Annotated in this window: 104 protein-coding genes and 3 pseudogenes (1 of these 107 running past the window's edge); 58 read left to right on the top strand and 49 right to left on the bottom strand. The window is 67.4% G+C overall.

Going from position 1 to position 110,270, the window contains the following annotated elements; translation table 11 throughout:
* The 6 genes and pseudogenes from EKG36_RS04235 to EKG36_RS20700 all read right to left on the bottom strand — a co-directional run.
* Nucleotides 1-651, bottom strand: the 5' portion of a protein-coding gene (locus EKG36_RS04235) for a DUF3307 domain-containing protein (protein WP_126481362.1). 93 nt of this gene lie to the left of the window's left edge; the window shows 651 of its 744 coding nt (coding positions 1-651); the start codon lies at nucleotides 649-651; the stop codon falls past the left edge of the window.
* A complete protein-coding gene (locus EKG36_RS04230; protein WP_126481360.1) occupies nucleotides 648-1,292 on the bottom strand; it encodes a hypothetical protein in 645 nt (214 codons plus the stop codon). The genes EKG36_RS04235 and EKG36_RS04230 overlap by 4 nt, the downstream gene beginning before the upstream one ends.
* 114 nt (nucleotides 1,293-1,406) lie before the next feature.
* The gene (locus tag EKG36_RS04225) at nucleotides 1,407-2,585 is read right to left on the bottom strand and encodes a vWA domain-containing protein (protein WP_126481358.1); all 1,179 of its coding nucleotides are present in this window, start codon (nucleotides 2,583-2,585) and stop codon (nucleotides 1,407-1,409) included.
* Between the two features lie 3 nt (nucleotides 2,586-2,588).
* Complete coding sequence (locus tag EKG36_RS04220; RefSeq protein WP_126481356.1) at nucleotides 2,589-3,434, bottom strand: AAA family ATPase; 846 nt, start codon at nucleotides 3,432-3,434, stop codon at nucleotides 2,589-2,591.
* Between the two features lie 90 nt (nucleotides 3,435-3,524).
* Entirely contained in the window at nucleotides 3,525-4,565 is a 1,041-nt protein-coding gene (locus tag EKG36_RS04215) for a DUF72 domain-containing protein (RefSeq protein ID WP_221766049.1), read from the bottom strand.
* Nucleotides 4,566-4,861: 296 nt separating this feature from the next.
* Nucleotides 4,862-5,739, bottom strand: a pseudogene (locus EKG36_RS20700) (LysR substrate-binding domain-containing protein).
* 262 nt (nucleotides 5,740-6,001) lie between these two features.
* Between EKG36_RS20700 and EKG36_RS21075 the strand changes: the two are divergent.
* The 3 genes and pseudogenes from EKG36_RS21075 to EKG36_RS04200 all read left to right on the top strand — a co-directional run.
* Nucleotides 6,002-6,390: pseudogene (locus tag EKG36_RS21075) on the top strand (agmatine deiminase family protein); the annotation flags it as partial.
* Nucleotides 6,373-6,696: an agmatine deiminase family protein gene (locus EKG36_RS21070; RefSeq protein WP_425459576.1), complete on the top strand. Its 324-nt coding sequence runs from the start codon at nucleotides 6,373-6,375 to the stop codon at nucleotides 6,694-6,696. The pseudogene EKG36_RS21075 and the gene EKG36_RS21070, both read left to right, overlap by 18 nt.
* A 13-nt stretch (nucleotides 6,697-6,709) precedes the next feature.
* A complete protein-coding gene (locus tag EKG36_RS04200; protein WP_185827478.1) occupies nucleotides 6,710-8,374 on the top strand; it encodes an amidohydrolase in 1,665 nt (554 codons plus the stop codon).
* Between the two features lie 222 nt (nucleotides 8,375-8,596).
* Here EKG36_RS04200 and EKG36_RS04195 read toward each other — a convergent pair whose 3' ends face one another.
* On the bottom strand, nucleotides 8,597-9,469 hold the full coding sequence (locus EKG36_RS04195; RefSeq protein WP_126481352.1) for an NAD(P)-dependent oxidoreductase: 873 nt from the start codon (nucleotides 9,467-9,469) through the stop codon (nucleotides 8,597-8,599).
* 496 nt (nucleotides 9,470-9,965) lie between these two features.
* Between EKG36_RS04195 and EKG36_RS04190 the strand changes: the two genes are divergently transcribed.
* Nucleotides 9,966-10,604 (top strand): LysE family translocator, encoded by a 639-nt coding sequence (locus EKG36_RS04190; protein ID WP_126481350.1) that lies wholly within the window; start codon nucleotides 9,966-9,968, stop codon nucleotides 10,602-10,604.
* An 8-nt stretch (nucleotides 10,605-10,612) separates the two neighbouring features.
* Nucleotides 10,613-13,042 carry a DNA polymerase II gene (locus tag EKG36_RS04185; protein ID WP_221766045.1) on the top strand — a complete coding sequence of 810 codons (2,430 nt, stop codon included), beginning with the start codon at nucleotides 10,613-10,615 and terminating at the stop codon, nucleotides 13,040-13,042.
* A gap of 16 nt (nucleotides 13,043-13,058) precedes the next feature.
* On the opposite strand, the gene EKG36_RS04180 is transcribed toward EKG36_RS04185, so the two are convergent.
* The gene (locus EKG36_RS04180; protein WP_126481348.1) at nucleotides 13,059-14,846 is read right to left on the bottom strand and encodes an ABC transporter transmembrane domain-containing protein; all 1,788 of its coding nucleotides are present in this window, start codon (nucleotides 14,844-14,846) and stop codon (nucleotides 13,059-13,061) included.
* Nucleotides 14,847-14,982: 136 nt separating this feature from the next.
* Between EKG36_RS04180 and trxC the strand changes: the two genes are divergently transcribed.
* The 3 genes from trxC (at nucleotide 14,983) to EKG36_RS04165 (ending at nucleotide 17,566) form a co-directional block, all read left to right on the top strand.
* Entirely contained in the window at nucleotides 14,983-15,432 is a 450-nt protein-coding gene (trxC, locus tag EKG36_RS04175) for a thioredoxin TrxC (protein ID WP_126481346.1), read from the top strand.
* A 105-nt stretch (nucleotides 15,433-15,537) separates the two neighbouring features.
* Nucleotides 15,538-16,869 carry an erythromycin esterase family protein gene (locus tag EKG36_RS04170; RefSeq protein WP_126481344.1) on the top strand — a complete coding sequence of 444 codons (1,332 nt, stop codon included), beginning with the start codon at nucleotides 15,538-15,540 and terminating at the stop codon, nucleotides 16,867-16,869.
* Nucleotides 16,870-17,047: 178 nt separating this feature from the next.
* Nucleotides 17,048-17,566, top strand: coding sequence for an Hsp20/alpha crystallin family protein (locus EKG36_RS04165; RefSeq protein ID WP_126481342.1), 519 nt, complete (start codon nucleotides 17,048-17,050; stop codon nucleotides 17,564-17,566).
* A gap of 98 nt (nucleotides 17,567-17,664) precedes the next feature.
* Here EKG36_RS04165 and EKG36_RS04160 read toward each other — a convergent pair whose 3' ends face one another.
* From EKG36_RS04160 to EKG36_RS04135, 6 genes are all read right to left on the bottom strand, one after another.
* On the bottom strand, nucleotides 17,665-18,252 hold the full coding sequence (locus EKG36_RS04160) for an NAD(P)H-dependent oxidoreductase (RefSeq protein WP_126481340.1): 588 nt from the start codon (nucleotides 18,250-18,252) through the stop codon (nucleotides 17,665-17,667).
* A 77-nt stretch (nucleotides 18,253-18,329) separates the two neighbouring features.
* A complete protein-coding gene (yejK, locus tag EKG36_RS04155) occupies nucleotides 18,330-19,334 on the bottom strand; it encodes a nucleoid-associated protein YejK (RefSeq protein WP_126481338.1) in 1,005 nt (334 codons plus the stop codon).
* A 68-nt stretch (nucleotides 19,335-19,402) separates the two neighbouring features.
* Nucleotides 19,403-20,164 carry an ABC transporter permease gene (locus EKG36_RS04150; protein ID WP_126481336.1) on the bottom strand — a complete coding sequence of 254 codons (762 nt, stop codon included), beginning with the start codon at nucleotides 20,162-20,164 and terminating at the stop codon, nucleotides 19,403-19,405.
* Entirely contained in the window at nucleotides 20,161-21,105 is a 945-nt protein-coding gene (locus tag EKG36_RS04145; protein WP_126481334.1) for an ABC transporter ATP-binding protein, read from the bottom strand. The genes EKG36_RS04150 and EKG36_RS04145 overlap by 4 nt, the downstream gene beginning before the upstream one ends.
* Nucleotides 21,098-21,304: a DUF6494 family protein gene (locus EKG36_RS04140; protein WP_126481332.1), complete on the bottom strand. Its 207-nt coding sequence runs from the start codon at nucleotides 21,302-21,304 to the stop codon at nucleotides 21,098-21,100. Before EKG36_RS04140 ends, EKG36_RS04145 begins: the two co-directional genes overlap by 8 nt.
* 161 nt (nucleotides 21,305-21,465) lie before the next feature.
* Nucleotides 21,466-21,744 (bottom strand): peptidylprolyl isomerase, encoded by a 279-nt coding sequence (locus tag EKG36_RS04135; RefSeq protein ID WP_126481330.1) that lies wholly within the window; start codon nucleotides 21,742-21,744, stop codon nucleotides 21,466-21,468.
* Between the two features lie 124 nt (nucleotides 21,745-21,868).
* On the opposite strand from EKG36_RS04135, the gene EKG36_RS04130 reads away from it, so the two are divergent.
* From EKG36_RS04130 to EKG36_RS04120, 3 genes are all read left to right on the top strand, one after another.
* Nucleotides 21,869-22,327 carry an HIT family protein gene (locus tag EKG36_RS04130; protein WP_126481328.1) on the top strand — a complete coding sequence of 153 codons (459 nt, stop codon included), beginning with the start codon at nucleotides 21,869-21,871 and terminating at the stop codon, nucleotides 22,325-22,327.
* Nucleotides 22,328-22,528: 201 nt separating this feature from the next.
* Entirely contained in the window at nucleotides 22,529-23,146 is a 618-nt protein-coding gene (locus EKG36_RS04125; protein ID WP_126481326.1) for a cell wall hydrolase, read from the top strand.
* Nucleotides 23,147-23,163: 17 nt separating this feature from the next.
* Nucleotides 23,164-24,105 (top strand): pirin family protein, encoded by a 942-nt coding sequence (locus tag EKG36_RS04120; RefSeq protein WP_126481324.1) that lies wholly within the window; start codon nucleotides 23,164-23,166, stop codon nucleotides 24,103-24,105.
* A 26-nt stretch (nucleotides 24,106-24,131) separates the two neighbouring features.
* Here EKG36_RS04120 and EKG36_RS04115 read toward each other — a convergent pair whose 3' ends face one another.
* Nucleotides 24,132-24,794 carry a DUF1826 domain-containing protein gene (locus EKG36_RS04115; RefSeq protein WP_126481322.1) on the bottom strand — a complete coding sequence of 221 codons (663 nt, stop codon included), beginning with the start codon at nucleotides 24,792-24,794 and terminating at the stop codon, nucleotides 24,132-24,134.
* A 135-nt stretch (nucleotides 24,795-24,929) separates the two neighbouring features.
* Between EKG36_RS04115 and folE2 the strand changes: the two genes are divergently transcribed.
* Nucleotides 24,930-25,838, top strand: coding sequence for a GTP cyclohydrolase FolE2 (gene folE2, locus EKG36_RS04110; protein WP_126481320.1), 909 nt, complete (start codon nucleotides 24,930-24,932; stop codon nucleotides 25,836-25,838).
* 64 nt (nucleotides 25,839-25,902) lie between these two features.
* Here the strand turns inward: folE2 and EKG36_RS04105 are convergent, their stop codons facing one another.
* Both EKG36_RS04105 and EKG36_RS04100 read right to left on the bottom strand, forming a co-directional pair.
* The gene (locus tag EKG36_RS04105) at nucleotides 25,903-26,727 is read right to left on the bottom strand and encodes a metal ABC transporter permease (protein WP_221766044.1); all 825 of its coding nucleotides are present in this window, start codon (nucleotides 26,725-26,727) and stop codon (nucleotides 25,903-25,905) included.
* Nucleotides 26,724-27,440 (bottom strand): metal ABC transporter ATP-binding protein, encoded by a 717-nt coding sequence (locus tag EKG36_RS04100; protein ID WP_126481318.1) that lies wholly within the window; start codon nucleotides 27,438-27,440, stop codon nucleotides 26,724-26,726. Before EKG36_RS04100 ends, EKG36_RS04105 begins: the two co-directional genes overlap by 4 nt.
* A gap of 93 nt (nucleotides 27,441-27,533) precedes the next feature.
* Here EKG36_RS04100 and EKG36_RS04095 point away from each other — a divergent pair, with 93 nt between their 5' ends.
* On the top strand, nucleotides 27,534-28,472 hold the full coding sequence (locus tag EKG36_RS04095; RefSeq protein ID WP_126481316.1) for a zinc ABC transporter substrate-binding protein: 939 nt from the start codon (nucleotides 27,534-27,536) through the stop codon (nucleotides 28,470-28,472).
* 18 nt (nucleotides 28,473-28,490) lie between these two features.
* Here EKG36_RS04095 and EKG36_RS04090 read toward each other — a convergent pair whose 3' ends face one another.
* Entirely contained in the window at nucleotides 28,491-28,838 is a 348-nt protein-coding gene (locus EKG36_RS04090; RefSeq protein WP_126481314.1) for a putative quinol monooxygenase, read from the bottom strand.
* Nucleotides 28,839-29,027: 189 nt separating this feature from the next.
* On the opposite strand from EKG36_RS04090, the gene EKG36_RS04085 reads away from it, so the two are divergent.
* The 3 genes from EKG36_RS04085 to EKG36_RS04075 all read left to right on the top strand — a co-directional run bounded on the left by EKG36_RS04085 (nucleotide 29,028) and on the right by EKG36_RS04075 (nucleotide 31,019).
* Complete coding sequence (locus EKG36_RS04085) at nucleotides 29,028-29,762, top strand: aspartate racemase/maleate isomerase family protein (protein ID WP_126481312.1); 735 nt, start codon at nucleotides 29,028-29,030, stop codon at nucleotides 29,760-29,762.
* 403 nt (nucleotides 29,763-30,165) lie between these two features.
* A complete protein-coding gene (locus tag EKG36_RS04080) occupies nucleotides 30,166-30,441 on the top strand; it encodes a hypothetical protein (protein WP_126481310.1) in 276 nt (91 codons plus the stop codon).
* Between the two features lie 107 nt (nucleotides 30,442-30,548).
* Nucleotides 30,549-31,019 carry a GFA family protein gene (locus EKG36_RS04075; RefSeq protein ID WP_126481308.1) on the top strand — a complete coding sequence of 157 codons (471 nt, stop codon included), beginning with the start codon at nucleotides 30,549-30,551 and terminating at the stop codon, nucleotides 31,017-31,019.
* A gap of 17 nt (nucleotides 31,020-31,036) precedes the next feature.
* On the opposite strand, the gene EKG36_RS04070 is transcribed toward EKG36_RS04075, so the two are convergent.
* The 4 genes from EKG36_RS04070 to EKG36_RS04055 form a co-directional block, all read right to left on the bottom strand.
* Nucleotides 31,037-31,567, bottom strand: a complete 531-nt coding sequence (locus tag EKG36_RS04070) for an SRPBCC family protein (protein ID WP_246007431.1) — start codon at nucleotides 31,565-31,567, stop codon at nucleotides 31,037-31,039.
* 97 nt (nucleotides 31,568-31,664) lie between these two features.
* Nucleotides 31,665-33,149 carry a sodium:proton antiporter NhaD gene (gene nhaD / locus EKG36_RS04065; RefSeq protein WP_126481306.1) on the bottom strand — a complete coding sequence of 495 codons (1,485 nt, stop codon included), beginning with the start codon at nucleotides 33,147-33,149 and terminating at the stop codon, nucleotides 31,665-31,667.
* Between the two features lie 208 nt (nucleotides 33,150-33,357).
* Nucleotides 33,358-35,349 carry a M1 family metallopeptidase gene (locus EKG36_RS04060; protein WP_126481304.1) on the bottom strand — a complete coding sequence of 664 codons (1,992 nt, stop codon included), beginning with the start codon at nucleotides 35,347-35,349 and terminating at the stop codon, nucleotides 33,358-33,360.
* Nucleotides 35,346-36,500, bottom strand: coding sequence for a ChaN family lipoprotein (locus tag EKG36_RS04055; protein WP_126481302.1), 1,155 nt, complete (start codon nucleotides 36,498-36,500; stop codon nucleotides 35,346-35,348). The genes EKG36_RS04060 and EKG36_RS04055 overlap by 4 nt, the downstream gene beginning before the upstream one ends.
* A 129-nt stretch (nucleotides 36,501-36,629) precedes the next feature.
* Here EKG36_RS04055 and EKG36_RS04050 point away from each other — a divergent pair, with 129 nt between their 5' ends.
* Both EKG36_RS04050 and EKG36_RS04045 read left to right on the top strand, forming a co-directional pair.
* Nucleotides 36,630-37,820 carry a methyltransferase gene (locus EKG36_RS04050; RefSeq protein WP_126481300.1) on the top strand — a complete coding sequence of 397 codons (1,191 nt, stop codon included), beginning with the start codon at nucleotides 36,630-36,632 and terminating at the stop codon, nucleotides 37,818-37,820.
* 283 nt (nucleotides 37,821-38,103) lie between these two features.
* Nucleotides 38,104-38,595 (top strand): GNAT family N-acetyltransferase, encoded by a 492-nt coding sequence (locus EKG36_RS04045; protein ID WP_126481298.1) that lies wholly within the window; start codon nucleotides 38,104-38,106, stop codon nucleotides 38,593-38,595.
* A 62-nt stretch (nucleotides 38,596-38,657) separates the two neighbouring features.
* On the opposite strand, the gene EKG36_RS04040 is transcribed toward EKG36_RS04045, so the two are convergent.
* From EKG36_RS04040 to EKG36_RS04030, 3 genes are all read right to left on the bottom strand, one after another.
* Nucleotides 38,658-39,128 (bottom strand): aminoacyl-tRNA deacylase, encoded by a 471-nt coding sequence (locus tag EKG36_RS04040; RefSeq protein ID WP_126481296.1) that lies wholly within the window; start codon nucleotides 39,126-39,128, stop codon nucleotides 38,658-38,660.
* Nucleotides 39,129-39,238: 110 nt separating this feature from the next.
* Complete coding sequence (locus tag EKG36_RS04035; protein WP_126481294.1) at nucleotides 39,239-39,673, bottom strand: DUF411 domain-containing protein; 435 nt, start codon at nucleotides 39,671-39,673, stop codon at nucleotides 39,239-39,241.
* A 52-nt stretch (nucleotides 39,674-39,725) separates the two neighbouring features.
* The gene (locus EKG36_RS04030; RefSeq protein ID WP_126481292.1) at nucleotides 39,726-40,463 is read right to left on the bottom strand and encodes a hypothetical protein; all 738 of its coding nucleotides are present in this window, start codon (nucleotides 40,461-40,463) and stop codon (nucleotides 39,726-39,728) included.
* A gap of 283 nt (nucleotides 40,464-40,746) precedes the next feature.
* Between EKG36_RS04030 and EKG36_RS04025 the strand changes: the two genes are divergently transcribed.
* Together EKG36_RS04025 and EKG36_RS04020 are read left to right on the top strand one after the other, a co-directional pair.
* Nucleotides 40,747-41,334, top strand: a complete 588-nt coding sequence (locus EKG36_RS04025) for a TetR/AcrR family transcriptional regulator (protein ID WP_126481290.1) — start codon at nucleotides 40,747-40,749, stop codon at nucleotides 41,332-41,334.
* Between the two features lie 67 nt (nucleotides 41,335-41,401).
* Nucleotides 41,402-41,971 (top strand): carboxymuconolactone decarboxylase family protein, encoded by a 570-nt coding sequence (locus EKG36_RS04020; RefSeq protein WP_126481288.1) that lies wholly within the window; start codon nucleotides 41,402-41,404, stop codon nucleotides 41,969-41,971.
* A 206-nt stretch (nucleotides 41,972-42,177) separates the two neighbouring features.
* On the opposite strand, the gene EKG36_RS04015 is transcribed toward EKG36_RS04020, so the two are convergent.
* On the bottom strand, nucleotides 42,178-42,597 hold the full coding sequence (locus EKG36_RS04015; protein ID WP_126481286.1) for a secondary thiamine-phosphate synthase enzyme YjbQ: 420 nt from the start codon (nucleotides 42,595-42,597) through the stop codon (nucleotides 42,178-42,180).
* 526 nt (nucleotides 42,598-43,123) lie between these two features.
* Here EKG36_RS04015 and EKG36_RS04010 point away from each other — a divergent pair.
* The 4 genes from EKG36_RS04010 to EKG36_RS03995 are packed head-to-tail and all read left to right on the top strand — an operon-like array spanning nucleotide 43,124 to nucleotide 48,174.
* Nucleotides 43,124-44,176, top strand: a complete 1,053-nt coding sequence (locus tag EKG36_RS04010) for an HlyD family secretion protein (RefSeq protein ID WP_221766043.1) — start codon at nucleotides 43,124-43,126, stop codon at nucleotides 44,174-44,176.
* 1 nt (nucleotide 44,177) lies between these two features.
* Nucleotides 44,178-45,938, top strand: a complete 1,761-nt coding sequence (locus EKG36_RS04005) for an ATP-binding cassette domain-containing protein (RefSeq protein ID WP_126481284.1) — start codon at nucleotides 44,178-44,180, stop codon at nucleotides 45,936-45,938.
* On the top strand, nucleotides 45,935-47,059 hold the full coding sequence (locus EKG36_RS04000; protein ID WP_221766042.1) for an ABC transporter permease: 1,125 nt from the start codon (nucleotides 45,935-45,937) through the stop codon (nucleotides 47,057-47,059). The genes EKG36_RS04005 and EKG36_RS04000 overlap by 4 nt, the downstream gene beginning before the upstream one ends.
* Entirely contained in the window at nucleotides 47,059-48,174 is a 1,116-nt protein-coding gene (locus tag EKG36_RS03995) for an ABC transporter permease (protein WP_126481282.1), read from the top strand. Before EKG36_RS04000 ends, EKG36_RS03995 begins: the two co-directional genes overlap by 1 nt.
* Before the next feature lie 161 nt (nucleotides 48,175-48,335).
* Here the strand turns inward: EKG36_RS03995 and EKG36_RS03990 are convergent, their stop codons facing one another.
* Entirely contained in the window at nucleotides 48,336-49,280 is a 945-nt protein-coding gene (locus tag EKG36_RS03990; RefSeq protein ID WP_126481280.1) for a LysR family transcriptional regulator, read from the bottom strand.
* A 163-nt stretch (nucleotides 49,281-49,443) separates the two neighbouring features.
* On the opposite strand from EKG36_RS03990, the gene EKG36_RS03985 reads away from it, so the two are divergent.
* The 3 genes from EKG36_RS03985 (at nucleotide 49,444) to EKG36_RS03975 (ending at nucleotide 51,787) form a co-directional block, all read left to right on the top strand.
* On the top strand, nucleotides 49,444-49,926 hold the full coding sequence (locus EKG36_RS03985; RefSeq protein ID WP_126481278.1) for a DoxX family protein: 483 nt from the start codon (nucleotides 49,444-49,446) through the stop codon (nucleotides 49,924-49,926).
* An 82-nt stretch (nucleotides 49,927-50,008) separates the two neighbouring features.
* Nucleotides 50,009-50,956 (top strand): glutathione S-transferase family protein, encoded by a 948-nt coding sequence (locus EKG36_RS03980; RefSeq protein ID WP_126481276.1) that lies wholly within the window; start codon nucleotides 50,009-50,011, stop codon nucleotides 50,954-50,956.
* A 21-nt stretch (nucleotides 50,957-50,977) separates the two neighbouring features.
* Nucleotides 50,978-51,787, top strand: a complete 810-nt coding sequence (locus EKG36_RS03975) for a DODA-type extradiol aromatic ring-opening family dioxygenase (RefSeq protein WP_126481274.1) — start codon at nucleotides 50,978-50,980, stop codon at nucleotides 51,785-51,787.
* Nucleotides 51,788-51,913: 126 nt separating this feature from the next.
* On the opposite strand, the gene maiA is transcribed toward EKG36_RS03975, so the two are convergent.
* The 3 genes from maiA to hmgA are packed head-to-tail and all read right to left on the bottom strand — an operon-like array spanning nucleotide 51,914 to nucleotide 54,968.
* Nucleotides 51,914-52,558: a maleylacetoacetate isomerase gene (gene maiA, locus EKG36_RS03970; protein ID WP_126481272.1), complete on the bottom strand. Its 645-nt coding sequence runs from the start codon at nucleotides 52,556-52,558 to the stop codon at nucleotides 51,914-51,916.
* 19 nt (nucleotides 52,559-52,577) lie between these two features.
* Nucleotides 52,578-53,597: a fumarylacetoacetate hydrolase family protein gene (locus EKG36_RS03965; protein ID WP_126481270.1), complete on the bottom strand. Its 1,020-nt coding sequence runs from the start codon at nucleotides 53,595-53,597 to the stop codon at nucleotides 52,578-52,580.
* A gap of 60 nt (nucleotides 53,598-53,657) precedes the next feature.
* Nucleotides 53,658-54,968 (bottom strand): homogentisate 1,2-dioxygenase, encoded by a 1,311-nt coding sequence (gene hmgA / locus EKG36_RS03960; protein WP_185827477.1) that lies wholly within the window; start codon nucleotides 54,966-54,968, stop codon nucleotides 53,658-53,660.
* A gap of 413 nt (nucleotides 54,969-55,381) precedes the next feature.
* Here hmgA and EKG36_RS03955 point away from each other — a divergent pair, with 413 nt between their 5' ends.
* Nucleotides 55,382-55,903, top strand: coding sequence for a MarR family winged helix-turn-helix transcriptional regulator (locus EKG36_RS03955; protein ID WP_126481268.1), 522 nt, complete (start codon nucleotides 55,382-55,384; stop codon nucleotides 55,901-55,903).
* 119 nt (nucleotides 55,904-56,022) lie between these two features.
* Here the strand turns inward: EKG36_RS03955 and EKG36_RS03950 are convergent, their stop codons facing one another.
* From EKG36_RS03950 to EKG36_RS03930, 5 genes are all read right to left on the bottom strand, one after another.
* Nucleotides 56,023-56,973 carry a threonine ammonia-lyase gene (locus tag EKG36_RS03950; RefSeq protein WP_126481266.1) on the bottom strand — a complete coding sequence of 317 codons (951 nt, stop codon included), beginning with the start codon at nucleotides 56,971-56,973 and terminating at the stop codon, nucleotides 56,023-56,025.
* 17 nt (nucleotides 56,974-56,990) lie between these two features.
* Nucleotides 56,991-58,106: an extracellular solute-binding protein gene (locus tag EKG36_RS03945; RefSeq protein ID WP_246007429.1), complete on the bottom strand. Its 1,116-nt coding sequence runs from the start codon at nucleotides 58,104-58,106 to the stop codon at nucleotides 56,991-56,993.
* Nucleotides 58,096-59,844, bottom strand: coding sequence for a chloride channel protein (locus EKG36_RS03940; RefSeq protein WP_126481262.1), 1,749 nt, complete (start codon nucleotides 59,842-59,844; stop codon nucleotides 58,096-58,098). The genes EKG36_RS03945 and EKG36_RS03940 overlap by 11 nt, the downstream gene beginning before the upstream one ends.
* 213 nt (nucleotides 59,845-60,057) lie before the next feature.
* Entirely contained in the window at nucleotides 60,058-61,266 is a 1,209-nt protein-coding gene (locus tag EKG36_RS03935) for an ammonium transporter (RefSeq protein WP_126481260.1), read from the bottom strand.
* Nucleotides 61,267-61,480: 214 nt separating this feature from the next.
* Nucleotides 61,481-62,875 (bottom strand): aminotransferase-like domain-containing protein, encoded by a 1,395-nt coding sequence (locus tag EKG36_RS03930; RefSeq protein ID WP_126481258.1) that lies wholly within the window; start codon nucleotides 62,873-62,875, stop codon nucleotides 61,481-61,483.
* Nucleotides 62,876-62,973: 98 nt separating this feature from the next.
* Here EKG36_RS03930 and EKG36_RS03925 point away from each other — a divergent pair, with 98 nt between their 5' ends.
* The 3 genes from EKG36_RS03925 to EKG36_RS03915 all read left to right on the top strand — a co-directional run bounded on the left by EKG36_RS03925 (nucleotide 62,974) and on the right by EKG36_RS03915 (nucleotide 65,817).
* Complete coding sequence (locus EKG36_RS03925) at nucleotides 62,974-63,573, top strand: LysE family translocator (RefSeq protein WP_126481256.1); 600 nt, start codon at nucleotides 62,974-62,976, stop codon at nucleotides 63,571-63,573.
* A 58-nt stretch (nucleotides 63,574-63,631) separates the two neighbouring features.
* Complete coding sequence (locus EKG36_RS03920; protein WP_126481254.1) at nucleotides 63,632-64,477, top strand: PhzF family phenazine biosynthesis protein; 846 nt, start codon at nucleotides 63,632-63,634, stop codon at nucleotides 64,475-64,477.
* Nucleotides 64,478-64,593: 116 nt separating this feature from the next.
* Nucleotides 64,594-65,817, top strand: a complete 1,224-nt coding sequence (locus EKG36_RS03915) for an RNA polymerase sigma factor (RefSeq protein WP_126481252.1) — start codon at nucleotides 64,594-64,596, stop codon at nucleotides 65,815-65,817.
* A gap of 44 nt (nucleotides 65,818-65,861) precedes the next feature.
* Here EKG36_RS03915 and EKG36_RS03910 read toward each other — a convergent pair whose 3' ends face one another.
* On the bottom strand, nucleotides 65,862-66,497 hold the full coding sequence (locus EKG36_RS03910) for a hypothetical protein (RefSeq protein WP_126481250.1): 636 nt from the start codon (nucleotides 66,495-66,497) through the stop codon (nucleotides 65,862-65,864).
* A 267-nt stretch (nucleotides 66,498-66,764) separates the two neighbouring features.
* Between EKG36_RS03910 and EKG36_RS03905 the strand changes: the two genes are divergently transcribed.
* From EKG36_RS03905 to EKG36_RS03890, 4 genes are all read left to right on the top strand, one after another.
* Nucleotides 66,765-67,586: a YciI family protein gene (locus tag EKG36_RS03905; RefSeq protein WP_126481248.1), complete on the top strand. Its 822-nt coding sequence runs from the start codon at nucleotides 66,765-66,767 to the stop codon at nucleotides 67,584-67,586.
* Nucleotides 67,587-67,603: 17 nt separating this feature from the next.
* Nucleotides 67,604-67,981 (top strand): YciI family protein, encoded by a 378-nt coding sequence (locus EKG36_RS03900; protein WP_126481246.1) that lies wholly within the window; start codon nucleotides 67,604-67,606, stop codon nucleotides 67,979-67,981.
* Nucleotides 67,978-68,331: a DUF1428 domain-containing protein gene (locus EKG36_RS03895; RefSeq protein ID WP_126481244.1), complete on the top strand. Its 354-nt coding sequence runs from the start codon at nucleotides 67,978-67,980 to the stop codon at nucleotides 68,329-68,331. The genes EKG36_RS03900 and EKG36_RS03895 overlap by 4 nt, the downstream gene beginning before the upstream one ends.
* Nucleotides 68,332-68,432: 101 nt before the next feature.
* A complete protein-coding gene (locus tag EKG36_RS03890; RefSeq protein WP_126481242.1) occupies nucleotides 68,433-68,909 on the top strand; it encodes a VOC family protein in 477 nt (158 codons plus the stop codon).
* Nucleotides 68,910-68,995: 86 nt separating this feature from the next.
* On the opposite strand, the gene EKG36_RS03885 is transcribed toward EKG36_RS03890, so the two are convergent.
* Nucleotides 68,996-70,081, bottom strand: a complete 1,086-nt coding sequence (locus EKG36_RS03885) for a class I SAM-dependent methyltransferase (RefSeq protein ID WP_126481240.1) — start codon at nucleotides 70,079-70,081, stop codon at nucleotides 68,996-68,998.
* 110 nt (nucleotides 70,082-70,191) lie between these two features.
* Between EKG36_RS03885 and EKG36_RS03880 the strand changes: the two genes are divergently transcribed.
* Nucleotides 70,192-71,220, top strand: coding sequence for a GlxA family transcriptional regulator (locus tag EKG36_RS03880; RefSeq protein ID WP_126481238.1), 1,029 nt, complete (start codon nucleotides 70,192-70,194; stop codon nucleotides 71,218-71,220).
* A gap of 14 nt (nucleotides 71,221-71,234) precedes the next feature.
* Here EKG36_RS03880 and EKG36_RS03875 read toward each other — a convergent pair whose 3' ends face one another.
* Both EKG36_RS03875 and EKG36_RS03870 read right to left on the bottom strand, forming a co-directional pair.
* Nucleotides 71,235-71,636 carry a RidA family protein gene (locus tag EKG36_RS03875; protein WP_126481237.1) on the bottom strand — a complete coding sequence of 134 codons (402 nt, stop codon included), beginning with the start codon at nucleotides 71,634-71,636 and terminating at the stop codon, nucleotides 71,235-71,237.
* Nucleotides 71,637-71,719: 83 nt separating this feature from the next.
* On the bottom strand, nucleotides 71,720-72,625 hold the full coding sequence (locus EKG36_RS03870; RefSeq protein ID WP_126481235.1) for a cation diffusion facilitator family transporter: 906 nt from the start codon (nucleotides 72,623-72,625) through the stop codon (nucleotides 71,720-71,722).
* A 193-nt stretch (nucleotides 72,626-72,818) separates the two neighbouring features.
* On the opposite strand from EKG36_RS03870, the gene EKG36_RS03865 reads away from it, so the two are divergent.
* The 5 genes from EKG36_RS03865 to EKG36_RS03845 all read left to right on the top strand — a co-directional run bounded on the left by EKG36_RS03865 (nucleotide 72,819) and on the right by EKG36_RS03845 (nucleotide 79,909).
* Nucleotides 72,819-73,301, top strand: coding sequence for a GNAT family N-acetyltransferase (locus EKG36_RS03865; RefSeq protein ID WP_126481233.1), 483 nt, complete (start codon nucleotides 72,819-72,821; stop codon nucleotides 73,299-73,301).
* Nucleotides 73,302-73,420: 119 nt separating this feature from the next.
* Entirely contained in the window at nucleotides 73,421-74,218 is a 798-nt protein-coding gene (locus tag EKG36_RS03860; RefSeq protein WP_126481231.1) for an alpha/beta fold hydrolase, read from the top strand.
* 195 nt (nucleotides 74,219-74,413) lie between these two features.
* Entirely contained in the window at nucleotides 74,414-76,078 is a 1,665-nt protein-coding gene (locus EKG36_RS03855; RefSeq protein ID WP_126481652.1) for a cation:proton antiporter, read from the top strand.
* Nucleotides 76,075-77,040 (top strand): universal stress protein, encoded by a 966-nt coding sequence (locus tag EKG36_RS03850; RefSeq protein ID WP_126481229.1) that lies wholly within the window; start codon nucleotides 76,075-76,077, stop codon nucleotides 77,038-77,040. Before EKG36_RS03855 ends, EKG36_RS03850 begins: the two co-directional genes overlap by 4 nt.
* A gap of 133 nt (nucleotides 77,041-77,173) precedes the next feature.
* The gene (locus tag EKG36_RS03845) at nucleotides 77,174-79,909 is read left to right on the top strand and encodes a cation-transporting P-type ATPase (RefSeq protein ID WP_126481227.1); all 2,736 of its coding nucleotides are present in this window, start codon (nucleotides 77,174-77,176) and stop codon (nucleotides 79,907-79,909) included.
* Nucleotides 79,910-80,466: 557 nt separating this feature from the next.
* Here EKG36_RS03845 and EKG36_RS03840 read toward each other — a convergent pair.
* Nucleotides 80,467-81,432: an integron integrase gene (locus EKG36_RS03840; protein WP_126481225.1), complete on the bottom strand. Its 966-nt coding sequence runs from the start codon at nucleotides 81,430-81,432 to the stop codon at nucleotides 80,467-80,469.
* Between the two features lie 755 nt (nucleotides 81,433-82,187).
* Here EKG36_RS03840 and EKG36_RS03835 point away from each other — a divergent pair.
* The 4 genes from EKG36_RS03835 (at nucleotide 82,188) to EKG36_RS03820 (ending at nucleotide 84,306) form a co-directional block, all read left to right on the top strand.
* On the top strand, nucleotides 82,188-82,523 hold the full coding sequence (locus EKG36_RS03835) for a hypothetical protein (RefSeq protein WP_126481223.1): 336 nt from the start codon (nucleotides 82,188-82,190) through the stop codon (nucleotides 82,521-82,523).
* A gap of 117 nt (nucleotides 82,524-82,640) precedes the next feature.
* Complete coding sequence (locus EKG36_RS03830) at nucleotides 82,641-83,060, top strand: GFA family protein (RefSeq protein WP_126481221.1); 420 nt, start codon at nucleotides 82,641-82,643, stop codon at nucleotides 83,058-83,060.
* Between the two features lie 81 nt (nucleotides 83,061-83,141).
* The gene (locus tag EKG36_RS03825) at nucleotides 83,142-83,636 is read left to right on the top strand and encodes a P-loop nucleotide/nucleoside kinase family protein (RefSeq protein WP_126481219.1); all 495 of its coding nucleotides are present in this window, start codon (nucleotides 83,142-83,144) and stop codon (nucleotides 83,634-83,636) included.
* A 97-nt stretch (nucleotides 83,637-83,733) separates the two neighbouring features.
* Nucleotides 83,734-84,306 carry a DUF6037 family protein gene (locus tag EKG36_RS03820; protein ID WP_126481217.1) on the top strand — a complete coding sequence of 191 codons (573 nt, stop codon included), beginning with the start codon at nucleotides 83,734-83,736 and terminating at the stop codon, nucleotides 84,304-84,306.
* Nucleotides 84,307-84,704: 398 nt separating this feature from the next.
* Here EKG36_RS03820 and EKG36_RS03815 read toward each other — a convergent pair whose 3' ends face one another.
* The 6 genes from EKG36_RS03815 to EKG36_RS20690 form a co-directional block, all read right to left on the bottom strand.
* On the bottom strand, nucleotides 84,705-85,715 hold the full coding sequence (locus EKG36_RS03815; protein WP_126481215.1) for an ABC transporter ATP-binding protein: 1,011 nt from the start codon (nucleotides 85,713-85,715) through the stop codon (nucleotides 84,705-84,707).
* Nucleotides 85,712-86,698: an ABC transporter ATP-binding protein gene (locus EKG36_RS03810; protein WP_126481213.1), complete on the bottom strand. Its 987-nt coding sequence runs from the start codon at nucleotides 86,696-86,698 to the stop codon at nucleotides 85,712-85,714. The genes EKG36_RS03815 and EKG36_RS03810 overlap by 4 nt, the downstream gene beginning before the upstream one ends.
* A complete protein-coding gene (locus EKG36_RS03805) occupies nucleotides 86,698-88,050 on the bottom strand; it encodes an ABC transporter permease (protein WP_126481211.1) in 1,353 nt (450 codons plus the stop codon). Before EKG36_RS03805 ends, EKG36_RS03810 begins: the two co-directional genes overlap by 1 nt.
* The gene (locus EKG36_RS03800) at nucleotides 88,047-89,174 is read right to left on the bottom strand and encodes an ABC transporter permease (RefSeq protein ID WP_126481209.1); all 1,128 of its coding nucleotides are present in this window, start codon (nucleotides 89,172-89,174) and stop codon (nucleotides 88,047-88,049) included. The genes EKG36_RS03805 and EKG36_RS03800 overlap by 4 nt, the downstream gene beginning before the upstream one ends.
* Nucleotides 89,171-91,702 (bottom strand): ABC transporter substrate-binding protein, encoded by a 2,532-nt coding sequence (locus EKG36_RS03795; protein ID WP_126481207.1) that lies wholly within the window; start codon nucleotides 91,700-91,702, stop codon nucleotides 89,171-89,173. Before EKG36_RS03795 ends, EKG36_RS03800 begins: the two co-directional genes overlap by 4 nt.
* 227 nt (nucleotides 91,703-91,929) lie before the next feature.
* The gene (locus EKG36_RS20690; protein ID WP_246007428.1) at nucleotides 91,930-92,895 is read right to left on the bottom strand and encodes a CIA30 family protein; all 966 of its coding nucleotides are present in this window, start codon (nucleotides 92,893-92,895) and stop codon (nucleotides 91,930-91,932) included.
* 414 nt (nucleotides 92,896-93,309) lie between these two features.
* Between EKG36_RS20690 and EKG36_RS03780 the strand changes: the two genes are divergently transcribed.
* From EKG36_RS03780 to EKG36_RS03770, 3 genes are all read left to right on the top strand, one after another.
* Nucleotides 93,310-93,990 carry a hypothetical protein gene (locus EKG36_RS03780; RefSeq protein ID WP_126481205.1) on the top strand — a complete coding sequence of 227 codons (681 nt, stop codon included), beginning with the start codon at nucleotides 93,310-93,312 and terminating at the stop codon, nucleotides 93,988-93,990.
* A gap of 284 nt (nucleotides 93,991-94,274) precedes the next feature.
* Nucleotides 94,275-94,691, top strand: coding sequence for a cupin domain-containing protein (locus tag EKG36_RS21065; protein WP_425459575.1), 417 nt, complete (start codon nucleotides 94,275-94,277; stop codon nucleotides 94,689-94,691).
* A gap of 85 nt (nucleotides 94,692-94,776) precedes the next feature.
* The gene (locus tag EKG36_RS03770; protein WP_126481203.1) at nucleotides 94,777-95,361 is read left to right on the top strand and encodes an acyloxyacyl hydrolase; all 585 of its coding nucleotides are present in this window, start codon (nucleotides 94,777-94,779) and stop codon (nucleotides 95,359-95,361) included.
* Nucleotides 95,362-95,529: 168 nt separating this feature from the next.
* Here the strand turns inward: EKG36_RS03770 and EKG36_RS03765 are convergent, their stop codons facing one another.
* Nucleotides 95,530-96,498: a M28 family peptidase gene (locus tag EKG36_RS03765; protein WP_246007427.1), complete on the bottom strand. Its 969-nt coding sequence runs from the start codon at nucleotides 96,496-96,498 to the stop codon at nucleotides 95,530-95,532.
* Between the two features lie 189 nt (nucleotides 96,499-96,687).
* Here EKG36_RS03765 and EKG36_RS03760 point away from each other — a divergent pair, with 189 nt between their 5' ends.
* From EKG36_RS03760 to EKG36_RS03730, 8 genes are all read left to right on the top strand, one after another.
* A complete protein-coding gene (locus tag EKG36_RS03760; protein WP_126481199.1) occupies nucleotides 96,688-97,452 on the top strand; it encodes a VCBS repeat-containing protein in 765 nt (254 codons plus the stop codon).
* Between the two features lie 181 nt (nucleotides 97,453-97,633).
* Nucleotides 97,634-97,834, top strand: a complete 201-nt coding sequence (locus EKG36_RS21060; protein ID WP_126481197.1) for an acyloxyacyl hydrolase — start codon at nucleotides 97,634-97,636, stop codon at nucleotides 97,832-97,834.
* Nucleotides 97,835-98,402: 568 nt separating this feature from the next.
* Nucleotides 98,403-98,783 (top strand): cupin domain-containing protein, encoded by a 381-nt coding sequence (locus tag EKG36_RS03750; protein ID WP_126481195.1) that lies wholly within the window; start codon nucleotides 98,403-98,405, stop codon nucleotides 98,781-98,783.
* Nucleotides 98,784-98,874: 91 nt separating this feature from the next.
* Nucleotides 98,875-99,021, top strand: a complete 147-nt coding sequence (locus tag EKG36_RS20440; protein ID WP_185827475.1) for a hypothetical protein — start codon at nucleotides 98,875-98,877, stop codon at nucleotides 99,019-99,021.
* Between the two features lie 486 nt (nucleotides 99,022-99,507).
* Nucleotides 99,508-100,065, top strand: a complete 558-nt coding sequence (locus EKG36_RS03745) for a hypothetical protein (protein ID WP_126481193.1) — start codon at nucleotides 99,508-99,510, stop codon at nucleotides 100,063-100,065.
* A 317-nt stretch (nucleotides 100,066-100,382) separates the two neighbouring features.
* Nucleotides 100,383-100,781: a GFA family protein gene (locus tag EKG36_RS03740; RefSeq protein ID WP_484103582.1), complete on the top strand. Its 399-nt coding sequence runs from the start codon at nucleotides 100,383-100,385 to the stop codon at nucleotides 100,779-100,781.
* A 190-nt stretch (nucleotides 100,782-100,971) separates the two neighbouring features.
* Nucleotides 100,972-102,024 (top strand): alpha/beta hydrolase family protein, encoded by a 1,053-nt coding sequence (locus EKG36_RS03735; RefSeq protein ID WP_126481191.1) that lies wholly within the window; start codon nucleotides 100,972-100,974, stop codon nucleotides 102,022-102,024.
* Between the two features lie 478 nt (nucleotides 102,025-102,502).
* The gene (locus EKG36_RS03730; RefSeq protein ID WP_126481189.1) at nucleotides 102,503-104,683 is read left to right on the top strand and encodes an OsmC domain/YcaO domain-containing protein; all 2,181 of its coding nucleotides are present in this window, start codon (nucleotides 102,503-102,505) and stop codon (nucleotides 104,681-104,683) included.
* Between the two features lie 112 nt (nucleotides 104,684-104,795).
* On the opposite strand, the gene EKG36_RS03725 is transcribed toward EKG36_RS03730, so the two are convergent.
* Nucleotides 104,796-105,695, bottom strand: coding sequence for a LysR family transcriptional regulator (locus EKG36_RS03725; protein WP_126481187.1), 900 nt, complete (start codon nucleotides 105,693-105,695; stop codon nucleotides 104,796-104,798).
* A 100-nt stretch (nucleotides 105,696-105,795) separates the two neighbouring features.
* Between EKG36_RS03725 and EKG36_RS03720 the strand changes: the two genes are divergently transcribed.
* Nucleotides 105,796-107,376, top strand: a complete 1,581-nt coding sequence (locus EKG36_RS03720; RefSeq protein WP_126481185.1) for an NADH-quinone oxidoreductase subunit L — start codon at nucleotides 105,796-105,798, stop codon at nucleotides 107,374-107,376.
* The gene (locus tag EKG36_RS03715; protein ID WP_126481183.1) at nucleotides 107,373-109,850 is read left to right on the top strand and encodes a YbcC family protein; all 2,478 of its coding nucleotides are present in this window, start codon (nucleotides 107,373-107,375) and stop codon (nucleotides 109,848-109,850) included. Before EKG36_RS03720 ends, EKG36_RS03715 begins: the two co-directional genes overlap by 4 nt.
* A gap of 146 nt (nucleotides 109,851-109,996) precedes the next feature.
* On the opposite strand, the pseudogene EKG36_RS03710 reads toward EKG36_RS03715, so the two are convergent.
* Nucleotides 109,997-110,167 (bottom strand): annotated as a pseudogene (locus EKG36_RS03710) (hydroxymethylglutaryl-CoA lyase); the annotation flags it as partial.
* Nucleotides 110,168-110,270: the final 103 nt, after the last annotated feature.

Raw genomic sequence — 110,270 nt, 5'->3', positions numbered from 1 at the left:
CTTGCGGTCGCGACGCTCGCGCAGATCGCCGAAGCGCAGCACCGACTTGGCGGTGAGCAGGAAGCCCACGGCGGTCAGCTCGTCCAGCAGCACCAGGGTCAGCACCAGGAAACGCTCGAGCATGCCGATTCGTGCCCCGGCCGCGACCAGGGTGCCCGGGTCGGTGACCTCGTCGCTCCAGGGTCGCATGGCCAGGGCGATGGCGATGGCCATCGGCCGGGTCACCAGCAGGTAGGCCCCGGCCAGGGTCAGCGTCTGCGGGCTGGCCAGCCATCCCGCGGCCTCGGCCAGCGGGCGCAGGCTGCCCAGCCAGGCGAGCCACAGTCCGAGCAGCACCGCCAGGTGCAGCAACTGGTCGAGCAGGAACCAGCGCAGGCGGCGCGGGTCCAGGTGGGCCTTGCCCAGGTCGATCAGCGCATGGCTGGTAGCCACCAGCAGGGCCCCGGCCAGGGCGAAGCCCGGCGCACTCCCGGCGAGGCCGAGCACCAGCAGCACCAGCAGGCCATGCAACCCGGCATGCAGGTAGAGGGCCCGCGAGCGGCGCTTGTGGCGCTGTCGGGAGTCGACCCAGCGTCGCGGCTGGAGCAGGAAGTCGCCGCTCAGGTGGGCCAGCAGCAGGCCCAGCAGGGTCGCCAGTTCCGGGGCGGTCATGGGGTCGGGCCCTCCGTGGCCAGGCGGTGTCGGAAGAAGTCCAGGGTCTCGGCCAGCAGCGCCCAGCGCGCGGTGCGCAGGCGCTTGTGCACGCTGGGCTGGCGGATGCCCAGGCGCTCGGCCAGGGCCTGCTGGGATTCATCATGCCACAGGCGCAGCCAGGCGATCTCGGCGGAGCAGCGTGTCCAGCCATCGACCAGCTCGTCGACATAGCGGACCAGCAGGTCAAGGGCCGCGTCCCGGGGGGAGCCGGGGTGGACCAGAGCGAGGTGTGCCGCCCCCTCGGCCAAAGCATCCAGCGCCCGGCCGGAGGCCACGAACACCGGCCCGTCGGCCGAGGCCAGGGGCCGGTCGGCCTGCCAGTCGTCGTCGCCCACGGCCACCGCCACCCGCGCATCCCAGCGCCGCTTGTCGGAGTGCATGATCAGAGCAGCGCGCAGCGCCACGGCGGCATCCAGGGCCGCCGAGGCCGCAGGCAGGGCCAGCTGGAAGCCATCCCCCCGGTAGCGCTCGAAGCGGCCGCCGTAATGGTCGGCCAGGCGCTCCAGGGTGGCATCGAGCACCCCGTAGAGGGCCGGGGTGTCGGCGATCCGTCGGGATGCGACGACGTCGCCGGTCAGCACGGCAATGGGCTGCCTCATGGGCCTCTCCCGGTCGGTGATGTCGCCTGAATCATAGCTTTTTATGGGTATATATCAATAAAATAGCCCAAAAAGGCTATAAAAAACCCATATAGCAAAATAAGGCTATTAAAGTCAGCGCGCGAGCTCGCCCATGGCCGCTTCCAGCCCGGCCGGCGTGAGGGGATACATGCGGTTGTCGATCAACTCGCGGATCAACCGAGTGGACGGGGTGATCTCCCACGCCCTTCGTGGCATGGGGTTGAGCCAGGCCAGGCGGGGGAAGGCCCTCACCAGGCGCGACAGCCAGACCGCCCCGGCCTCCTCGTTGAAGTGCTCGACGCTGCCGCCGGGGTGGGTCACCTCGAAGGGGGACATGGCAGCGTCGCCGACCACCACCACCTGGTAGTCGGCGCCGTAGGTGTTGAGCACGTCCAGGGTGGGAATGCGCTCCCGGCTGCGCCGGGCATTGTCCCGCCATAGCCCCTCGTACGGGCAGTTGTGGAAGTAGTAGGGCTCGAGGTGCTTGAACTCCGCGCGGGCCGCGGAGAACAGCTCCTCGCAGGCGCGCACGTGATCGTCCATGGACCCGCCAACGTCGAGCAGCAGCAGCACCTTGACCGCGTTGTGCCGCTCGGGGCGCATCTGCACGTTGAGCAGGCCACCATCCCGGGCGGTCTCGCGGATGGTGGCGTCGACGTCGAACTCCTCGGCGGCGCCCTGTCGGGCGAAGCGCCTGAGCCGGCGCAGGGCCATCTTGAGGTTGCGGGTGCCGAGCTGGCGGTCGTCGTCGTAGTCGCGGAAGCGTCGCTCGTCCCAGACCTTTGCCGCGCGGCGGTGGCGCGAGCCGTCCTGGCCGATGCGGATGCCCTCGGGGTGGTAGCCGTAGGCGCCGAAGGGGCTGGTACCGCCGGTACCGATCCACTTGTTGCCGCCGGCGTGGCGCTCGGTCTGCTCCTCCAGGCGCCGCTTGAAGGTCTCGATCAGCTGCTCGAGGCCGCCCAGGGAGTCGATCCGCGCCTTCTCCTCCTCGGAGAGGTGCTTCTCGAACTCCCGACGTAGCCAGTCGTCGGGGATCAGCGCCTCGATGGCGGCGTCGAGGCTTTCGATGCCCTCGAACCAGGCGGCGAAGGCCTGGTCGAAGCGGTCGAAATGGCGCTCGTCCTTGACCAGCACGGTGCGGGCGACCCGGTAGAACGCCTCTGGGTCGGCGACTACCACGCCCTGGTCGACCACGGCGTGGAGGTCGAGGAGCTCGCGCAGCGACACCGGTACCTCATGGCGGCGCAGGGTCTCGAACAGGCCGATGAACATCGCTCAGCGCCCCCGCCGGCGCATCATGAAGGCCAGCCGCTCGAGCAGGGCGGTGTCCTGCTCGTTCTTGACCAGGGCCCCGGCCAGCGGCGGAATGGCCCGGGCCGGATCGCGCTGGTGGAGCGTCTCCTGGGCCAGGTCGTCGGCCATCAGCAGCTTCAGCCAGTCCACCAGCTCCGAGGTGGAGGGCTTTTTCTTGAGGCCCGGAGCCTCGCGCAGTTCGAAGAACACCTCGAGGGCCTCGGCGACCAGCCGCGGGGCAATCCCGGGGAAATGCACGTCGACGATGGCCTGCATGGTCTCGCGATCGGGGAACTCGATATAGTGGAAGAAGCAGCGGCGCAGGAAGGCGTCGGGCAGCTCCTTCTCGTTGTTGGAGGTGATCACCACCACCGGGCGCTGGCGAGCGCGGATCGTCTCGTCGGTCTCGTAGACATGGAACTCCATGCGGTCGAGTTCCTGAAGCAGGTCATTGGGGAACTCGATGTCGGCCTTGTCGACCTCGTCGATCAGCAGCACCACCCGCTCGTCGGCGGTGAAGGCCTCCCAGAGCTTGCCCGGTCGGATGTAGTTGGCCACGTCCTCCACGCCCTCGATGCCCAGCTGGGAGTCGCGCAGGCGGCTCACCGCATCGTACTCGTAGAGTCCCTGGGCGGCCTTGGTGGTGGACTTGACGTGCCAGGTGATCAGCCGGGTCTCCAGGGAAGCCGCCAGCTCCTCGGCCAGCCGGGTCTTGCCGGTGCCGGGCTCGCCCTTGACCAGCAGCGGCCGCTGCAGGGTCACGGCGGCATTCACCGCCTGCTTGAGGCCCTCGGTGGCCACATAGGTGGAAGTGCTGTCGAATGCCATGGATCGCCTCGTGAATGTCGTCGAGAAAATTCAAACGAGTGTACGTAAGGGGCGCCGGCGGGACAATCGTCCTCACACCGGGCAGCTGGCTCAAGGCGTGAGCCCGGGGCTCCGTTGGTCGAGGTAGCGTTGCAGCCGCCGGGCGTTCTCGACCGCATGGCCGGCCTCGTCGTTGTTGAAGTAGGCGTAAGCCTCGTGGCCGTCCTCGGCCAGGTCGCGAACCCGTTGCGCCAGGGCGCTGAGGTACTGGGGCGAGTAGCTGCCCCGGTAGTGATCGCCGTGCAAGCGCAGATAGGTCCAGCCGGCGGTGAGCCGCCTGGGATGGTCGGGGAGCATGTCGTGCCAGCAGAGGGCGACGCCATGGGCCTGCAGCACGCGGTAGACAGCGTCGCACAGCCAGGAGGGGTCACGGAATTCTAGGGCCCAGCGATGCTCGGCCGGGGCGGCCTCGAGGAAGGCGTCCAGACGCTCGGCGTTGACCCGCCAGCGGCCCGGCAGCTGCACCAGGATCGGGCCCAGCCTGTCGCCGAGTAGCCCGGCCGCGTCCAGGAAGTGGCCGATGGTGGCCTGGGGATCCTTGAGTTTCTTGATGTGGCTGCCGAAACGGCTGAACTTGACGGCGAAGCGGAAACCGTCGGGGACCGCGTCGCGCCAGGCGCGAAAGGTGGTGGCCTCGGGCAGCCGGTAGAAGGTGTTGTTGATCTCGACGGTCGCGAAGTGTTCAGCGTAGTGGCCGAGCCAGCGCTCACGGGGCAAGGCGTCCGGGTAGAAGACGCCTCGCCAGTGAGCGTACTGGTAGCCCGAGGTGCCGATATGTGCCTGGCCCGTGGGGTTCATCTGGCCTCCTGGCGCCCCGCCCGGGATCTCTCGGGACGCGGGGTGCCGCCTCAGGATGGTCCTCAGGCGCCGGCGTCGCCAGCCGGCGCTGGAGCCGTTCTCGGCAATGCGGGGCGTGAGGATCTGGAACGGCTTGGAATCGGCGAAGCCGCGGCTGAGAACCTCGGTGAGGCGGGTGGCGTCGACGCCGCTGGCCTCGGCCAGGGCCACGGTGTTTTTGGCGCCCGCGCCGCGCCGGTGATAGTCGGCACGGATCGGCTGGCAGCCACCCGCTCGAAGAGAAGAGACGTGCATCCTCGACCATCGCGTCAATTGTCGCAGCGGGGGCATCGCAGGCCAGCGGGTGCCGGATCCAGGGGTGAGAAGCGTGAGACGTAGTGGTCAGGGTGCTGCCGCGGGGTCCGCCACCGGCGATGGCGAAGGGGTACCCACGCGAGCGTGGTCGAGATGCCTTCCACAGGCGCCCGGGCTGGGTGTCGAGGGTCGTATCCAGAGTGCTTGACGAGTGTGTACCGGTGCTCGGGGCTGACAAGCGCCGTCCGTCGGTGGAGGCGTGGGGCAAGAAGCGACCCGCGGGCAGGGCGGCGAGGTCAGCGGGCGTCGGCGTTCTCGTCCTCGGCCAGGCACGCCAGCAGCCAGGCGTAGAAGGCGCGCGCCATGGGGTCATGCTCGCTGTCACGGTGAAGCAGACAGGCCCAGTTGGGGCCGCGCACGGAGCGCTCGGCCAGCGGCGCCAGGCGTCCCTCGGCCCGCGCCCGTCCGGCCAGCAGCCGGCTGACCAGGGCGATGCCGAGGCCGTCGCAGGCGGCGTCCAGCAATAACCCGGGGTCGGAGAAGTTGAGCCCATGGGGACGTTGGCCGACGTCGATAGCGGCCCCCACCTCCCAATGACTCCAGTCCATCTCCCGCTCGCTGTGCAGGGTGGTGCGGCGTTCGGGGAGCTGGGCCAGCAGCGCGGGGTGGCAGGCCGGGTAGAGGCGGTCGGCATGCAGCACCTCGAAGTGGCTTCGGCCTGGGAGCCGGTGTCGTCGCGGATCGCCAGGTCGATGGTCTGGCTGGCCATGTCCGGCGGCTCGTCGGTGGTGAACAGCCACAGGTCGACGGCGGGATGACGCGCGTGAAAGTCACCGAGCCGCGGCAGCAGCCAGTGACGGGCGAACGCCGACGTGGTGTTGACCACCAGCTGGTTGGGCTTGCTGTACTGCTCCAGGCGGTGAATGCCCATCGCCAGTTGCTGCAGCAGCGACTGGGTGGTGCTGAGAAGGTCCCAGCCGGCATCGGTGAGGCTGACGCGGCGCCCGTGGCGCAAGAACAGCGGCTGTTCGAGGTAGGCCTCGAGACTGCGGATCTGCTGGCTGATCGCCGACTGGGTGACGTGCAGCTCCTCGGCGGCACGGTGGAAGCTGCCCAGGCGAGCGGCGGCCTCGAAGCCGCGCAGGGTGTTCAGGGGCGGCCAGCGCTTGAGCATAATTGATAAGTTTCACTAATCATTTGGCGGCAGAATCTATCGTTTGTTGCCCTTTTTCATCAAGCCTAGCATGGAGGTATCGCCGGCTCGGCGTTCTTTCAATGATAAACAGAGCTTAATTAAGGGGGCATCATGCAGCGGTGTGATGGACGCTGAGATGGCTGGTTGATGCCGGCGGAATGGGCCGGCATGCCGCCACCTGGACGGTCTGGCCACACAGCCGGGTGCTCTGGGAGGGCGACTGGGGGGCGCCTCGCACCAGGTGCAGGAGGAGTTCGCCGGTGTTGTCCGCGCCATCACCCGCTTCGAGCCGGTCAAGCTGGTGGTCGATCCCTCGGCCCTGAGCTCCGCGCGGAAGCACTGCGGCGCGGGCATCGAGTTGGTGCCGCAAGCGGTGGACGACAGTTGGACCGGGACAGCGGGCCGAGCTTCATCTGTCACCCGCGTCATGGTTTGGCCGGGGTGAGCTGGCGCTTCAATGCCTGGGGCGGCAAGGTGGCCCATGACCTGGACGAAGGCTTGGCCCGGCGCATCCTCAATGACTTGGGCCTGGCATGCTTCGGCACGCCGCTGGCCAACGAGGGCGGCGGCATCGCCGTGGACGGTGAGTGCTCGCTGATCACCACCGAATCGGTGCTGCTCAACGCCAACCGCAATGCGGGGGTGAGCAAGGCCGAGATCGAGGCGGTCTTCGCCCGCCTGCTGGAGAGCACAAGGTCGTCCGGCTGCCTCGCCAATGGTGCCATCATCATGCCTGCCTACGGCGTCGCCGCGGACCGGGCAGCGACCGAGGTGCTGGAGAGGGCATTCCCGGGACGCGAGATCGTGCCGGTAAGAGTCAACCAGCTGGCCCATGGCGGCGGCGAGGTGCATTGCATCACCCAACAGCAGCCGGCCTGGCCCAGAGGCCGTCGCCAAGTGTCAGCACCGTATTGTCCCCGTCGTCTCACGCCGTGAAGAGGAATCGCTTATGCGCATCGCCCTACCGCTCGTCGGCTGCCTGGCGCTCGTCAGCCCCCTGGCCTTCGCCGCCGGTCCCGCCTCGCTGTTGCTGCACGGCGGCCAGATCTACACCGTCGATGCCGAGCGCGCCTGGGCCAGCGCCCTGGCCATCGGCAAGGATGGCCGCCTCCTGGCGGTGGGAAACGCCGAGGACATGAGCGATGTCGTCGATGCCGCCACCGAGCGGGTCGACCTCAAGGGGCGCCTGGTGCTGCCCGGCTTCCAGGACACCCACGCCCACGTGCTGGACGCCTCCTCCGCGGCCCAGGGCGACTGTCTGCTCGACTCCCGGGACGGCGTGGCCCGGTGGCTGGACGACCTGGCGGCCTGCAACGCCACGGACGACGGCGACTGGCTGCTGGGCGCGGGCTTCGCCCTGCACCCCCTGCTGGCGCACGCGCAGTCTCCGCGGGCGCTGCTCGATCGCGTCATCCCCGACCGTCCGGTGGCGATGATGGAGGAGACCTCGCATGCCTACTGGCTCAACACCGCGGCGCTGCGGCGGGCCGGCATCGACGCCGACACCCCCGACCCGGCCGGTGGAGTGATCCTGCGCGACGCGGCGGGGGAGCCCACCGGCCTGGTGCTCGACAACGCCGGCGACCTGGCGCTGGACGCGGCGCTCACCCCTTCGCCGGTGCTCGACGCGACCTACTACCGGGCGGTGCTGGCGGGCCAGGACGAGCTGGCGCGTCACGGCATCACTTCGGTGGCCGATGCCCGGGTGTTCTGGCGTCGCGGCCACCTCGAGGCCTGGCAACGGGCGGCGCGCAACGACGCCCTGAAGGCGCGCACCGTGCTCGGCCTGTGGGCCTACCCGGGGCTCGACGACGACGAGCAGCTGGCCCGGCTCGAGGCACTGTATGCCCCCGCCGGCGAGGACGAGCTGCTCAGCGTCAGCCAGATCAAGTTCTACGTGGACGGCATCGTCCACAACACCACCGCCCGGCTGCATGAGCCCTACGACGAGAGCCTGCCCGGGGTCGACCCGGGGGGCCTGTACTACTTCACCCCGGCGCGCCTCGAGCGCTATGCCCGGGAGCTGGCGGCCACCGGCTTCGACCTGCATATCCACACCATCGGCGATCAGGCGGTGAGCGATGCCCTGGACGCCATCGCCGCCACCGACGGCCAGGGGCGCCACCGCCTGACCCACGTCGAGCTGGTGCGCCCCGAGGACGTGCCGCGCTTCGCCGCCCTGGACGTGACCGCCGACTTCCAGCCCAGCGAGTACTTCACCACGCCCTATCTCGACGGCTATCGGCCGCTGATCGGTGCGCGCGCCCGTCAGCTGCTGCCGATGCGCCGACTCCATGACGCCGGCGCCCGGTTGACCCTGAGTTCCGACTGGGACGTCAATCCGCTGTCGCCGCTGGGGATCATGCAGAGCGCCCTGAGCCTCGGCGAGCGGAGCCTGCCGAGCCTGGCGGCGGCGGTGCGCGCCTACACCCTGGACGCCGCCTACGTCCTGGGTCAGGAGGACGACACCGGCTCCCTGGAGGTCGGCAAGCAGGCCGACCTGGTAGTGCTGGACCGCAATATCTTCGAGCTGCCGGTGACGCGCCTCGACGAGGCGCGGGTGCTGTGGACGCTGCTCGGCGGCGAGGAGGTCTACCGCGACGCCGCCTTCTGACGCCCGCTAGTCTTCCCGACCCGTGACCGTAGGAGAGCCATACGATGACCCACCTCGCCGCCGCCTTCGGCGGCCTGGCCCGGGCCCTGCTCGACGCGGACCCGGCGCCGGTCGCCGAGAACGCCTCGGCGCAGTTCGTCGCTACCTCGCAGGGTGAGTGACTTCAGGTCCTCACCGAGCGATGGCGGGAGTTGAGGTCCCGCGCAGTGGGGCGCGAGGGGATCAGCGATAGGCCTCGACCAGGGTCGCCGGATCCGCCTCGCCATGCCCCCGGGCGGCATGGGTACGCATCAGCTGGGCGGCCAGGGCACTCATCGGGGTGGCGCTGGTGACCCGCCCGCTCTGGGCCACGGCCAGGTCGAGGTCCTTGAGCAGGGTGCGCAGGTGCCAGGGGGGCGAAGTGAAGTCGCTGGCGGCCATGCGTGGCGTGAGGATGCGAAACGGCTTGGAATCGGCGAAGCCGCCGGCGAGCGCCTCGCTGAGCCGGTGGGCATCGACCCCACTGGCCTCGGCCAGGGCCACCGTCTCGGCGATCACCGCCGCCTGGCAGCCGACGATCATCTGGTTGCAGACCTTGGTCACCTGGCCGCTGCCCACCGGCCCCATGTGGGTCACCCGGGCCGCCAGGGGATCGAGCAGTGGCCGTACCGCCTCGACGTCCTGGTGTGCCCCGCCGCACATGATCGCCAGCTCCCCGGCCTCGGCGCCGGCCACGCCGCCGGAGACCGGGGCATCCACCCAGGGGACGCCGTGATCGGCCACCAGGCGGGCGGCGAAGCGGCGGGTGGCCTCGGGGTCGCTGCTGGAGAGGTCGACCAGCCGCTGGCCGTGGTGGGCATGAGCCGCCACGCCGTCCTCGCCGAACACCACCGCCTCGACGACCGCGGTGTTGGCCAGGCACATCAGGATCATGTCCACGCCGGCCACCAGCTCGCCGAGCGAGCCGGCCACCCGGGCACCGGCCGCGGCCACGCCGGCGGTCTTGTCCGCCGAGCGGTTCCAGACAGTCACGTCGAAGCCGGCCACGAGCAGCCGGCGGGTCATGGGATCGCCCATCAGGCCGATGCCGATGAAGCCGAGGCGAGGGTGGGACATGGGCTCTCTCCGCAGGATCAGGGAAGTCCACAGCATGCTTGATGGAAGGTATTTCCATCAAGTCATGGCCGGCGCCCGGTGCGCCGCCATGATGCATCGCGGCATGCGTGGGGGCCGCGCTGGTGCGGCGTGCCGCCGCCAGCGGCGGCGATGCAGCATAGAAGCCTCACGGGTAATTTATTAACTAATTGATATATATATGAAAGAAAGATAGCTGGCATGGTGATTGTAAGAGAAACGGCATAAGGTGGCCGGCAAGACGAGGACGCGAGTCGCGTCATTATCTCCGACGGTCATCGGCTCGCCCGGCGTGACACTCCTGCACGGCGGACGACATCACCAGTGAGCTGGCGTGCTCCACCTGGCCTCCTTCGGGAGGCCTTTTTTATGTCGCTTGATGTCGCCATGGCGGTCTGCGGTGCCACGCCTGGCTGGACGTCGTCGGCGCCATCGCCTAGCGTGAGCGTTCCCCCTGTTTCATGAAGCCCCGTGTACCATGTTGACCTATTCCCTGGCCCACTGGATGGCCTTCCTCTCCGCGGCGCTGTTGCTGAACCTGACCCCGGGGCCCGACATGGCCTTCATGCTCGGCCAGACGGCGCGGCACGGCCGGCGCGGCGGGGTGGCCGCCATGCTCGGCGTGTGGAGCGGTGCCGGGGTGCACGTGGCCATGGCGGCCCTCGGGCTCTCGGCGATCCTGGCCACCTCGGCGCTGGCCTTCTCGGTGGTCAAGTGGGTCGGGGCGGCCTATCTGGTGTGGCTGGGGCTGCAGGCCCTGCTGGCGCGCCCCGGGGCCAGCGAGGCCCCGAGGCCCGACGTCGTGCCCGGCGCACGCGCGATCTATCGCCAGGGCGTGCTGGTCTCGCTGCTCAATCCCAAGGTGGCTGTCTTCTTCCTGGCCTTCCTGCCGCAGTTCGTGGTGCCGTCGGCCGGCCCGGCCAGCCTGCAGCTGGCGGTCCATGGCCTGCTGATCATCCTGGTGGCGGCCCTGATCGAGCCGCCGCTGGTGCTCGCCGGTGCCAGGCTGGCAGAGGCGCTGCGCGGTCGGGGCCGACTGGGGACATGGATGGAGAAGGGCCTGGGGGCGCTGTTCATCGGCCTGGGCGTGCGCCTGGCGCTGATCGAGCGGGGCTGAGGGGAGCCATGCAACCCAGGGAGCAGTCCGACCTTCATCGAGGTCGCTTCCGCGGAGGCCGGTCGCTTCCGGCGCTGGAGTCACGGCAGGGGTTCATCCTGACCCGGCACTGGCAGGAAACGCCCGAGGGTACCGAGGTCGAACTCTGGCTGGCCACCGACCAGGGGCCCGTGCGAGTGCGCATGCCGCCCCAGTCGTCGGTGGCCTTCCTGCCGGCCCAGCAGCGGGAACGGGCCGAGGCCGTGCTGCGCGGCGAGGCCGGCGTCGAGCTGCGCGCGCTCTCGCTGTGCGACTTCCACAGGCGCCCGGTGCTGGGCCTCTACTGCCGGCAGCACCGCCGGCTGGTCGCCCTGGCGCGGCGCCTCGAGGACGCCGGCGTGACGGTCCACGAGGCCGACATCCGCCCGCCGGAGCGCTACCTGATGGAGCGCTTTATCACCGCCTCAGTCAGTGTCGAGGGTGAGCCGGACGGGCAGGGCGGCCTGGTGGCGGCGCGGCTCAGGCCTGAACCGGACTATCGCCCTCGGCTGCGGCTGGTGTCGCTGGATATCGAGACCAGCGGCACGGGGGAGCTCTATTCCATCGCCCTGGAAGGGGGCGGGCAGCGCCGGGTGTTCATGCTGGGCCCGCCCAACGGCACGACCGAGGGGCTCGACTTCCGCCTCGACTACTGCGCGAGCCGCTCGGCGCTGCTGGCGCGGCTGAACCAGTGGTTCGTTGAGCACGACCCCGACGCAATCATCGGCTGGAACCTGGTGCAGTTCGACCTGCGGATCCTCCAGGAACACGCGCGAAGGCTTGGTGTGCCGCTGCGACTGGGCCGCGGCGGGACCGAGCTGGAGTGGCGCGCCCATGGCCACCAGACCCACCGCTTCGTCGCCTCGGCGGCGGGGCGGCTGATCATCGACGGCATCGAGGCGCTGCGTTCGGCCACCTGGCAGTTTCCCTCCTTCAGCCTGGAGCATGTCGCCCGCACCTTGCTCGGCGAGGGCAAGGCCATCGACAACCCCTACCAGCGGCTGGACGATATCCTGCGCATGTTCGCCGAGGACAAGCCGGCGCTGGCACGCTACAACCTCAGGGATTGCGAGCTGGTGACGCGGATCTTCGCGACGACCGAACTCCTCGACTTCCTGCTCGAACGGGCCAGCGTGACGGGGCTTCCCGCCGACCGCAGCGGCGGCTCGGTGGCGGCCTTCACCCACCTTTACCTGCCGCGCCTGCACCGCCTGGGCCTGGTGGCGCCGAACCTCGGCGAAGGGCAGCCGGCCGAGAGCCCCGGCGGCTTCGTCATGGACGCCCGCCCCGGCCTCTACGATTCGGTGCTGGTGCTCGACTTCAAGAGTCTCTACCCCGCGATCATCCGCAGCTTCCTGATCGACCCGGCGGGGCTGGTGGAGGGGCTCGCCGATCCCTCTGAGGCCGCCTCGGTGCCGGGCTTTCGCGGGGCGCGCTTCTCGCGGACGCGACACGCCCTGCCGGCCATCGTGGCGCAGGTATGGGAGGGCCGCGAGGCCGCCAAGGCCGCCGGCAACGCGCCGCTCGCCCAGGCCTTGAAGATCATCATGAACAGCTTCTACGGGGTGCTGGGCTCGAAGGGCTGCCGCTTCTTCGATGCACGCCTGGCCTCGTCGATCACCCTGCGCGGCCACGAGATCATGCGCCGCACCCGGGCGCTGATCGAGGTCGAGGGATATACCGTTATCTACGGCGATACCGACTCCACCTTCGTCTGGCTCGGCGGCGCGCATCCGGAGGCGCAGGCGGCCGCGATCGGCCGTCGCCTGGTGGCCCACGTCAATGCCTGGTGGCGGGATCACCTGGCCGACGAATACGGCCTGCAGAGCGCGCTGGAACTGCAGTTCGAGACCCACTACCGGCGTTTCCTGATGCCCACCATCCGCGGTGCCGAGGCGGGCAGCAAGAAGCGCTATGCCGGGCTGGTGCGTGATGCGGCGGGGCAGGAGCGGGTGGTCTTCAAGGGTCTGGAGGCCGTGCGCAGCGACTGGACGCCCCTGGCCAAGCAGTTCCAGGAGGAGCTATACCGGCGCATCTTCCAAGGCGAGCCCTACCGGGACTTCGTGCGCGACTATGTGCAGCGCAACCTGTCCGGCGGCTTCGACGACCGCCTGGTCTATCGCAAGCGCCTGCGCCGGCGACTCTGCGAATATCGGCGCAACGTGCCGCCCCATGTGCGGGCCGCCCGGCTCGCCGACGAGGTCAACGACCGGCTGGGGCGACCGCGCCAGTACCAGCAGGGCGGCTGGATCCGCTACGTGATGACGGTGGCCGGGCCGGAGCCCCTGGAGCGCCGGCGCTCGGCCATCGACACCGACCATTACCTGACAAACCAGCTGCGGCCGGTGGCGGATGCCATCCTGCCCTTCGTGGGCGACGACTTCGCGGCCCTGGTCGATCGCCAGCTCGGGCTGTTCTGAGCCGGGCCCGGCCGCCTCAGGTGCCGGCGGCCCGGGCGTCGGGCGGCCGGCCGAACTGCAGCTCGGCCAGGCGTCGGTAGAGGGGGCTCGAGGCGAGCAGCTCGTCGTGGCGCCCGGCCGCCACCAGTCGGCCCTCGTCCATCACCAACAGGCGGTCGGCGGCCACCACCGTGGCCAGGCGATGGGCGATGACCACGCTGGTGCGGTCGGCCATCAGCCGGTCCAGGGCCTGCTGCACCAGCCGCTCGCTCTCGGCGTCCAGCGCGCTGGTGGCCTCGTCGAGCAGCAGCACGGCGGGCGATTTGAGCAGGGCCCGGGCGATGGCCAGGCGCTGGCGCTGGCCGCCGGAGAGCTGGACCCCGCCCGGTCCCAGGGGGGTGTCGAGGCCCCGGGGCAGGCCCTCGAGAAAGTCCAGGGCATTGGCGTCGCCGGCGGCGCGGCGCAGCTCCTCGTCGCTGGCGGCCGGGTTGCCGAAGCGCAGGTTGTCGGCGGCGGAACCGGTGAACAGCACCGGCTCCTGGGCGACCAGGCCGATCTCCGCGCGCAGCGCATGCGGGTCGAGATCCCTGAGGTCGAGGCCGTCCAGGGTCAGCCGGCCGCGGTCGGGGTCGTGGAAGCGCAGCAGCAGGGCGAGCAGGGTGCTCTTGCCGGCCCCGGAGGGGCCGACCAGGGCGACTCGCTCGCCGGGCTGGATCGCCAGGTCCAGCCCGGCCAGCGCCGGACGTTCCCGGCCCGGATAGGTGAAGTCCACCGCCTCCAGGCGGATCGCCCCGGCGAGCGGCCGGGGCAGGGGCGTCGGCACCGGCGGGGCGGCGATGCGCGGCCGGGCGTCCCACAGCTCCAGCAGGCGTTCGGCTGCCCCGGCGGCGCGCTGCACGTCGCCGGCTACCTCGGCCAGGGTGGCCACGGCCCCGGCAACCAGCACCGCGTAGAAGACGAAGGCGGAGAGCTCCCCGGCGGTCAGCTCGCCGGCGAGGACCGCTTGGCCGCCCTGCCACAGCATGATGCCCACCGCGCCGAACACCACCAGCAGGGCGGCCCCGGTCAGCCAGGCCCGCTGGCGGCTGCGCGCCATCGCCGTGTCGAAGGCCTCCTCGACGCGGCGGCCGTAGTCGCGGCGGTCGACGTTCTCGTGGTTGAAGGCCTGGATGGTGCGGATCCCCGACAGGGCTTCGCCGGCGTAGCGGCCCAGCTCCGCCACCCGGTCCTGGCTATGGCGCGAGAGGCGACGGACCCGCCGGCCATACCAGAGGATCGGGGCCAGAGTGGCCGGAATCCCCAGCAGCACCAGCGCCGAGAGCCAGGGCTGGGTCACCAGCATCAGGCCCGCGGCGCCGATCAGCAGCAGCAGGTTGCGCAGGGCCAGCGATACCGAGGACCCGAACAGGCTCTGCAGCACCGTGGTGTCCGCTGTCAGCCGCGAGGCGATCTCGCCGGCGCCGCGGTCGCCCTCTCGCGCGCTCTCGAAGAAGCCGGGCTCGAGGTCGAGCAGTCGGTCGAAGATTCGGCGGCGCAGGTCGGCGGCCAGTCGCTCGCCGATCCAGGTGACCAGGTAGTAGCGCAGCGCGGAGGCGCCGGCCAGCACCGCCACCACGGCCACCAGGCCCATCAGCGCCTGGTTGAGCTGCCGGGCGTCGCGGGCCAGGAAGCCCTGGTCGATGACCAGGCGCAGGCCCTGGCCGAGCAGGAGCACGCAGCCGGCCGCCACCAGCAGGGCGAGTCCCGCCAGCAGCAACCGTGAGCGGTAGGGACGCAGCAGCCCCAGCAGGCGCAGCAGGACACGCGGATCAGGCCTTGGACCCATGGGGTTCTCCGGGAGGAAGGGGAGGGCGTCTGTCTCTTGGCACGGTACCAGCCCGCCGGCGCGGCTGCATGGGCTTGATGGCGGCACGCCGAGCGGCCATAGTCGTCGGCAGTAATCCCTGCTGCGGAGTCGCACGATGACCGAATCCCTCGTCCTGGGGTGTGCCCACTGTGCCGCCCTGAACCGCGTCGATGCCGGCCGCCTGGCATCCGCTCCCCGCTGTGGCAAGTGCAAGCTGCCGCTGTTTTCCAGCGAGCCCGTCGAGCTGACCGGGGCCAACTTCCATGCCCTGGTGGCGCGCAGCGAGCTGCCGGTGGTGGTGGACTTCTGGGCCAGCTGGTGCGGTCCCTGCAAGATGATGGCGCCGATCTTCGCCGAGGCGGCCCGGGAACTCGAGCCTCGCATGCGCTTCGCCAAGCTCGACACCGAGGCCGAGCAGGGGCTCGCCGCCCGCTTCGGCATCCGCAGCATCCCCACCTTGATCGTGTTTCGGGGCGGCCAGGAGGTGGCGCGTCAGCCGGGGGTGCTGCAGGGGCCGCAGCTCCGCCAATGGCTGATGCCGCACCTCGCCGGTCAGCCGGCCTGATCGGCGTCGCACGTTGGCGATACCGGGCGTCCGAGGCCGGCGGGTACCGGCGGGGAGGTCGGGCTAGACTGACAGACAGGCCATTCAGCGTCGGGAGGGGATCCCGTGGAAACGCCGCTTGCCTGTGTGCGTCGCCTCGCCAAACGGCTCGATGAGCGTCCCAGCGACTATGATGCACTGCTCGAAGCAGTGGGCAGTCGGCCTTTCGTGCTGCTCGGCGAGGCCAGCCATGGCACTGACGAGTTCTATCGCATGCGCGGCGAGATCACGCGTCGGCTGATCGAGGAACGTGACTTCGAGGCGGTGCTGGTCGAGGCCGATTGGCCCGACGCCATGCGGCTCAATCGCTACGTGCAGGGCGATCGCCGGGACTCGCTGCGCCAGGCCTTCGACGATTTCCAGCGTTTTCCCCAGTGGATGTGGCGCAACGAGCAGGTACGCGACTTCATTGCCTGGCTGGCCGGCCATCACGCCGCCTCGGCACCTGGCTGCGATCGGCCCCCGGTGGGGTTTTATGGCCTGGACCTTTACAGCCTGCACCGCAGTGCAGAGGCGGTCATTGCCTACCTGGCGGGTGTCGACCCCGGCCAGGCCGCCATCGCGCGGCGGGGCTATGCCTGCCTGGATCACCGTGGCGACCCCTTCCACTATGGGCGTAACGTCGCCTTCGGCCTGAGCCCGTCCTGCGAGGAGGCATCCATTCGGCTGTTGCTCGACCTGCTGCACAAGGCGCCGGACTACCTCAGAGGCGATGGACGGCAGGCCGCCGACGAACAGTTCTTCGCCGAGCAGAATGCGCGGGTGGTGGTCCATGCCGAGGAATACTACCGTGCCATGTTCGGCTCCCGGGTCGATACCTGGAACCTGCGCGATGCCCACATGACCGAGACCCTGGCGGCCCTGCATGCCCACCTGCGTCGCCAGGGCGGCCAGGGCAAGATCGTGGTCTGGGCACACAACTCCCATCTGGGCGACGCCAGGGCCACCGAGATGCACTGGGCCGGTGGGCAGCACAATGTCGGTCAGCTGGCCCGCCAGCGGTTCGGGGCCGACCGGGTGCTGCTGGTCGGCTTTACCACCCATACCGGCCATGTCGCCGCCGCCCACGAGTGGGACGGCCCGGTCGAGCATCGCTGGGTCCGACCGTCTCGCCGGGACAGCGTCGAGGGCCTGTTCCACCAGAGCGGGCGGGATCGCTTCTATCTGCCGCTGGGCCTCCCGGAGGTCGCGCCGCTCGAGGAGCGCCGCCTGCAGCGGGCCATCGGGGTGATCTATCGCCCCGACGCGGAACGGGCCAGCCACTACTTCCACGCCTGCCTGGCCCGGCAGTTCGATGCCGTCTTCCATCTCGACGAGACCTCGGCTGTGGAGCCCTTCGAGACCGGCGGCGCCTGGGACAGGGAAGAGGTCCCCGAGACCTACCCCTTCGGGCTCTGAGCCGGTGAGACCCTGGTATGGCCCGGACTCATGATGGCGACTGAAAATGGCCTCGCTGGGTCTCGGCGCAGCGCCGACTTGACCTGCATCAACGGCGTTCCGCGGGGGCTCGACCTATGGTGTTTCAGGCCAACTGCCTGCCAGTCGCGCAGGCGCCACACGAGGAAGAGGTCCCACCATGGCCAGGAAGAACGTCAAGCACATCAGCCCCTCGGAAAGCCCGACACCTCCCAGCCCGGCACCTTCCCGGGAGTCCCAGGTCCTGAGCCCGTTCCGGGAGATGGAGCGCATGCTCGATCGGATGTTCGAGCATGGCTGGATGCCGAGCTGGCGACGCGAGCATCCGCTCTGGGAGCACTTCGGTGCCCTGGAGTCGGAATTCCCGAAGGTCGACATCATCGACCGGGATGCGGAGGTCTGCATCCGCGCCGAGCTGCCCGGCATCGAGCGCAAGGACCTGGATATCTCGGTGACCGATGACAGCGTGACCATCAAGGGCGAGAGCAAGCAGGAGCGCAAGGAGGAGACCGGCGAGTATTTCCGCAGCGAGATCTCCCAGAAGAGCTACTCACGCACCCTGTCGCTGCCCTGTGCTATCGATGCAGATCGGGCCGAGGCCAGCTTCACCAACGGCCTGCTCGAACTGACCCTGCCCAAGCAGAAGCAGGCCAATCGTCGCAAGGTCGAGGTCAAGTAGCCCACGACGGCATCGATAGCGGCGTTACGGCGGGCGGGGCGACCCGCCCGCCGCTTCGTTCGGGCTCTCGGCCCCAAGCCCCATCCCGGGCCAGCCCGCTACATGGCCTTCGTGCCGAGCCGTCGCAGCCTGTTGAGCCAGCGCTGTCGGGTTCGTGGCTCCAGCCCTTCCACCGACCCGATCAGCGTCTCGCGCACCGGAGCGAAGCCGACGAACCCCAGGATGTTACGCTCCAGTGCCTTCACGCTATGGGCCCGGTAGACATGGCGGTAGATCGCCGCCGGCATGCCCATGGTAACGATCACCCGGGCCGAGCGCCCCGTCAGCCCCTTGCGACCCAGCGGGTTGCCCTCCTCGTACTCGAAGGCGAAGTGCGGGCGCATCACCTGCTCCAGGAAGGCCTTGACCAGCGCCGGCATGTCGCCGAGCCAGAGGGGGAAGACGAGTGCCAGATGGTCGCACCAGGCGATATCCTGCTGCACCGCCGCAAGTCCCTCCGGAACGTGGCCGTCCTTCCAGTCTTCGGCGCTGCGCAGCAGAGGGAAGTCCAGGCGGGTGAGGACCGCTTGCCTGACCTCGTGGCCGGCCTCCCGGGCACCGGCGATATAGTGGTCGGCCAGAGCATGGCAGAGGTGGGGGGCCGCCGGGTCGGGGTGGCCCTGAAGAAGCAGGATGCAGCGGGTCATGGCAGGCCTCCGGGGTGCCGAACGATGCGCTATCAGCATAGCTCCCTGGTGTCGGCTCGCCGTGAGGTGCGGACGCCTCAGTCCTGGCGACGCTTGAGCTGGTCACGCAGCCCGTTGGGCACCTTCTTGATGATCAAGCGATCCTGCTCCTCATCGTATTCCACGGCAGCCCCCAGCAGGTGGGAATCGAAGCTGATCGACACCCCCGCCGCGCGCCCGGTGAAGCGCCGGAACTGGGTGAGGGTGCGCTTGTCCGGCGGGATCTCCGGCGCCAGGCCATAGTCGCTGTTGCGGATATGATCGAAGAAGGCCTTGGGCTGCTGCTCGTCGACCAGCTCGGAGAGCTCCTCCAGGGTGATCGGCTCGCCGCGGCTCGCCTGGTCGCTGGCGTAGTCGAGCAGGGCATCGGTCTTCTCGCGGCTCGCCTCCTCGGGCAGGTCCTCGCGCTCCACGTAGTCGCTGAAGGCCTTGAGCAGGGTGCGGGTCTCCTGGGTGGCGTCGACCTGCTCCCGGGCCCCCAGCACCTCGGCGAAACCCTCGGCCAGCTTCTTGCCGCCGCGATCCCGGGTCCAGGACAGGTAGGGGTGCGAGGCCGAGCCTCCCTGCCACTGGCCGATGTCGAGCCGGGCGGCCAGCGTCATCTGGCTCAGGTTGAGCTGGTGGCTCGGTACCACCTCCAGCGACTCGCTGATGCCGAAGCCCTGGCGATGGTGCAGCAGTGCCATGATCAGGTAGCGGGCCTCGCCCTGGCGGTGGTCGATGACCAGGAAGTGGCCGCCCACCGGCAGGTGAGCGTCGATCAACGGGGTGATGCGCTCGGCCAGTTCCCGGGTCAGGGCGGCGAAGTCGAGCCCATCCTCCTGGTAGCGGGCCAGGGCGGCGGGGAAGGGGCCGGCGTCCTCGTCGTCCTCGGCGAAGCGACCCCAGGTCTTGGCCTTGGCATGGTAGGCGTCGCTCAGCCCCGCCAGCAGGTCGTCGAGCGCCGGGGAGACGGCCAGTTCCGCCCGGGCGGGCACGAGACGCGCCGGCGTCTCGCCGTCGCCCTTGTCGATGCGGTGGATGATGCTGTGCAGGATCGGCATGGGAGACCTCGCGGCTCGCGGTGGAAAGGCGGCGATGATACCGCAGCCGCCCCGGACTCGGCTGCCCCTCAGGGCTTGAGGCGATAGCCGGTGCGGAAGATCCAGCTCACCACCCCCAGCGAGACCGCCAGGAACAGCGCGATCATCCCCAGGCTCGCCCAGATGCTCACGTCCCCCAGGCCGTAGAAGCTCCAGCGGAAGCCGCTGACCAGGTAGACCACCGGGTTGGCCAGCGTCACCGCCTGCCAGAAGGGCGGCAGCATGTCGATGGAGTAGAAGGTGCCGCCGAGGAAGGTCAGCGGGGTGATCACCAGCAGCGGCACCAGCTGCAGCTTTTCGAAGCCGTCCGCCCAGATGCCGATGATGAAGCCGAGCAGGCTGAAGGTCAGCGCCGTGAGCACCAGGAACAGCAGCATCACCAGCGGGTGGGCGATGGAGAAGGGCACGAACAGGCTCGCCGTGCCCAGCACGATCAAGCCCAGGATCACCGACTTGGTGGCCGCCGCGCCGACGAAGCCGAGCACCACCTCGAAGTAGGAGATGGGGGCCGAGAGGATCTCGTAGATCGACCCCGAAAAGCGCGGGAAGAAGATCCCGAAGGAGGCATTGGAGACGCTCTGGGTCAGCAGCATCAGCATGATCAGGCCGGGCACGATGAAGGCCCCGTAGCTGACCCCCTCCACCTCGCTGATGCGGGTGCCGATGGCCGCGCCGAAGACCACGAAGTACAGCGAGGTGGAAATCACCGGCGAAACGATGCTCTGCAGCACCGTGCGCAGGCTGCGGGCCATCTCCGCCAGATAGATGGTCTTCACGGACTGCAGGTTCATGTGGTCTCCCTGACCAGGCTGACGAAGATTTCCTCCAGCGAGCTCTGCCGGGTGTGGAGGTCCTTGAAGCGGATGCCGGCGGCATCGAGGTCGGCCAGCAGCTCGGCGATGCCGGCCTGGTCATCCTCGCCATTGTGGCGGCCGTCATAGGTATAGACCAGGGCATGGCCGTCATCGGCCAGGGTCAGCCGGTGGCCGTCGAGGGTGGCCGGTACCCGCGTGATCGGCTCGCGCAGGTGCAGCGTCAGCTCCTTTCTGCCGAGCTTGCGCATCAGCTCGCGCTTCTCCTCCACCAGCACCAGGGAGCCGCCGCGGATCACCCCGATGCGGTCGGCCATCTCCTCCGCCTCCTCGATGTAGTGGGTGGTCAGGATAATGGTCACGCCGCTGTCGCGCAGGCCCCTTACCACCTCCCACATGTCGCGGCGCAGCTCGACATCGACGCCGGCGGTGGGCTCGTCGAGAAACAGGATCTCGGGCTCGTGGGCCAGTGCCTTGGCGATCAGCACCCGGCGCTTCATGCCGCCGGACAGGGTGATCAGCCGATTGCGCCGCTTGTCCCAGAGCGACAGTGAACGCAGCACCGTCTCGATATGCCGGGGATCCTTCGGCTTGCCGAACAGTCCTCGGCTGAAGCTCACCGTGTCCCAGACCGTGGAAAAGGCCTCGCTGGTCAGCTCCTGGGGAACCAGGCCGATGCGTTCCCGGGCGCGACGGAAGTCCCGGACGTTGTCGTGGCCATCCACCAGCACCCGGCCCCGGCTGGCATTGACCAGGCCACAGATCACGCTGATCAGGGTCGTCTTGCCGGCGCCGTTGGGGCCGAGCAGGGCGAAGATCTCGCCGCGGCGGATCTCGAGGTCCACGTCGCTGAGTGCCTGGAAGCCGCTGTCATAGGTCTTCGACAGGCTCTCGACGTGGATCACGGTGTCGTCACTCAAGCTCGATGTCCCCCTGGAACTCCACCTTCAGCTCGAGCCCGGCCACCTCCAGCGTCACGCTGGCGGGCAAGGACTCGTCGCCCGCCAGCCGCCCCTCGGCCAGCGCCTGGGCCACGGCCTCCTCGATGCGCTGCTGGGACTGGACCCCGACGGTCTTCAACAGCTTGCGGATGCTCTGGTGAAAGGTCTCGTCATTCATCGGCATCTCCTTATGGGTTGGCTGCCCTCCCATCCTAGCGCGGCTGGCGCCATGGAACATCGCCCAGCAAAGACGAAAGCCGCGGTGGTGGCCCACACGCGGCTTTCCTCGGTCATGGTCCGCCTGGGAGGGTGGCGGTCATCGCGCGTCCTCGCGGCGCATCAGGTGCGGCTGGTGACCTCGAGCAGGTGATAGCCGAACTGGGTCTTCACGGGACCCTGGACCTGGTTGAGCTCGGCGGAGAACACGACCTTGTCGAACTCCGGCACCATCTGGCCCGGGCCGAAGCTGCCGAGCTCACCGCCCTGCTTGCCGGACGGGCACTGGGAATGCTCGCGGGCGACCTCGGCGAAGTCGCGGCCGCCTTCGATCTCGGCCTTGAGGGCCTGGCACTGTTCTTCGCTGCTGACCAGGATGTGACGGGCGGATGCCTGGGCCATGGGAGTCTCCTCGATGGGACATGCTAGGGTGGATGAGACGACAAGGATACCATGCCGGTCCCGCGGTGGGACGCCAAAACGGTGCTCAGCCGCCCTGGTCACCCGGTTCAAGGAGGAACCCCCCATGAGCTGCATCTTCTGTGACATCGTCGCGGGGCGCGCGCCCTGCCATCGGATATGGGAAGACGAGGAGCACCTGGCCTTCCTCTCCATCTACCCCAACACGCCGGGCTTCACCGTGGTGATTCCCAAGGCGCACTACCCGAGCTATGCCTTCGCCCAGCCGGACGCGGTGCTGTGCAAGCTGGTGCTTGCCACCAAGCGCGTAGCCCGGCTGCTGGACAAGGCCCTGGACGGGGTCGCCCGCACCGGCATGTTCTTCGAGGGCTACGGCGTCGATCACCTGCACAGCAAGCTGGCTCCCATGCATGGCACGGGCAATGACTCGGCCTTCCAGGCCGTGGAATCGCAGCTGGACAAGTACTTCACGTGCTACGAGGGCTACCTGTCCTCCCACGACCACCGTCGGGCCGACGACGAGCGGCTCGCCGAACTCGCCGCCCGGATCCGCGCCTTCATCTAGTCCGGCCGGGGCCACCCTGCCGCCAAGCCCGTCGCACCCCCTGCGTCGGGCTACACTGAGGGAGCATCGCTTCGCCCCTGCGGGGCGGGCGATGGGGCTCGCCAGCCGGTTCCGGGCTCGCCGATCCGGGTATCGTCGGCGTCCCGGCGACTGTCGAGGGAATCGGCCTGGCGACTGGCGAGAGGTGCCCGGAGACATGGCATGAGCCAGCATTGGCGTTGCATCCTGTCCTGTCTGGTTGTCTGCCTGCTGGTGCCCCTGGCCATGGCGGACGGATCGGCCGAAGAGGCCGAGCGCAAGGCGGAGCAGCTGGAACAGAGCGTGGTCGAGACGAACGAGGACGGCCCCGCCACGCCGGCGGCGGCGATCGACAAGCCGGAGGCCCAGGCGGTCGACCCGGCTGGTGAAGCGCCGCTGGATGACCCCATCACCTGCCTGGCCCGCAGCATCTACTGGGAGGCCCGCGGCGAGGATGTAGCCGACATGGAGGCCGTGGCCAATGTGGTGATGAACCGTCTCGGCGATTCCGGCTTTCCCGATACGGTCTGCGGGGTGGTCAGGCAGGGGAGCGAGCAGGGCGCCTGCCAGTTCTCCTGGTGGTGTGACGGTCGCGTGGACGAGGCCGATGAGGACAGCGCCTATGCGCAGGCCAAGGAGATCGCCCGCCGCGCCCTCAACCAGCAGCTTGGCGACCGCACCGGCGGCGCCCTGTACTTCCACCACCGCTCGGTGCGCCCCTCCTGGGCTGCGGAGTTTGCCAAGACGGTCGACGTCGGCGGCTTCGCCTTCTACCGGCCCCGTGGCGGGGCATCCCACTAGTCACCAAGGAGTCTCCCATGAGCACTCTCGTTGATGATCGCGACCTGGCCTCGTCACGCGACTGCCCGGTCGTCGAGGGAAAACGCCAGGTCCAGCACGTGGCGCCGCGTACCGCCGACGTGGGCGGGATTCCCGTCAATCGGGTATTGCCCTCCCGCCACCGCCGCCTGGTGGGCGCCTGGTGTTTCCTCGACCATGCCGGCCCGGCCGTCTTCAAGGGCGAAGCCCGGGGCCTCCGGGTCGGCCCCCACCCCCACATCGGTCTGCAGACCTTCACCTGGATGATCGCAGGCGAGGTGCTGCACCGCGACAGCCTGGGCAACGAACAGGTGATCCGTCCCGGCCAGGTCAACCTGATGACCGCCGGCCGCGGCATCAGTCACACCGAGGAATCGGTGCCCGGCGAGACCCGGCTGCATGCCGCCCAGCTATGGATCGCCCTGCCGGAGGCCGACCGCCGCACCGATCCGCGTTTCGATCACTACCCGAAGCTGCCCCGCTGGGATGAGCAGGGCGTCGCCTTCACCCTGCTCACCGGCGAATTCGCCGGCCACCGCGCGCCGACCCTGGCCTTCTCGCCCCTGGTGGGCCTGGAGCTCGTCGCCCGGGAGGCGAGCACCGTCGAGCTGTCGTTGCGCGAGGACTTCGAGTACGGCGTGCTGCCCCTGGAGGGCGAGCTCGACATCGAAGGCGAGACCTTCCCGCCCAACGAGCTGGCCTACCTGGGCCGGGGGCGCGAGCGCGTCACCCTCGGCCTGACCGAGGACGGCCGGGCTCTCCTGGTCGGCGGCGAGCCCCTGGACGAGGAGATCCTGATCTGGTGGAACCTCGTCGGCCACAGCAAGGCCGAGATCGCCGAGGCCCAGCGGGACTGGGAAGCCGGCAGTGAGCGCTTCGGCCGCATTCCCCGGTACGACGGAGAGCGCCTGATGCCGCCGCCATTGCCCTGGCAGGTCTGACGCCCTGGCCTGGCGGCTGGGTGGCCTCAGGCGGGATCGATGGTCAACAGCAGCCGTGGCTGATCGCTCCCCAGCGTCGGGCTGCGGTGCACCAGCCCTTTGCCCTCATTGCCGATCCAGCCGCCGCCCTTGAACAGGGCGACATCCCCTGTCTCCAGCCGGTGGATGACGGCATCCGCGAGGACGATAGCCGGCTTGCCGGGGTGCGGTGCGCCGAGGCCTGCCCGATGCACGGCGTGTTCGGGCAGCCACTCGCTGCCGGGGCCCAGGTAGGTCGTCACCAGGCGTACCGGCAGCTGGTCGCAATGAAAGCGCGGGCACATGGGCGCGTCCAGTCGGCGCAGCCGCAGGCCCACGTCCTGGGTATCGAACAGGCAGGCCATGGCCTCGGCCAGGATCACGATGTCCTCCACCAGGGAATCGGATATGCCGGGGCAGTGCAGGGCCTGGAGCAGGGCGGCACGGAGGTCGTCGCCCGGTTTCCCCCGCCAGGCGAATGACAGAGGGCGCTCGGCCCTTACCTGAGCCAGAGCCCCCGCCAACAGGTCGTGGGGCAGGGGGCGGCGCAGCACGGCGAGGGTAATGGCGTCCTCGAAGATCCTGGGCAGCACCTCGATGCCCCCGCCCTCCACCCAGTGGGGCGTCGCGGTGGGCAGGTCGGGGCTGGGCAGAGCGGCGGTCGGCGACATCCTTGGCTCTCCTTGTCGGATCGGATTGGGGACACGTTGTGGCATTTGAAGGACGATACGTTATAACATAACTTTTTTATGGCATCGCCACACCAGAGCGCATTTTCATGACACCGCCGACGAGGATACCGATCGATGAGCGAAGACAGACTGGCCGATATCGCGGGCCAGGCGACTGCGGCCGCCCCCCGCCTGGCCTGGGTGGGCATGGAAGGCATCGACCTGCCGCTGCAGGTGGCGGGGCAGCCAATGGCCGGGACGGCCGACGCGGGTGTGAGCCTGGATGCCCCCGGGGCCCGGGGCATCCACATGTCGCGGCTCTACCTGGCCCTCGAGCGGCTGGCCGGCCAGGACCTCAGCCTGATGCGGCTGCGGGAGGTGCTGACACACTTCCTCGATAGCCACCATGGGCTCGCCCGGCGTGCCTTTCTTGATCTCGAGGGCGAGGCCCTGCTGCGGCGTCCCGCTCTGGTCAGCCCCCTGGCGGGCTGGAAGGCCTATCCCCTGGCCGTTCGTAGTTGCCTCACTCCCGAAGGTTTCGAGGCTCGGCTGGAACTCGCCATCGGCTACTCCTCGACCTGCCCCTGCTCCGCGGCCCTGGCCCGTCAGCTCATCCAGCAGCGCTTCGATGACGACTTCGCCGAGGAAGCGGCGATCGAGCGCGAGTCGCTGCGGGACTGGCTGGGCAGCGAGCGAGGTATTGCCGCTACGCCCCACAGCCAGCGCAGCCAGGCGCATCTCCAGCTGCGGCTGGATCCCGACACCCAGACCCTGCCCGTGGTCGAGGTCATCGACCGGGTGGAGGCGGCCCTGGGCACCGCCCTGCAGACCGCGGTCAAGCGCGTCGACGAACAGGCTTTCGCCCTGGCCAACGGCCAGAACCTGATGTTCTGCGAGGACGCCGCACGTCGGCTGAATCGCGTGCTGCGCGAGCAGCCCGGGGTGGCCGGCTTCCGGCTCCGCGTGGTGCATGCCGAGAGCCTGCATGCCCACGACGCCGTGGCGCGCAGCCAGTGGAACTGGCCTGAGGCGGAGCCGACCTGACGTCCCGGGCCACCGACCGAGAGGCGGCGGTCAGGCTCGGCGAGTCGATCGCCGGGCCGCCCGCTCATTCGTGAGGTCTGGCAGGCCGCGGGGCAATGGACTCGAGCCGCCGGCCGATCAGGCTGGCCGCCAGGAACAGCAGCGTCGCCAGGCAGACGATGGTGGGGCCGGTGGGGGTGTCGAAGCGGTAGGCGGCGGCCAGGCCGCCATTGGCCGAGAGGACGCCGATCGCCGTCGCGATCAGCACCATGCGTTCCGGAGTCCGGCTGAAGGGGCGGGCCGCGGCGGCGGGAATGATCAGCAGGGCGGCGATCAGCAGCACGCCCACCACCTTGATGGCCACCGCCACTACCATCGCCAGGCACAGCGTCAGCACCAGCTGCTCGCGCCGCGGGTCGATGCCGCCGGCATGGGCCAGGTCCGGGCTCAGGGTGGCGGTCAGCAGGGCCGACCAGCGGGAGCCGAGCAAGGCCAGTACCAGCAGGGCGCCGCCCCAGATGATCGCCAGGTCCGCCCGGCCCACGGCCAGGATGTCGCCGACGAGATAGCCCATGAGGTCGATGCGCACGCCGGCGACGAAGGACACCGCCACCAACCCGAAGGCCAGTGCCGAGTGGGCCATGACGCCCAGCAGGGTATCCATGGCATAACCCCGGCCACTCAGCCACGACACGGCCACCGCCATCAGCAGCGAGACCGTCAGCACCCCGGCGAACAGGGAGGTGGACAGCACCAGGGACAGCGCTACCCCGAGGATGGCCGCATGGGCGGTGGCGTCGCCGAAATAGGCCATGCGCCGCCAGACCACGAAGCAGCCCAGCGGTGCGGCTGCCAGGGCCACCCCGGTGCCGCCCAGGGCCGCGCGGACCAGGAAGTCGTCGAGCATCATGGCGAGGCCACCGCGAGGGCATGATCGTGTCGGTAGAAGGCCACTGCGTCCCGCTCGTCGCCCCCCAGCAGGTCGCGGTAGGCCGGTGAGCTGGCCACCGTCTCGGGCCGACCCTGGCAGCAGATGTGGCCGTTGAGACAGATCACCCGGTCCGAGGCCTGCATCACCACATGCAACTCGTGACTGACCATCAGCACGCTGCAGCCGAGCTCCCGGCGCACGCGGTCGATCTGCCGGTAGAAGGCGGCGGTGGCGCGATGGTCGAGCCCCTGGCTGGCCTCGTCGAGGATCAGCAGGTCGGGTTGGCCGAGCAGGGCGCGGGCCAGCAGCACGCGCTGGAACTGACCTCCCGACAGCGTGGCCATCTGCCGGTCGATCTGCCCCGCGGCGCCGGCCTGTTCGAGCGCCCTGTGCAGGGCATCGATGTGCCGGCGCCGTGGCAGGGCCATGAAGCGAGCCACGGTCATGGGCAGCGTCGGGTCGATGTGCAGGCGTTGCGGCACATAGCCGATGGTCATCCCCGGGCGGCGCCGGATTTCGCCATGGGTCGGCGTCAGGGCGCCGATGATCACCCGTAGCAGGGTGGTCTTGCCCGAGCCGTTCGGGCCCACGACGGTTACGATCTCGCCGGCCGTCAGGGACAGCGTGATGGCTTCCAGGATGGTGTTGCTGCGCCGGGTGACGCCGATGTCGTGAAGGGTCAACAGGGGCATGGAGGCTCCGTCGGGGGAGGGCGGGTTGCAATCATTGTTATGTTATAACATTTTATCAAGCCGACCAAGAATTCCCGACCAGGAGACGACGCCATGCCCGTCCTCGTCCGCCCGCTACTGTTGCCGCTATTGGCCGTTCCGACGCTCGCCTACGCTGAGGTCCCCTCGGTGGCGGTGGACATCCCGCCGGTGCATGCCCTGGCCTCGCAGGTCATGGGGGACCTCGGCGCGCCCGAGTTGGTCATCCGGCCCGGCGCCTCGCCCCATGGCTATTCCATGCGTCCCTCCGAGGCTGCCAGCCTGGACCGGGCCGAGGTGGTGTTCTGGGTGGGGCCGGCACTGACGCCCTGGCTCGGGCGCTCGATCGACTCCCTGGCCGATGATGCGGTCGCGCTGCTGGAGGCGCCGGGCCTGACGCGATATGACGTCCGCCAGAGCGCCACCTTCGAGGCCCACGGCCATGGCGACGAAGCCGGACATGGCGGCCATCATCCTGCCGACCATGACCATGCGGGGCTCGATCCCCATGCCTGGCTCGATCCCCGCAACGCCCGGGTATGGCTGGGCGTCATGGCCGAGACACTGGCCAAGGCCGATCCGGAGCACGCCGCGACCTATCGCGATAACGCCCGTCGCGGTCAGGCGGAACTGGCGCAGCTGAGCAAGGAGGTCGAGGAACGCTTGGTGGCGACCGGGAAGCCCCACTTCATCGTCTTCCACGATGCCTACCAGTACTTCGAACGGCGCTTCGGTGTGCCGGCCGCCGGCGCCATCTCCCTGGGGGATGCCTCCGATCCGAGTCCGTCGCGGGTCAGGGAGATCCAGCGCCGGGTCGAGGCGCTGGACATCGACTGCGTGTTCACCGAACCGCAGTACAACCCACAACTGGTCGAGAGCGTCTTCGGCGGTACCGCGGTCGACACCTCGAGGGTGATCGATCCCCTCGGGGTCGACCTGGCGACCGGACCGGGGCTCTATGCAGAGCTGATACGCCAGCTCTCCGACGGGCTGGCCGGCTGTCGGCAGGATTGATGCCGGCCGGCAGGGCGACTATCGCTGTGGTGCGTCGAAGTCGGCCGGTTCGTCGGTATACACGCAGACATTGGCATCCTCGATGTCCCCATCCGGGGCTTCCACCTGGGCCTGGAAGAATGCCTGGATCTCGCGACGCTGGCAGTGGGCCTCGAAGGCCTCGCGATTGGCCCACACTTCGTGAAAGACGATGGGATAGCTCTCGCCCTGGGCGAAGGGATTGTCGAGCTGGCGAGTCACGGTGTACTGCAGGCAGGCATCCTCGCGATGGGCATTGGGCTCGAGGGCCTGGAGCGCCCTGAACGCGGCCGCTTCCCGGCCGGGCTTGGGTTTGAAGCTGGCGATGCAATAGATCTTGCTGGACATGGGGACTCCTGGTGATCGGGCAAGCCGCCGACCATACCACCTCGCGGTAGCCGCGGGGAGGCAAAAGCCCCCGGCATGACGCCGCTGGCAGGCCGGCGTGCGGCCAAGGCAGGCATTGCAGGAGATCGGATTCCTGTGCCAGCGTTAGGGAGAATGTGCAGCAGGCGTCCTTGCTCGAGGGAGGGTCAGATGATGTCGCGTCAATATTGCCTGGGTATCCTGCTGCCCGATGATGGCCCGGGTGACTATGAGTGGTACGACCTGGCCGCCCCTGCCCCCGGCGAGCTGCCTGCCATCGAAGTGGGCAAGATCCCCAGCGATGGCCACCATGCGCCACCTGCGCTGCGGGCCCTCGGCGCCCCCGCGCGCCTCGAGCCGGTGGGCAGGCAACTGGTGGAGGCGGGGGCCGGGACGGTGGTCTGGGCTTGCACCAGCGCCAGCTTCATCGGTGGGCTTGGCTGGGCCCGGGACCAGGCAGGGGCCCTCGCGGACGCCCTGGGGGTGCCGGTAACCAGTACCGCCCTGGCATTCCTCGAGGCCTTGGACGCCATCGGCCACTGCCGGGTGGACCTGCTGAGCCCCTATCCCGACGATGTGACCCTGCGGCTGGTCTCCTTCCTGCGCGAGGCCGGCGTCTCGGTGCGCGAGGACAAGGCGCTGGACTGTCCCTATGCCGCCGACTCCCACCAGGCGGATCTCCTGGCGGAGATCCGCCGCTTCCGGGACCAGCATCCCGACACCTCGGTGCCCCTGCTGGTGCCCGATACGGCGGTCAACAGCCTCGCTCGGCTGGCGGCGCTAGGCCGGGAGGCCGGCAGCGTCGTGCTGACTGCCAACCAGGTCACCCTCTGGGCGGGGCTCAAGCGCCTCGGGTGGAGGCTCCGCCCGGATGAGGCGTTTCTCGGTGACCTGGCATTGCTGTAGCGAGCGCGTCGAGGCGAGGCAATCGCGGCGGCAGGGGCCGGGAGAGCAGCCTTGGGAGTCTGCCCCATCGCTAGTCGCCATCCCGAATTGCCGGAGGGCGGCAGTCGAAAGCCTGATTTTGCATCGGCCACCGCCTTTTCTCCTGGGTTGCCGATACTGTTGGCACCGCCAGGGACTATAGTTAACAGGCCAGGCCGGACGCCCACCCCAGGCGGCCAGAAGGCTAAGCGCAAAGAACCTGGGCCTGTACCCCATGTGTGACCTCATCTTCTTCATGCGATTCCTCTTCTCTCACACCAGGATCGGCCGGACCTGGCATGGTTGTCTGCGGATCGCCCTGACGAGGTGGATCAGGCTATCCGCGGAATGGCATTGATGGCTTCACGGCAGTTCGAGGTGTCCCATGAAACGCACGATTCTCACGACCTCGCTCGTCCTCTGCTTGCTGGCCTCCGCATCGGCACTGGCCATGGATTCGTCGGCATTGCAGCAGCGCAGTGCAGGTCTCCACGCCGGCAGTGGTGCCAGCATGATGCAGGCCGGTGACCTTCCGGTCCTGGCCAGTGATTCCGCCTACTGGGAACAACGTAGTGCACGCCTGCACAAGGCGACGGTCCTCCGGGACCAGCGCCAGGTGCAGCGGCGCAGCGTCAGGGAAGAGACTCCCTGGTGGCGGTAAGCCGGTGACAGCATGTCCCGGGCCGGGGCCTCGCGCTCCGGCCCTTTCGTTGGCCAGCCCGGTCCTGGACTAGGCTGGGGATCATCATCGGCCTGGAGGAAGCCATCATGCTGCTTGAGGGATCCTGTCACTGCCGGGCGGTCACCTTTAGCGTGGAATCACCGCATCCCTATCCCTTCAATCGCTGCTACTGCTCGATCTGTCGCAAGACGGCCGGCGGCGGCGGCTATGCCATCAACCTGAGCGGCCGAGCGGAGACGCTGGACGTGCAGGGCGAGGCCTTCACCTCGGTGTACCACGCGGTCATCGACAGCGAGACGAGCCGCGGCGAGCGGCACTTCTGTGCGCGCTGCGGCAGCGCCCTCTGGGTCTATGATCCGGATTGGCCTGATCTGGTGCATCCCTTCGCCTCAGCCATCGATACCGAGCTGCCGGTGCCGCCCGAACGGGTGCACCTGATGCTGGCGAGCAAGCCAGCCTGGGTGGATCTGGAGGCGCGGGACACCGACAAGTGCTTCGACGGCTACCCCGACGAGAGCATCGCCGAGTGGCATGAGCGCCTCAAGCTGGTGCGCTGAACCGGGAGTCGCGATCCTCACTCGCGGACGGGGGCGCTGGCCAGCAGCCGGACCCCGAGATGGCCGGCCAGGCCGAGTTCGCCCCGTCGCATCATGGTGTGATGACTCCAGGTGAAGACGGGACGGGCGAGAGGCGCGAGGAGGTTCATCCAGCGCGGACGGGTGCGTACCTGCCAGTGATAGCGCACCTCGGTGCCGTCTCGGATCTCGCGGAGTTCCCAGCGCCCCACGCCCTCCAGGTCCCCCCGGGCCTCGGCCTCGATCAGCGTGGGCGGTCGTACCCGGGTCACGCAGATCGCGAAGCGCAAGCGATAGCCGAGGCGGCTTTGCCAGGTATAGCGATAGCGGCGGCCGATGCCCCGTCGGTCACCTCGGGCCAGGGGTTCCACCTCGATCAGCCCCGGCCACCATCCCGGCCACTGCGTCGGGTGGCTCAAGGCCTGGTAGACCCGGTCGATGGGGGCCTCGAGCCGCCAGCGGGTGACGAAACGGTAGAGGGTCATGGTCCCGGGGCCGGCGCGGCCTTCGCTGTGCTTGCCGATCAGCATAGCAGCGCCGGTATGCGTCCCGGCGGACGAGGACGTGAAAGGGCGGCGTTGGAAGGAGAGCTGGCCCGCCCGGCGGCGTGGCGCCGGGCGGGGCAGGTCAGTGGAAGACGTTGAAGCTCTCGGCGTTGAGCCACAGGTGCATGGCCACGCTGGCGAAATAGCCCAGGGCGATGACCGGGGCCCAACGCATGTGGCCGGCGAAGGTGTAGATGCCCCGGGCCTGCCCCATCAGCGCCACCCCGGCCGCGGAGCCCACGGAAAGCAGGCTGCCGCCGACACCGGCCGTGAGGGTGATCAGCAGCCAGTTGCCCATGGACATGTCCGGCTCCATGGAGATGACCGCGAACATCACCGGGATGTTGTCGACCACCGCCGAGACCATGCCCAGCACGACGTTGGCCCAGGTGGGATCCCAGCCCGCATAGAGGGACTCGGACAGCAGCGCCAGATAGCCCATGAAGCCCAGGCCGCCCACCGCCATCACCACGCCATAGAAGAACAGCAGGGTATCCCACTCGGAACGGGCGATACGCGTGAATACGTCGAAGGGCACCACGCTGCCGAGCGCCTCGAGCTTGCGCCAGTCGCCGCGCTGGCTGTAGCGGGTGCGCTTGCGCGCCAGCGAGCGCGGCAGGCTGCGGCGCAGGTAGTAGCCGAAGAACTGCAGGAACCCGAGGCCCATCATCATGCCCAGGGCCGGCGGCAGGTTCAGCACGGTATGGCAGAGCACGGCGATCACCACCGTGAGCAGGAACAGGAAGACGATGCGCCGAGCTCCCCGCTTGAGCCAGACCACCTCCTCGAGGACGCCGGGCTTGCGGTTCTTGATGAAGCAGCTCATCACCAGGGCCGGCAGCAGGTAGTTGACCAGCGACGGCCCGAGCAGCTCGAAGAATTCCTGGAATTCCACCAGCTTGGCCTGCCATACCATCAGGGTGGTGATGTCGCCGAAGGGGCTGAAGGCGCCGCCGGCGTTCGACGCCACCACGATGTTGACGCAGGCCAGGTTGATGAAGCGCTTGTCGCCCTCGGCCACCTTGAGCACCACCGCACACATCAGCATGGCGGTGGTCAGGTTGTTGGCGACGGTCGAGATCCAGAAGGCCAGCACGCCGGTGATCCAGAACAGCGAGCGGTAGCTGAAGCCCGTTTCCACCATCCAGGCGCGCAGCTTGTCGAAGACCCGGCGCTCCTCCATGGCGTTGACGTAGGTCATCGCCACCAGCAGGAAGAGCAGCAGCTCGGTGTACTCGAGCAGGGTCTCGCTGAAGGCATGTTCGGCGGCGTCCGACAGGCCTTCCTGGACGTAGATCCAGCCGATCAACATCCAGATAAGGCCTGCAGCGACGAGCACCGGCTTGGACTTGCGCATGTGCAGCTGTTCCTCGGCCATCACCAGGCCGTAGGCGACGAGAAACAGCATCACGGCGGTGAAGCCGCTCAGCGAATAGGTCAGGTCGAGCTCGCCGGCTCCGGCCGCCAGCACCGGTGGGCTGGACAGCGCAAGAACGGCGAGCATGAGAACTCCTGGCCATCGGGCGCTTCGCCGGAGCCAGTGGGGGGAATGTCGTTGTGTCAGCATGAACGGGAGCATCCTGAGAAAGATGAGGGGAGGGGGTTGAAAGCGCGGAGATTCTACATCAGGGCCGGAGCTATAACTATTTGCACTGGTTGATCGACTTATGAATTGTCGTCATCGACGGGGATTTCGCGTCATGCAAGGTTCAGGTTCCTGACCCACCGGGGCGTGCGAGGCGGCGATAGTCTGAGGGAAAAAGCTTAAGGCTTTCTTAAGGAAGGGCGGGGCGAGGGGAGGACGATCGCTGGGGAGCGACGGCCCTGGGCGGGGCGGGAGCGCCAAGACGCCGGTGAGGGCTGGCCGGGGGCGCCGGCCAGGTGCCCGCCTCGAGCGTGGTCCCGCCGGCATCCTGGACCACATAGCTGCGACCGCGGTGATGGCGCAGGGCGCCACTGAGTCTCGCCAGGGCCTCGCGGGTGTCGGCGCTGACCAGCGCGACCCGGGTGCCGGGCAGGGTCCACATCCGGGCCTGGCCGGCCCGGGCCAGCGGACGTGGGGGGCGCGGTAGCCCATGGGTCTCGCGCCAGTCGGCCACCGCCTCGGTGGGGCCGATCACCAGCAGCGGCGTGCCGGCCCGGGAGTCCTTTGTGGCGGGCTCGGCGTCCCGGCCGAGAATCCGCTGTCCGAGCGCGAGGGGGGCATCGTCCAGGGGCAGCACCCGGGTCGCCGGGTCGAGGGTCAGGCCGCGCAACAGCGCCGGGATGGCGTTGAGGCGGCGCAGCACCTGGAAGTCGGGGTCCACGGTCAGGGCCAGGGGGCGGTCGCGCAGTGTCAGGGAAAAGGAGGTGCGCTCCTCGTGGGCCTCGACGACCCGATGCTCGCTGCCCGCGGTCGTTGCCACCGCCAGGGGCACGGCCAGCGGCCAGGGTGCCCCCTCGCCCTGTTGGAGCAGCCGGCCGCGAAGCACGAAGCCGCTCCCGGTGACGGTGACGCTGACCGCCTCCAGGGCCAGTGTCGGCCGCCCGGGGCGGGTCAGCCAGGCCTCGAAGAAGGGGCCCAGTGGCGATCCCGAGGCCGACTCGAAGGCGACTCGCAGGTCACGCCAGTCGGCGGTGCGAAAGCGTTGTGTCTCGGCGAAGCGTCGCAGGCCTGCCTGGAAGACCGGCTCGCCGAGCCGCCGGCGCAGCATATGGAAGACCATGGCGCCGTGCTGATAGCCGATCAGCCGGACTACCGGCTCGGCGCCGCCGCGGAAGGCCACCAGGGGCATCTCCTGGTCCTCGGGCAGGGCGCTGAGGTCGGTCAGCCAGCGCCGCCGTGTGGCCATGCCCTCACCTTGGGCCTCGGCCCTGGCGTAGTCGGCGAGATAGGTGGTCAGCGCCTCGGCCCAGTTGCCCCTGGCATAGTCGATGCCCACCGCGCCGCCCCACCAGGCGTGCATCAGCTCGTGGCCCAGCGAGGTCGTGGGAATGAACGGCAGGGGGATGACCTTCTCGCCGAGCAGCGTGAAGCCGGGAAAGGCCAGGCCCACCGGCGCCGGGGAGGCGGCCATGGTGAAGCTCGCGAAGGGGTAGCGGCCGAGCCGGGCCTGGAAGGCCTCGAGGAAGTCCACGGCATGCTCGAGGTAGGTCTCGGCGAAGGCGGCATCGAGCGTCGCGGGGAAGAGGGTGCGCAGGCGGATCCCATCGACCCGGCGTTCCCGGAGCCGCCAGGGGCCGGTTGCCACCTCGAGGTCCCGGGTACGGGGGTGCGTGTAGCGGGCGGTGATGCCATCCGCGTGCCGGCGCTCCTCCACCAGCGAGCCGCTACCCACCGCGCGCTGCCCTGGCGGAGTGTGCAGGACCAGGGTCAGGGGGCCGGCCCGGGGGGCGGCGACCCGGGGGTGCCAGCCGCTTCGGGCGGGAAGCAGCCCTCCCGACGCCGACAGCTGCGGGGCCTGGTCGGGGGGCTCGCCGTCGCCGGCCGGCCGGCCCTGCCAGCGCACGGTCACCGGGCCGGGCGGGGCGACGACGCGATAGCGCCCTGCCGCTTCCCGTGTGACGGCCAGCGTCTCGTCCCGGCGCTCCACCGCGGTGAGCCTGAAGGCCGGCGCGAGGCGAAAGCGGCCCGAGGCGGGCAGCGCCAGGCGCATCTCGCCACGCAGGGCGCCGGCGGCGGGGTCGAGCCACAGGGTCAGGGTCCGCTGGGGAGCCGCGACGGTCGGCGCCGCGGTCGCCAGCAACAGGCCGGCTACGGCCACCAGCTTGACCAGCCACGGCGTCATGGCGTCGCGACCGGGAAGCGGGCCAGCACTTCCCGGATGTCGTCATCGCGGCGCACTTCCAGGGGCAGCAGTGTCCCGGGGGGCTGCTCACGGACCCGGGCAGAGAGCTCGCCGGGCGTCTCCAGGGGGCGGCCGGCCGCGGCGAGGATCACGTCGCCCTCCCGAAGGCCGGCCGCCGCGGCCACCGAGTCCGGGCCGACGGAGCGGATCTCTACCCCGGCCGGATGGGGGCCGATCATCACACCGAGGCGGGGCGGTGCAGGAGCGGTGAAGGGGGCCTCGTCGCCGAGGGTGAAGTAGGCATCGGCCAGTCCCTCGGGCGGCTGCTGGCAGTCCGCCTGCCGCGGGCGCGGCAACAGGCTCTGCTGAGCGGTCACGCCCAGGTCGGCCAGCTGGTGGGGCACGCCGTGGCCGAAGGTCAGGTGGCGCAGGCCCATCAGGCCCACCACCAGGGCGTCGTCCTCTGTCGCCTCGGCCAGGGCACTGGCCATGGCCCGGTCCCAGACCAGCTGGGCGGCGATGAAGCGTTCCAGCGCGTCGGGATCGTCGCTTCCGGCATGCCGGTCGAAGACCTCGGCCAGGGACCGGCGATAGGCCGGCGAGGGAGCGGCGGGAGCCGGAATGTCGAAACGTTCCCGGGCGGGGACTGACGCCCAGCCGTCGCTGGCCAGCCGGCGACGCAGGGCAGGGACGATATTCAGCGCCTTGAGGGGCACGCCATGCATGCGGGCGAAGTGCAGGATCGGCAGGTACAGGGCCGGGTCGAGGCCCCAGGCCGACTCCCAGTCGCTGGCCTCGAGGAAGGCAGCCTCGCTGAGCTCACCGGCCACCCAGGCATCCAGGGTCGACTGGGCCTCCCGGGGCAGCATCTCCAGGCCGATCACCATGTCGGGGCGCAGGGCATGCAGGCCGGCCAGGGTGTGCAGCTGCCAGCGGTGATGGGCCAACTGGTCGTGCTCCTCGCCAAGCAGCACCACCGATTGGTGGGCCAGGTCCCGCATCAGCTCGTCACTGGCCACCGGGGTGCCGTCGGCAGCCAGCCACTGGCCGGGGGAGGGGCAGGGGGCGGCGAGGCCGGAGAGCGGCAGGGCGAGGCCCACCACCAGGGCCAGGCGGGTGCCGAGGACAGCGAGACGGCAACGTCGCGACATGGGAGGCTCCTCGCGGGGCGGCTGGGTCGTTCACCCTACCCCGAGCCGGGGCGCGAGCAAAGCGGGCCATGCTTGGCGGCGTCGGATGCGTTACCCTGCGTGCCCCGCGATCCGTCCCCGGAAGGCGTCATGTCCCCCTCCCACGACCAACGCTTCCAGCAGCTGAGCACCTTGCTGGCCGAGTGGCAGGCCCTGTGGCGCCCGCTGCCCTTCCAGCAGCGCGAAACGCCCTGGGGCGGTTGCCTGCCCGGTCTCGCCGACACCCTGCTGGCGCTCCCCGACGATGAAGTGCAGCGGCTGCAGGCCGCCCCCTTCGAGGCCTCGCCGCTGGCGGCCTGGCTGCCGGTGGACGAGCTGGCCGCACTGGTGGGCCTGTCGCCGGGTGCGTCGCCCGCCTCCGCGCTGCCGGACGACTGGGGCGAGGGCATCGGCGCGCGCAAGTGGCGACAGATCCAGGCCTTCGCGTCCCGAGTCAGCGTGGGGGACCATGCCCTGGTGGAGTGGTGTGCCGGCAAGGGCCACCTGGGGCGGACCCTGGCACGCCTGCATCGGCGGCCGGTGACCGGGCTGGAGTGGCGGTCGGCGCTCTGCGAGGCGGGCCAGGGCCTGGCCGAGCGGCAGGGCCTGGCGGTGCGCCTGCAGTCCCAGGATGTGATGGCCCCGGATGCCGGGCGCTGGCTGGCCGCCGATGTGCGCGTCGCGGCCCTGCACGCCTGCGGCGACCTGCACGGGCGGCTGCTGACCCTGGCCGCCGAGACCGGCACCGCCGTGAGCCTGGCGCCCTGCTGCTACCACCGCACCGCCGCGGCCGATTACCGGGCGCTGTCCCGGCGGGGACGGGCGCTGATGGCCGAGCATGGCCTGCGCCTGAGCCGGGAGGACCTGGCCATGGCGGTGCAGGAGACGGTCACCGCGCCGCGCGGCGTGCGCCGCCACCGGGCGCGGGCCAATGCCTGGCGGCTGGGCTTCGACCTGCTGCAACGCGAAGCCCGTGGCCGGGATGCCTACCTGCCGGTGCCGAGCCTGGCCTACGGCAAGCTGCCCGACGACTTCGCCGGCTTCTGCCGCTGGGCGGCCGAGCAGAAGGGCGTCGAGCTGCCAACCTCGGTGGACTGGGCGGCCTACGAGGCCGCTGGCTGGCAGCGCCTGGCCAGGGTGTCGCGGCTGGAGCTGGTGCGCCACCTGTTCCGGCGTCCGCTGGAGGTCTGGCTGGCTCTGGATCGCGTGCGCCTGCTGGAGGAGGCCGGTTTCCGGGTCAGCCTGTCCACTTTCTGCGAGCGGGCCCTGACCCCGCGCAACCTGTTGATCGAGACGCACTGATCCCGGATCGCCGGGACGGTGGCGCGTCACTCTGTCGGGTGGCCGGTATGCCATCGGCCGCGCTCGCCTCCTGCTAGAACTGGCCCAGCGACAGGCTAGCGGTCATGAAGGCCGCTGCAACATCGCTCGGGCGGTGGAAGACCTGCACCGGGAGCCCTTGGCCCCGTCCGCAGGCATCCTTCAACCCGCATAAGGGCGGTCTTCGCGCCGATCGGGTAGGACGCATGACGGGGCACTTGTCTAGAGTGGGAAAGGGAATGCCGAGACACAGAGTGAACGCGCCATGAGCGATACCCCGTACGCGATCCGCCCCATCCGGGCAGGTGACAAGCCGGAATGGGCCCGGCTTTGGCAGGACTATCTGAGCTTCTATGACACGGAACTCCCGGAGGCGGTATACGACAGCACGTTCTCGCGCCTGCTGGTACCGGAGGATGGTGAGCCGAGGGCTTTCGTGGTGGAAGTACCAAATGCGGCAGGAGAGGAACAGGAAGTCCCGGGCCTCGTTGGGCTCGTGCACTACCTCTACCATGCCCATTGCTGGAAGCTGACCCCGGTGTGCTATCTCCAGGATCTGTTTGTGGATCCTCGCCATCGCGGGCAGGGCCTGGGACGCCGGCTGATCGAGCGCGTCTTCGCCCAGGCCAGCGAGGAAGAGGCTCCCGACGTCTACTGGCTGACCCAGGACTTCAACCGGGACGCCCGGCGTCTGTATGACCGCGTCGGGGTGCTGACACCGTTCATCAAGTACGCGCGCCCGCCCCGCGACGCCTGACGCGACCCGCAAAAGATCGGCCACGCCATGAGGCGTGGCCGATGGGGACGCGAGCGTGGATATCAGGGATGACGGCTGAACTCGCCGTGGCGGCTGTCATCCATCAGACGGTCGAACTCGTGGCCGCTCATGTGGACCAGCGTCTCGTGGTCGCCGGCATCGAAGTAGATATCCGGCTGGTGGCGCAGCTGGTCGTCGAGATAGACCTTCAGCCCGTAGGCCTGGCCCACCGCAATGGTGGCCCCCGGATCGCAATCATCAAACTCGCGGCGGATCTCGTCTTCCGAGGCCAGCTCGAGTTTCTCATGGAAGAGCTCCGAGAGCTTCTCCAGGTCGGCATCACAGGTACTGGGCACCACGGCGACACGATAGCCGGCGTCGCCATGCAGCATGATCGCCTTGGCCATCTGGTTGCCGCCGATATGCGACATCTGCGCAATGCGGCTGCTCGACACCTCGCGTGGGTGGGGGACCTCCTCGTAGTCGATATCACACGCGCGGAGGTACTCCCGGATCGTAATCGGCATGGCCATGACGTTGCCTCCTTCGGCCACCAGGGCCGAAACGTCGGGTTAGCGTGTCTCCCTTCTTGACAAGTTGGACTCCACACCTTCCAGCATAGCCCGCCTGTTCGTGGATGCGATCAGATCGTCATCCAGGGGGATGCCTCACGGTCGGTGAACTGCTTCACCTCATAGGGAGCCTGCTTGGGGCCGGGCATTCCCGGGGTACCTGTCGGCATCCCGGCCAGGCCGATGCCGTCGATGTCGGGGCGTTCGTCCAGCAGGCGGTCAATGGCGGCAAAGGGTACATGGCCCTCGATCACATAGCCCTCGAGCTCGATGGTGTGGCAGGCGCCTTCACCGTAGGGGATGCCGGCGGCCTGCTTCACGCTGCCGATATCCTGGGTGTCGATGACCTCCACGTCGAAACCGCGGGCCTCCATCTGGCGGGCATAGGCCGTGCAACAGCCGCAGGAGGGGTTCTTGTAGAGCCGTGCCTCGAGGGCATCGGCTTGGGCGATGCCGCCGGTGAGCAGCAGGCCGGTGGTCAGCAGGGGGGCCAGGCTGGCTTTCATCGTGGGTCTCCGGTGATGAATGGCCGGCGGAGGCGCCGGCCGGGATCGCAGGTCATTCGGGGGAGGCTTGGCCCCCAGGGGTGAATCGCTGGCGTTGCTCCTCCGTGAGCAGGCCCATCAGGGCATCATGCAGGGCGCGGCGTTCGAGCCACATCTGGCGCTGCAACTCGGCCAGGCGAGTCTGGGTCTCCGCCAGGGTATCGGCATCCGGTTCACCCTCGGCATGGAGTTCCGCCATCAGGGACTGTTGGAGCCGCATCATCTCGCCGCGGCGCTCATATTGGGAGGCCCGATGTTCCGCCATCAGTTGCTGGGCTTGCCGGTGCTGTTCGGGCGTGAACAGGGCCCAGAGCCCGGGGCCCATGCCCTGGCCGGAATAGCCGCCCATCATGCCGGGGCCCATGCCCTGGCCGGGGTAGCCGCCCATCATGCCGGGGCCCATGCCCTGGCCGGGGTAGCCGCCCATCATGCCGGGGCCCATGCCCTGGCCGGGGTAGCCGCCCATCATGCCGGGGCCCATGCCCTGGCCGGAATAGTCGCCCATCATGCCGGGGCCCATGCCCTGGCCGGAATAGTCGCCCATCATGCCGGGGCCCATGCCCTGGCCGGGGTGGCCGCCCATCATGCCGGGGCCCATGCCCTGGCCGGGATAGCCGCCCATCATGGCAGGGCCTCGGCCCTGGCCGTCGGGGTCCACATGCGCACCGCCATGTCCCATGGCGGCCGGGCTGGCGAGCACTGCGATGGCCAAGGCAGTGCCCAGGGAGAGGGGGAAGCTGCGACGTTGCATGGTGTGTCTCCTGACGGGCCCGGGGCCCGCATGGGTCAGCATTGATCGGTGAGTTCCGCGCGGTCTGCCCATGCCATGCGCGCGGAACTCATGTGGCTTCAAGGCTAGCCCAGCAGCGGATGTGGCCCATTGACTTGTATCAATCGCGCGGTGGAGTGTAAACCTGTGTGCAGGGTATAGGTTGTTGTTATTTTGCAATTTTTTCGAATGCCGAGTCAGTAGTGGAAGTCTCGTGCAGGCAGTCATCTTGATTTATGGAACGATCGATCCTAAAGTATGCGGCATGACACGAGGACGCCCCATCGCCTTCAGCCCCGACGATGCCCTGGCCGCCGCTTTACAGGTGTTCTGGGCCAGCGGTTATGAGGCCGCCTCGACGCGGCAGTTGCTCGAGGCCATGCAGATTTCCCGCAGCAGCCTGTACCAGGCCTTCGGCAACAAGGAGCAGCTGTTCATCGAGGCTCTGCGTCACTACCGCGAGTCCCTCATCGGCCGCCTCGAGCGGCGCCTCGAGGCCGCCCCCTCGGCTCGGGCCTTCTTCGAGGCGCTGTTCCGTGACACGGCGGGAGAGGCGGCCAGCGAACGAGCCGCGCTGGGATGTCTGATCTTCAATTCGGCCACCGAGCTCGGCCGAGGTGACGATCGCCCCGCCTGCCTGGCTCGGGAGAGCGTCGAGGCAATCACTGCGGTCTTCCGGCGTGCCGTGGAGCGGGGCCAGGCGGAGGGCGATATCGCTTCGGGACGCGATCCCGGGCACCTCGCCACCTACCTGACCCTGGGCATGGCGGGGCTGCGCACCCTGATCAAGAGCGGTACCGGCCCCGAGGAGGCTCGCCAGGCGGCGGAGCTGGTCCTCGAGGTCCTGAACTAGGCGTTTCTTGGCCATTTTGGGAACGATTGATCCATAAATGGCCGCTCAACGACGAGGAGGCACGACCATGGCAGCCGACTATCGTATCGAATTGGCACCCCAGACCCTCGACAACGCCGATGACCAGGCCCGCCCCCTGCTCGAGCAGGCCCAGGCCAGCCTGGGCTTCGTGCCCAACATGTACGAGGCCATGGCCAAGGCGCCGGGGGTGCTGGACACCTACCTGCATGGCTACCAGCTGTTTCGCGAGGACTCCGGTTTTTCGCCAGCCGAACAGGAAGTGGTCTTCCTGACCATCAGCGGGCTCAACGGCTGCGAATACTGCATGTCGGCCCACAGCATGCTGGCCGACAATGTCTCTCAGGTGCCCGAGGCCGTCCTCGCGGCGCTGCGGGAGGGCCGCGAGATTCCCGATGCGCGCCTGGCCGCCCTGAGCCGCTTCACCCGGGTGATGTTCGAGAGCCGCGGCAATCCCTCCAGGGAAGAGGCCCGCGCCTTCCTGGACGCCGGCTTCGAGGAGCGGCACATGCTGCAGGTGGTGCTGGCGCTGGCGGTGAAGACCCTCAGCAACTATTCCAACCACCTGAACCATCCCGAGCTGGATGACGCCTTCGCTGACTACGCCTGGAAAGGCTGATCACCCGCCGGGCCCATGCCTCGCCCCGCCTCCGTGCGGGGCGTCCTGTCGTGAAGCTCCCGTTCAGCGGCCGTCAAAGGGCGCCATGATCCGGCAGGGCACCGCCCTGGTCGCGGTGTTCGTCGCGCCGGGGGCCCAGCCGGCTGGCCGCCACATGGGCGGACATCGGCATCACACGGTTGCGCTGATATCACCATGGGCGTCTGTCACTCACCATGCACGGTCATCACGATGCGACGACTGCCGCCATGGTTGCGATGCTCGCACAGGTAGATTCCTTGCCAGGTGCCCAGATTGAGGCCTCCGTCGGTGATAGGGATCTGAACGCTCGGGCCCAGAATGCTGCTCTTTACATGTGCCGGTAGGTCGTCACTGCCTTCGAAGATGTGTTGATAGTACGGCTCGTCTTCAGGCACCGCACGGTTGAAAAAGCTTTCGAAGTCGCTTCGTACGGTGGGGTCGGCATTTTCATTGATGGTGAGTGATGCCGAGGTGTGCTTGATAAACACACTCAGCAGGCCGGTCTGGATATGGCCGAGCTTGCCGATACCGCGCTCGACCTCTTCAGTGATCAAGTGGAATCCGCGCGAGCGGGGCTTTAGTTGGATTTCCTTCTGTATCCACATGGTGACTTCCTGCTGCTTGAATGGAACGACTGTCTTGAAAGCCTACAGCCCTTTTCAAGTCGGGCGAGCCTTTGCGTGCGTATCGGTTGCTGTTCGGTGCCTGAGGCCAGGACTCGCAATGCGGGGGCTCGGTGCGGCTTTCGGTAGTCAGCCGATACCCCCGAGGGCGCTGCAGCGGTCAACCTGCCAGGTGCATTTTCGCAACCCCCTGTCGGCTGCGAAAGCCGGCAGAGGGCCTCCTGATGGCGTCTCGCTGCGACCTTGACCCGGCATCGGGGGCCGGGCGATCGCCCTTGCGATCCACCACGAGCTGGGCTTTGCTGAGGTGAGCGTAAACAGGGAAGGCAGCGCTATCGTCCGTGAATAACCATCCGGTCGGAGCGTTCGGCGCGATCCCGGCCAGCCGGCCTACGCTGTCGATGAACCGTGACGGTGTCGCACGCGGTGTCGTCACACATGGAATTGGCGGGGGCAGGGCATCGCAACGGCGCCCAAGCGATACGCTGAGTGAGTCAAGGAGCCCGGGGTGGACCGAAAATCGATATTGCGGCCTCTGGTCATCGCGCTGGTCGTGGTGGTGGCCGGCGGTATCTGGTGGCTACTCGGAACCCGGGGCAACGGACCGAGCGACCGGTTGGTGCTCTACGGCAATGTCGATATCCGCGAGGCCGATCTGGCGTTCGCCAACAGCGAGCATGTCGAGCAGTTGCTGGTGCGCGAGGGCGATCGCGTGCACAAGGGACAGTTGCTGGCGACGTTACATACCGAGCGGATGGCGGCCGAGGTTGCCATCGCCGCCGCCCGGGTGGCGGCGCAACGTGCCATAGTGGCCCGCCTGGAGGCCGGTAGCCGTCCCGAGGAGATCCGTCGGGGCCGGGACGAGGTGGCGGCGGCCGAGGCCAGACTGGACGATGCGCAGCGGATCCATCGGCGCACGGCGCAACTGTACCAGCGTAACGCGGTATCGAAGCAGGTCCTGGATTCTGCTCGTACCGCGCTTGACGTGGCCCAGGCCGAATTGCGGGCGTCACAGGAAACGCTGGCGTTGCTGGAGGCGGGTCCCCGCCAGGAGGATATCGATGAGGCGCGGGCGATGCTGGCCGCCAACGAGGCCCAGCTGGCCCTGGCACGGGAAGTGCTCGAGGACGCCTCGCTGTATGCGCCCTTCGACGGCATCATCCGGGATCGCATCGTCGAGCCGGGGGAAATGGTCTCGCCGCAGACGCCGATATTTACCTTGGCGCTCACCGATCCCCTGTGGGTCCGGGCCTATGCGCCGGAATCCAGCCTCGGCAGGCTCCGGCCGGGCATGGCCGCGTCGGTATCGACGGACAGCTATCCGGACACGTCCTACCGGGGCTGGGTCGGCTACGTGTCGCCCACCGCGGAATTCACGCCCAAGAGCGTCGAAACCCCTGAGCTGCGCACCCGCCTCGTCTACCAGGTGCGGGTCCATGTCTGCAATCCCAACGACGAACTGCGTCTGGGCATGCCGGCCACGGTGACCATCCCCTTCGATGGATCACGCTCGGAGGGTGACCGGCGGATACCAACGTGCACGAGCCAGGGAGGCGACTGAGATGGCCGGTGCGCCGGCCCTGGTGTTCGAGGGCGTCAGCAAGACCTTCGAGGCGGGGGGCGCCCGCGTGCCGGCCGTCGATTGCCTCGATATCAGCGTCCCGGCCGGGAAGGTCTCCGGCCTGATCGGCCCGGACGGCGCCGGCAAGACCACGCTGATGCGGCTGGCGGCCGGACTGCTGCTGCCCGACGAGGGCGTCATCCGGGTGCTGGGCGTCGACGTCCTGGCGAAGCCGTTGGTGGTGCAGTCGTCGATCGGCTACATGCCGCAGCGATTCGGGCTGTATGAGGATCTGACGGTGCAGGAAAACCTCGACTTCTACGCCGACCTGCAGGGGGTACCTCCGACGCAACGCGACCCGCGGTACCGGGAGCTGATGCACATGACCGGGCTGGCGCCCTTCACGCGTCGCCTGGCCGGCCGGCTGTCCGGCGGCATGAAGCAGAAGCTGGGGCTGGCCTGCACGCTGGTGCGGCCGCCGCGCCTGCTGTTGCTGGACGAGGCCACGGTGGGCGTGGACCCGGTCTCGCGGCGCGAGTTGTGGGCCATTGTCTATCGCCAGGTACGCGACCACGGCATGACCGTGCTGTTGAGCACCGCCTATCTCGATGAGGCCTCCCGTTGCGAGGAGATCATCCTGCTGCACCAGGGCAGGCGCCTGGGGCAGGGGAGTCCCGGCAGTTTCAGCGAACCGTTGCGTGGCCGGACCTTTCGCGTGGCGGCGCCCTCGCTCGGCAAACGACGCCTGCAGACCCGGCTCAGCCACGTGCCCGGCATCCTCGATGCCATCATCGAGGGGGAGCGGGTGCGTCTGGTGACCGCCGAGGCGGGGCCGGTGGATCTCGAGGCTCGGTTGCCCGATGTCCCCGATCTGACGATGGAAGCCGCGGAACCGGTCTTCGAGGACGCCTTCATCGCCACTCTCAAGCGTTCCGAGGAGAGTTCACCAGCGCCGCTGGCGGGAGCGTCGCCGGGGCCCGAGTCGCCCGGTACGACCGGCCAGCCGATGATCGAGGTGCGCAATCTGCAACGCCGCTTCGGCGACTTCTTCGCCGTCCGCGGCGTCACCTTCAGGGTCGGTCGCGGGGAGGTCTTCGGGCTGCTCGGTGCCAACGGCGCCGGCAAGACCACGACGTTTCGCATGCTCTGCGGCCTGCTGCCGGTATCGGACGGCACGGTGCGTGTGGCCGGGCTCGATCTGCGCCGCGCCGCCTCCCGGGCGCGCGGCCGGCTGGGCTACATGGCCCAGCGCTTCTCGCTGTACGAGAACCTGACGGTCGTCGAGAACCTGCGCTTTTTCGCCAGCGCCTACGGCCTGAACCGGGCGCGCCGGACGCAGCGTATCGGATGGGCCCTCGAGGCGTTCGAGCTCGGCGGCTATGCCGATAGCCCCAGCGGCGAACTGCCGCTGGGATACAAGCAGCGTCTGGCGATGGCGGCGGCCCTGATGCATGAGCCCGACATCCTGTTTCTGGATGAGCCCACCTCCGGCGTCGATCCACTGGCGCGACGCGAGTTCTGGCAGCGGATCAATGCACTGGCCGAGTCCGGCGTCACCGTGCTGGTGACCACCCATTTCATGGATGAGGCGAACTACTGCGACCGGTTGGTGATCATGGCCGACGGGGAGGTGCTGACCGAGGGCTCGCCCGCGCAGATGAAGGCTCGCTTTCGCAGTGCCGAGCGGCCCGACCCCACGATGGAGGATGCTTTCATCGGCTTGATCGAGCAGCATGACCAACAACAGGAGGCCGCCTCGTGAACGCTGCGTCCCGCAGGCGGCTGCGCGGCATGATTCGCAAGGAGAGCCTGCAGATCCTGCGCGATCCGTCCAGCATTGCCATCGCCTTCGTGATGCCGCTGGTGCTGCTGCTGCTGTTCGGCTACGGTGTCTCGCTGGACGCCAAGCGGATCCCGCTGGCGTTCGTCGTCGAGCAGCCCGATGCCAACAGCGCCAGCCTGACCGGAGCGTTTCAGCGCTCCGACTATTTCGTGCCGCGCGGCTTCGGCAGCATCCAGGCCGCGCAGCGGGCACTGGATGCCCATGAGGTCAGTGGCATCGTCTGGCTACGCAACGATTTCAGCCGTCATCTGCTGGCCCGCGGCGATGCGCGCATCGGCGTCATCGTCAACGGCGTCGATGCCAACCAGGCGCGCATCACCGAGGGGTACATCCAGGGGGTGTGGCAGGCCTGGTTGCTGGGGTATGCACACAGCCAGGGGCACGAGCTTCCGGCCATGGTCATGCTGGAGCCACGTATCTGGTTCAACGCCGCAGTGCGCAGCCGCGATTTTCTGGTGCCTGGACTGATTGCCGTCATCATGACGCTGATCGGCGCCATGCTCACCTCGATGGTCGTGGCCCGGGAATGGGAACGCGGCACGATGGAGGCCCTGATGGTGACGCCGATCCGCATCGGCGAGATCATCGCGGGCAAGATGCTGCCCTATTTCGTGCTGGGGATGGGGGGCATGCTGCTGAGCGTCGCCATGGCCCTCTGGCTGTTCGACGTGCCGTTGCGGGGGTCGTTCTGGGCGCTGAGCGCGGCCTCGGCGCTGTTCATGCTGGTGGCGCTGGGCATGGGGCTGCTGATCTCGACCGTGGCCCGCAGCCAGTTTGTTGCCGGGCAACTGGCCATCGTCGTGACCTTCCTGCCGGCCTTCATCCTGTCCGGGTTCATCTTCCAGATTGGCTCGATGCCCGCCTTCGTCCAGCTGATTACCCATCTCATCCCGGCACGTTATTTCGTCGCCATCCTGCAGACGGTGTTCCTGGCCGGCGATATCTGGCCGATCCTGCTGAGCAACAGTGTCGCGCTGCTGGTGATGATGGTGATTTTTCTGGGTCTGGCCCGCCGCAAGGCGCACAAGCGGCTGGACTGATGGAATCGCTGCGACGCATCTTCGCGCTGGCGGTCAAGGAGCTGCTGGCGATCCTCAAGGACCGAAAGAGCCGGTTCGTGTTGATCGGGCCGCCGATCATCCAGCTGATCGTGTTCGGCTACGCGGCGACCTTCGATCTCAACGATATCGCCTTTGCGGTCTACAACGAGGACCGCGGGGTGGCGTCGCGCGATCTGATCGCTCGCGTGGCCGGCTCGCCACACTTCCACCGGGTCGCCGATCTGGAGCATGACGGGCAGATCGCGCCGCTGCTGGACAACCGGGAGGTGCTACTGGTCCTGCGCCTCGGGCCGCGCTTCAGCGCCGACCTGCAGCGCGGTCGCAGCGCGTCGGCCCAATTGCTGATCGATGGTCGCAATTCGAATACGGCGCTGCTGGCGTTGGGCTACCTGCGCACCATCGTGAGTGACTTCAACAGCGACTGGGCGACGCGCAACGGCAGGCCAGGCCCGCCCGCGGCCCTGCAGGTGCGCCACTGGTTCAATGCCGGCCTCGCCTCGCGATGGTTCGTCGTACCGGGCATCGTCGGCCTGCTGACGCTGGTGATCACCACCGTCGTGACGGCGCTGTCGGTGGCCCGCGAGCGGGAGGCCGGGACCTTCGACCAGTTGCAGGTGACGCCGCTGCGACCGGTGGAAATCCTGATCGGCAAGTCGGTGCCCGGTATCCTGATCGGCCTGGTGGAAGGCAGCTTCATCCTGCTGATGACGGTGGTCTGGTTCGAGGTGCCGTTGCGCGGCAGTCTCGGCGCGCTTTATCTGGGCATGTTTCTGTTCCTGCTCTCGGCGGTCGGTATCGGGCTGATGATCTCGTCGCTGGCCGTGACACAACAGCAGGGCATCCTCGGGGCGTTTCTGTTCCTGGTGCCGTCGGTCATCCTGTCCGGCTTCGCGACGCCGATCGCCAACATGCCGCCGGTCGTGCAGTGGCTCACGCTGATCAACCCACTGCGCTACTTCCTGGTGGTCCTCCGTGGCGTCTTCCTCGAAGGGGATTCCTACGCCCTGCTGTTCAACCAGTACTGGCCGATGCTGGTCATCGGCATGCTCACCCTCGCCATGGCCGGCTGGCTGTTCCGGCACCGCAGGCACTAGCCGGCTTGAAGCACTCCCGGCGTGGCGTATCGGGGGGCAGGCCATTGCGTGGTCGCGTCGCGCCCTGTAGTCATGAAGGCGAGGGAACCTGCAGCGAGCACGGCCTCCCGCGGGGAGACGGCGTTTACCTGTTAACCTGCTAACGGCAACCCGGTTCAAGGTCACTTGCCTGCTTGCCCCGATTCTGCGGTCTCTCCCTGATCAAACTGGTCCCAGTAGGGCGGGGTGCCGAAATAGCCATCCAGGAAGTCGACAAAGCAGCGCACCTTGCTCGCCAGCAACTGGCGATGGGCGTACACCGCATAGAGTGACATCGGTTCGGGTTCGTGCTCCGGCAGGATGATCCGCAGCTTTCCTGCCTGGATCGCGGCGCCCGAGATGAAGGTGGGCTGCAGGGCGATGCCGGCACCGGCGATGGCCGCCGCGACCAGCACGTCCCCGTTGTTGCTGACCAGATCGCCGCTGGGGTGTTGGTCGCGGCCCGGCAGCCACCTGACGATCGACTCGCCGGCCTCCTGCTCCATGTAGCTGTAGCGCAGGTAGCGATGCGTCTTGAGGTCTTCCGGGTGCCGGGGCGTGCCGTGCTGCTTCAGGTACGCGGGCGAGGCGCACAACACCAGGCGTACCGGCGCGATCCGCTTGGCGATCAGCGAGGAGCTCTTCAGGCGGCCGATCCGCAGCGCGATATCGAAGCCCTCCTCGACGATGTCGACCTTGCGGTCGTTCAGCTGCAGGTCGATGCCGACGGCGGGGTGGGCACGCTGGAAGTCGTCCAGCAGCGGTGCCAGGTGGTGGGTGGCGAAGGACACCGGGGCACTGATCCGCAGCAGGCCCCGGGCCTGAGTTTGCAGGTCGCCGAGCTGGTGCTCCATGTCGTCGATCTCAGTGAGCACCTGCTGGGCGCGCTGGTGATAGCGGGTGCCCGCTTCGGTCAGGTGGAGCTTGCGCGTGGTACGGTTGAGCAGGCGCACTCCCAGGTGCTGCTCGAGCTGGGACACGTACTTGCTGACGAGCTGGGGTGACATCTCCAGACGCTCGGCGGCGCGGGTGAAGCCGCCTTCGGCCACGACCGTGACGAAGGCGCGCATGGCATCGATGCGGTCCATCGGTGACTCCAGTGGATGTGGCCATCCCTATTATCAACGTCTTGTTGATAGTGAGGCAATGTTTGCCATCTTAGTCTTTATGTTTGGTGATAGTAGAGTGAGCCCATCACCTGGGGCAGGGCTCCAGGAACCCACCAACAGATCAAGATGCGAGGTGACCCTCATGAACACGCAATTCGCTCAGACTCTCTTCAGCTCCCGCGGCGGTGTAGCCGCCCTGATCCTGCGGGTCCCGGTGGGGCTGATACTGGCCGCCCACGGTGCGCAGAAGCTGTTTGGCTGGTTCGGTGGCTACGGCCTGGAAGGCACCGCGCAGTGGCTGGCGAGCATCGGCCTGGCGCCGGGCACCCTGATGGCATTGCTGGCCGGGGGCGCCGAGTTCTTCGGCGGGCTGGCGCTGGTGCTGGGCCTGCTGACCCGTCCGGCGGCGCTGGTGTCGGCCTTCACGATGCTGGTGGCCATCTTCGCCGTGCATATCGGCAATGGCCTGTTCATGTCCAACAATGGCTACGAGTATGCCCTGAGCCTGTTCGCCGTCACGCTGGCATTGGCGATTCAGGGCGCTGGACGCTTTGCGCTGGATAACCTGCTGATGGCGCGCTTCGCGGATGCCGGGGCGGGGCAGCGCGCCGTCGCCGGCAAGTGACAGGCCGGATCGCAACGCGACCGTCATCGTCCGACAGGCCCTGCCCCTCGTGGGGAGGGCCTCGCCACAGGAGAACAGGATCATGCTGGTAAACGGTGTCTGGCAGGAGCAATGGCAGCCGGTACAGGCGCAGGACGAGCAGGGGCGCTTCATTCGCCAGGCCTCGACGTTTCGCCACTGGATCACCCCGGACGGGGTGGCGGGCCCCACCGGTGCGGGCGGCTTCAAGGCGGAGACAGGGCGTTACCGGCTCTATGTCGCCTACATCTGTCCCTGGGCCTCGCGAACGCTCATGGTCCGCGCGCTGAAGGGCCTGCAGGAGGTGATCGACGTCACGGTCGTCAATCCCCGGCTTACCGACCAGGGCTGGCAGTTCGGTGGCTACCCCGGCGCCGATGAGGACACGCTCAACGGCGCGCGCTACATGCATGAGCTGTACACGCGTGCCGATCCGCAGGTCTCCGGCCGCGCCACGGTGCCGGTGCTGTGGGACAAGCGGACCGGAACCATCGTCAACAACGAGTCGGCCGATATCGTGCGGATGCTCAACGGTGCCTTCGCCGGCATCGTGGACCAGGGGCCGGATCTCTACCCGGCCGACCTGGCCGCCGAGATCGATGCCCTGAACGCCTACCTGTACACGGACCTGAACAACGGGGTGTATCAGGCCGGTTTCGCCTCCAGCCAGCAGGCCTATGATGAGGCGTACGGGAAGGTGTTTGCTGCACTGGACGAGCTGGAATCCCGGCTGGCCGATGGGCGAGCCTACCTGTTCGGCGATCGGCTGACGGAAACCGACCTGCGCCTGTTCGTGACCCTGGTGCGCTTCGATGCCGCCTACCACGGGCTATTCAAGTGCAACCGCAACACCCTGCGGGCCATGCCGGGCCTGCACGCCTACATGCACCGGATCCTGGCCCTCGACGGTATCGCCGAGACCGTGCGCCTCGACCATATCAAGGCGGGGTATTACTCCATCAAGGCGCTGAATCCCGGCGGCATCGTGCCCGCCGGACCCGGCGAGATCTGATCTGAACCAGGAGCGACAGCCATGACCACCCCGACCGATGTTCTCTTCATCTCCCATGGCGGTGGGCCGATGCCGCTGCTGGGGGATCCGGACCACCGTGAAATGGTGGAACGGCTCACCGAGATCGCGGGCCAGCTGCGCAGGCCCTCCGCCATCCTGGTCATCAGCGCCCACTGGGAGGAGTCGGTGCCGACCATCACCTCGGGCGCCAACCCAGGGCTCATCTACGACTACTACGGCTTTCCGCCCGAGTCCTACGAGATCGAGTATCCCTGCCCCGGCGAGCCGGCGCTGGCGCGGCAGGTCCACCAGGCACTGGAGCAGGCCGGGATATCGGCGCGGCTCGATGACCGGCGCGGCTTCGACCATGGGCTGTTCGTCCCCCTCAAGCTGATGTATCCGGAGGCGGACATTCCCTGCGTGCAGCTGTCACTGGTCAACAGCCTGGACGCTGCGACGCACCTGGCCATCGGCAGGGCGCTGCGAGCGCTGGACGTCGATGACCTGCTGGTGATCGGCTCCGGTTTCTCCTTCCATAACATGCGCGCCTTCTTCGAGCCCAACACCCCGGACTCTCGGGCCCGCAACCAGGCCTTCGAGGACTGGCTGGAAGAGACCTGCTGCGACGTGCAAATCGAGGAAGCGGAGCGAGCCGAGCGCCTGGCCCACTGGGAGCGTGCGCCCCATGCGCGGTTCTGCCATCCCCGGGAGGAGCATCTGCTGCCGCTGCATGTCTGCTACGGCCTGGCGGGAAAGCCCAGCGAAGAGCATATCGCCGCTACGATCCTGCGCAAGAAGTCGGGAATGTTCCACTGGCGGGTGACCCCGTGACCCCGTGACCCCGTGGCTCCGTGAGCACGGGACACGCCGCAGGCATCTCTCGCCAGCAGTCACCCGGCGGGCACGCTCCCCGGGGAAGGAAAGCGTGCCCGCTTCGGTCGACACGCGGGGTGACAGCTAGCCGGCGTCCGGTTGTGCCTCCGGGGCGGCCTGCTGGAAGGCGGGCAGCGCCCGGCAGCTGGCGACAAGCCGCCGGATGGTCGGGTAGGCCGAGAGGTCACACTCGAAACGCTCGGCATTGAAGACCTGGGGTACCAGGCAGACATCCGCCAGGGTCGGCGCATCACCGTGGCAGAACTCGCCCGTGCCGGCGTCCTGCGTCAGCATGGCCTCCATTGCGGCGAAGCCCTCGTGGATCCAGTGGCGGTACCAGGCCAGCTTGGCCGTGTCGTCGACCCCAAGCTCGTGGACCAGGTACTTGAGCACGCGCAGGTTGTTGAGCGGATGGATCTCGCTGGCCACCAGCTGGGCCAGCCCGCGGACCCGGGCCCGCCCGGCGGGGTCCACCGGCAGCAGGGCCGGGGCGGGATAACGCTCCTCGAGGTACTCGCAGATCGCCAGCGACTGGGTGAGGCGCTCGCCATCGTCGGTCTCGAGCACGGGCACCAGGCCCTGGGGATTGCGCGCCCGGAAGTCGTCACCGCGCTGCTCGGCCTTGACCAGGTTGACCGGGGCCTGGTCATAGGCCAGGCCCTTGAGGTTGAGCGCAATGCGCACCCGGTAGGCGGCCGACGAGCGGAAATAGCCATACAGCGTCGTCATCGTTGCCTCTCCGGCTGGGTTACTTGGGTTCGTACTTCACGACCTGCTGATCGATGGCGCCGAAGATGCTCTGGCCCTGGCGGTCGAACATCTCGATGCGCACGCGATCGCCGAACCGCATGAAGGGGGTCTTCGCCTCGCCGTGGAGGATCGCTTCCACCATGCGCACCTCGGCCAGGCAGCTGTAGCCCACCCCGCCGTCGGCGACCGGCTTGCCGGGGCCGCCACCGGCGTCCGGGTTGGAGACGGTGCCCGAGCCGATGACCGCCCCGGCGCCCAGGTAGCGGGTCCGGGACGCATGGGCCACCAGCTGCGGGAAGCTGAAGATCATGTCGGGGCCGGCTTCCGGCTCGCCGAACTTCTCGCCATTGAGGTGCACGGTCAGCGGCAGATGGACCTTGCCGTCCTGCCAGGCGTCGCCCAACTCGTCCGGGGTCACGCAGATCGGCGAGAAGGCGGAGGCCGGCTTGGCCTGGAAGAAGCCGAAGCCCTTGGCCAGCTCGCCCGGGATCAGGCCGCGCAGGCTGACATCGTTGACCAGCATGACCAGCTTGATGTGATCGGCGGCCTGCTCAGGGGTGACGGCCATGGGCACATCGTCGGTGATCACCGCGATCTCGCCCTCGAAGTCGATGCCGTGATCCTCGCTGATCGCCTCGATATCTTCGAGGGGGGCCAGGAACTTGTCGCCGCCGCCCTGGTACATCAGGGGATCGGTCCAGAAGGTTTCCGGCATCTCCGCATTACGCGCCTGGCGCACCAACTGCACGTGGTTGAGATAGGCCGAGCCGTCGGCCCAGTGGTAGGTGCGCGGCAGCGGCGAATGCAGGCTCGCCAGGTCGAGCGCAAAGGCGCCTTCGGCCTGGTCCTCGTTGAGCCGGGTATAGAGGGCCTCCAGCTGCGGGCTGAGCTCGTCCCAGCTCTCGATGGCCTGCTGCAGGGTGCTGGCGATCTCGGTGGCGCGCACGGCGCGGCTGAGGTCGCGGGAGACCACGATCAGTTCGCCGTCACGACCGGTCTTCAGGGTAGCGAGTTTCATCGTCTGTGGGTCCTTTCGTCAGGGGCGAGGCCGCCATGGCTTCGTCCGGATAGCATCGTTTCAGGGCTGGTTGGGGGCGAAGTGGGAGCGCAGGGTCGACCAGACATCGACGTAGTCACGCTGGCGGAAATCGGCGTCCAGTGCGGCGCTGGTCGGATGGTAGACGTAGCGACTCTCGAACATGAAGGCCAGGGTATCGCCCTGATAGTGCGGCGCGAGCTCGGCCGTGGAGGCCTTCTCGAAGGTGTCGGCATCCGGCCCATGGGGCGACATGCAGTTGTGCAGGCTGGCGCCACCCGGCAGGAAGCCCTCGGCCTTGGCATCGTACACCCCGTGCACCAGGCCCATGAACTCACTCATCAGGTTGCGATGGAACCAGGGCGGGCGGAAGGTGTTCTCGGCCACCATCCAGCGCGGCGGGAAGATGACGAAGTCCAGGTTGGCCATGCCCGGCGTGTCGGAGGCCGAGGTCAGCACCGTGAAGATCGACGGATCGGGGTGGTCGAAGCTCACGGTGTTGATGGTGTTGAAGTTGGCCAGGTCGTACTTGTAGGGCGTGTAGTTGCCATGCCAGGCCACCACGTCCAGCGGGGAATGGGCCAGGCGGGCCTGCCACAAGCGGCCGGAGAACTTGGCCACCAGGGTGATGTCCCCCTGGCGATCCTCGTAGGCCGCGACCGGGCTCTGGAAGTCCCGGGGATTGGCCAGGCCGTTGGCGCCGATGGGGCCGAGGCCCGGCAGCTCCAGAGGGCTGCCGTAGTTCTCGCAGACATAGCCCCGGGCGGCGTTCACCCCATCGGCGAGGCGCACCTGGAACTTGATCCCCCGGGGAATGACCACGATCTCGCCACCGGCCACCTCCAGCGTGCCCATCTCGGTATGCAGCCGCAGCGTGCCCAGCTGGGGCACGATCAGCAGCTCCCCGTCCGCGTTGTAGAAGAAGCGCTCGGTCATGTCCGCGTTGACGGCATAGACATGCACGCCGCAGCCCGACTGGGCAGCGGCGTCACCGTTGACGGCGACGGTCTGCAGGCCATCGATGAAGTCGGTGGGCGCGTCGGGCAGGGGGACCGGGTCCCAGCGCATCTGGTTGGGGTCGGCGGCCGGCTGCGCCAGCGGGGCGGTGGCAATGCGCGGGTTTTCCAGCGGCTGATAGGCACTCTGTACCACCGAAGGGCGGATGCGGTACAGCCAGGTCCTCAGGTTCTGCGGGCGCGGTGAGGTGAAGGCCGAACCGGTCAACTGCTCCGCATAGAGGCCATAGGCGCAGCGCTGGGGAGAGTTCTGCCCCTTTGGCAAGGCATCGGGTAACGCCTCGGTGGCGAAGTGATTGCGAAAACCGCTTTGATACTCAAGGGTATCGGTGATCATCTCGGAATCCTCTCGAAATCGGCGCTGTTGTTGTTGGCCTGGCGAGTCGGCGGCCTTGGCCTGGACGCCGAACAGTGGGTCAGGCGGGCTGCGGCGATGTCTCTGACCGCGGGCGACTGGGCCGTGGGCCTTCCCGGTCACGGCGGCCTTCTGGCGGCAATATAGTTTCTCATGAAACCAATTGTCCAGGCGTTCGACGTATTTATTGCCGGAGAGTTTAAAATGTTTGCATGGCTTGCATTGCAAAACAGTAAGTTATGTTAACATTGGACGTAAGTCTTGTGCGTGATCGCCGATGATTTCGTTGATGATGAGACTGATCAAGGGGCCGGTGGTGGTGCCACGGGCCGGCTAGTGCTGGCCTGATCCGCTGTCGTACGCTTCCCGCCGACACGACCTTACCAGGAGGGCCCATGGAGGCAGATGAGCAATCAAGCGGTGAGCATGGGGCCTGCGCTGCTGCGGACGGCCGGCCTGGCGACGGTTCCCGTGCGGAACTGGACCTGGCCCAGTTCCTGCCCTACCGACTCAACCGACTGGCCGATCGCATCAGTGACGAGCTGGAGCGCATGTACGCCGAGCGCTACGGCATCAACGTCGCCCAGTGGCGGGTGCTGGCCTGGCTCAGTCACAGCGACGAACTGACGGCGAAGAAGATCTGCACCTACACCAACATGGACAAGGCGCGCGTCTCGCGTGCCATTCAGGCGCTGGAGGATCGTGGCCTGATCTACCGGGAGCCGTCGGCCCACGACCAGCGCGTCCATGACCTGCACCTGACGGCGGCGGGCGAGGAGTTGCTCGCGAGTCTGGTCCCCGACGCCCAGGCCTGGGAGGCCGAACTGGTGGCCACCCTGAGCGTCGGGGAGTATCGCGACCTGTTCAATGCCATGGGCAAGCTCGAGCGTCAGCTGGAGCGGATCGGCCAACGCTAGCCCTCCACAGGGCCTCAAGCCGGCCGCTTACCCCGACACCCGCAAACGCCGGATGTCGGGGCCGTGGGTCTCCCGTCGCCTTTCTCGCCTTGCCTCCCGACATTTCCCGAGTCCCCCGTTCAGGTGAAGTCGCGTAGCTCGTCGGCGCCGAGGTTGGCACCGGTGATCACCACCACCAGGTCGCCGTCTGGCGGCAGGTCGGGCCCGCGCCTGGCCAACAGGGCGGCAATGCCTACGGCGGCGCCGGGCTCGACCACCAGCTTGGCCCCGTAGAGCAGGTGATGCATGGCGCGCTCGAGGTCGGCCTCGTTGACCTGGGCCAGCGCCGCCACATGGGCCCGGCACATCGGGTAGGTGAGCTCGCCGATGATGGCAGCGGCGAGGCTCTTGGCGGCGGTGTCGACCCGGGCAAGCCGGGCCGGGCCACCCTCGGCCCAGGCATGGGCCATGCTGGCCGCGCCCAGGGGTTCCACCCCGATGAGGCGCAGTGACGGTCGCAGGGCCGCGGTGGCCACGCCGATGCCCGAGATCAGCCCGCCGCCGCCGATGGGGCAGAGCACGGCACTGGCCTCGGGGGCCTGGTCGAGCAGTTCCAGGCCGACGCTGCCCTGGCCGGCGATGATGCGCTCGTTGTCGTAGGGATGCACCAGGGTCAGGCCGCGTTCGTCCACCAGCCGATGCATGAGCGCCCAGGCGGCATTGATATCGCCGTGGAGAATCACCTCGGCGCCCAGCTCGCGGCAGCCCGCAACCTTGAAGGCGCTGGCGTCCTCGGGCATGACGATGGTCACCGGCACCCCGGTCTGGCGGGCTGCCCAGGCCAGCCCCAGGGCATGGTTGCCGGCCGACACCGCCCCCAGGCCCCCGGCCAGCTCGTCGCGGCTCGCGGTGCGCAGCCAGTTCAGCGCCCCGCGGGCCTTGAAGGAGCCGGTTCGCTGCAGCGACTCGGCCTTGAGCCAGACCCGGCGGCCGAGGCGCTCGGAGAGGCCATGGTCCAGCACCAGGGGCGTGACGGGCAGGGTGTCGCCCAGGCGTGCCCGGGCCTCGCGAAGGGTGGCGATGTCGAGCATGGGCTCTCCTGTGACGGTCAGTCGTCGGGCGCCGCCTCGTCGACGGCGGGGAAGAGGGCCGCGCGGAAGTAGTCGCCGATGCGCTCCCGGGTACGAGCGTACCAGGCCTCGTCCTTGGTCACCGCCCGCTCGGCGTTGAGCGGGTGGGTGGGGATGTGCAGGCGCATGTCGATGCCGCTGTCCGCGTGAGTGGTGATGCGCAGGGCGGCGCTTTGCCGGGAGGGCCCGTAGGGGATATAGCGGGTCAGCTCCGCCTGGCGCTCGGTGGCGGTGGCGAAGCGGATGAACGCCCGGGCTGCCTCGGGGTGCGGTGCCTGGCGGGGGATCGCCCACACTTCGTGCTCCTGGACCTGGGCGTCCCAGAGGATCTCGATGGGCACGTCGCGGTTGACCATGGCATCGAAGAAGCGGCCGTTGTAGCCCGAGGCCATCACCACCTTGCCCTCGGCCAGCAGCCGTGGCGGGGTGCTGCCGGTCTCCCACCAGCGCAGGTCCTCGAGGCCCTCGAGCCGCGCCAGGGCCAGCGACAGGCCGCGCCGGGTGCTGAGCAGCCGGTAGAGTTCCTCGCGAGGCACGTCGTAGGACAGCAGGGCCCACTCCAGGTTGACCGACGGCGTACGCTGCAGGGCCCGCGGCCCCGGGAAGCGCCGTTGGTCGAAGAGGTCGGCGATCCGGGTGGGGCGTCGGCCGGGGAAGGCGTCCCGGCGATAGGCGACCACGGTGGCGAACACCGAGTGGGTGATGCTGCAGGGCCCGAAGGCGCCGTCGATGAAGTCGCGCTCGGCGGAGGTGCCGTCCGGCGCCGGCTCGGCCAGCGACGGCGACAGCGGCGCCAGCAGGCCCTCGCGGCAGGCCGCCATGGCCTCGCTGCGGGTCATGTCCATCACGTCCCAGGGCACCTCGCCCGTGGCCACCGCGCGGCGCAGGTCGGCCAGGCCGCCATCGTAGCGGGCCACGCTGACCGGGGTGCCGGTGGCCTCGGTGAAGGGGGCGAAGAGGGCGCGGCTCTGGGCGCGCTCGTAGGCGCCGCCCCAGCTCAGCACCGTGATGCCCTCGGGCGCGGCGACCGCCGGCCACGCCGCCCAGAGCCCCAGCGCCAGGACGCAGGCCCGGGTGAGGCGCCTAGCCGGCACCGTGCTCCTCCCGCCGCAGCTCGTCGCTGTACTGCAGGAAGGCCCGGGCGATGCTCGCCTCGAAGACCACCCCGAGGAAGGTGTCGTCGTCATCCACCACGGCGATGGCCTCGCCGGTCATCTCCTGCAGGTGGCGCATCGCCGCCCATACCGAGGTTTGCGGGCCGAGCACCGGGCGTGGCGTCTGCGGGCAGTCATCCACCGTGCGCGTGTCCTCGCCCCGCTCGCGGATCACCTCCAGGTCGGCCAGGGTCACGCTGCCCCGGTAGCGGCCCTCGGCATCGACCAGGTAGGCCTCGCCGTGGCCGGCCCGGCCGAGCTGAGCCACGGCCTCCGCCACGCTGGCGTTGGGGCGCAGGGTCACGCCGTCCTGGCTCAGCAGCCGTTCGAGCCGGGCGTCCTCGAGCACGGCACGGCTGCGCCCCGAGGAGAGGTCGAGCCCGCGTCCGGCGAGCTGGATGTCGAACAGCGAGCGGCCGAACAACTGAGCGGCAATGGGGCTCGCCAGGGTCACGCTGGCCAGGGCCGCGGTGGTCAAGGCATAGCTGCCGGTAAGCTCGAAGACGATCAGCAGGCTGGTCAGGGGGGCACCGATCACCGGCGCGGTCACCGCCACCATGCCGCAGATGGCGTAGAAGACGAAGGTGTCCTGGGCGCCGCCGGCAGCGGCCACCAGGGTGCCGCACAGGGCGCCGAAGAGGGTGCCGATGACCAGCGCCGGGCTGAACACCCCGCCGCCGAAGCCCATCCCCAGGCACAGCGCCGTGGCCGCGAGCTTGAGCAGTAGCACCACGCCCAGCTCGAGGCCGCCGAAAGCCCCGGCGATGGTGGCGAAGCGCAGGGTCTCCTGGCCCATGCCCAGGATGTCGGGCACCCACAGCGCGACCACGCCGAGCATGGCCCCGGCCAGTGCCGGGCGCAGCGGGGGCGCCAGGGGCAGGCGCCCGACCACCCGGCCCACGGCCAGGATGGCGTGCATGTAGGCGCCGGCCACCAGGGCGCCGAGGCCGCCGATGGCGAGGAAGACGGCAAACTCCCAGGGCCGGGGCAGGGCGGGTTCGACCACGTGAAAGAGGGCTCCGCGGGCCAGCACGTTGGTGGCAATCACATGGCCGACCAGGGCCGCCGCAGCCACCGGGGCGAAGGCGCGCAGGGCATAGTGGCGCAGCACCACCTCGTGGGCGAAGACGATCCCGGCCAGCGGCGCGTTGAAGGCCGTGGCGATGGCGGCGGCGACGCCGCAGGCGATGGTGATATTGTCCTCCGAGCGGCCCAGGCGCAGCAGCCGGGTCGCCGCCGAGCCGAGGCTCGCGCCCATGTGCACCAGCGGACCATACTGGCCTACCGAGGCCCCGGCCCCCAGGGAGATCAGCCCGGAGAGCGCCGAGAGCACCCCGGGCCGGGCGGGTAGCCGACCGCGTCGGGTCTGGACCGCGGCGATCACGTCGGCGGGGGTATGGGGCCGGCGCTCGGGAATGGCCCGGTGCAGCTGGCCCACCACCAGGCCGCCCAGGGCCGGCACCAGCACGGTGGCCAGGGCGAGCAGCTCGGGGTGGGCGAACATCATGCGCCCACGCGGGGAAATCAGCAGCAGGTCGTTGAGCCACAGCACGGCAGCCACGAAGCCCACGGCCGCCAGCGCCGCCAGTCCGCCGACTACGGCGCCCAGCAGCACCAGCCCCAGGAAGCGAATGACGCCCCCCGGACCCTGCACCCCGCGCTCCCCTGCCTGTGGCATGTCCATGTTCAAGGTGTAGGTGCGGCGGGGAGCGCCTGCAAGAATGGCGACACCGGGAGGTGCCGCCGCCGGCCGCCAGTCCGGCGCGAGCCCGCGCTATACCAGCAGATTTACGCATCTGGGCCATGTGGCGCGGGCGATCATCCCATAGGCCAGGACGACCCATGGAATTGCCAGGTTAATGGCGGGGCATGCAATGCCCCGCGGGGGGGGTCAGTCCAGGGAGGTGGCGCCGATGCGGTGCACGCTGAGGTCGGCGCCGTTGAACTCCTCCTCCTGGGTCAGGCGCAGACCGGAGACCTTGGCCACCAGGCCGTAGACGGCCAGGCCGCCGACCACGGCGACCACCACGCCGGCCAGCGAGCCGACCAGCTGGGCCATCAGGCTGACCCCGCCGAGGCCGCCCAGCCACTCCTGGCCGAAGATGCCCGCGGCGATGCCGCCCCACAGGCCGCACACGCCGTGCAGCGGCCAGACCCCCAGCACGTCGTCGAGGCGCTCGATGCGCTCCTGGGCCCACTCGAAGAGCACCACGAAGATCGCCCCGGCCACACCGCCGGTGACCAGCGCACCGATGGGGTGCATCAGGTCCGAGCCGGCGCACACGGCCACCAGCCCGGCCAGCGGGCCGTTGTGGATGAAGCCCGGGTCCTTGCGGCCCATCACCATGGACACCAGGATGCCGCCGACCATGGCCATCAGGCTGTTCACCGCGACCAGGCCGCTGATGCTGTCCAGGGTCTGGGCCGACATCACGTTGAAGCCGAACCAGCCGATGGTCAGGATCCAGGCGCCCAGCGACAGGAAGGGGATATTGGACGGGGCGAAGGCCACCACCTTGCCGTTGCGGTAGCGGCCGTGGCGCGCACCCAGCAGCAGCAGGGCCACCAGGGCCACCCAGCCGCCGAAGGCGTGCACCACCACGGAGCCGGCGAAGTCATGGAAGCCGGCGCCGAAGGTGGCGGCCAGCCAGGCCTGCAGGCCGTAGTTGCCGTTCCACACGATGCCCTCGAAGAAGGGATAGACCACGCCGACGATCAGGCCCGCGGCGATCAGCATGGGGTAGAAGCGGGCGCGCTCGGCGATGCCCCCCGAGACGATGGCCGGGATTGCCGCGGCGAAGGTCATCAGGAAGAAGAACTTCACCAGTGCATAGCCGTTGCCGGCGGTGAGCTCGCTGGCGCCGTGCAGGAAGTGGGTGTCGTAGGCGATGGTGTAGCCGACGAAGAAGTAGACCAGCGCGGAGACGGCGAAATCGGTCATGATCTTGACCAGGGCGTTGACCTGGTTCTTGTGACGCACCGTGCCCACCTCGAGAAAGGCGAAGCCGGCGTGCATGGCCAGCACCATGATGGCGCCGATCAGGATGAAGAGCGTGTTGGCGCTCTGGGTCAGTGTCTCTACGGCACTCGTGATATCCACGGGAATGATCTCTCCTGATGCATGAAAGTCGAGAACGAAGCGTTTAAGCACCAAAGTAATGCAAGCTCTGTTCCATCCTGGCGCATCAGGCCGGCCGACAGTTAGTTGGCGCGAAAAGTCATGGAATCACAGGGACCTGGAAGGCGAGAGGGTGGCGCCGGCGCACCGTCTTGGTGCCAGCCGGCGCCGTCATGCACGTTTCGTGGGCAGGCCCTCAGAGGGTCTGCCAGGGCGAGGTCGGCGGCGCGTCCAGGGTCTCGCGCACGATGCCGAGCGCCCGCTCGAGAGCCTCGCGGCTGGCCGGTGGGCCGAGGCACAAGCGCAGCGCCTGGGGGGCCGCCTCGCTGCCCACGCAGAAGGGCTCCGGCGTCGAGACCTTGACCCCGCGCTGGGCAAGCAGTGCCTGGGCCTCGCTGCTGCGCCGGCCGGCGGGGAGGGGCAGCCAGAGGATGGAGGAATTCGTCCGGCCCTGGGGGGCATAGGCCGCCAGCCGCTGCTGGGCCAGGGCCTGGCGGGCGGCGATCTCGCGGGTCTGCCAGGCCAGCAGCTCATGGCTGGCGGGGTCCTCCATCCAGCGACAGGCGGCCTCGACCATCAGCGGCGGCACCATCCAGCTCTGCGAGCGGATGGCCGCGCCCAGGCGCTCGAGCAGGGGCTCCGGCACCGTCAGGCTGCCGATGCGCAGCCCGCCGGCCAGGATCTTGGAGGTGCTGAAGATATGCAGGGTGCGCTCAGGGGCCAGCGTGCTCAGGGCGACCCCCCGGTCACTGGCGGGCAGGTACTGCACCGCGTCCTCGACCAGCCAGATGTCATGTTCCCGGGCCAGTGCTGCCAGGCGCTCGCGACGCTCGTCGGTGAGGCGCACGCCGGTGGGATTGTTGAGGTCCGGGGTGACGTAGAGCACACGGGGCGCCTGGCGGGCGCAGAGTCGGGCCAGGGCGTCGACGTCCATGCCGTCCGCGTCCATCGGCACCGCCGCCAGGCGCAGGTGGGCCTGCTGGGCGGCGTAGACGAAGCCGGGGTAGGTGAGGGCATCGCCGGCCACCAGGTCGCCCGGCTGGGCGAGCACCTGCAGCGCCAGGTGGATGCCATGCTGGCCGCCCTGGGTGATCACCAGCCGCTCGGGGGCGTCGGGCAGCCCGAGGCCGCCCTGCCAGGCGGCGATCCGCGCCCGCTGGATCTCGCTGCCGGCCTCCGGCTGGTAGTCGGTGGCGGCCTGCAGGGCCGCGGGGTCCTCGGCGATGGTGCGCAGCGCCCGCTGCAGGCCCTGGGGCCGCAGCGGGTGGGGCGGCGGCAGGCTCATGCCCATGTCGATGACCCCGTCCGCCACCGGCTGGCCGGCGCGGAAGGTGGTGGGCGCCTCACCGGCCGGGCGGCGCACATAGGTGCCGCTGCCGACGCGGGAATCCACCCAGGCCTGGCGGTGGGCCTCGGCGTAGGCCCGGGTGACGGTGCCCACGGTGACGCCCAGGCGGTCGGCGAGCTGGCGCTGGGGTGGAAGCTTCTCGCCCGGGGCCAGCTCGCCGCTGGTGATGGCCTCGGCCAGGGCCTCGGCGATGCGGCGATAGCGGGGGCCATCGTCGGGGAGTGTCGGTGTCCAGATTGTCATGGTGACAATAAAACCTTTGACGCCATTATTGTACCTATTATGCTCTGAAAGGCGCGTATTATCCAGCGATCAATCCAAAAATGTATGGGTACAATACCATGGAAACCCTGGCGTTCCTGGGACCCGCGTCCCTTTTCATGATCTCCATGACCATCACCCCCGGTCCCAACAACGTGATGCTCACCGCCTCCGGGGCCAACTACGGCTTCCGCCGGACCCTGCCGCACCTGCTGGGCATCATGGGCGGCTGCTTCGTGCTGTTCGGGGCCATTGCGCTGGGCCTGGGCATTGTCTTCGAGCGCTTCCCCATCGTGCAGACCCTGCTGCGCATCATCGGCAGCCTCTACCTGCTGTACCTGGCCTGGGGCATCGCCACGGCGCCGCCGCCGGAGTTCGGCAATGCCGAGGGACGCCCGCTGAGCTTCTGGCAGGCCGCGGCCTTCCAGTTCGCCAACCCCAAGGCCTGGGTGATGGGGCTGACGCTGATGGCGAGCTTCCTGCCCGAGGAGGGCAACACCTTCGTCAACGCCCTGGTGCTGGCCGGCTTCGCCGAGCTGGTGGCATTGCCCTGCATCTCGCTGTGGGCCGGCTTCGGCATGGCCATCGGCCGCTGGCTGAAGGGCCCGCGCTCCTGGCGGGTGTTCAACGGCACCATGGGTGCGCTGACCGCGGCCTGCGTGATCTTCATCCTCGGCTGACCGACGCCAGGCGCGTCGACGACTCGAGGACCACACAAGCAAGCATCGGGAGGGTGGCATGAAAGCCAAACTGGTGGATGTGTTCAGCGCCGAGCGCTTCGGCGGCAACGGCCTGACGATCTTCCCCGAGGCCGATGGCCTGTCGACGGCGGAAATGCAGGCGATAACGCGAGAGATGCGCCAGTTCGAATCCCTCTTCCTCTTCCGGGAGGGTAGCGGCTTCAGGGCGAGGATCTTCACCCTGGAAGAGGAGCTGGATTTCGCCGGCCATCCGCTGCTGGGGCTGGCCTACCACCTGCATGAAGCGTTCGGGGACCGGGATCGGCATGAGTGGCGGGTGAGGCTGAACCAGCGCACGGTCGAGCTGACCAGCACCTGGCGAGACGGACACTTCACGGCGACCATGTCCCAGGGGCGTCCCGCCTTCCTCGGGACGCTGACACGTGAGGAAGCCGGGGAGGTCTATGCGGCGCTGGGACTGGACGCCGGCGGGCGGCGCAACTATCCGGCCGAGGTGGTCTCCACCGGCTTGCCCTACCTGATCCTGCCGGTGTCGGGCGGCCTGGAGCGGGTCGCCTTCCGGGTGCCGGACTTGTCGCCGCTGCTCGCCTGGCACGGGGCCAGGTTCGTCTACGTCCTCGATATAGAGAGCTTCGAGGGTCGCACCTGGGATAACCGCGGGCGGGTCGAGGACGTGGCCACGGGCAGCGCCGCCGGCCCCGCGGCGGCCTATCTCCACAAGCACGGGTTGGTGCTCGGCAAGACGCTCTCGATCGCCCAGGGGCGATTCGTGGGCCGGCCGAGCCGCATCGAGACGGCGCTCGTCATCGACGGCATGGAGCTGGCGGATGTCCGGATCAGCGGCGATGTGATCAAGGTGGCCGATCTCGCCTTCGCCGCCTGACGGCAGGCGCACCGGCAGTGACGTCCCGTGGCGACTCGCGCCGGCGTCGGAGCGACTATGCTGGAGGCTGACGCCAGGCGCGTCATGCCAAGGAACGGCCCGGGAGCGCTATCGCCATGCAGGTCCAGGTGTCCATCGAGTCCCTCTATCGCCAGCACGCCCCGCGCGTGCTGGCGACCCTGATTCGCCTGCTCGGCGATTTCGACCCGGCGGAGGACGCGCTGCACGAGGCCTTCGCCGCGGCGGTGAGCCGCTGGCCGGCGGAGGGGGTGCCCGATGATCCCGTGGCCTGGCTGATCCGGGTCGGCCACCGGCGCGGCATCGACCAGATCCGCCGCCGGCAGACCGCCCGCCAGCATGCCCACCTGCTCGCCGCCGAGGATGCCGGCGACCCGGCGGACCAGGCCATCGCCGACGATCCCCTGCGGCTGCTGTTTACCTGCTGCCACCCCCACCTGTCGATGACCGACCGCGTCGCCCTGACGCTGCGCGAGATGGCGGGGCTGACCACCGAGCAGGTCGCCAGCGCGCTGCTGCAGCGCCCGGCCAGCCTGGCCCAGCGGATCGTGCGGTCCAAGCGGCGGCTGCGCGAGGCCGACATTCCCTACGAGATCCCCGATGCCCGTGAGCTGCCGGAGCGCCTGCCCGGCGTGCTCGGGGTGATCTACCTGGTCTTCAACGAGGGCTATTCCCGCAGCGACGGCGAGACGGTGGTGGACGTGCGCCTGGCCGAGGAAGCCATCCGCCTGGCAGAGGCGCTGACGGACCTGCTGCCCTGGGGCGAGGCCTTCGGCCTGCTGGCGCTGATGCTGCTCCACGACGCCCGCCGCGCCGCGCGCCAGGACGCCCGGGGCGAACTGGTGCCCCTGGAGGAGCAGGATCGCGAGCTCTGGGACCGGGTCCAGATCGAGGCCGGGGTGGCCTGCCTGGCCCGCGCCCTGGCGCTGACCCCCACCGGTCCCTACACCCTGCAGGCCTCCATCGCCGCCGTCCATGCCCAGGCTCCCAGCGCCGAGGCCACCGACTGGCGACGCATCGTGATGCTCTACGAGGCGCTCTATCGCCTTCAGCCCACCCCGGTGATCGCCCTCAACCGGGCGGTCGCCGTGGCCATGCGCGACTCGCCGGAGGCCGGCCTGGCGCTGCTCGAGGGGCTCGCCGGGCACAAGCCGATCGTCAACTACCACCTCTACCATGCCGCCCTGGCCGACCTGCACCGGCGCGCGGGTCACCGTGATGCGGCCCGGCAGGCCTACGAGCGGGCCCTGGCGCTGGCCGTGCAGGCGCCGGAGCGACGCTTCCTGGCACGCCGCCTGGCGGAGCTTCAGGCCCGGGGCTGACCCGCTCGCCCCACGCCGGCACGAGGGGAGACCGTCGATCCACGCTACCCGTCGACGGAGGCGGCGCGTAGCTGCCGGTTCAGCCGGCCGATCTGGTAGAGGTCGTGCAGGTAGCCATCCAGGCGGGCCACCAGGTGGATGACACCGATGAGCGTGTAGATCAGCAGCATCAGCACCACCTCGCTGTTCATCCAGGCGAGTGGCCCCGCCGGGACCTCGTAGCCGATGGTGAACACGCTCAGGCCGCCCAGGAAGATGGCCAGCAGGCAGCTGACGATGGTGATGGCGAGCAACCCGCCGCGCAGGTCACGGCGGGGCGGCTGGGTCTGCCAGCCGGGGAGGTGGCGAACGCGTAGCGTGCCGTCGCAGACGAGGCGCTCCCGGCGGCGCAGCAGGGCCCGGGCCTGGCGTCCCTCGCCGCCCTCGCCGAACGCCGCCAGCACCAGCCGAGGATCGATGTCGCGACCGAAGACCCGCGTCACCGCCTGGGCGAGGCCTGCCGAGGCGCCGGTACGGGCCGACTCCCGGGCCAGGGCGGACAGCTGCCGCACGTCCGGGGCGACGTCCGGGGCGTGGGCCTGGGGGTCGGCGACGATCTGCTCGGAATACAGGCGGTAGATCTGGTAGATGGCGATCAGCACGCCCCCATAGATCAGCACGAAGGTGATAAGGCTTGGCATGGCGGGTCTCTCCGTAGACGACAGGACTGCGGCGCCCCCGGAAACCGGCGACGGGGGAGGCTCGCGGTGGCGCCAGGATGGTGCGCCGGCGCCTGGCGCGAATCAAGCCGCCGGGCCCCGGTGCGCGCCTTTACCGCACCCCGTGGCCGTCCGGCACGGCATGGCGGCAGCGTTTTGGGTTGAGCCGCGAAAAAAAATCGCTCGGACTGTCGATTCCCGTCGGCGCCGCACGACTCCTGAGTACCACCCACCGAGGAGAGTGATGTCATGCGATACATGCTGATGCGCAAGGCCGATGCGGACACCGAGCAGGGCGTGCTGCCCAGCCAGGAGCTGCTGCAGGCCATGGGCGACTACAACGAGCGGCTGATCCGGGCCGGGGTCTTCGTCACCGGCGATGGCCTGCGCCCCAGCCGGGAGGGCTGTCGTCTCGAGTTTCGCGGCGGCGAGCCCCGGGTCATCCAGGGACCCTTCCCGGCCACCGGGGAGCTGCTGGCGGGCTACAGTGTGCTCGAGGTGGACTCCCTCGAGGAGGCCATCGAGTGGGCCAAGGACTGGCCCCGGGAGGATGGCGAGGGCAACGTGACCCTGGAGCTGCGCCGCTACTTCACCATGGAGGACTTCGACCCCGGCGCCGGCCTGGACAAGCACCTGGCCCAGCAGCGGCTGCCCCGGGCGCTGCAGGTGCACCTCAATTTTCCCGGTACCTGCCGGGAGGCGATGGCCTTCTATGCCGAGGTCACCGGCGGCCACCTGGAGGCGGTGCTGACCTATGGCGAGACGCCGGCCGCCGAGCAAGCGCCTCAGGAGTGGCACGACCGGGTGGTCCACGCCTCGCTGAATATTCGCGGCCATCGGCTGATGGGCGCCGACATGATGGGCGATTGCTACCAGGCGCCCCAGGGCGCCCAGGTGTTCCTCGACTACGCGGATGTCGATCAGGCGGCACAGGTGTTCCAGCGGCTGGCCGAGGGCGGCCAGGTGCTGATGCCCTTCGAGGCCACCTTCTGGGCGCAGGGCTTCGGCATGGCCACCGACCGCTTCGGCGTGCACTGGATGGTCGCCACCCCGAGCGACGAGTGTCCCTGACACAGGGAGGAGGGAGCATGCAGTACGTTGCATTGGTGTACTACCAGGAGCAGTTGATCAACGCCATGAGCGAGGCGGAGTGGCATGCGCTCAACCAGGAGTGCGTGGCCGGCGTGGAGCGCCTGACGGACGCCGGCCACTTCGTGACCGGCCGGGCCCTGCAACCCGTGGACAGCGCCACCAGCGTGCGCCTGCGCGACGGCGAGGTGCTGGTCGCCGACGGCCCCTTCGCCGAGACCAAGGAGCAGCTGGCGGGCTTCTACCTGCTCGAGGCCCACGACCTCAACGAGGCCCTGCGGCTGGCCGGCCGCATCCCCCCGGCGCGCTTCGGCACCATCGAGGTGCGCCCGGTGCGCGAGCTGCCGCCCCGAGACGACACAGGAGACGCATCATGAGCTACGTGGATGGTTTCGTAGCCGCCGTGCCCACCGCCAATCGGCAGGCCTTCATCGAACACGCCCGACAGGCGGCGATGGTCTTCAAGGAATACGGTGCCCTCAAGGTGGTGGAGTGCTGGGGTGACGACGTCCCGGAAGGTGAAGTGACCTCCTTTCCCATGGCCGTGCAGCGCGGGCCCGACGAGACGGTGGTCTTCTCCTGGCTGGTCTGGCCGTCCCGCGAGGTACGCAACCAGGCCATGCCCCGGCTCATGGAGGACGCGCGGCTGTCGCCCGAGGTCCATCCCATGCCCTTCGACGGCCAGCGGCTGATCTACGGTGGCTTCGAGATGGTGGTGAACGAGTAGCCATCCGACGGTGGCCGGCGTCCATGGCGAGTCCTTTCGTGCCGCGGATGCCGGCCAGGTTTCATCTTCGGCGGCAGGCCCCCCTGCCGGGAGGATTCCCCATGCAGAAGATCACGCCCTTCCTGTGGTTCGACGGTCAGGCGGAAGAGGCGGGCCGCTTCTACGTCTCGCTGTTTCCCGACTCGCGCATCGAGCGGGTGGTGCGCGCACCCACCGACACGCCGAGCGTGCCGGCCGGCGCGGTGCTCCTCGTGGAGTTCACCCTGGCCGGGACGCGTTACGTCGGCCTGAACGGCGGCCCCGGCATGCCCTTCACCGAGGCGGTGTCGCTGCACATCGACTGTGCGGACCAGGCCGAGGTGGATCGCTACTGGGCGGCCCTGGCCGAGGGCGGCCGCGAGATCCAGTGCGGCTGGCTCCAGGACCGCTGGGGGCTCCGCTGGCAGGTGGTGCCCACCCGCATGCACGAGCTGCTGCGCGACCCCGACCCGGCGCGGGCCCGGCGGGCCATGGAGGCGATGATGGGCATGGGCAAGCTCATTATCGCCGACCTGGAGCGCGCGGCCGCTGGCGGCTGAGCCTGTCTCACATGCTCGAACAACACCGGCCCGGAGACGCCAGGGGCGTCGCCGGGCCAGTGTTGTTCGAGCGATGCTGCTGCGGGTCAGGGCCGGCAGACGAAGTAGTCGTTCTGGATATCGTGCTCCAGCTGGTGGACGCGGATATCGCGGAACCCGGCGTCCTCCAGGTAGGCCAGGGCGCGCTCCCGGCCCCACATGGTGCCCAGGCCCTCGCCGCCCTGGGCCAGCGAGACGGTCATGCAGTGGCTGAGCGACACGGCATAGAGGATGGCCCCCAGCGGGTGCTCACGATCCAGGTGGTGGTGGCTCGAGGCGTGGATGTCCTGCACCAGGTAGATGCCGTCCTCGGTCAGGCTGCGGTGGATGCCCGCGAGCAGCCGGCGTGGCGCGGCCTGGTCGTGGATGCCGTCGAAGGTGGTGACCAGCTCGAAGGCGCCGGGCTCGGCGGTGGCGTCGAAGTCGCTGAGGTCGCGGACCTCGAAGCGCAGGTTGCTCAGCCCGGCTCGCTCGGCCTGGTCGCGCGCCCAGCCGATGGTCTCCTCGGAGAGGTCGTAGCCGACGAAGCGGCTGGCCGGGAAGCGCTCGGCCAGGGCCAGCAGCGCCCGACCGCGTCCGCAGGCGCAGTCCAGCACCCGGATACCGTCCTCCAGGCGCGCGGTGAGGCCCGGGGCGAGCGGCAGGATGGCGTCGAACAGCGCCGGCAGCACCGTCTGGCCGCTGTCGCTGGCCATCACCTCCTGGAAGCGCGGATAGTGGGAATAGGGCACGCCGCCGCCGTCATGGAAGCAGCGCACCACCTCGTCCTCGACGCTGCCCAGCAAGGGGATAAACTGGGCATAGACGGCCAGGTTCGCCTCGCCCCGCTCGGTGAGCAGCGCGGCGCGCTCGTCCGGTAGCCAGTAAGCGGCGGTGTCCGGGTCGGTCTCGACCACCTCGGCCGCCACCATGCCGCCGAGCCATTCGCGCACGTAGCGCTCCTGGAGACCGGTACGCTCGGCCAGCGCCTGGCTGGTGAGCGGCGGCTGGCCGGCCAGGGCCTCCAGCAGCCCGGTGCGGTGGCCGATCGAGGTCAGCAGCAGCAGGCCGCCGTGGTTGAGGGCCTGGACCAGCCGTGACTCGAAGTCGTCGGTGTGGGGCGTCGGGGTCGTGGGAAGGGCGATATCGCACATGAGTGGGCTCCTCTTGTCGTTGGCGTGTTGGCGATGGGGCCAGGATCACGATACGACCGGGAGGCCGCCCACCGTCAGGCGCATCGCGCCGCAACCGAGGGGTTTCTGCCATGCCTGAGCCCGAGATCCGAGGCAAGGCGATCATCGCGCTGCTGGCCGGTCCCGACGTGACCGCCTCGACCCTGTTCGGCATGTACGACATCTTCGGCTCGGCGGGGCGCGACTGGGAGCTGCTGATGCACGGCCGCCCGGGGGAACCGCTGCTCGAGCCGGTGATCGTCTCGCGGGACGGCCGAGGCTTTCGCACCGCCAATGGCGCCTGGATCGCCCCGGACATGGCCCTGAGCGAGTGCCCCGCGCCGCTGGCGGCATGCGTGCCTGATCTGATGATCGCCCCCGGTGCCAGCCTGGCGAGCTACGCCCCCGAGATGGCCTGGCTGCGGGACTGCCAGGCGGCCGGGGCGCTGATGGCGGCGGCCTGCACCGGTGCGCTGCTGTTCGCCGAGGCGGGGCTGCTCGACGATCAGGACGCCACCACCCACTGGGCCTACTGCGAGGCCCTGGCGCAACGCTTCCCCCGGGTGCGGGTGCATGCCCATCGCAGCCTGGTGGTCAGCGGCGAGGGGCAGCGGCTGGTCATGGCCGGCGGCGGCACCACCTGGCAGGACCTGGCGCTGTTCCTGGTCGCGCGGCTGGTCGGCGTGGACGAGGCCATGCACCTGGCGCGACTCAATCTGATCGACTGGCACAGCGAGGGCCAACAGCCCTATGCCACCCTTTCCAGTTCGCGCCAGGTGGAGGACGCCTGCATCGCCCGCTGCCAGGTGTGGATCGCCGAGCACTACGAGATCCCTTCGCCGGTGGCCGGCATGGTGGCGGTCAGCGGGCTGACCGAGCGCTCCTTCAAGCGGCGCTTCAAGGCGGCCACCGGCATGACGCCGATGGACTATGTGCACACCCTGCGTCTCGAGGAGGCCAAGCAGTGCCTGGAGAGCAGTGACGCGCCCATCGACGAGGTGGCCGAGGAGGTCGGCTATGCCGACCCGAGCTTCTTCCGGCGGCTGTTCGGCCGCCGGGTGGGCTTGACGCCCAGCCAGTATCGTCGGCGCTTTCGCAGCCTGCGGCTGCGCCTGCAGTAGGGCCGGGCGCCCGCTCAGTCGCCGCCCTGCGCCTCGGGGCGCCGTGCCACCAGGGTGATCTCCACGTTGGCGCCGCCCAGCAGCCGCGGCGACTCGGTGCAGGTGCGGGCCGGATAGTCTGGCGCCGCGAAGAATTCCGCGTAGGCCGCGTCCATGTCCTCCACCTGGTCCAGGTCGGTGAGGTGCACGTCGACGCGCACCGCATCCTCTGCCCGGCAGTCCACCTGCTCGAGGATATGCACGATGCGGCGCATCACCCAGCGGGTCTCCTCGGCGACATCGCCGAGCACGGCCTCGCCGCCCTGGATGTCTGCCGCGGTGAGGCCCGAGAGGTGCACGTAGTCCTCGTCGAGCACCACGTGGCTGCCGGGAAAGGTGGGGTTGGGCAGGGTCGAATCGTTGTGGAACTTCGGCATGCAGACGTCCTCCTTGTCGCTTGGCCTTCGTCCCTGCGACAGGCCTGGCGCCGCCGTTGTTCCTCGCGGTGTGGCGGGCCGGCTCAGGTCCAGCGCGGATCGGCAGTGAACGACACGGTGAACCAGCGCCGCTCCGGCGGGATGCTCAGCCCGGCGGCGATCGCCTCGCGGATCGCGTCGAGCTCGCCCATGCCACGTCCGGCGGCGAAATCCGGCCGGGTGACGATATGGATCTCGATGAAGTGGCCGCGGCCGGCCTTGGCGACGTGGCTGGTGTAGTCGAGCAGCCCCTCGCGGCACATCACCGGCGCCATGGTGGCCTGCACCTCGCGGTCGACGGCGCTTGGCGCGATCAAAAAGATCTCCTTCATGGCCCGGCGCACGATGCCGATGGGCACCGGCAGGAAGCCCAGCGTCAGCACCGCCAGCAGCAGCGAATCCACATAGGGCGTGAGGTGGGCATAGCGGGTCTGCTGCAGCCACAGGGCGATGGCGAAGGCGACCAGCAGGGCGCCGGTGATCAGCGCCGCCATCAGCCAGCCGTGCATGTCGATGCGCACGAATTCCGAGTCCGCCTCGCGGTTGAGCCGCCGCTGGTGCAGCGTCATCGCCGTGCAGACGAGGGTGACCGCCAGGGCATAGCCGATGGCCATGTCGAAGGCCAGCAGGTGGCCGCCGTCGATCAGCCCCTGCACCGCGTTGAGGAAGGCATAGAAGCACAGCAACAGCAGGATGGCGCCGTTGAGTGCGGCCACCAGCGGCTCCAGGTGCCAGTAGCCGTGCTGGAAGCGCCGGCTGGCCTCGCGCACCGCCAGCCGCGAGACCCCCAGCGCGAGCCCCGACATCGCCGCATCGAGGCTGGAGAAGACGCCATCGAAGAGGATCGAGCGGGAGCCGGCAAGCAGGCCGAAGACCACGCCGAGGCCGGCGACGACCAGCGTCATGGCGATGGAGACCTTGAGGGCGCGCTGTTCGAGGGCGGCGGACATGGACATCTTCCCTGGTGACCAAAGCCCGAGTCTAGCCGAGTGCCCGGGTCTTGGGGAGCAGGCCCATGGCGAGTCGCTCCCGGGGGCTGGCGAGCGACGGCGAGAACCGGGACACTAGGGCGCCTCGTCGAGTCGGCCCCCCCCCCTCAGCGGAGCCGACATCGCCACGCACCGCTGACAGGAATCCCCCGCTATGGACGCAGGCCTGTATCTCGCCCGTATCGACGTTCACTCGCCCCATGTCGCCACCCTCGCCGGCTGGGCTCATGCCGAGTGGGGCCACCTGCATCCGGGTCGCGACCTGGCCGCCGCCATCGGCCACTTCCGCGCCGACTGCGGCCCGGCGGGAGTGCCCTCGGTATTCGCCGCCATGCACGGCGAGCAGCCGGTGGGCATGGCCAGCCTGGTCGTCGACGACATGAGCGACCGCCGCGAACTGACGCCCTGGCTGGCCTCGGTCTATGTGCTGCCCGACTGGCGCGGCCGCAGCATCGCCTCGCGGCTGGTGTGCCGGGTGGAGGAGGAAGCCCGGGCCCACGGGGTCGAGCGCTGCTACCTGTACACCCCGGACCAGCAGGCGCTCTACCGGCGGCTGGGCTGGCAGGACGTCGAGGAGCGCGACTACCGCGGCGAGACGGTGACCATCATGCAACGCGACCTCGTGCCTTCGACCTGAGCGAGGTGGCTTCGCAGGTGGGCGTCAGGCTCGCTGTTGCCGGCTCCGCTTGCCAGGAGGGAGGGGGCTGGCATCCTGACGCACAGGATCAAGCTATCGCCGATACAGAGGAGAAACGCATGCCCCAGGTCGAGAATCGCGGTGTCCGGATCGCCTTCGCGGAAAGCGGGGCGGGGCTGCCCATCGTCCTTGGCCATGGCTTTCTGTGTTCGGGGGAAATGTGGCGCGCGCAGGTTCCCGCGCTGGCGGGTGACTACCGGGTCATCAATCCCGATTTCCGCGGCCATGGACACTCCAGCCATCTCTCGGAGCCGTTCACGCTGTACGACGCCGTCTCGGACGTTATCGCCGTACTGGATGAACTCGGCATCGAGCGGGCGATCTGGTGCGGCCTGTCGATCGGCGGGATGGTGGCGCTGCGCGCCGCGCTCAGCCACCCGGGCCGGGTGGCCGGCCTCATCCTGATGGATACGGATGCCGGCGCGGAAACTGCCTGGCACAAGGTCAAGTACCGCGCCATGGGCGCCGGGGCGCGTGCCTTCGGCTTTCGCCCCTTGCTGCCGTCCATCGCGAAACTGATGTTCGGTGCCACCACCCGGCGGGAGAACCGTCCCCTGGTCAACGAGTGGAAGGCGAGGGTGGCCGAGAACCACGTCCCCTCCATGCTGATGGGCCTGGAGGCACTGATCCAGCGGGACTCGGTGCTCGATCGCCTGCATGAGATTCGCGTGCCGGCCCTGGTTCTGGTGGGGGAGGAGGATCGCTCCCTGCCGGTGGCGCTCTCTCGCCGGATTCACGACCGCTTGCCCGATTCCGTCTTCACGGTGATCCCGGGCGCCGGGCATCTGACGGCCCTCGAGCAGCCGGCACAGGTCAACGAGGCCATCGCCGAGTTTGTGACCAGCCTCCGGCGCTGAGCGGACGCCGGCCATCCCGCCTGGGCCGACCAACTCTCATGCCTCGCCCCTCGACAAGCCCCCGGGCCACCTCGCGATCTTGCCGGGCCAAATCGCCCGCAACGGGCTAGATTATATTCTCGGGTGCAGATGAAAGGGGGGATGAAAAGCTAGCACAATCAGTAGGTTGCTCTTTTCGCTACGAAGGCCGTCGTGATGCTCGAGAGCGTGTTTGCCCAGATCGGGATGATCCTCGGCCTCGCCGTGCTGGGGGGCGTACTGGCGCAGTGGCTGCGCCAGCCGCTGATTGTCGCCTTTATCGGCGTGGGCATCCTGCTCGGGCCATCGGGCCTCGGCCTGGTGGAGCAGCGCACCGAGATCGAGCTGTTCGCCCGGCTGGGCATCGCCCTGCTGCTGTTCGTGGTGGGACTGAAGCTCGACCTGCACATCATCCGGACCGTGGGGCCGGTGGCGCTCGCCTCCGGCCTCGGGCAGGTGGTGTTCACCTCGGCGGTGGGCTATCTGATCGCGCTGGGGCTCGGCATGTCGCCGGTGACCGCCCTCTACGTGGCCGTCGCCCTGACCTTCTCCAGCACCATCATCATCGTCAAGCTGCTGTCCGACAAGCGCGAGGTGGATGCCCTGCATGGGCGTATCGCGGTCGGCTTTTTGATCGTGCAGGACATCGTGGTGGTCCTGGTGATGATCGGCCTGACCGCCTACGGGCAGGCCGACGGTGACGTCAGCATGGGCGGGGAGGCCCTGAGGGTGCTGTTGACGGGTGGGGCCATGCTGGCGGGGCTGGCCCTGTTGATGCGCTACGTCCTGCCGGGGCTGCTGCATCGGCTGGCCCACTCCTCGGAACTGCTGATGCTCTTCGCCATCGCCTGGGCGGTGATCGGCGCCATGGGCGGCGAGCTCCTCGGCTTCAGCAAGGAGGTGGGGGCCTTTCTCGCCGGGGTGTCCATCGCCTCGACCCCCTATCGCGAACAGGTGGCCTCGCGGCTGGTGAGCCTGCGCGACTTCCTGCTGCTGTTCTTCTTTATCGAACTGGGGGCTACCCTGAACCTCGGCACCCTGGGGGCCCAGCTAGGGGCCTCGGCGATCCTGTCGCTCTTCGTGCTGATCGGCAATCCGCTGATCGTCATGGCGATCATGGGCTACATGGGCTATCGCAAGCGCACGGGCTTTCTCGCCGGCCTCACGGTGGCCCAGATCAGCGAGTTCTCCCTGATCCTGGCGGCGATGGGCCTGACACTCGGGCACCTGCAAGAGGAGACGGTCGGGCTGATCACCCTCGTCGGCCTGATCACCATCAGCGTGTCCACCTACATGATCCTCTATTCGCACGCCCTCTATGAGCGGATGGCCCCCAGGCTGTCGATCTTCGAGCGCCAGGTGCCGCACCGGGAACTCGACAGCCTGGCGGAGGCCAACAACGAGGTGGATGTCCTGCTGATCGGGCTGGGACGCTACGGCGCGGCACTCGCGGCAGACCTCAGGGAGCGGGGCTGTCGTCTCCTGGCGGTAGACTTCGATCCCACCACCGTCCGGCAACATGCGCGGGATCGCTACCGGGTCTGTTACGGCGACGCCGAAGATCCGGAGTTCCTGGCGACCCTGCCGCTGCACCAGGCGCGCTGGGTTGTCAGCACCCTCCGGGACCCCGCCATCAATCGCCTGCTCCTGCATGGCCTGCGCCAGCAAGGGTTCACGGGCAAGGTCGCGATCGCCGTCTCCCATCAGCGGGAGGTGCGGCGCTTCGCCCAGGACGGCGTGGACCTGGTGCTGGTGCCCTATGCCGACGCGGCAAGAGAAGCGGCCATCCGGGTGATGGCCTCCCAATCGTCGGTGGAACCTCGGGAAGGGGAGAACGCATGAAACGTTTCAAGAGCATCCTCTATGTCATCGAGCCCTCGGCCCCCCAGGAGGCGGGACTCGCCCGGGCGGTATCGCTGGCGGAGAATAACCAGGCGATGCTGACCCTCATCGATGTCATCCCCGAGGAGATGCTGGATCTCTCGCTGGCGCCCCGGGGGCCGTCGGCCATCGAGTTCCGGGATGCGGTGATCGCCGAGCGCCGGACATGGATCGAGTCGCTGATCCTGCCCCATGCCGACCGGATCGCCTGCCATATCGAGGTGCTGACCGGGATCACCTTTATCGAGGTCATCCGGGCCGTGCTGCGGGATGACCATGATCTGGTGATCAAGACGGCGGAGAACCCGGAGTGGAGCCGCCTGCTGTTCGGCAGCGACGACATGCACCTGATGCGCAAGTGTCCCTGCCCGGTCTGGCTGATGACGCCCGAGGAAAAGGCCAACTACCGGCGCATCGTCGCGGCCGTGGATGTCGATGTCCACCGTGTCGTGCCCGGCGAGCAGGCGCTGAACGACAGCATCCTGGAAATGGCCAGCTCCGTGGCGGTGTCCGACTTCGCCGAGCTTCACCTGGTACATGCCTGGGATGCACCGGAGGCCGGCTTCGTGGGCCTCTGGGCCGATGATCCCGACACGACGGAGCGACACATCGTCGAGGGCGAGCAGTCCCGCCACCAGGTCGGCATGGACAGGCTGACGCATCGGCTTCGCGAGCGCATCGGCGCGGACGCCTATGATTACCTCTCGCCGCGGGTCCACCTGCCCATGGGATCGGCGAAGAAGCAGATTCCCGAACTGGTCGGGAAGCTGAAGGCGGACCTGGTGGTGATGGGCACGGTGGCGAGAACCGGCATCCCCGGCTTCATCATCGGCAACACGGCCGAGGCGGTGCTCTATCAATTGCAGTGTTCGGTGCTGGCGCTGAAGCCGCCGGGGTTCGTCTCGCCGGTTACCCTGGCGTGACCCGGCCCGGGCAACGTCACCGAACCTTGATCCAGGTCGCAAGCCCCCGGCAACCCTGGCGTAGATTGACGAAAAGGGCGCCGCCCGTCGGTTGGCGTCGATCTCCTACAGGCCGGCTAGGGAGGGGAGCGCGATGAACGAGGCATGGCGGGATCAAGCGCGCTCGGCCACGCCGGACTGGCATGCCCGGCCGGCCGAGGCCGTGGCGGAGCACTGGACCGTCGCGCCGGAGTCGGGGCTGGACGAGCCGGAGGTGACCCGCCGCCGCGAGCGCCATGGCCCCAACCGCCTGCCCGAGGCCAAGCCCCGCAGTGCGCTGAGCCGCTTCCTGGCCCAGTTCCGCAACCTGCTCATCTACGTGCTGCTCGGCGCGGCCCTGATCACGGCCCTGCTCGGCCACTGGGTGGACACGGCGGTGATCCTGGGGGTGGTGCTGGTGAACGCGGTCATCGGCTTCGTCCAGGAGGGCAAGGCCGAGGACGCCCTGCGTGCGATTCGCGACATGCTCTCCGCCCGGGCCATGGTGCGGCGCGAGGGGCGCCAGTACACCCTGCCGGCGGAGGACCTGGTGCCCGGTGACATCGTGCTGCTGCAGGCCGGCGACCGGGTGCCGGCCGACATGCGGCTGTGGCGCGCCCGGGGCCTGCAGATCGAGGAGGCGGCGCTGACCGGCGAGTCGGTGGCCCAGGAAAAGGTCACCGAGCCGGTGGCGGGCGAGGCGGTGCTCGGTGATCGCCTCGGCATGGCCTACTCCGGCACCCTGGTGACCCACGGCCAGGGGACCGGCATCGTGGTGGGGACGGGGGCGGACACCGAGATCGGCCGCATCAGCCGCCTGGTGTCGCAGGTCGAGACCCTGACCACGCCCCTGCTGCGCCAGATGGCGACCTTCTCGCGCTGGCTGACCGGCGCCGTCCTGGGGCTGGCCGCCCTGATCTTCCTGTTCGGCACCCTGTGGCGCGGCATGGCCCCCGGCGAGAGCTTCATGACGGTGGTGGGCCTGGCCGTCGCGGTCATCCCCGAAGGCCTGCCGGCCATCCTCACCGTGACCCTGGCCATCGGCGTCCAGCGACTGGCCGGTCGCCAGGCGATCATCCGCCGCCTGCCGGTGGTGGAAACCCTCGGCTCGCTCGGGGTGATCTGCTCCGACAAGACCGGCACCCTGACCCGCAACGAGATGATGGTTCGCAGCCTGGTCACGGGGGCGGGCCACTGCACGGTGGAGGGCGAGGGCTATCGCCCGCGTGGCGGCTTCCGGCGCGGCGACGAGACCCTCGACCCGGCATGCCATCCCTGGCTGACGCGGCTGCTGCGGGCGGGCCTGCTCTGCAACGACGCCACCCTGGAAGGCTCGGACGGCGACTGGCAGGTGCATGGCGACCCCATGGAGGGGGCGCTGATCACCGCCGCCCTGAAGGGCGGCCTGGAGGCCGACGACGAGCGCGCCGCGAACCCGCGCACCGATCTCATTCCCTTCGATGCCGAGCACAAGTTCATGGCCACCCTGCACCACGACCACCGGGGGCAGGCCTTCGTCTACGTCAAGGGCGCCCCGGAAGCGGTGCTGCGCGCCTGCCAGGCCGTGTGGGGCGAGCAGGGCGAGGAGGTGCTGGACCCCGAGGCCTGGGAAGGCCACATCGAGGCCCTGGCGGCGGACGGGCAGCGTGTGCTGGCGGTGGCCTGCAAGGCCATGCCGTCCCATGCCCAGGAGGTGGATTTCGCCGACGTGGAATCGGGCCTGGTGCTGCTCGGCCTGCTGGGCCTGATCGACCCGCCCCGGGAAGAGGCCATCCGCGCCGTCGCCGACTGCCGGGCGGCGGGGATCCGCGTCAAGATGATCACCGGGGACCATGCCGGCACCGCCCGGGCCATCGCTGGCCAGCTGCATCTTGCCAACGCCGACGAGGTGATCACCGGGCAGCAGCTCGAGCGCATGGACGACGACGCGCTGGCCCGGCGCGTCGGGGAGGTGGACGTCTACGCCCGGGTCAGCCCCGAGCACAAGCTGCGCCTGGTCACCCTCCTGCAGGCCCAGGGCGCGATCGTCGCCATGACCGGCGACGGCGTGAACGACGCCCCCGCCCTGAAGCGGGCCGACGTCGGCATCGCCATGGGCCGCAAGGGGACCGAGGCGGCCAAGGAGGCCGCGGAGATGGTCATCGCCGACGACAACTTCGCCTCCATCGTCCGCGCCGTGGAACAGGGCCGCACCGTCTACGACAACCTGAAGAAGGCGATCGTCTTCCTGCTGCCCATCAACGGCGGGGAGGCCATCAGCATCCTGATCGCGGTGCTGTTCGGCCTCACCCTGCCGATCACCCCGGTGCAGATCCTCTGGGTCAACATGGTCAGCTCCGTGGCGCTGGCCATGGCGCTGGCCTTCGAGGCCACCGAGCCGGATGCCATGCGCCGCCCGCCCCGGCCGGCCGACGAGGCCATGATCTCGAGCTTCTTGCTGTGGCGCATCGCCCTGGTGGCGGCGTTGATGGCGGCCGGCGTGTTCGGGATCTTCCGCCTGGCGCTGGCCGAGGGGGCGAGCCTGGAGGAGGCGCGTACCTATGCCGTCAACACCCTGGTGCTGATGGAGATCTTCTACCTGTTCAGCGTGCGCTTCCTGCGCACGCCCTCCCTGACCTGGGAGCGCATGTTCAATTCCCGCGCGGCCATCCTCGCCGTCGCCGTGGTGGCCCTGCTGCAGCTGACCTTCACCTACGCGCCCTTCATGAACCATTTTTTCGACACCCGGCCGGTGGACTTCGTCCACGGCGTCGAGATCGTGCTGATCGGCGTCGGCCTGTTCGCCGTGCTGGAAGTGGAGAAGCTCTGGCTGCGCCGTGCCGCCGGCCGCCACCGGTCCGATGGCGGCTGACGACGGGCGAGAGGTCGCGTGACGGGATGCGCCGGCCCCGACAGTGACTTCGCATCCACGCCCTGACCTCGACGCAAGGGACGCGGCCACCGGATGGGGTTTCGTGGGAGCGCCACTTGTTGCGCGAAAGGCGCTCCGTGCTGCCCGGGGCCAATAGTCCCCTCGAGCTGCGGGGGCTGAGGCCCATCCTGGGCATTCCGTGTATGGGGCGCCTTCTCGCCCATGGCCATCCAGCGACACGCCACGACGGCGCGATTCGCCGGATACCGGATGCCCGATCACCACTCGCCCACCCGTGTCCTACGCCTGGCCGAGTAAGCAGGAACTCACCGAAAGTCGAAGAGGAATGACGCACTTCCGTGCCTCGCACGCCCCTTTTGGCACATTTTGCAGGCGACTTTTGCGCTGGCGCCGGACCTTGATTAGTCTGGCCTGATAAGGCCGCGGAAGATGGCCACCAAGGGAGCGCGCAGGGACTACCGCAGGAGATGGCAGGAGCGCCATCGCATCATGCAGGTGGGTCAGGCGGTAGCGTGCCCGGCGTCCCTGAGGGTCCTTTACCCCAGGGGACTGCGCACGCCGGCAAAGCCCTTGCCCAGCACATGCGTGTAGATCTGGGTGGTTTCCACGCTCTTGTGCCCGAGTAATTCCTGAACCGTGCGGATATCCGTGCCCTGGTTCAGCAACTGGGTGGCGAAGCTGTGTCGCAGGGTGTGACAAGAACCGGGGCGCGGCAGCGAGGCGGCCCGCATGGCGTGTTTGACGGCCTTCTGTACCGCCGATGGGTGGACATGGTGAAGTACCACCTTGCCGTCCATGTCGCAGCAGGGGCGGGAGGCAGGGAAGAGCCACTGCCAGGCCAGAGAGATTCCCGCATTGGGGTACTTGCGATCCAGCGCATGGGGCAGCGTCACCGGCACTTGGCCATGATGAAGGCGGTATTCAAGCTGATGTGTGGCGGTGGTGAGCTGCTTCTGCAAGGAGGAAATACAAGTGGTCGGGAGCAAGGTAGTGCGATCCTTATCGCCTTTGCCGGCTCTCACCGTAATGACCTGGCGTTCGAAGTCGATGTCCCGGACACGTAGCCGGCATGTTTCGATAAGGCGAAGCCCCGAGCCGTACATCAAGGTTCCCATCAGGTGCATGGGGCCAGACAGGTGGCTCAGCACACGCAACACTTCCTCGTGAGATAGCACCACCGGCAGCCGGCGAGGCCGCCTCGCGCGTGAGAATTCACCGATTTCCCCCAAGGGCTGCTCGAGGACGTGGCGATAGAGGAAGACGAGGGCGTTCAGGGCCTGGTTCTGTGTTGCCGCCGCCACATGGCGTTCCACCGCAAGGTGTTCCAGGAAGGCCTTTATCTCGGGGGCACCCATGCCGGAGGGATGCCGCATGCCGTGGAATCGGATGAAGAAGCGTATCCAGTAGCAGTAGGTCTTCTCGGTACGTGGGCTGTAGCGCTTCACCCTCATGGTGGCCTTCACCCGGTCCATCAGCTTCGGCGGCTTGCTCTGCGTATCCATACGGTGCCCCTCCCGGTGCATGGATATGCATACAGTATTATTGGCTCTGGCAAAACGCGCAAGCGTGTGAATCCTGCATAGGTAGCCGAGCTATTCTTAGAGTTACTTGATATCAATGGGTTAGTTGCAGAATGGCGCGCTAGATAACATTGTTGAACGTGCCGGCACGTTCATTCAATATCAGAGCGTTCCGTCTAATCACTGTTAGCCGCGGTCCAAGAAAGCATTGGCATTCTCCAATATCGTCAGTCGAAAAATGACTCAAGTCGTAACTCACGGAGAACAGATTCGGTTTCTGTATTCGGCGAGTCAAAATCGTTGATTGGTAATCTAGCCTGGTGATATTTACAAAGCGAATGATTTCGAACGGTTTAACTGGTCATTAGCTTTATGAGTAACAGCAGTGCAGTACAAATTGCCGTGGCCGTAAGACGGCTGCTCCCCTTACAGCATGCAGTCGAATATAGTGAATAGTGGTTTGGCGCACGTCAGCATGGTCAAGACTAAACCAGTTCTGTTTACAGCTTGGAGAGCATAGTGCAACGTCAAAACTCAGTGTGTTCAACCAATAACGGTAAAGCGGCTAACAAGTGCATGCACCGGACCCACTTTACTTTGCTTTATCCCAGCGCTACGACAAGCTTCGCGCAGTGCTAAACCAAAGTAAAGCGGTCCGGTGATGCAGGCGTTATGGCTCATATTGAGGAGGTGGTATGTCGTTCGAAGAGTTAAGGTCTGAAGTGCACGAGACTTACATGGAAAACTATGTTGCTGGGTTTAAGAGTAACGACGTTGCGCTAATCGATAAGATGGTCAAGTATCCAATCGCGTACATTAAAAACGGCACGGTGACAATGTGCGATTCCTATCCTATAGACCCCAAAAGCCTTAAAGAGGAAAAGGGTTGGGATCATTCTGTCGATTGGAAATTTGAGGTTACAGCTGTCAACGATAGTGAAGCCCATGCAGTTGCCTCTGCTGTCAGATGCAGAAAAGATGGTTCAAGAATTGAGAGTGTTCATGGATTTTATGCTTTCACAAAAACGGTCGATGGATGGAAAATGTACGCCGTCGCGGATACAACATTCTGACCATAACAATTCGCACCAGTACGCGGCCGATGGCCGCCGGACGCCCTTTCCATGGCTCCTTTGTCGCCATTCCAAGATCGCCGCTGTGCTTCGCGTTAAGTGTAAAAGGATTGATCGATGAAAGGTGAATGTCTCTGCGGAAACGTGAAGTTCGAAATCGAAGGGGAGATTCGAAACCTCTATCAGTGTCACTGTTCGTTGTGCCGCAAAGCCACTGGAGCGACAGCTAATGCTGCTACCTTTGTGCAGGCCGCTGCTTTTCGCTGGGTGTCAGGTGAAAGCGATATTAGGTCCTACAACAAGCCCAGTGGTTTCCGAAGCGATTTTTGTTCAGTGTGTGGGAGTCCGGTTCCCAATAGCCTGCGAGACAGTGGAATGGTTTGGATTCCTGCCGGCTTGCTTGATGAACCAGTCGCTTCGAGGATATCTGTTCATCTCCATACAAAGTCCGCCGCCCCTTGGGAGCAAGAGTCTGTCGAGTGTGTTCGACTGGATGGTGGGCCTGAGGGCCTGGAATCACTTAACAAGTTGTTGTAGTTCGTTCCGGCCTGCGGCCTCCACCGGACGCCCCTGTCGGGGCGCCGCTAAACAAAAGCGTTATGCAATACGAGGTAAGAAATGAAAAAAGGAGTACTGACGTTTTTCTGTGGAAAAATGGGGGCAGGGAAAACTACAAAGTCTCGTGAAATCTCCCAAGAGCGAAACGCCGTACTGCTCTCAGAAGACGAGTGGCTTTCATCAATTTATCCGAATAGCATCAAGACCTTAGATGATTACATTGAATATTCTGGCCGTCTTAAGCCTCAAATGAAGAAACTGGTTCAATCGATCTTGGCGTCTGGAACCAACGTGGTAATGGATTTTCCGGCAAATACAATTCCACAGCGAGAGTGGTTTAAAAGCATTTTTTCAGAGATCCAGGCTCCACATGAATTAATTTACATCGACCAGCCAGATGAGGTTTGCTTGGGGCAAATCGCAAAAAGGCGGATAGAACATCCACAGAGAGCGGAAACTGATACGGAAGAGATGTTTGAGATGGTTACAAAGTACTTTGTTGCACCCACACTTGATGAAGGGTTCAACACAACCGTAATTGCGGCAAATGCATAACAATCGCAGGCAGGGCGACGGCTTTTTCGTTGTGGCTTCGCCTCCACTACAAAGCCGCGAGTGCTGCGGGCGTTATGAGTAAGGATGGAGTCAGTTAATGAAATTAGAAGGACTCGTCGATCTGTACCGGAGCATGAGGTCTCAAGATATTGACCGATACCGCTTCTCCTACAGGTCTGGGAAAGCACTGTTTGATGTTTTCTTTTTTGTTGATGAAAGCCCCTTTGTTCTTCTTTTTGGAGTGAAATCCGAAAATTTCAGCTTTGAGATAGTGGTGGAAAGAGGTTTCGAGATTGATCCAAAGCTTGATCGTGACACCTACAAAGAGCTCTGCCGTATCCTGGGGCTAGAATACGATCCAGATAGGCCTTTCAGTCCTTGGGGCTTCTTTAAAGAATTCAGCGAAAATATCCCAAATCAAGCGATTGCAGCACAAAAGGCGGCACCACACGAAGTTGCAGATTATCGCTCAGTTTCGGAAGAGGCTGACAAGATTTACTTTCTCGGCTGGCGAGACAATACCAAACGCGGAGAGCAAGTAGGCGTCTTGAACCTTGAAAAAACAAGAAGGCTGTTAGGGGAGAAAGCCTTTGAGAGGTGTAAACAAAAGAATATTAGCAGCTGCTGGACTGATAATAAGAAAGCTGCAAAGGATTTTACGTTACCGTGAAATTCACTCATAACAATTCGCTGTTGCCGGACAATTTTTACACCGCTTCGCGGCTCCAAAATTGCCGCAAAGCTTTGCGTTAGGAATTGCTCCATTGGCACTTCCCTGCATCACCACGATGCCATCCTACCCGCGGTAGTACCGTGGTCGGCTCGGTGAACGGGAGGGTGCGTTTTTTACGGCCTGACCTCAACCCACAGCAGCTGGAAGTTCTCGAGAAGCACCGTCGCTTGATCGAGAGCGACAAGAAGCTGCACGCGGCGCGCGCCCCTGGCCGCGCACGCATGAGTCGCTGGCCCATCGTTGCCCCGAGACATCGCCCCCGAGTCGGTCAGCCGGCTCGGGGGCTTCTCGTTGGAGTGGTCTTGGCCTATTGCCCGCCGTACCGGCGCCACCGCTCACCGATGCAGCCAGCAGGCCGAGCGGTGGTCGCGGCGCGGTTCGAAGTCGGGGGGATCCTCGACGTCGCACAGCCCGGCCATGAAGTGCGGGCAGCGCGGGTGGAAGCGACAGGCCGCCGGCGGGTGCAGCAGGCTCGGGGGCTCGCCGGCGGGCACCTCGCGCAGCCGGGTGGCGTTGGCGGCGTCGGGGTCGGCGATGGCGGCGAGCAGCGCCTGGGTGTAGGGGTGCTGGGGGTGATCGAGCAGGTCGTCCACCGGCGCGCTTTCCACCAGGCGCCCGGCGTACATCACGAAGATCCGCTCGGCGTAGTGGCGCACCGTGGAGAGGTCGTGGGTGATGAAGGCCAGCGTCAGCCCTCGCTCGCGCTGGATGTGCCGCAACAGCTCGAGGATCTCCACCCGCACCGAGGCGTCGAGCATCGAGACCGGCTCGTCGGCGATCAGCAGCCGCGGGACGAGGATCAGCGCCCGGGCGATCACCACCCGCTGCTGCTGGCCGCCGCTGAGCATGTGCGGGAACTGGCCGAGGAAGGCCTCGGCCGGCGACAGGCGCACCTCCTCCAGGGCCGCGCGGATGCGCCGCTCGCGCTCGGCGCGGTCGCGCACGCCGTGGACGATCAGCGGCTCGGCGAGGATGCGCCGCACGTCCAGGAAGGGCGGCAGCGCCCCGTAGGGGTCCTGCTGCACGTAGCCCACCTCGGCCCGGTAGGCCTTGAGCGCGCGCCCCTGGAGGTCGCCGAGCGAGCGACCGGCGAAGCGCACCTCGCCGCGGGTGGGACGGTGCAGCCCGAGCAGGGTACGCGCCAGCGAGCTCTTGCCGCAGCCGCTCTCGCCGACGAAGGCCACCGCCTCGCCAGGCGCTAGGGCAAACTCGACCCCGTCCACGGCGCGCACCGCGCCCACGCGCAAAAAGCCCCACTGGCGCAGCTCGAACCAGGTGTGCAGGTCGCGGGCGGCGATCAGCGGCGCCTTGGCCTCCTCGGCCCGAGGGTCGCGGGGCGAGGTCATGCGCTACCTCCGGCCTGGGCGTCGTCGGCGTGCAGCCAGCAGCGCGCCCGGTGGCGTTCGCCGAGCCGGAAGGCGGGCGGGTCCTGGGCGCAGCGCGCGAAGCGGTACGGGCAGCGTTCGGCGTAGCGACAGCCACCGGGCGGGGCGGCCAGGCTCGGCGGCTCGCCGGGGATCGCCTCGGGGCGGGCCCGCTGGCGCAGGCGCGGCACGCTGGCCATCAGCATCTGCGAGTAGGGGTGTGCCGGGGCGGTGAAGAAGCGCTCGGCATCGGCCACCTCGACGAACTGGCCGGCATACATCAGCGCCACGCGGTCCCCCAGCTCGCTGGAGGTGGCCACGTCGTGGGTGATCAGGATGAAGCTGGTGCCGAGCTCGCGCTTGACCCGCTTCAGGGCGTTCATGATGCTCGCCTGGGTGAGCACGTCGAGGGCCGAGGTGGGCTCGTCGAGGATTACCAGTGCCGGCTCGGCGACCAGCGCCATGGCCAGCACGGCGCGCTGGCGCATGCCGCCGGAGAGCTCGAAGGGGTAGCGGGCCAGGAAGTCCGTGGCCACCCCTACCAGCTCGAACACCTCCGCAGCCCGGGCCAGGGCCTTGCCCCGGGGCCAGCCGCGTAGCACCCGCAACGGCTCGGCGACCTGCTCGCCGACCCGCACCACGGGGTTGAGGGCGTTCATCGAGGCCTGCATGACCAGCGCCATGCGCGACCACTGCACCTCGCGGCGGAAGCGCTCGTCGGGCAGCGCCGTGACGTCGACGCCGTCCAGGCTGACCCGGCCTGCCGTGTGGTGGACGTTGCGCGGCAGCAGGCGCATCAGCGCCTTGGCCAGCGAGCTCTTGCCGCAGCCGGATTCACCGAGCACCACCAGCGCCTCCTGGCGGTGCAGGTCGAAGCTCACGCCGTCGACGGCATGCACCGCCCCCTGCCGGGTCTGGTAGTGCAGCTCCAGCGCCTCCACGCGCAGCAGCGTCCGGTCGCGCATCACAGGCTCCTCAGCCGCGGGTTGAAGACACGGTCCAGCGCGAAGCCGAGCATGGCGAAGCCCAGCCCGGTCAGCATCAGCAGCACCGCCGGCGACACCACCCAGTAGTAATAGCCGTTGTAGAGCGCGCTCTGCGACTGGGCATCGTTGAGCACCTTGCCCCAGGTGGGCAGCAGCGGGTCGCCCAGGCCCAGCACGGCCAGTGAGGCCTCCAGGAACACGAAGGTGGGGATCAGGGTGACGAAGGTGGGGATCAACACCGGCAGGATGCGCGGGATCAGGTAGCGCAGCACGATGCGCGCGTTGCTCGCCCCGTAGGCGCGGGCCGCCTCGATGTAGGGCGCCTCGCGGATCGGCAGCAGCATCGCCCGGTACATCTTGATGCCGGCGCTGAAGATGCCCAGCACCACCACCACGCCGAGCATCAGCCAGATGCTGGTCGAGTAGAGGGTGCCGACCATCACCAGGATGGGCAGGATCGGCAGGATCATGTTGACCTCGGTGAGGCGCTGGATGGTGGCGTCGACCCAGCCGCGATACCAGACCCCCACGGCGGCGATCACCAGGGTGGTGACGGTGGTGCCCACGGCTGCCAGCAGGCCGAAGGCGAGCGCCACCGGGGTGCCCCACATCAGCGCCAGGCTGAGGTCGCGGCGCTGGTGGTCAGTGCCGGCGATGCCGTGCACCCGGCCGTAGAGCACCAGCTCGGCGTCGAAGGCCGCCGCCTCGTCGAAGACCAGCACGTCCAGCAGCAGCGTATAGCGCCCGGGCAGCACCCGCGGCTCGGCGCCCGGCGCCGCTGCGGACCCCGGCTTGGCCAGCAGGCCGATGTGCGGCACCAGCCCGCCCAGCCGACGCTCCAGCGCCCGGTCTTGGGAAAGCGAGATGCGCTCCCGCGCGCCGATGCGATAGCCGCCCAGCCCCAGCTCGCGTCCGTCGGGTGTCTGCCACGTCAGTCGCGCGAAGGGCGGCTGCGCATGGCCCGGGGCGCGCAGGAAGAGGTTCAGTTCGCTGGGAAAGCCGCCGGCCTCGAAGTCGAAGGCCAGCGGGATGCGCAGGCGGCGCCCGCCGGCGAAAGCGTGCTCCTCGACCGGCGCCATCTCGCTTTCGACGACCAGGGTGCGCGGCGCCTCGCCGCCGGTGAGGCGGTCGAGCCACAGCGGGGCGGCATTGACGGGATTGCGCTGCCACGCCTCGCTGCCGCGCCACTTGGCCAGCGCCTCGCCGTAGGGGATGGCGATGGGCGTGTAGAGCGCCAGCGCCACCAGGGCGGCGATGATCGCGAGCCCCAGCAGCGCGGAGGGATAGCGGCGCAGTTCCCGCCAGCCCTCCCGCCAGCGCGAGACCGTCATCGCCGTTCTCCTTCCAGGCGCACGCGCGGGTCGAGCAGCGCGTAGAGGATGTCGAGCACGAACACCGTCGCGGCCAGCAGGTAGGCGAAGATCACCACGCCACCGATGATCACCGGGGTATCGCGGTAGCCGATGGCCCGGAAGAGCAGCGAGCCCAGCCCCGGCCAGTTGAACACCTGCTCGAGGATGATGGCGCCGCTCCATAGCCCGATCAGCATCAGCAGGAAGCTGGTGACGATCGGCGACAGGGTCGGGCGCAGGATGTAGCGCCGCTCGATGAGCCGCGACGGCAAGCCCTTGGCGCGGGCCATCTCCACGTAGTCCTCGCTGGAGTGGATCAAAAAGAAGGTGCGCCAGGAATAGATGGAGATGAAGATCTGCGACAGGAACATGGCCGCCACCGGCAGCAGCATGTGCCGTACCACGCTGGCGGCGTAGGCCCAGCCGTCTTCCGGCGGCGGCACGGCCACCATGCCGCCGGCGGGCAGCAGCGGCGCCACGAAGGCGAAGACCAGGATCAGGAAGATGCCGTAGAACCAGCCCGGCGCCGCCGAGGTCGGGGCCAGGGCGACCACGCTGCGGTCGAGCGCGCTGCCGTAGCGCCGCGACAGGAACAGGGCCACGAACACCGAGACGAAGAAGACCAGCAGGTTGGCGGTGCCGAACAGCAGCAGGGTCGCCGGCAGGCGCTCGACGATGATGGCGTAGACGTCGCGGGAGCCCCGGTCGCTGTGCATCTGCTCGGCACGCCCCAGGTCGAGACGCAACGCCTGCTGCAGGTAGTCGACGCTGCGCACCAGGAAAGGCTCGTCGAGACGCAGCCGCTCCACTTCCAGCGCCACCTGCCGCTCGATCAGCGCGTTGCGCTCCTCGGCAGGCATGTCCTGGAAGGCAGGATCGGCGCGTACCGCCTCGGCGGCCTCGCTGCGGATCTGCACGCGGCGCAGCTCGTCCACCTGGCCCCCCATGTTGGCGATGACGATGGTCAGGTAGACCCCGACCAGCACGGTGACGAACAGCGCCAGCAGCCGCTTGACCGTGTAGAACAGCAGCCGGCGCAGGTCGCGCCACCCGCCGCGGTGGGCCGCGGGCTCGGGGGCGGCCGCTCCCTGTCGGGATCTCATGGCGAGGCCTCCGTGCCCCCGGGCGGCACCGTGGCGAAGACGTGGGAGGCGAAGGCCGGCAGGGCCACGCGGTGGCTGGTCACGGCGACCTCCAGGCGGTTGGCCCCGACGCCCAGGGCGGCGAGCGTCGCCGGCGACGGGGCGATCCGCCAACGCCCGGGGTCGCCGCTCGGCTCGGCCTCGCCGCGCTCGACCAGCGTCCCGCGGCCATCGAAGAGCAGGAACTGCACCCGATCGATCGCCTGCGGCGGGTAGGGCTTGCCCTCGAGGGTCACCGCCAGCCGGAACGTCGCCGCGCCGGCCCCGTCTGCGGGGTCGGGCGCCGTGACCAGGGGGCCGTCGAGGTCGAGCTCCGGAATCGCGGGACGGGTGAAGCCCTGCCACTTGTCGGCCGGGTCGGGGAAGTCGCGGAAGCGCTCGAGCACCAGGCTGCCTGCCACGGGGTGGACCGAATCGAGCAGGAAGGGGCCGTTGCCGATCCAGAAATGACCGCGCTTGGCATGCCAGTCGGCGAGCGCCCGATAGCGGGCGGTGATCTCCTCCTCGTCGAGCAGCTCGTCGAGCATGCCGGGGAAGGGCGAGGCCGTGCGGTCGCGGGCCCACTCGAGGTGGCGCGCGAGGATCGGCACGCTGGGCCCGGCCACCAGGCTCATCCAGTCCACCCGCCGTCGGTCCGCCTTGTTGGAGGAGAACGCCAGCTCCCCCTGGCGCTCGGCGAAGACCCCCAGGGCCAGCGCGTGCCACGGCTGCGGCGCGGGCGCGCGGGTGGCCACCAGGGTCTCGGCATCGGGAAAGCCCTGATCGCTGTAGATCTCGATGACCAGCGGGTCGCGGGAGACGAGGTGCCAGCCGCGGAAGTGGCGCCGGAAGACCTCGAAGGTGGGCAGGTAGGCCGGGTCGAAGAGCCGGCTCGCCTCGTCGGCCCGTTCGAAGGTCAGTATCCACGGCAGCACGAAGTCGGCCAGCGACAGCGGCGAGCCGTCGTGCCAGCGCTGCTCGAACAGGTCGGCGTCGTAGCGCACCCGGACCCGGGTGCGGGCGGTGACGGGGGCGTCGTGCGCCTCGCCGACGCTGACGAAGCGACCCGCCTCGACGTCCCAATCGATCCAGGCCGCCTCCGGCACGACGATCTCCTCCGCCGTCGAGACGCTCAACCAGTCGAGGCTGCGCGCGATCGTCACGTCGTCCTGCACGGTCACTGCGGCCCGCGCGATGCGCTGGGGACGGAAAAGCCCGGTGAAGGGGTCGGGCAGCGCCACCGGGTCCTGGGTCGCGCGCATGATCATCTGGTCGAAGATCCAGTTGCTGCCCGCCACCGGGTTCCACGGCTCGGTCAAGAGTCCCGGCGTGCCGAACACCATGCGTCCGCCCACCCGGTCGGCATAGCGCAGGGTGTAGGGCCATAGCGCCGAGCCGGCGAGCCCGCCGGCGAGATCGACGGCCACCTCGACGTTGGCGGCCCGCGCCGAGGCGTTGAGCTGGTCGACGAGCCAGATCCGCACCGAATCCTGCATGGCCAGCTCCAGGGCCCGCGCCATCATCGCCTGGCGCTGCTCCCAGTTGCGGTAGTCACGGCGCTGCAGGCGCTCGGCGAGCTCGTCGAATGCCGGGGCCGGCTCGTAGGCCTGCCACAGGGGTTCGGCCCGTCCGCGGGGGGTGTAGTAGAAGCTGAAGACCTCTGCCTGATCGCGCTGGATGACGATGCTGATCCAGCCTCCGGTATAGAGATGCCAACGCCCGGCTCTGGGGTCGGTGGCGATCCAGATGCGTGAGGCCTCCTCGGCGGTGCGATAGCGGCGCTCGACGACGAAGCCCACCTCTGCCAGCAGATTGGCGGCATAGTCGCCGACCTGGCGGCGTTGGTCCTCGGTGCGGATCAGCACGATCAGGCGCACCGGCTCGTTTTCGTAGTGCCACACGCCCTCGCGAAGCTGCGCGCCGAGTGCGGCCATCTCGCGGTGGATCACCTCGCGGGCGGCGTCGGGGTCATGGGCGTAGCGCAGCTCCAGCTCGCGGGCCGTGGCGGCCAGGCGCGTATAGTCGGGAAAGGCGGTGGAGAGCGGCAGGAAACGCGGCTCGGCGAGGCCCCCATAGAGCTCCTGGGCGATATAGTCGCGATCCACCAGGCGGTTGAGCGCCTCGCGAATGGCCGGCACATGAAAGGGATTGAGGCTGCCGTCGGCCAGCTCCGGCCCGGCCGGGTTCAGGGTCAGTTCGCTGGAGGTGCCGTAGGAGAGGTCGTAGCCGGCGGCCAGCGAATCGCGCAGCCGGCGAAAGACGCCGGGATTGGAGATACCCTGGGTGAAGACCTGGCGGGTACCCGCCTCGATCAGGCCCGTGACGCGGCCCGCCTCGTCCTCGCGGGTGAACACGACCTGATCCACCAGCGCCCCGCGTCGCGAGCGGAGATCCGCCGCCGTGCTCTCCTGGCCCATGGCCGGCGCGGACGACGGTGCCGGTTGATGCAGCGCCACCGCGACCATGCCCACCAGGATCAGTGTGGCGCCAAGAAGCCACAGACCTCTCATCGTTGCACCGTCCGTCACGACCTCCGGTTGCCTGCCTTTCCCTACACCCTAGGCGAGTTCAGCAAGCGGGGACAGAACCCCTGGTCTCCGGCGTCGATCGCCTGCGGGCGACGCTCGGGACCGCGATGCACGAGGCGCCGGCACCCGTGGTCATGGGCATCCCGGCCGGCATTGCGAGCGGCCAGGGGCGTTGTGGCGGCTGGCCATCGCCACGCCGATGCGGCCGCTCACTGGCGCAGATTATCGATGGGCGCGACGCCGATCAGGCGCAGCAGGCCATTGCGGCAGGCCCTGAGCCAGGGGTAGAGGCGGGCGGCGCGAGCGGGGCTGGCGAACAGGCGATACATCAGTCGGTTGAACACCCCGCTCCGCGTGCCGAGCAGCGTGAGGCGATGCAGGGCCTCGCTGCCGTGATACCAGCGATCGCCGATCTGCAGGGCGAATCCCTGGTCCAGATCGATGCCCCGGGCACTGAGTTCGCGCCTCGCCGCGCTCTGCTGGCGTCCGTCGACCAGCTCGAGCTCGCCGACGTCGCGACGCAGGCGCTGCCAGCGGATATAGCGCCGACACATCGGACAGTCGCCATCGTAGACCAGGCGCAGCCGGCGGCCTGTTGCTTGGCGGCCCGGGGATGTGGGCGGGTCGCCCTGGGTCCCGGGTGCGAGGCCCCCGTCGGCGCCCTCTGTAGCCGGGGTGTCGCGATCCAGGGGCTCGACGCCGGCAATCTCCAGGCGGAAGGCGCCGGCACGCCGGTCGGCGATCAACAGGCCAATCTGCTGGATCGCCGCCGGGGCGAGCGGCGGGGCATCCTCCAGCACGCGGCCGCGAAAGACCGGCTCGAACGCCTCCCAGGGCAGGGCGACGCAGCGCCACTCGCCCGCCGGCGGCTGAAAGCAGGCGCGGTAGGCCGCCCCCTCGAACAGCCGGTGGCTGCGCAGGCGGAGCTGGTAGCGGCGGCCATCGCCGCGCACCGCCAGCTTGAGCCCGGCCCGGTCCGCCAGCCGGTAGTCCTGCGGCGCGCGACGCACCGAGGCGAAGCCGCCGCCGTTCTCCAGCGACAGCTCGCCGCTGAAGACGCCGGCGCCCGACTCGTGGCGCATCTCGCTCTGGGAGACGCCGCCCATGACGTCGTCGTTGATGGCGTGCCAGTGGGTGGCTTCCTCCGGGTCCTGGAAGTCGATCAGTCGTGCCATGGCGTGTGGTCCCTCCGCGGTCGGCGCCTTCCAGCCTACGCGGGCGCCGCGCGCCGGGAAACCATCGGCGCGTGGCTTGCGGCCAGCCCAAGCCTCCCTTCAATGGCTCGACAGGCGTGCTGATCATGCCCGTGGTTCACCCTAACCCTCCTATTCGGCCGGGACTTGATGCCAATAGCTCCTCCACTTGCGCCAATCGGCATCGTTAAGTCGAGACTGTTCAGTGTCCATGACGTTCGCATAGGATTAACAACGAAGGCCGCTTAAGATGGCTACAGGAAGGGAGCACATGGACTACCGCGGGGAGGCGGCTGGATCGCCGTCGCATCGTGCAAGGTAGGCGGCGGTAGCATGTCGATTATCGCGAGGAATAAATGGGGTCTGTCCCCAGTTTTGCTTAGTGGGGGTTGCCATATGAAAGACGTTGTCATTCCCGTTGGCCTGCTTATCTTTATTGTCTTGTTTGCCTATGCCATGGTTCATTCGGCAAGAAAGCAGAGAGCATCAAAGAAGAAAGTCTTTGAGGAATTCGCACGCGACCAGGGATTGTCTTACCTTGATAAAGACGATGGAAGGGTTCAGGAATTCACGCAAGACTTTGATGGTGTCGGGCGATTCTGGTCACCCTCTCTTGGTAACGTCATACCAAAGAATGTCATAAGTGGCAAAGAAAACTCATCAAGGGTCTTCCTGTTCCGTCATAGCATCCGATATTCAGCCGGCTGGGCGAGAGAGTGGTTCGTTTCTGGATTGGCTGCGGCCGATCATATTGCGGACCGTTGTGCGATACAGTTTTGTAAAAAGGGATCGGACAAGAGCACAATGTATCTTCAGGACGACATTGTAAAAGTGAAGACTATTGGGGATTTCGATATAGTGGTCAGGTCGCAGAGTTCTTCGTGTGCGGGAAAGTTGTTGGACGAACGTGTCCTGAAGCAGTTGGCGGAGTTTGCCGAGGACCTGCCTTTCAGGCCCGAAATCCAAGTGCGGGGAAAGCGTGTAATTGCGTATCTTGCTGATCGGAATGCTTCGATCGATGATGTGAGAAGCTTGAAGAGTCTATTCGAATTCACCAAGAAAGCCGCTGGCATCTGAAGTTCACCATATGATCTCCGTAAAGCCTGGATGTCAATGCTGGAATATATGGCGAGTAACTTTTAAAAAATGCCGTTTTGGAGTGAAAAAGCTCCTAGTCTGGCGTCTGCTTTTCTTCAGTGTTGTTTGTAAAAAGGAGAGTCAGTTGTCACGCTAATGACCATCCTGTGATTCATGCTGGCGTGCTTTTCTTTGAACATGGCGTCTGTGCCTAATAACCTTCTTTCAGTGGCTGATGAGTTTCCTGCTATGCTGGAATTGATCCCCTTGTTGTGTCCGTGGGTATGATTTCTCTTTTGTTGCAGTCGTTAGGCAAACGTAAGCTGGAGTCCCTCGATATGCCGCGAATTATAGAAGCACCAACGACGATAGAATCGGACGGAAAAAAACCTAAGCAAATTCACGAGTATGTGGGTAGGGTGAATACCGGGCATTCTGAGTTAAGTGTAGCGCGGATGGTGTCGTCTTCGGGATGGGCCGAACCTGGACAGCGCCCGGAGTTCATGGAGATCACCGTTGTTTTGAAGGGCCGGGTCCACCTTGAGCACGAGGGAGGCGAGTGTGACATCGCTGCCGGACAAGCTGTCGTCACCGAGCCCGGTGAGTGGGTTCGCTACAGCACTCCAGATGCTGGCGGCGCGGAATACGTAGCAGTCTGTCTGCCAGCCTTCTCGCCCGAGACCGTGCATAGAGACGAATGACAAGCGGGGCGCTTAATGCCAACCTTCGGTTTTTCTGGGGGTCAGATGGAGATCTAGACCGCCAAACCTTGATTTACATGAAAATATGCTGCCAGCAATCGGTTTGCCTCACCATGCGGTTGCCTTCGGGCTGGTGCCGATCGTCCTCTGTGGCCTGCTCGCTCCCGGCCCGACCTACGCCGACGACTGGGAACTGCAGAGTCTGAGTCTGCGCGCCCGAGTGTCGGAGAAGACCCTGCTGGGGGAAGAGGCGCCGGAGGATTTCAAGGAGTACGACCTGTCGGCCAACGTCGCGTTGCCATGGGAGCGCTACTCCGCTTCAGGCTGGGGGATGGGCACCCGGTTGATGGCCAGTGCCGGACTGTTGCGGGGGGCGGGGGAAAACGCCCTCGTCGTGTCGCTCATCCCCGAATGGACGCTGGGGAGCGAGGACGGGCGCTTCTTCCTGGACCTGGGAGCCGGTGGCGCCCTGTTCAGTCGGCATCGCTTCGGGAAGCAGGATTTCGGCGGGCCCTTCCAGTTTGCCCTGACCATGGGCGCCGGTGTTCCGCTATATAACCATCTGGGGTTGGGCTATCGGTTCCTTCACTATTCCGATGCCGGTGTTAATGGACCTGACACGACCGGGGCCGATTTCCACATGATCGAGCTCCGCTATAGATTCGAATGAATGAGGGTTGCCCCCGATGCTGATTGCGGGCACCTGCCGGGGCACGTCGCCAACCTCTGCCGCTGGGCGGGCCAACAGCAGGACGTGGCTCTGCCCGGTGGGATCGGCTGTCTGAGACGCAGCGTCGGCAACCGAGCAGTGGGGGGACAGACCCTCTTTTCTCTCATCTCAGCCCCGCGCCAGCTGCGCCAGGGTCTCGGCCAGCGCCGGGGTCAGCCGCGCCATGCTGGCATAGTCGAGCTTGTCCCAGGTGTCGCCCGGGCCATGGTAGTGCGGATTGCGGAAATCGGCGGTGTCGGTGAGCATCATCGCCGGGTAGCCCATTTCCCAGAACGCCCAGTGGTCGGAGCGGACGATATCGCGCAGCAGCTCCGGGGCGGCCAGCCCCTCCGAAGGGAGCTCGGCATGCCGACGGAAGGCGCCCGTCACCCGACGCACCAGGCGTCGTGAACGCAGGTTGCCGACGCAGGCCACGAAGTTGCCGCGCTCGGGATAGACGAGGCCAAGCAGCGGCGGATATGCCTGGCTGCCGGGCGCGTCGCTATAGTGGCCGAGCATCTCCAGCGAGATCATGCCGACGATGGCATCGCCCCGCGCCCGGGCCTCGCGGGCATAGGTCAGGCTGCCCATGGCGTCGCTGCCGAAGTGCGGCGCCTCCTCGTTGATGAAGGCGACGAGGCGAATCTCTCGCTCGAGCTCGACCCCCTGCAGGCCCCGCGCCAGCTCCAGCAGCATGGCCACGCCGGAGGCGTTGTCATCGGCCCCGGAGGTGCCGCGCACGGTGTCGTAGTGGGCGCCGACTACCAGCATCTCGTCCGTTGCCCCGCTGCCCGGCAAGCGCACCTCGAGATTGTGGAACACCTGGTCGCCACGCGGCACCGGCAAGCGCCGCGGCGCGAGGCCGGCGTCGCGAAAGGCCTGCTCGATGTAGTCGGCGGCCGCCCGCAGCGCCTCGGGGCGCCAGGCATGACGCTCGCCGATCCCCTCCGCCAGTGTGCGCACGTGCGTCCGCAACCGAACGCGCAGTGCCTTGCCCTGGGCATCCAGGGGCGGCGGTGTGCCGCGGTAGCTGCTGCCCGGCATATGGACTATCTGCCAGTAGCTGCCTGCCAGCGCCGACGACAGCAACATGGCCATGACCAGCAACCACACTCGTATCCAGCGCCCCCTGACCACCATCAATGGAAATCCGGTTCGTCGAATAGCCTGCGATCTTACCTACTCGGGCTACCGAGCATTATGGTTCAAGGGGAGGGCTATGGGGGACAGACCCCCTTTTTCCCGCAGACCCCCTTTTTCCCGCAACAGACTCGGGGGATCAGGACGATGAAAGCTTACCTTCTTTCGCTGTGTGCCCTGATCGTGGTTCTGGCGCCTGCCGCTCAGGCGGAGCGGATCGTCACGGCCCGCTATGCCGAACCGGTCGAACGGTACGGGCATTTCGCTCTGGGGCGGCCCCATGAATACGCACGTCTTGTCGCGACCACCGACGCCGGGCGAGACCTGGGGCTGGCATTGCCCAGGGACGAGGTGTTCGAGGATCTGGCGCCTCGGCTCGTGCAACTCACGGATCAGGCATCGCCGGCATTGCTGGTGATCGTCAGTTCCCGTGACGACGGGGCGCGGCTGGCGCTGGTCGGCCTCGATGGCAAGCGGCTGGAGATCGTGGCGCAGTCGGCCCCGATCGGACGGCCCAACCGCTGGCTCAACCCGGTCGGCGTCGCCGACCTGAGCGGCGACGGCGAGGCGGAGATCGCCGCGGTGACCACGCCCCACCTGGGCGGCGTGCTGAGGGTCTACCGACGCCGCGGCGAGCGCCTGGTCGAACTCGCCTCGCTGGGCGGTTTCTCGAACCATGTCTATGGCGCCTCGGAACTGCGCCTGTCGAGGCCCGCGCGGATCAATGGGCGCATGCAGCTCTTGGTGCCCGACGGGCGGCGGGAGAACGTGCGCGTCGTCGCGCTGAGTGACGCGGGGCTGGTCGAAACCGACCGCCGTCCGTTGAGCGAACCGATCACGGGCCCGGAGGCGCTGGATGACTGCGAGCGGCGCCTCAACCAGGCCGCCTCGGTCACGCCTCAGTCCGGATAATCGGGGGCCGTCCCTGATGACCGCCAGAGTCTCAGCCTGCGCGCCCGAGTGTCGGAAAAGACCTTGCTTGGCGAAGAGGCGCCGAAAGAGTTTGAGGAATATGATGTTTCGGCTAACTTCGAGTTGCCATGGAAGCGCTACTCCCCTTCAGGCTGGGGGATGGGCAGACGTTTGATGACGAGTGGCGGAGTCTTGCGGGGAGCAGGGGAAGAGGATTGTCGTGTCGCTCATCCCTGAAGTGACGCTTGGGAGTGAGGATGGGCGCTTCATCCTGGATCTGGGCGCAGGGGGAGCACTGTTCAGTCGGCATCGCTTTGGGACGCAGGATTATGGCGGGCCTATCCAGTTTGCCCTGACCGTGGGCGCCGGTGTTCCGCTATAAAACCATCTGGGGGGCTACCGGTTCCTTCACTATTCCGATGGCAGTGTTAATGGACCCGACCGGGACCGATTTCCACATGATCGAGGTCCGCTATAGATTCGAATGAATGAGGGTTGCTCCCGAATTCCAGCGTCGGCAGCTGGCACCACCGCTTCCGCCGGCCGCTGGAGGTGTGGCGAGAGCTCGATCGCCTGCTGCTGCGGGCGGGCTACCGAGTCGGCTTCGGCACCTTTTGCGACCGCGAGTCGAGGACGGACAACCCGCTGTGGCGGGCCCGCCCGCGGATGCCCCGGTACTGCTCTGAGCGAGGCGTTTTGGCGAGCGCGGGGCTATGGTTATGGATGAGGCCATGATTGGCTTGGCCGCTCGGGGTGGCACAACGGATGTCTCACTCCGCGGAATGCCATGATGCGCTCGTCGTCCGGGCCGCCCGGCAGGCAATCCAGGCGTCACCGCAACGGAGCGAGTCTACCGAGCGGATAAGCAGGCGTTCCCGCCGACACCCCGCCACGCCCTGACCAGCTGACCTCCTAATGCGCCCAGGCAATCGCCAAGGGAGGAAGCGAAAATGACATACTTTCAAAACCTCGACCAGATCGTGGAATCGCTTGACACGGACGAGTCCACGAGAAACGACCCGATCAAGAGAGTGTTCGTCTTTGATGGAGAGCATGTGACGGCGAATGTCGGCATCGTTCGCGATAGTGGCAATGCACTTCATACCCAGACACAGCACGACGAGATACTCGTGATCATCGATGGCGATGTTGACTTCAAGGTGGGGGATGAAGTCAAGAGGGTGAGCCGGGGGGATCTGGTGTTCATTCCACAAAACACGCTCCACGGCCCGATCCTCGAAGAGGGGCAAAGCTTTGCCGCGCTTTCCGTGTTTGCTCCTTATTTTGACAGGTCCCGGAACAATATCGTGTGGGACCGGGATTCCAAATAAGTAAACAGAAATCTGAGTGGGCGGTGAAGGCGGGCTATCGTTACCTTCCGGCACGGTGCCGGCCTTCCCCTTCGCTGCTGGAAGCGGCGAGATGCTCGAGCTCACGGAGCGGGGGCGGGCCGTGGAGATGTTTCGCGCCGTGGATGAACGGGTGCCCCCGGGGCCGCCGGATGTGCCGGCAGTCCTCGGCGTGCCGGCACAGCATGGCGTGACCGTGCAAGGCCCCGATGGTGCATGACCCCACGCGTCAAATGAGGCCAGGCCCGCACTTTCCGCGTTACTCGCCCCAGCCTGCTGCCGTTCTCGCCTCGATCCATTGCCGACCTTGCCGATAGCCCCTCGAACCGGCTCCGAAGCATCCGGTTCGGGGCGGGGGGTTAGGCAAAGCACGCCAAGAGCTGCGCCATTCGGCACAGTTCAAGACAAGGCTTTTGCAGCCGCCATGGCGTTGGCATAGGATCAACGACGAATGCCGCTGAAGACGGCCGCACAAGGGACGCAGGGGCTACCGCATAAGACGACTAGAAGGCCGTTGTATTTTGCAGGTCGGTCAGGCGGTAGCGTTCCAGAGCCAATTTCCCCTTCCTCGGTCTCTACTGAACCCCTGGGAAGTAAGTCGCCATGATTAGTGTCTGTCCCTGTTTTTTCTCTAGATAACACGGTTGAAGGTGCCACAATATTCATCCAGTATCAGAAGGTCTCATCTAATCACTGTTAGCGAACCATGAACCGAATAATTCCATTTCTGGCAGTGGTGTTTTTCACGGGCTGTGCGGCGACGACGACGCCTGATGATGATTCGGGTTTCTCCGAAGCAGTCAACCTGGAAGCTTTTGAGGGTTGCTACAAAAACTGCAGCGACACGTCTGATGGATCAGCTTTGGTTTGTCTGAGCGATATCATATGGCCGAAGGTTTTCGAGATGAAAAACAAACCTGAGGCAATTTTCATTGAGCAAGAAAGCAATAATGGATTAGTGGTTTCTGCGGTCTCGAATGGAGTGACTGTCAAAGAGTCCACTTTCGAAGCCGGGAAAGACTTTCATTTCAAAGACGGTCGCATCGAACTGGATCGCGAATACATAGCTTCCGGTGCAGGTGAGCCCGGGAATGTTTTTATTGGCATTGGGACGGGTAAAACGGTTTTAGGCCTCGATGAATATGGTCAAGGTCGTGTGAGTCAATCGGTTGCCTTTGCGGGCACTGGATTCCTCATAATTCCGGTTGTGGGGGCGGCCGCGGACGTTAGCAAGATCGAGAGGTCAGAGAGTCTTTGCAATTAAGGAAATGGGGTCTGTCACCGATTTTGTTCCCGATTTTGTTCCATGGCGTTGGCATAGGATCAACGACGAATGCCGCTGAAGACGGCCACACAAGGGACGCAGGGGCTACCGCAGAAGACGGCTGGAAGGCCGTAGTATTATGCATTATGCAGGTTGGTCAGGCGGTAGCGTGCCAGAGCCTATTTCCCCTCCTTCGGTCTCTACTGATCCCCTGGAGAGTAAGTGGCCATAGTTAGGGGGGCTCTTTGATTTTTCACGTTGCTGCAATGTTTCGATGATTTGCGGCGTTAAATATAAATGCATGGAGGCATTTGCTGGTGAAAGGAAGTTGTTTGTGTAAAGCAGTCAAGTACGAAATCGACTGTCTCGACATGCCGATAATGCATTGTCACTGCCAGTCTTGCCGTAAGGCTCATGCTGCTACATTTGCGCCAACAGCTGGAGTGAAGCGAGAACACTTCCGTTGGCTAAAAGGAAAGGAATCGCTTTCGGCTTATGAGTCGTCTCCTGGGAAACTACGCCATTTTTGCAAGCTGTGCGGTTCTCACTTAATGGCGGAAAGGCTTTCGCAGCCTCACGTGATTGTTCGGGTGGCTACGTTGGACGATGATCCAGGGCATACAGCTAAAGCCCATATCTGGGTCTCCCATGACGCACCGTGGCTGAAATCTGAGGGCGCTGAGATCTATGGTCAGTGGCCGGAGTACAGGGAATGACAATTAACAAATCGCGCAAGGTAGACGTCCCTGACGGGCCGCAGCTTCGCTCTGTGTCAGGTATTAAAGAGAGGGAAGAACAAGGAAATGCTGTCTGTCCCCGGTTTTTGTCGAGATTACGAGTTAAGCTAGAGAGCCAGATCACGGATGGTCTTTCAGTAAAAATAAATCGAACAAATTGTTTATTAAGATGAAGCTTAAGCCAGGCGTACCAATTGCTGCTGGGGTTGTTCTTTTTCTTCTGGTCTCTGCTGGAGCTTTGGTTTTTCAGGGCTTGAATGACTTTGATCTTTCAGAGCATCACCAGCAAGAGGTTGTTTTTCAGACAGAAAGTGCGGAGTTATCGGGCACACTCATTCTCCCCTCAGACAATCCCGCAGCCCCTATCCTCATTTTTGTTCACGGGGATGGGCCACAGGACCGTTTTTCCTCTGGCGGGTATATGCCCCTCATGAATGCGCTGCTCGATAGCGGGATCGCGGTCTACTCCTGGGACAAGGCGGGTGTTGGCACTAGCGCGGGGGATTGGTTGCAACAAACGATGGCCGATCGCGCCGCGGAGACCATGGCCGCAATGAGTGCCGTTCAATCGGCCACCGAGGCGTCGGGCAACAAGTTGGGATTCATTGGCTTTTCGCAAGCCGGCTGGGTTCTCCCCAAGGTGGCGACACAGGTTTCACCAAGCATTCCTGGCATTATCGTTGGTGGTGCGTCCAGCTGGCAGGAGCAGGGAGCTTACTTGACTGCCACTCGTCTAAAAGCGGAAGCGCATACCGATGACGATATTCGTGCGTATGTCCAACAGCAGGTTGAACGGGATGAGAAGCTTTTTGCTCCACCCGTCAGCTATGAACGCTATCTGGAGCAGACGACAGAGGAAGCGCCGATGAGTGAAGCGCGCTTCCATTTCGTGGCTCTGAACTATTCCGTCGATTCGACCGAGGAGTTGCCACGGATCACCTCACCAATGCTGGTGCTCTTTGGAGAAGATGATCTGAATGTTGATGCGCGAAGCGAAGCCCGGGTTTACGAGCAAGGGTTGGCGAATGGTCATGACGCAAATGAAGTTGTGGTCTGGCCCGAAGCCACTCACGCGCTAACACGAACTCGCTGGTTCAACTACCGACTCCCATCGCAAATCCCCTGGTATGCAACCCTCTATGCGCTCGCGGCGGGTCGAGAGATCTATGCGCCGGGTGTCGTGGACCATATAGCCGACTGGTTTTTGCGCACCAGTCAGTGATGCCCTTGCAGGATACGACGTCTTGATGAAGGTTCCGAAGGGTAAGGATCATGCCCTTGGCGGGTGTGCCAGTTGTGTCCGTTGGCTCGCTATAACGACGCTCGACCTGTCGGTCTCGTCGAGCTGGGGCTGCTTTTCAGTCCGCCGCACCACATCATGGTGGCGTTCGTGGCCACAGACGATGCTTCCAGTTGATGCCGTTGCCCTCACTGGCGGTGTCATCTTCCGTTCCAGGTATCCTTGCTGGCCAGGAAGCGCCTTCACGCTGGCCTAACAAATTGTTCCCATTGGCATTTGCCTTGCACCACCACCATGCCCTCCAGTCCGCGGTGGGAACGCGAGGCCCGAGCAGGCGATGCCCACCGGGGGCCGGATTGGTGATTTTTTGACCACCCGCCCAAGACGAAGCCACCGAAAAGCTGGATAATGGCGGGCTACGCGCTACGGCCGCCATGTACACGAATCCGGTGCTTTGTCAATGGAAATCAAGGTCAACTATCTCGACAACCTCCGGCTGGAGGCCAAGTTCGACGACTTCACGGTCATCTCCGACCAGCCCATCCGCTACAAGGGCGACGGCTCGGCGCCCGGTCCCTTCGACTACTTCCTGGCGTCGTCGGCGATGTGCGCGGCCTATTTCGTCAAGGTCTACTGCAACGCGAGAGATATTCCCACCGAGAATATCCGCCTGTCGCAGAACAACATCGTCGACCCGGAGAACCGCTACAAGCAGATCTTCAAGATCCAGGTCGAGCTGCCCGAGGACCTCTCCGCCAAGGACCGCGAGGGCATCCTGCGCTCGATCGAGCGCTGCACGGTCAAGAAGGTGGTGCAGACCGGCCCCGAGTTCCAGATCGAGACGGTCGAGAACCTCGACGAGGACGCCCAGGCCCTGCTGATGGCCGAGCCGGAGGAGGGCGCGAGCACCTGGATCGAGGGCAAGGACCTGCCGCTGGAGCAGACCATCGCCAACATGACGGCCATCTTCGAGCGGCTCGGCATGAAGGTCGAGATCGCCTCCTGGCGCAACATCGTGCCCCACGTGTGGTCGCTGCACATCCGCGATGCCTACTCCAACATGTGCTTCACCAACGGCAAGGGCGCTACCAAGGAGAGCGCGCTGTGCTCGGCGCTGGGCGAGTTCATCGAGCGCCTGAGCTGCAACTTCTTCTACAACGATCAGTTCTTCGGCGAGGAGATCGCCAACAGTCAGTTCGTCCACTACCCGGACGAGGAGTGGTTCCAGCCGGGGCCCAACGACGAGCTGCCCGAGGGCATCCTGGACGACCACTGCCGGGCGATCTACGACCCGGACGGTGAGCTCGGCGGCTCCAACCTGATCGATACCAACTCCGGCAAGGTGGACCGCGGCATCGTCTCGCTGCCCTACGTGCGCCAGTCGGACGGCGCGACGGTCTACTTCCCCTCCAACCTGATCGAGAACCTCTTCCTCAGCAACGGCATGAGCGCCGGCAACACCCTGGCGGAGGCGCAGGTGCAGTGCCTGTCGGAGATCTTCGAGCGGGCGGTGAAGCGCCAGATCATCGAGGAGGAGATCACCCTGCCCGACGTGCCGCTGGAGGTGCTCAAGAAGTACCCGGACATCCTCGAGGGCGTGGAGGCGCTGGAGGCCCAGGGCTTCCCGATCCTGGTCAAGGATGCCTCCCTGGGCGGCCAGTTCCCGGTGATGTGCGTCACCCTGATGAACCCCAAGACCGGCGGCGTGTTCGCCTCCTTCGGCGCGCACCCGAGCTTCGAGGTGGCCCTCGAGCGCAGCCTCACCGAGCTGATGCAGGGCCGCAGCTTCGAGGGCCTGAATGACTTCCTGCCGCCGACCTTCAACTCGCTGGCCGTCTCCGAGCCCAACAACTTCGTCGAGCACTTCATCGATTCCTCCGGCCTGGTGTCCTGGCGCTTCTTCAGCTCCAGGGCCGACGTCGAGTTCGTCGAGTGGGACTTCTCGGGCACCAACGAGGAGGAGGCCGCCGGGCTGTTCGGCATCCTCGAGGAGCTGGGCCTGGAGGCCTACCAGGCCGTGCATGAGGACCTGGGCGCACCGGTGTGCCGCATCCTGGTGCCGGGTTACTCCGAGGTCTATCCGGTGGAGGACCTGGTCTGGGACAACACCAACAAGGCGCTGCTGTTCCGCGAGGACATCCTGCACCTCCACGAGCTGAGCGACGAGCAGCTGAGCGACCTGCTGGAGCGCCTAGAGGAGACCCAGATCGACGACCACGAGGACATCATCACCCTGATCGGCATCGAGTTCGACGAGAACACCGTCTGGGGCCAGCTGACCATCCTCGAGCTCAAGCTGCTGATCAACCTGGCGCTGGGCCAGCACGAGGACGCCCTGGACCGGGTGCAGATGTTCCTGCAGTTCAACGACAACACCGTCGAGCGCGGGCTCTTCTACCAGGCGGTGAACGCGGTGCTGGAGATCGCCGTGGACGACGAGCTGGAGCTCGACGACTATCTCTACAACTTCAAGCGCATGTTCGGCGAGGCGACCATGGAGGCCGTGGTCGGCTCGGTGAACGGCAGCGTGCGCTTCCATGGCCTGACGCCGACCAATATGCAGCTGGAGGGCCTCGAGAAGCACCACCGCCTGATCGAGAGCTACAAGAAGCTGCACGCGGCCCGCGCCGCCAACGCATAAGTCGCCAGCCCTTCTTTGCGCCGGGAAAAGCCCCCGAGTCGGTCCTTCGGCTCGGGGGCTTTTCATTGGTGCTGGCTGGGTGCGGGGCACAGTAGGACGCAGGGCTCCGTGGCTAGGCCAGGTCCTTCAGCGGGCGAGCCAACAGCTCCGAGACCACGGTCGGCATGAACTCCCGGGGCAGGGTGATGGCGTAGAAGTTCTCGTAGACGCTGGGCAGGCGCTCGAAGCAGTTCAATCGGCCCTGCTGCAACTCATCCTTGACCACCACCTCGGGCAGCACGCTCAGCGCCCCGCTGTCGCGGGCCAACAGTCGCAGCATGGCCATGTCGTCGGCCTCGGCGAGGATCTCCGGCTCGTATTGATGCAGGCTGCAATGGCCATCGAAGGCGCGGCGAATCTCATGGTGCTCGCCCGGCAGCACCCAGCGCAGGCCGCCGTAGCCCTCGGGAAAGGCACTGCCCGGAGCGGCGTCGGGCGGCCCGATGATCGACAGCGGTTGGCGGGCCAGCAACTGGCTCTGCCAGGCCGCCTGCGGCGAGTCGGAGAGGGGCAGCTGGGTGTTGGTGAGCACGATGTCGAACTCGTGCCGGGCCAGGCCATCGAGCAGGTTGGCCATGCCCCGGGCGTGCAGGCTGAAGTGCACCTTGCGCCCGTCCCGGTTGAGCAGGGGTTCGATGAAGCCCTCGATGAAGTTGCGCGACATGGTGGAGAGCATGCCGATGCGCAGGCGCTGATACTCGGGCTCGATGCCTCGGCTGATCAGCGACTCCAGTTCCTCGCCCTTGGTGAAGATCACCTCGGCATAGTTGAGCACCTGTCGCCCCGCCTCGGTCAGCACCAGGGTGCGATTGCGCCGCTCGAACAGCGGCTTGCCCATCCGGTCTTCCAGTTTGCGGATTTGCGCCGACAGGGCGCTCTGTGACAGGTGCAGCGACTCGGCGACCCGCGTCAGATTGCCCTCGGTGGCCACGCGCCAGAAGTAATAGAGATGGTGATAGTTCAGGCGGCTCATATCGTTCTCTTTTATAGAACAATAAATCAATTTATATCTATTTTAATTAAAAAATGAGGCGCCGGATACTGCCCGTTCCATGGATCATCGGAGGCATTCCATGCATTGGAACGAGCTGTTGCCCACCTTCCTGCTCTCATTAGTGCCCATCATCCTGGCGATGGGCGCGCTGGCGAGCGCCCGCCGGCCGCGTCAGCGCGCCTGGCGCACGGCCCAGGTCACTACCCTGAGCGGTCTGCTGCTCTCGACGCTCCTGTTGGCGCTGGGGCTGTCGGGCGTGCTGCCGACGGTCACCGGCTGGTGGCAGACCGCGCCGTTGCAGCTGATCATGCTGCTGCTCGCCAACTTCATCGCCTTCGTGGTGGTTCGCTACAGCGCCACCTATCTGCAGGGCGAGCCGCGCGAGCAGCGCTTCGTCGCGCTTGCCCAGGGCGTGTTCGCGGCGGTGAGCGTGGCAGTACTGAGCGATCATCTGCTGGTGTTCCTGGTCGCCTGGCTGACCATCGGCCTGGCCATGCATCAGCTGTTGATGTTCTATCCCGACCGGCCCCGCGCGGCCCTGGCGGCCCACAAGAAGTTCCTCTTCGCCCGCTCCGCCGAACTCTGTGTTCTGGCGGCCTTCCTGCTGCTGTACCTGCATCACGACAGCGCCCGGATCAGCGTCATCACGAGTGCCTATGCGGCACCGGGCGGCGCCTTGTCCGCCAGCGAGCAGGCGGCGGCCTGTCTGCTCGCGCTGGCGGCGCTGATCAAGTGCGCCCAGCTGCCCCTGCACGGCTGGCTGATCCAGGTGGTCGAGGCGCCCACGCCGGTCTCGGCGGCGCTGCACGGCGGCGTGATCAACCTCGGCGGCTATCTGCTGCTGCTGTTCTCCCCCTTGTTGCTCCAGTCCACGCCCGCACAGGCACTGATCCTGGTGGTGGCGGGACTCGGCAGTGTGCTGGCGGCGCTGATCATGACAACGCGCATCAGCATCAAGGTGCGCCTGGCCTGGTCGACCAGTGCGCAGATGGGGCTGATGCTCGTCGAGATCGCCCTGGGGCTGGTGGAGCTGGCGCTGCTGCACCTCCTCGCACACTCCTGCTACAAGGCCTACGTCTTCCTCAGCTCCGGCGAAGCGGTGCAGCAGGACCTGCAGCGGCGCCAGGCCCCCGGCCGCCGCCCGACGCCGGCGCAGTGGCTCTCGGCCGGCCTCATGAGCGGCGCCCTGGTGGCGGGCCTGGGGGCTTTCGTCCACTACGTCTCCGACTCGAGCGCCTTCGATGTGGTCAGTCCCTGGGTGCTGATGACCCTGGCCCTGACCGTCTTGCTGGCCGAGCGACGCGGTCCGCTCGGGGCAGGGGCCGGGGCGGGCTTCCTCGGCCTGGCCGCGCTGGTGGTGCTCGCGTATTTCGGGCTCAAGTCGCTGTTCGCCGTCCTGCTGCCCACCCTCGAGCACACGGCGCCCCTCTGGGCGGATCTCTGGGTCAGCACGCTGTTCGTGCTGCTGTTTGCGGGCTACTGCCTGCAGCGCCATGGCCTGCACCACCGCTGGGTGCAGACCCTCAACCTGTATTGCTACGCCGGTTTTTACCTGGACGAGTGGGTCACCCGGAACACCCTGAAATTCTGGCCGCATCCGTTGCCGTCTCGCATCAGGGCCAAACGACTCCACGCCGCTTCTCATGGGGGTTCACTATGACGATTCATGAAAACACCAAGGTCGCATTGGTGCCGCAAGCTCTGACGGGGATCGATTACCCGTCCCTGACGCCGCCGCAGGAGCAGGCGCTGGATCAGGCCTGCGCCAGCGTGGCGCCGAGCTGGCCGCTGGATCGGCTGATCGCGGTGAGTCCCTTCTGGACCCTGCGCGGGGAGGACTTCGCCAGCGTCTCCGCCCGGCTGTCGGCGCTGGCCAATCTCCGCTGCCTGATGCCGCCGAGCCACTATCTGGGGCGTTGGCAGCGCGGCGAGATCACCAACCACCACCTGACCCAGGCGGCGGAGCGGATCGGCTATCGGGGCGGCTACCGGAACCTGCTGAGTGTCGTCGAGGAGCTCGGCCGGCTGCCACACTGGCACAACATCAGCGACCTGGTGGATGCGCGCCGTGACCGGCAGCACAAGATGGCCTGGCGTGACGAGATCACCCACCAGATCAGTCAGTTCTGTGCCGCCTTCTTCCAGGAGGATGGGCCGCTCAATGCCGGGCGCTTGAACGCCCCCTCCGACAAGCGGCTCTATCAGCACTGGCGGGACATGACCATCAAGGACCGCGGCATCGCCATCCTGATGGGCGAGCCGGGATTGGGGCGCTACTTCGCGACACTACCCGACTCCGAGACCGGACTCCTCCAGGCCGCGATCGCCGAACTGGATGTCGACGCGAACCGGCTGAGCGGCTACGCCCAGGCGCTGCTGCTGGACATCAATGGCTGGGCCGCCTGGGTCGCCTATCGGGATTGGCAACAGGGCCTGGCGTCGTCCGATGCCCCACGGACGCCGTCCGCCATGCGCAGCCTGCTGGCCATCCGCCTGGCCTGGGAGCTGGTCTTGTGGCGCTACACCCGGGAGCAGAAGCCCGATCAGGCCGATCGCCTGACGTCCCTGTGGCATCGCGAGCTGGTGGAGCTGCCGGAGCGGATCGAGCGCCATCATCGCGCTCTGCAGCCCCTGTGGGTCTGGCAGCTCGCCAGCGAGCTGGCCTACCAGCAGCCCCTGAACCGGGCCTTGAGCGAGTCGGCACGCGCGGAGTCGCCGGTATCGACCCAGCCGTCTCTCCAGGCGGTATTCTGCATCGACGTGCGCTCCGAGCCGCTGCGCCGGGCCCTGGAGCAGCAGAGCCCGGCCATCCAGACCCTGGGGTTCGCCGGTTTCTTCGGCTTGCCGCTGGAATATCGGCCGAGCGGTGCCGCCATGGCGCAACCTCACTTGCCGGGCCTGCTGGCCCCCAGGGTGACGCTGAGCAGCGGTGCGGCCGAGGGCGACCGTCGCTCGGCCCAGCGGCTGAACTGGCAGGCGCGCCTGCAGGAGTGGAGCCGGGCAGCGAGCGCCACCTTCACGGCCGTGGAGGCCGGGGGCCTGCTGTACGCGGGCAAGCTGCTGAGCCGCTCGCTGGCCTCCAGGGCGAAGCGCAACTCCCTGGCCATGGACCGGCTCACCTGGCAGTGGCGGGATACGGGCGAGACGCTGAGCCTGGAGGACCAGGCGCGGCTCGCGCGGACCGTCCTGGAGGCCATGGGGCTTACCGAGCACTTTGCCCCCCGGGTGCTGCTGGTGGGCCACGCCAGCCACAGCGCCAACAATCCCCATGCGGCGGGGCTGGAATGCGGCGCCTGTGGCGGTCAGTCGGGAGAGGTGTCGGTTCGCGCCCTGACCCGGTTGCTCAACGACCCGGCGCTGCGCCGCAAGCTGGCCGACAGCGGCATCGCCATTCCGGACCAGACCCGCTTCGTGCCGGCGCTGCACCATACCATCACCGACCGCATCGGCTTGCCGGAGGGCGATAGCCCGCTGACTCCGCTCGAACGGCAATGGCTCGACCGCGCCGGGGCCGCGGCCCGGCGCAAGCGCGCCTCGAGCCTCGGCCTGACGCCGGATGGCGCGGATCTGGGGGAGACCCTCGATCGCCGAGGCGAGGACTGGTCACAGACCCGCCCGGAGTGGGGGCTGGCCAACAATGCCAGCTTCATTGCCGCCCCGCGCCGTGTCACCGCCCCCATCGACCTGGCCGGGCGCAGCTTCCTGCACGACTACGATTGGCGCACGGATCGCGATTTCGCGCGGCTGGAGCTGATCATGACCGCTCCCATGGTCGTCGCCCACTGGATCAACATGCAGTACAACGCCTCCACCCTGGACAATCGCAAACTGGGCAGCGGCAACAAGGTGCTGCACAACGTGGTCGGTGGGCATATCGGCGTGTTCGAGGGGAATGGCGGTGATCTGCGCATCGGTCTGCCGATGCAATCGCTGCACGACGGCGAACGCTGGCGGCACGAGCCCCTGCGCCTGAGCGTCTACCTGGCGGCGCCGCCCGAGGCCATCGAGGCGATCATCGAACGTCACGAGATGCTGCGGTCACTGGTGGAGAATGACTGGCTCCACCTGTTTTCACTCGATGACCAGGGTGGCGAGATCCTTGCCTACCGGGGTCGGGACTGGGTTGCGCCCTAGCCGGACCGGGTTCGCCAGGGAAGGCCTGGGCTCTCACCATCGCTCCCCGACGGATGCGGAGGAGGGGGCTGCAACCGCAAAAGCGTGATATGACAAGGCCCCGAGCCAGTGACCTGGCTCGGGGCCTTGCGCGTTCCGGAACGCCGTTACTGGGCGGAGAGGGCCACGCCCACCTTCGAGCGGTTGGGCCGGCCGATGGCCTGGGTGATCCAGCTGCCGGTGGCGGCCAGCGCGTCGAGGTCGATGCCGCTCTGGATGCCGAAGCCGTCGAGCAGGTAGACCACGTCCTCGCTGGCCACGTTGCCGGAGGCGCCCTTGGGTTATAGAGAGCGGGCAGCCGCCGATCAGCGGCTGCTCAAGGCCACGCCCACCTTCGAGCGGTTGGGCCGGCCGATGGCCTGGGTGATCCAGCTGCCGGTG

Origin of the sequence: Halomonas nitroreducens, from assembly GCF_003966155.1 — a bacterium.
Taxonomy (GTDB): domain Bacteria; phylum Pseudomonadota; class Gammaproteobacteria; order Pseudomonadales; family Halomonadaceae; genus Halomonas; species Halomonas nitroreducens.
This window is presented reverse-complemented; position numbering and strand designations above follow the sequence as displayed.

Bases quoted from the DNA above. Each gene is read 5' to 3' on its own strand.
- EKG36_RS03760 (WP_126481199.1), top strand. From the start codon at position 96,688: ATGAAAGCTTACCTTCTTTCGCTGTGTGCCCTGATCGTGGTTCTGGCG.
- EKG36_RS03910 (WP_126481250.1), bottom strand. From the start codon at position 66,497: ATGCCAAGCCTTATCACCTTCGTGCTGATCTATGGGGGCGTGCTGATC.
- EKG36_RS03900 (WP_126481246.1), top strand. From the start codon at position 67,604: ATGCAGTACGTTGCATTGGTGTACTACCAGGAGCAGTTGATCAACGCC.
- EKG36_RS04185 (WP_221766045.1), top strand. From the start codon at position 10,613: ATGCAACCCAGGGAGCAGTCCGACCTTCATCGAGGTCGCTTCCGCGGA.
- EKG36_RS03715 (WP_126481183.1), top strand. From the start codon at position 107,373: ATGACGATTCATGAAAACACCAAGGTCGCATTGGTGCCGCAAGCTCTG.
- EKG36_RS04105 (WP_221766044.1), bottom strand. From the start codon at position 26,727: ATGATGCTCGACGACTTCCTGGTCCGCGCGGCCCTGGGCGGCACCGGG.
- EKG36_RS03805 (WP_126481211.1), bottom strand. From the start codon at position 88,050: ATGACGGTCTCGCGCTGGCGGGAGGGCTGGCGGGAACTGCGCCGCTAT.
- EKG36_RS03765 (WP_246007427.1), bottom strand. From the start codon at position 96,498: ATGGCCATGTTGCTGTCGTCGGCGCTGGCAGGCAGCTACTGGCAGATA.
- EKG36_RS03800 (WP_126481209.1), bottom strand. From the start codon at position 89,174: ATGAGATCCCGACAGGGAGCGGCCGCCCCCGAGCCCGCGGCCCACCGC.
- EKG36_RS04180 (WP_126481348.1), bottom strand. From the start codon at position 14,846: ATGGGTCCAAGGCCTGATCCGCGTGTCCTGCTGCGCCTGCTGGGGCTG.
- EKG36_RS03865 (WP_126481233.1), top strand. From the start codon at position 72,819: ATGGACGCAGGCCTGTATCTCGCCCGTATCGACGTTCACTCGCCCCAT.
- EKG36_RS04120 (WP_126481324.1), top strand. From the start codon at position 23,164: ATGAGCACTCTCGTTGATGATCGCGACCTGGCCTCGTCACGCGACTGC.
- EKG36_RS04225 (WP_126481358.1), bottom strand. From the start codon at position 2,585: ATGTTCATCGGCCTGTTCGAGACCCTGCGCCGCCATGAGGTACCGGTG.
- EKG36_RS04135 (WP_126481330.1), bottom strand. From the start codon at position 21,744: ATGGCCCAGGCATCCGCCCGTCACATCCTGGTCAGCAGCGAAGAACAG.
- EKG36_RS04030 (WP_126481292.1), bottom strand. From the start codon at position 40,463: ATGCAACGTCGCAGCTTCCCCCTCTCCCTGGGCACTGCCTTGGCCATC.
- EKG36_RS03915 (WP_126481252.1), top strand. From the start codon at position 64,594: ATGCAGGTCCAGGTGTCCATCGAGTCCCTCTATCGCCAGCACGCCCCG.
- trxC (WP_126481346.1), top strand. From the start codon at position 14,983: ATGACCGAATCCCTCGTCCTGGGGTGTGCCCACTGTGCCGCCCTGAAC.
- EKG36_RS03950 (WP_126481266.1), bottom strand. From the start codon at position 56,973: ATGCTCGACATCGCCACCCTTCGCGAGGCCCGGGCACGCCTGGGCGAC.
- EKG36_RS03810 (WP_126481213.1), bottom strand. From the start codon at position 86,698: ATGCGCGACCGGACGCTGCTGCGCGTGGAGGCGCTGGAGCTGCACTAC.
- EKG36_RS04200 (WP_185827478.1), top strand. From the start codon at position 6,710: ATGCGCATCGCCCTACCGCTCGTCGGCTGCCTGGCGCTCGTCAGCCCC.
- EKG36_RS03925 (WP_126481256.1), top strand. From the start codon at position 62,974: ATGGAAACCCTGGCGTTCCTGGGACCCGCGTCCCTTTTCATGATCTCC.
- EKG36_RS04150 (WP_126481336.1), bottom strand. From the start codon at position 20,164: ATGAACCTGCAGTCCGTGAAGACCATCTATCTGGCGGAGATGGCCCGC.
- EKG36_RS04220 (WP_126481356.1), bottom strand. From the start codon at position 3,434: ATGGCATTCGACAGCACTTCCACCTATGTGGCCACCGAGGGCCTCAAG.
- EKG36_RS20440 (WP_185827475.1), top strand. From the start codon at position 98,875: ATGCTCGAGCTCACGGAGCGGGGGCGGGCCGTGGAGATGTTTCGCGCC.
- EKG36_RS04165 (WP_126481342.1), top strand. From the start codon at position 17,048: ATGGCCAGGAAGAACGTCAAGCACATCAGCCCCTCGGAAAGCCCGACA.
- EKG36_RS04130 (WP_126481328.1), top strand. From the start codon at position 21,869: ATGAGCTGCATCTTCTGTGACATCGTCGCGGGGCGCGCGCCCTGCCAT.
- EKG36_RS03975 (WP_126481274.1), top strand. From the start codon at position 50,978: ATGACCACCCCGACCGATGTTCTCTTCATCTCCCATGGCGGTGGGCCG.
- EKG36_RS04045 (WP_126481298.1), top strand. From the start codon at position 38,104: ATGAGCGATACCCCGTACGCGATCCGCCCCATCCGGGCAGGTGACAAG.
- EKG36_RS04055 (WP_126481302.1), bottom strand. From the start codon at position 36,500: ATGTCGCGACGTTGCCGTCTCGCTGTCCTCGGCACCCGCCTGGCCCTG.
- EKG36_RS03735 (WP_126481191.1), top strand. From the start codon at position 100,972: ATGAAGCTTAAGCCAGGCGTACCAATTGCTGCTGGGGTTGTTCTTTTT.
- EKG36_RS04085 (WP_126481312.1), top strand. From the start codon at position 29,028: ATGATGTCGCGTCAATATTGCCTGGGTATCCTGCTGCCCGATGATGGC.
- folE2 (WP_126481320.1), top strand. From the start codon at position 24,930: ATGAGCGAAGACAGACTGGCCGATATCGCGGGCCAGGCGACTGCGGCC.
- EKG36_RS03930 (WP_126481258.1), bottom strand. From the start codon at position 62,875: ATGACAATCTGGACACCGACACTCCCCGACGATGGCCCCCGCTATCGC.
- EKG36_RS03895 (WP_126481244.1), top strand. From the start codon at position 67,978: ATGAGCTACGTGGATGGTTTCGTAGCCGCCGTGCCCACCGCCAATCGG.
- EKG36_RS04075 (WP_126481308.1), top strand. From the start codon at position 30,549: ATGCTGCTTGAGGGATCCTGTCACTGCCGGGCGGTCACCTTTAGCGTG.
- EKG36_RS03730 (WP_126481189.1), top strand. From the start codon at position 102,503: ATGGAAATCAAGGTCAACTATCTCGACAACCTCCGGCTGGAGGCCAAG.
- yejK (WP_126481338.1), bottom strand. From the start codon at position 19,334: ATGCCGATCCTGCACAGCATCATCCACCGCATCGACAAGGGCGACGGC.
- EKG36_RS04090 (WP_126481314.1), bottom strand. From the start codon at position 28,838: ATGTCCAGCAAGATCTATTGCATCGCCAGCTTCAAACCCAAGCCCGGC.
- EKG36_RS03985 (WP_126481278.1), top strand. From the start codon at position 49,444: ATGAACACGCAATTCGCTCAGACTCTCTTCAGCTCCCGCGGCGGTGTA.
- EKG36_RS03820 (WP_126481217.1), top strand. From the start codon at position 83,734: ATGAAATTAGAAGGACTCGTCGATCTGTACCGGAGCATGAGGTCTCAA.
- EKG36_RS03885 (WP_126481240.1), bottom strand. From the start codon at position 70,081: ATGTGCGATATCGCCCTTCCCACGACCCCGACGCCCCACACCGACGAC.
- EKG36_RS04035 (WP_126481294.1), bottom strand. From the start codon at position 39,673: ATGAAAGCCAGCCTGGCCCCCCTGCTGACCACCGGCCTGCTGCTCACC.
- EKG36_RS03920 (WP_126481254.1), top strand. From the start codon at position 63,632: ATGAAAGCCAAACTGGTGGATGTGTTCAGCGCCGAGCGCTTCGGCGGC.
- EKG36_RS03860 (WP_126481231.1), top strand. From the start codon at position 73,421: ATGCCCCAGGTCGAGAATCGCGGTGTCCGGATCGCCTTCGCGGAAAGC.
- EKG36_RS03750 (WP_126481195.1), top strand. From the start codon at position 98,403: ATGACATACTTTCAAAACCTCGACCAGATCGTGGAATCGCTTGACACG.
- EKG36_RS03875 (WP_126481237.1), bottom strand. From the start codon at position 71,636: ATGCCGAAGTTCCACAACGATTCGACCCTGCCCAACCCCACCTTTCCC.
- EKG36_RS04140 (WP_126481332.1), bottom strand. From the start codon at position 21,304: ATGAATGACGAGACCTTTCACCAGAGCATCCGCAAGCTGTTGAAGACC.
- EKG36_RS03840 (WP_126481225.1), bottom strand. From the start codon at position 81,432: ATGGATACGCAGAGCAAGCCGCCGAAGCTGATGGACCGGGTGAAGGCC.
- EKG36_RS03725 (WP_126481187.1), bottom strand. From the start codon at position 105,695: ATGAGCCGCCTGAACTATCACCATCTCTATTACTTCTGGCGCGTGGCC.
- EKG36_RS03795 (WP_126481207.1), bottom strand. From the start codon at position 91,702: ATGAGAGGTCTGTGGCTTCTTGGCGCCACACTGATCCTGGTGGGCATG.
- EKG36_RS04040 (WP_126481296.1), bottom strand. From the start codon at position 39,128: ATGGCCATGCCGATTACGATCCGGGAGTACCTCCGCGCGTGTGATATC.
- EKG36_RS21065 (WP_425459575.1), top strand. From the start codon at position 94,275: ATGATTTCTCTTTTGTTGCAGTCGTTAGGCAAACGTAAGCTGGAGTCC.
- EKG36_RS03980 (WP_126481276.1), top strand. From the start codon at position 50,009: ATGCTGGTAAACGGTGTCTGGCAGGAGCAATGGCAGCCGGTACAGGCG.
- EKG36_RS04215 (WP_221766049.1), bottom strand. From the start codon at position 4,565: ATGCACGTCTCTTCTCTTCGAGCGGGTGGCTGCCAGCCGATCCGTGCC.
- EKG36_RS04020 (WP_126481288.1), top strand. From the start codon at position 41,402: ATGGCAGCCGACTATCGTATCGAATTGGCACCCCAGACCCTCGACAAC.
- EKG36_RS03870 (WP_126481235.1), bottom strand. From the start codon at position 72,625: ATGTCCGCCGCCCTCGAACAGCGCGCCCTCAAGGTCTCCATCGCCATG.
- EKG36_RS04125 (WP_126481326.1), top strand. From the start codon at position 22,529: ATGAGCCAGCATTGGCGTTGCATCCTGTCCTGTCTGGTTGTCTGCCTG.
- EKG36_RS03815 (WP_126481215.1), bottom strand. From the start codon at position 85,715: ATGACCTCGCCCCGCGACCCTCGGGCCGAGGAGGCCAAGGCGCCGCTG.
- EKG36_RS03890 (WP_126481242.1), top strand. From the start codon at position 68,433: ATGCAGAAGATCACGCCCTTCCTGTGGTTCGACGGTCAGGCGGAAGAG.
- EKG36_RS03780 (WP_126481205.1), top strand. From the start codon at position 93,310: ATGAAAGACGTTGTCATTCCCGTTGGCCTGCTTATCTTTATTGTCTTG.
- EKG36_RS03995 (WP_126481282.1), top strand. From the start codon at position 47,059: ATGGAATCGCTGCGACGCATCTTCGCGCTGGCGGTCAAGGAGCTGCTG.
- EKG36_RS03905 (WP_126481248.1), top strand. From the start codon at position 66,765: ATGCGATACATGCTGATGCGCAAGGCCGATGCGGACACCGAGCAGGGC.
- EKG36_RS03880 (WP_126481238.1), top strand. From the start codon at position 70,192: ATGCCTGAGCCCGAGATCCGAGGCAAGGCGATCATCGCGCTGCTGGCC.
- EKG36_RS04015 (WP_126481286.1), bottom strand. From the start codon at position 42,597: ATGTGGATACAGAAGGAAATCCAACTAAAGCCCCGCTCGCGCGGATTC.
- EKG36_RS20690 (WP_246007428.1), bottom strand. From the start codon at position 92,895: ATGGCACGACTGATCGACTTCCAGGACCCGGAGGAAGCCACCCACTGG.
- EKG36_RS03830 (WP_126481221.1), top strand. From the start codon at position 82,641: ATGAAAGGTGAATGTCTCTGCGGAAACGTGAAGTTCGAAATCGAAGGG.
- nhaD (WP_126481306.1), bottom strand. From the start codon at position 33,149: ATGCTGACACAACGACATTCCCCCCACTGGCTCCGGCGAAGCGCCCGA.
- EKG36_RS04195 (WP_126481352.1), bottom strand. From the start codon at position 9,469: ATGTCCCACCCTCGCCTCGGCTTCATCGGCATCGGCCTGATGGGCGAT.
- EKG36_RS03825 (WP_126481219.1), top strand. From the start codon at position 83,142: ATGAAAAAAGGAGTACTGACGTTTTTCTGTGGAAAAATGGGGGCAGGG.
- EKG36_RS04050 (WP_126481300.1), top strand. From the start codon at position 36,630: ATGTCCCCCTCCCACGACCAACGCTTCCAGCAGCTGAGCACCTTGCTG.
- EKG36_RS04095 (WP_126481316.1), top strand. From the start codon at position 27,534: ATGCCCGTCCTCGTCCGCCCGCTACTGTTGCCGCTATTGGCCGTTCCG.
- EKG36_RS04070 (WP_246007431.1), bottom strand. From the start codon at position 31,567: ATGCTGATCGGCAAGCACAGCGAAGGCCGCGCCGGCCCCGGGACCATG.
- EKG36_RS04160 (WP_126481340.1), bottom strand. From the start codon at position 18,252: ATGACCCGCTGCATCCTGCTTCTTCAGGGCCACCCCGACCCGGCGGCC.
- EKG36_RS03855 (WP_126481652.1), top strand. From the start codon at position 74,414: ATGCTCGAGAGCGTGTTTGCCCAGATCGGGATGATCCTCGGCCTCGCC.
- EKG36_RS03965 (WP_126481270.1), bottom strand. From the start codon at position 53,597: ATGAAACTCGCTACCCTGAAGACCGGTCGTGACGGCGAACTGATCGTG.
- EKG36_RS03955 (WP_126481268.1), top strand. From the start codon at position 55,382: ATGGAGGCAGATGAGCAATCAAGCGGTGAGCATGGGGCCTGCGCTGCT.
- EKG36_RS03835 (WP_126481223.1), top strand. From the start codon at position 82,188: ATGGAAAACTATGTTGCTGGGTTTAAGAGTAACGACGTTGCGCTAATC.
- EKG36_RS04115 (WP_126481322.1), bottom strand. From the start codon at position 24,794: ATGTCGCCGACCGCCGCTCTGCCCAGCCCCGACCTGCCCACCGCGACG.
- EKG36_RS03990 (WP_126481280.1), bottom strand. From the start codon at position 49,280: ATGGACCGCATCGATGCCATGCGCGCCTTCGTCACGGTCGTGGCCGAA.
- hmgA (WP_185827477.1), bottom strand. From the start codon at position 54,968: ATGATCACCGATACCCTTGAGTATCAAAGCGGTTTTCGCAATCACTTC.
- EKG36_RS04100 (WP_126481318.1), bottom strand. From the start codon at position 27,440: ATGCCCCTGTTGACCCTTCACGACATCGGCGTCACCCGGCGCAGCAAC.
- EKG36_RS03720 (WP_126481185.1), top strand. From the start codon at position 105,796: ATGCATTGGAACGAGCTGTTGCCCACCTTCCTGCTCTCATTAGTGCCC.
- EKG36_RS04230 (WP_126481360.1), bottom strand. From the start codon at position 1,292: ATGAGGCAGCCCATTGCCGTGCTGACCGGCGACGTCGTCGCATCCCGA.
- EKG36_RS03845 (WP_126481227.1), top strand. From the start codon at position 77,174: ATGAACGAGGCATGGCGGGATCAAGCGCGCTCGGCCACGCCGGACTGG.
- EKG36_RS04060 (WP_126481304.1), bottom strand. From the start codon at position 35,349: ATGACGCCGTGGCTGGTCAAGCTGGTGGCCGTAGCCGGCCTGTTGCTG.
- maiA (WP_126481272.1), bottom strand. From the start codon at position 52,558: ATGACGACGCTGTATGGCTATTTCCGCTCGTCGGCCGCCTACCGGGTG.
- EKG36_RS04025 (WP_126481290.1), top strand. From the start codon at position 40,747: ATGACACGAGGACGCCCCATCGCCTTCAGCCCCGACGATGCCCTGGCC.
- EKG36_RS04080 (WP_126481310.1), top strand. From the start codon at position 30,166: ATGAAACGCACGATTCTCACGACCTCGCTCGTCCTCTGCTTGCTGGCC.
- EKG36_RS03745 (WP_126481193.1), top strand. From the start codon at position 99,508: ATGAACCGAATAATTCCATTTCTGGCAGTGGTGTTTTTCACGGGCTGT.
- EKG36_RS03770 (WP_126481203.1), top strand. From the start codon at position 94,777: ATGCTGCCAGCAATCGGTTTGCCTCACCATGCGGTTGCCTTCGGGCTG.
- EKG36_RS03850 (WP_126481229.1), top strand. From the start codon at position 76,075: ATGAAACGTTTCAAGAGCATCCTCTATGTCATCGAGCCCTCGGCCCCC.
- EKG36_RS04190 (WP_126481350.1), top strand. From the start codon at position 9,966: ATGTTGACCTATTCCCTGGCCCACTGGATGGCCTTCCTCTCCGCGGCG.
- EKG36_RS03940 (WP_126481262.1), bottom strand. From the start codon at position 59,844: ATGCCACAGGCAGGGGAGCGCGGGGTGCAGGGTCCGGGGGGCGTCATT.
- EKG36_RS04005 (WP_126481284.1), top strand. From the start codon at position 44,178: ATGGCCGGTGCGCCGGCCCTGGTGTTCGAGGGCGTCAGCAAGACCTTC.